Annotated in this window: 105 protein-coding genes and 1 tRNA gene (2 of these 106 cut by a window edge); 48 read left to right on the forward strand and 58 right to left on the reverse strand. The window is 67.4% G+C overall.

The window, feature by feature from the left end; translation table 11 throughout:
• From pbN1_RS16505 to pbN1_RS16520, 4 genes are all read right to left on the reverse strand, one after another.
• Positions 1-441, reverse strand: the start of a protein-coding gene (locus pbN1_RS16505; protein ID WP_169201950.1) for a ferredoxin reductase family protein. It extends 879 nt beyond the left edge of the window; 441 of the gene's 1,320 nt are visible here — the first part of the coding sequence; it begins with the start codon at positions 439-441; its stop codon lies off the left edge, out of view.
• Positions 442-509: 68 nt separating this feature from the next.
• A complete protein-coding gene (locus pbN1_RS16510) occupies positions 510-980 on the reverse strand; it encodes a PepSY domain-containing protein (RefSeq protein ID WP_169201949.1) in 471 nt (156 codons plus the stop codon).
• A 123-nt stretch (positions 981-1,103) separates the two neighbouring features.
• The gene (locus pbN1_RS16515; RefSeq protein WP_169201948.1) at positions 1,104-1,598 is read right to left on the reverse strand and encodes a diheme cytochrome c; all 495 of its coding nucleotides are present in this window, start codon (positions 1,596-1,598) and stop codon (positions 1,104-1,106) included.
• 53 nt (positions 1,599-1,651) lie between these two features.
• On the reverse strand, positions 1,652-2,068 hold the full coding sequence (locus pbN1_RS16520) for a DUF1924 domain-containing protein (protein WP_169201947.1): 417 nt from the start codon (positions 2,066-2,068) through the stop codon (positions 1,652-1,654).
• A 197-nt stretch (positions 2,069-2,265) separates the two neighbouring features.
• Here pbN1_RS16520 and pbN1_RS20835 point away from each other — a divergent pair, with 197 nt between their 5' ends.
• From pbN1_RS20835 to pbN1_RS16540, 4 genes are read left to right on the forward strand one after another with little or no spacing between them, the layout of a single operon-like run.
• Positions 2,266-2,601 (forward strand): PepSY domain-containing protein, encoded by a 336-nt coding sequence (locus tag pbN1_RS20835; RefSeq protein WP_244856988.1) that lies wholly within the window; start codon positions 2,266-2,268, stop codon positions 2,599-2,601.
• Entirely contained in the window at positions 2,601-3,263 is a 663-nt protein-coding gene (locus tag pbN1_RS16530) for a response regulator transcription factor (RefSeq protein WP_169201946.1), read from the forward strand. The genes pbN1_RS20835 and pbN1_RS16530 overlap by 1 nt, the downstream gene beginning before the upstream one ends.
• A 2-nt stretch (positions 3,264-3,265) precedes the next feature.
• Positions 3,266-4,630 carry a sensor histidine kinase gene (locus pbN1_RS16535; protein WP_169201992.1) on the forward strand — a complete coding sequence of 455 codons (1,365 nt, stop codon included), beginning with the start codon at positions 3,266-3,268 and terminating at the stop codon, positions 4,628-4,630.
• Positions 4,631-4,683: 53 nt separating this feature from the next.
• Positions 4,684-5,616: a YcjF family protein gene (locus pbN1_RS16540; protein ID WP_169201945.1), complete on the forward strand. Its 933-nt coding sequence runs from the start codon at positions 4,684-4,686 to the stop codon at positions 5,614-5,616.
• Positions 5,617-5,661: 45 nt separating this feature from the next.
• Here pbN1_RS16540 and pssA read toward each other — a convergent pair whose 3' ends face one another.
• The 5 genes from pssA to pbN1_RS16565 all read right to left on the reverse strand — a co-directional run bounded on the left by pssA (position 5,662) and on the right by pbN1_RS16565 (position 10,717).
• Positions 5,662-6,435 (reverse strand): CDP-diacylglycerol--serine O-phosphatidyltransferase, encoded by a 774-nt coding sequence (gene pssA / locus pbN1_RS16545; protein WP_169201944.1) that lies wholly within the window; start codon positions 6,433-6,435, stop codon positions 5,662-5,664.
• Positions 6,436-6,518: 83 nt separating this feature from the next.
• Entirely contained in the window at positions 6,519-7,166 is a 648-nt protein-coding gene (locus pbN1_RS16550) for a phosphatidylserine decarboxylase (RefSeq protein WP_169201943.1), read from the reverse strand.
• 69 nt (positions 7,167-7,235) lie between these two features.
• Entirely contained in the window at positions 7,236-8,252 is a 1,017-nt protein-coding gene (gene ilvC / locus pbN1_RS16555; RefSeq protein ID WP_169201942.1) for a ketol-acid reductoisomerase, read from the reverse strand.
• A 115-nt stretch (positions 8,253-8,367) separates the two neighbouring features.
• Complete coding sequence (ilvN, locus tag pbN1_RS16560) at positions 8,368-8,859, reverse strand: acetolactate synthase small subunit (protein ID WP_053419588.1); 492 nt, start codon at positions 8,857-8,859, stop codon at positions 8,368-8,370.
• A 148-nt stretch (positions 8,860-9,007) separates the two neighbouring features.
• Positions 9,008-10,717 (reverse strand): acetolactate synthase 3 catalytic subunit, encoded by a 1,710-nt coding sequence (locus pbN1_RS16565; RefSeq protein WP_169201991.1) that lies wholly within the window; start codon positions 10,715-10,717, stop codon positions 9,008-9,010.
• Positions 10,718-10,838: 121 nt separating this feature from the next.
• Here pbN1_RS16565 and pbN1_RS16570 point away from each other — a divergent pair, with 121 nt between their 5' ends.
• From pbN1_RS16570 to pepN, 5 genes are all read left to right on the forward strand, one after another.
• A complete protein-coding gene (locus pbN1_RS16570; RefSeq protein WP_169201990.1) occupies positions 10,839-11,402 on the forward strand; it encodes an RNA polymerase sigma factor in 564 nt (187 codons plus the stop codon).
• Positions 11,399-11,773, forward strand: coding sequence for a DUF3619 family protein (locus pbN1_RS16575; RefSeq protein ID WP_169201941.1), 375 nt, complete (start codon positions 11,399-11,401; stop codon positions 11,771-11,773). Before pbN1_RS16570 ends, pbN1_RS16575 begins: the two co-directional genes overlap by 4 nt.
• Positions 11,746-12,198 (forward strand): DUF3106 domain-containing protein, encoded by a 453-nt coding sequence (locus tag pbN1_RS16580; RefSeq protein ID WP_169201940.1) that lies wholly within the window; start codon positions 11,746-11,748, stop codon positions 12,196-12,198. Before pbN1_RS16575 ends, pbN1_RS16580 begins: the two co-directional genes overlap by 28 nt.
• A 25-nt stretch (positions 12,199-12,223) precedes the next feature.
• A complete protein-coding gene (locus pbN1_RS16585) occupies positions 12,224-12,670 on the forward strand; it encodes an RDD family protein (protein ID WP_169201939.1) in 447 nt (148 codons plus the stop codon).
• Between the two features lie 202 nt (positions 12,671-12,872).
• Complete coding sequence (pepN, locus tag pbN1_RS16590) at positions 12,873-15,575, forward strand: aminopeptidase N (protein WP_169201938.1); 2,703 nt, start codon at positions 12,873-12,875, stop codon at positions 15,573-15,575.
• Between the two features lie 123 nt (positions 15,576-15,698).
• Here the strand turns inward: pepN and pbN1_RS16595 are convergent, their stop codons facing one another.
• From pbN1_RS16595 to pbN1_RS16640, 10 genes are all read right to left on the reverse strand, one after another.
• On the reverse strand, positions 15,699-16,145 hold the full coding sequence (locus pbN1_RS16595) for a CBS domain-containing protein (protein WP_169201937.1): 447 nt from the start codon (positions 16,143-16,145) through the stop codon (positions 15,699-15,701).
• A gap of 138 nt (positions 16,146-16,283) precedes the next feature.
• Positions 16,284-17,114: a pantoate--beta-alanine ligase gene (panC, locus tag pbN1_RS16600; RefSeq protein ID WP_169201936.1), complete on the reverse strand. Its 831-nt coding sequence runs from the start codon at positions 17,112-17,114 to the stop codon at positions 16,284-16,286.
• 33 nt (positions 17,115-17,147) lie between these two features.
• The gene (gene panB / locus pbN1_RS16605; protein ID WP_169201935.1) at positions 17,148-17,963 is read right to left on the reverse strand and encodes a 3-methyl-2-oxobutanoate hydroxymethyltransferase; all 816 of its coding nucleotides are present in this window, start codon (positions 17,961-17,963) and stop codon (positions 17,148-17,150) included.
• A gap of 86 nt (positions 17,964-18,049) precedes the next feature.
• Positions 18,050-18,691, reverse strand: coding sequence for a deoxynucleoside kinase (locus pbN1_RS16610; RefSeq protein WP_169201934.1), 642 nt, complete (start codon positions 18,689-18,691; stop codon positions 18,050-18,052).
• 15 nt (positions 18,692-18,706) lie between these two features.
• Positions 18,707-19,069 carry a DMT family protein gene (locus pbN1_RS16615; RefSeq protein WP_169201933.1) on the reverse strand — a complete coding sequence of 121 codons (363 nt, stop codon included), beginning with the start codon at positions 19,067-19,069 and terminating at the stop codon, positions 18,707-18,709.
• 8 nt (positions 19,070-19,077) lie between these two features.
• Entirely contained in the window at positions 19,078-19,626 is a 549-nt protein-coding gene (gene folK, locus pbN1_RS16620) for a 2-amino-4-hydroxy-6-hydroxymethyldihydropteridine diphosphokinase (RefSeq protein ID WP_169201932.1), read from the reverse strand.
• Positions 19,623-20,981: a polynucleotide adenylyltransferase PcnB gene (gene pcnB, locus pbN1_RS16625; protein ID WP_169201931.1), complete on the reverse strand. Its 1,359-nt coding sequence runs from the start codon at positions 20,979-20,981 to the stop codon at positions 19,623-19,625. Before pcnB ends, folK begins: the two co-directional genes overlap by 4 nt.
• Before the next feature lie 76 nt (positions 20,982-21,057).
• Entirely contained in the window at positions 21,058-21,720 is a 663-nt protein-coding gene (locus pbN1_RS16630) for a histidinol-phosphatase (protein ID WP_169201930.1), read from the reverse strand.
• 89 nt (positions 21,721-21,809) lie between these two features.
• A complete protein-coding gene (gene hda / locus pbN1_RS16635) occupies positions 21,810-22,481 on the reverse strand; it encodes a DnaA regulatory inactivator Hda (RefSeq protein ID WP_169201929.1) in 672 nt (223 codons plus the stop codon).
• Positions 22,478-23,575, reverse strand: a complete 1,098-nt coding sequence (locus pbN1_RS16640) for an AI-2E family transporter (protein WP_169201928.1) — start codon at positions 23,573-23,575, stop codon at positions 22,478-22,480. The genes hda and pbN1_RS16640 overlap by 4 nt, the downstream gene beginning before the upstream one ends.
• 153 nt (positions 23,576-23,728) lie before the next feature.
• Between pbN1_RS16640 and purM the strand changes: the two genes are divergently transcribed.
• The 4 genes from purM to pbN1_RS16660 are packed head-to-tail and all read left to right on the forward strand — an operon-like array spanning position 23,729 to position 30,367.
• Positions 23,729-24,775, forward strand: coding sequence for a phosphoribosylformylglycinamidine cyclo-ligase (purM, locus tag pbN1_RS16645; RefSeq protein WP_169201927.1), 1,047 nt, complete (start codon positions 23,729-23,731; stop codon positions 24,773-24,775).
• A gap of 11 nt (positions 24,776-24,786) precedes the next feature.
• Positions 24,787-25,947: an efflux RND transporter periplasmic adaptor subunit gene (locus tag pbN1_RS16650; RefSeq protein ID WP_169201926.1), complete on the forward strand. Its 1,161-nt coding sequence runs from the start codon at positions 24,787-24,789 to the stop codon at positions 25,945-25,947.
• A gap of 13 nt (positions 25,948-25,960) precedes the next feature.
• Positions 25,961-29,035 (forward strand): efflux RND transporter permease subunit, encoded by a 3,075-nt coding sequence (locus pbN1_RS16655; protein ID WP_169201925.1) that lies wholly within the window; start codon positions 25,961-25,963, stop codon positions 29,033-29,035.
• On the forward strand, positions 29,036-30,367 hold the full coding sequence (locus pbN1_RS16660; protein ID WP_169201924.1) for a hypothetical protein: 1,332 nt from the start codon (positions 29,036-29,038) through the stop codon (positions 30,365-30,367).
• On the opposite strand, the gene miaA is transcribed toward pbN1_RS16660, so the two are convergent.
• Positions 30,347-31,309, reverse strand: coding sequence for a tRNA (adenosine(37)-N6)-dimethylallyltransferase MiaA (gene miaA, locus pbN1_RS16665; protein WP_169201923.1), 963 nt, complete (start codon positions 31,307-31,309; stop codon positions 30,347-30,349). The two genes, pbN1_RS16660 and miaA, sit on opposite strands and share 21 nt — an antisense overlap.
• A gap of 261 nt (positions 31,310-31,570) precedes the next feature.
• On the opposite strand from miaA, the gene pbN1_RS16670 reads away from it, so the two are divergent.
• From pbN1_RS16670 to pbN1_RS16685, 4 genes are all read left to right on the forward strand, one after another.
• Positions 31,571-32,437, forward strand: a complete 867-nt coding sequence (locus pbN1_RS16670; RefSeq protein ID WP_169202817.1) for a DNA ligase — start codon at positions 31,571-31,573, stop codon at positions 32,435-32,437.
• 248 nt (positions 32,438-32,685) lie between these two features.
• Positions 32,686-33,540, forward strand: a complete 855-nt coding sequence (locus pbN1_RS16675; protein WP_244856989.1) for a MipA/OmpV family protein — start codon at positions 32,686-32,688, stop codon at positions 33,538-33,540.
• Positions 33,533-34,363: a lysophospholipid acyltransferase family protein gene (locus pbN1_RS16680; protein ID WP_169202815.1), complete on the forward strand. Its 831-nt coding sequence runs from the start codon at positions 33,533-33,535 to the stop codon at positions 34,361-34,363. Before pbN1_RS16675 ends, pbN1_RS16680 begins: the two co-directional genes overlap by 8 nt.
• Positions 34,281-35,144: a glycosyltransferase family 2 protein gene (locus pbN1_RS16685; RefSeq protein WP_210147547.1), complete on the forward strand. Its 864-nt coding sequence runs from the start codon at positions 34,281-34,283 to the stop codon at positions 35,142-35,144. Before pbN1_RS16680 ends, pbN1_RS16685 begins: the two co-directional genes overlap by 83 nt.
• On the opposite strand, the gene fabG is transcribed toward pbN1_RS16685, so the two are convergent.
• From fabG to pbN1_RS16760, 15 genes are all read right to left on the reverse strand, one after another.
• Positions 35,141-35,860: a 3-oxoacyl-ACP reductase FabG gene (fabG, locus tag pbN1_RS16690; RefSeq protein WP_169202814.1), complete on the reverse strand. Its 720-nt coding sequence runs from the start codon at positions 35,858-35,860 to the stop codon at positions 35,141-35,143. The genes pbN1_RS16685 and fabG overlap by 4 nt on opposite strands.
• Positions 35,857-36,336 (reverse strand): hotdog family protein, encoded by a 480-nt coding sequence (locus tag pbN1_RS16695; protein WP_169202813.1) that lies wholly within the window; start codon positions 36,334-36,336, stop codon positions 35,857-35,859. Before pbN1_RS16695 ends, fabG begins: the two co-directional genes overlap by 4 nt.
• Entirely contained in the window at positions 36,333-37,142 is an 810-nt protein-coding gene (locus tag pbN1_RS16700; RefSeq protein ID WP_169202812.1) for a beta-ketoacyl synthase chain length factor, read from the reverse strand. Before pbN1_RS16700 ends, pbN1_RS16695 begins: the two co-directional genes overlap by 4 nt.
• Positions 37,139-38,326, reverse strand: coding sequence for a beta-ketoacyl-[acyl-carrier-protein] synthase family protein (locus tag pbN1_RS16705; protein WP_169202811.1), 1,188 nt, complete (start codon positions 38,324-38,326; stop codon positions 37,139-37,141). Before pbN1_RS16705 ends, pbN1_RS16700 begins: the two co-directional genes overlap by 4 nt.
• Positions 38,327-38,398: 72 nt before the next feature.
• Positions 38,399-39,130, reverse strand: a complete 732-nt coding sequence (locus pbN1_RS16710; protein WP_210147548.1) for a class I SAM-dependent methyltransferase — start codon at positions 39,128-39,130, stop codon at positions 38,399-38,401.
• Positions 39,127-39,927: a polysaccharide deacetylase family protein gene (locus pbN1_RS16715; protein WP_169202809.1), complete on the reverse strand. Its 801-nt coding sequence runs from the start codon at positions 39,925-39,927 to the stop codon at positions 39,127-39,129. The genes pbN1_RS16710 and pbN1_RS16715 overlap by 4 nt, the downstream gene beginning before the upstream one ends.
• Positions 39,927-42,284 carry an MMPL family transporter gene (locus pbN1_RS16720; RefSeq protein ID WP_169202808.1) on the reverse strand — a complete coding sequence of 786 codons (2,358 nt, stop codon included), beginning with the start codon at positions 42,282-42,284 and terminating at the stop codon, positions 39,927-39,929. Before pbN1_RS16720 ends, pbN1_RS16715 begins: the two co-directional genes overlap by 1 nt.
• The gene (locus pbN1_RS16725) at positions 42,281-42,868 is read right to left on the reverse strand and encodes a LolA family protein (RefSeq protein ID WP_169202807.1); all 588 of its coding nucleotides are present in this window, start codon (positions 42,866-42,868) and stop codon (positions 42,281-42,283) included. The genes pbN1_RS16720 and pbN1_RS16725 overlap by 4 nt, the downstream gene beginning before the upstream one ends.
• 16 nt (positions 42,869-42,884) lie before the next feature.
• The gene (locus pbN1_RS16730) at positions 42,885-43,868 is read right to left on the reverse strand and encodes a lysophospholipid acyltransferase family protein (protein ID WP_244856990.1); all 984 of its coding nucleotides are present in this window, start codon (positions 43,866-43,868) and stop codon (positions 42,885-42,887) included.
• Positions 43,865-44,167, reverse strand: coding sequence for a 3-hydroxyacyl-ACP dehydratase FabZ family protein (locus pbN1_RS16735; RefSeq protein ID WP_169202806.1), 303 nt, complete (start codon positions 44,165-44,167; stop codon positions 43,865-43,867). Before pbN1_RS16735 ends, pbN1_RS16730 begins: the two co-directional genes overlap by 4 nt.
• Positions 44,164-45,510, reverse strand: coding sequence for an AMP-binding protein (locus pbN1_RS16740; protein ID WP_169202805.1), 1,347 nt, complete (start codon positions 45,508-45,510; stop codon positions 44,164-44,166). The genes pbN1_RS16735 and pbN1_RS16740 overlap by 4 nt, the downstream gene beginning before the upstream one ends.
• Complete coding sequence (locus pbN1_RS16745) at positions 45,507-46,199, reverse strand: COG4648 family protein (protein ID WP_169202804.1); 693 nt, start codon at positions 46,197-46,199, stop codon at positions 45,507-45,509. Before pbN1_RS16745 ends, pbN1_RS16740 begins: the two co-directional genes overlap by 4 nt.
• A complete protein-coding gene (locus tag pbN1_RS16750) occupies positions 46,196-46,492 on the reverse strand; it encodes a phosphopantetheine-binding protein (RefSeq protein WP_169202803.1) in 297 nt (98 codons plus the stop codon). Before pbN1_RS16750 ends, pbN1_RS16745 begins: the two co-directional genes overlap by 4 nt.
• 94 nt (positions 46,493-46,586) lie before the next feature.
• Positions 46,587-47,447 carry an HDOD domain-containing protein gene (locus pbN1_RS16755; RefSeq protein ID WP_169202802.1) on the reverse strand — a complete coding sequence of 287 codons (861 nt, stop codon included), beginning with the start codon at positions 47,445-47,447 and terminating at the stop codon, positions 46,587-46,589.
• 118 nt (positions 47,448-47,565) lie between these two features.
• Entirely contained in the window at positions 47,566-48,843 is a 1,278-nt protein-coding gene (locus tag pbN1_RS16760) for an HD-GYP domain-containing protein (protein WP_169202801.1), read from the reverse strand.
• A 319-nt stretch (positions 48,844-49,162) separates the two neighbouring features.
• On the opposite strand from pbN1_RS16760, the gene ppa reads away from it, so the two are divergent.
• The gene (gene ppa, locus pbN1_RS16765; RefSeq protein WP_169117744.1) at positions 49,163-49,690 is read left to right on the forward strand and encodes an inorganic diphosphatase; all 528 of its coding nucleotides are present in this window, start codon (positions 49,163-49,165) and stop codon (positions 49,688-49,690) included.
• Positions 49,691-49,742: 52 nt separating this feature from the next.
• Here the strand turns inward: ppa and pbN1_RS16770 are convergent, their stop codons facing one another.
• Both pbN1_RS16770 and chrA read right to left on the reverse strand, forming a co-directional pair.
• A complete protein-coding gene (locus tag pbN1_RS16770) occupies positions 49,743-50,888 on the reverse strand; it encodes a GNAT family N-acetyltransferase (RefSeq protein WP_169202800.1) in 1,146 nt (381 codons plus the stop codon).
• 282 nt (positions 50,889-51,170) lie between these two features.
• Entirely contained in the window at positions 51,171-52,391 is a 1,221-nt protein-coding gene (gene chrA / locus pbN1_RS16775; RefSeq protein WP_169202799.1) for a chromate efflux transporter, read from the reverse strand.
• A 131-nt stretch (positions 52,392-52,522) separates the two neighbouring features.
• Here chrA and pbN1_RS16780 point away from each other — a divergent pair, with 131 nt between their 5' ends.
• Positions 52,523-54,139, forward strand: a complete 1,617-nt coding sequence (locus pbN1_RS16780; RefSeq protein ID WP_169202798.1) for an NAD+ synthase — start codon at positions 52,523-52,525, stop codon at positions 54,137-54,139.
• Between the two features lie 54 nt (positions 54,140-54,193).
• Positions 54,194-54,532, forward strand: coding sequence for a P-II family nitrogen regulator (locus pbN1_RS16785; protein WP_169117741.1), 339 nt, complete (start codon positions 54,194-54,196; stop codon positions 54,530-54,532).
• 28 nt (positions 54,533-54,560) lie between these two features.
• Here the strand turns inward: pbN1_RS16785 and pbN1_RS20840 are convergent, their stop codons facing one another.
• Together pbN1_RS20840 and trxB are read right to left on the reverse strand one after the other, a co-directional pair.
• On the reverse strand, positions 54,561-55,655 hold the full coding sequence (locus pbN1_RS20840; RefSeq protein ID WP_169202797.1) for a Smr/MutS family protein: 1,095 nt from the start codon (positions 55,653-55,655) through the stop codon (positions 54,561-54,563).
• Between the two features lie 8 nt (positions 55,656-55,663).
• Positions 55,664-56,617, reverse strand: coding sequence for a thioredoxin-disulfide reductase (trxB, locus tag pbN1_RS16795; RefSeq protein ID WP_169202796.1), 954 nt, complete (start codon positions 56,615-56,617; stop codon positions 55,664-55,666).
• 250 nt (positions 56,618-56,867) lie between these two features.
• On the opposite strand from trxB, the gene pbN1_RS16800 reads away from it, so the two are divergent.
• The 4 genes from pbN1_RS16800 to pbN1_RS16815 all read left to right on the forward strand — a co-directional run bounded on the left by pbN1_RS16800 (position 56,868) and on the right by pbN1_RS16815 (position 61,941).
• The gene (locus tag pbN1_RS16800) at positions 56,868-57,539 is read left to right on the forward strand and encodes a Crp/Fnr family transcriptional regulator (protein WP_169202795.1); all 672 of its coding nucleotides are present in this window, start codon (positions 56,868-56,870) and stop codon (positions 57,537-57,539) included.
• Positions 57,540-57,640: 101 nt separating this feature from the next.
• Positions 57,641-59,944 (forward strand): DNA translocase FtsK, encoded by a 2,304-nt coding sequence (locus pbN1_RS16805; RefSeq protein WP_169202794.1) that lies wholly within the window; start codon positions 57,641-57,643, stop codon positions 59,942-59,944.
• Between the two features lie 29 nt (positions 59,945-59,973).
• Positions 59,974-60,588, forward strand: a complete 615-nt coding sequence (gene lolA / locus pbN1_RS16810) for an outer membrane lipoprotein periplasmic chaperone LolA (RefSeq protein ID WP_169202793.1) — start codon at positions 59,974-59,976, stop codon at positions 60,586-60,588.
• Positions 60,589-60,600: 12 nt separating this feature from the next.
• The gene (locus pbN1_RS16815; RefSeq protein WP_169202792.1) at positions 60,601-61,941 is read left to right on the forward strand and encodes a replication-associated recombination protein A; all 1,341 of its coding nucleotides are present in this window, start codon (positions 60,601-60,603) and stop codon (positions 61,939-61,941) included.
• 16 nt (positions 61,942-61,957) lie between these two features.
• On the opposite strand, the gene pbN1_RS16820 is transcribed toward pbN1_RS16815, so the two are convergent.
• Positions 61,958-62,221: a hypothetical protein gene (locus tag pbN1_RS16820; protein WP_169202820.1), complete on the reverse strand. Its 264-nt coding sequence runs from the start codon at positions 62,219-62,221 to the stop codon at positions 61,958-61,960.
• A gap of 262 nt (positions 62,222-62,483) precedes the next feature.
• Here pbN1_RS16820 and serS point away from each other — a divergent pair, with 262 nt between their 5' ends.
• Complete coding sequence (gene serS / locus pbN1_RS16825) at positions 62,484-63,767, forward strand: serine--tRNA ligase (RefSeq protein WP_169202791.1); 1,284 nt, start codon at positions 62,484-62,486, stop codon at positions 63,765-63,767.
• 85 nt (positions 63,768-63,852) lie between these two features.
• On the opposite strand, the gene mltF is transcribed toward serS, so the two are convergent.
• Positions 63,853-65,283 (reverse strand): membrane-bound lytic murein transglycosylase MltF, encoded by a 1,431-nt coding sequence (gene mltF / locus pbN1_RS16830; RefSeq protein WP_169202819.1) that lies wholly within the window; start codon positions 65,281-65,283, stop codon positions 63,853-63,855.
• 171 nt (positions 65,284-65,454) lie between these two features.
• On the opposite strand from mltF, the gene pbN1_RS16835 reads away from it, so the two are divergent.
• The 3 genes from pbN1_RS16835 to pbN1_RS16845 all read left to right on the forward strand — a co-directional run bounded on the left by pbN1_RS16835 (position 65,455) and on the right by pbN1_RS16845 (position 66,516).
• A tRNA-Ser gene (locus pbN1_RS16835) sits at positions 65,455-65,544 on the forward strand.
• Between the two features lie 404 nt (positions 65,545-65,948).
• A complete protein-coding gene (locus pbN1_RS16840) occupies positions 65,949-66,179 on the forward strand; it encodes an AbrB/MazE/SpoVT family DNA-binding domain-containing protein (RefSeq protein ID WP_169202790.1) in 231 nt (76 codons plus the stop codon).
• On the forward strand, positions 66,169-66,516 hold the full coding sequence (locus pbN1_RS16845; protein ID WP_169202789.1) for a type II toxin-antitoxin system PemK/MazF family toxin: 348 nt from the start codon (positions 66,169-66,171) through the stop codon (positions 66,514-66,516). The genes pbN1_RS16840 and pbN1_RS16845 overlap by 11 nt, the downstream gene beginning before the upstream one ends.
• A gap of 92 nt (positions 66,517-66,608) precedes the next feature.
• Here pbN1_RS16845 and pbN1_RS16850 read toward each other — a convergent pair whose 3' ends face one another.
• Positions 66,609-67,154, reverse strand: coding sequence for a glycosyltransferase family 9 protein (locus tag pbN1_RS16850; RefSeq protein WP_169202788.1), 546 nt, complete (start codon positions 67,152-67,154; stop codon positions 66,609-66,611).
• Between the two features lie 451 nt (positions 67,155-67,605).
• On the opposite strand from pbN1_RS16850, the gene egtD reads away from it, so the two are divergent.
• From egtD to treS, 4 genes are all read left to right on the forward strand, one after another.
• The gene (egtD, locus tag pbN1_RS16855; RefSeq protein ID WP_169202787.1) at positions 67,606-68,613 is read left to right on the forward strand and encodes an L-histidine N(alpha)-methyltransferase; all 1,008 of its coding nucleotides are present in this window, start codon (positions 67,606-67,608) and stop codon (positions 68,611-68,613) included.
• A gap of 215 nt (positions 68,614-68,828) precedes the next feature.
• Positions 68,829-70,739 carry a 1,4-alpha-glucan branching protein GlgB gene (gene glgB, locus pbN1_RS16860; RefSeq protein WP_169202786.1) on the forward strand — a complete coding sequence of 637 codons (1,911 nt, stop codon included), beginning with the start codon at positions 68,829-68,831 and terminating at the stop codon, positions 70,737-70,739.
• The gene (locus pbN1_RS16865; protein ID WP_169202785.1) at positions 70,720-72,762 is read left to right on the forward strand and encodes an alpha-1,4-glucan--maltose-1-phosphate maltosyltransferase; all 2,043 of its coding nucleotides are present in this window, start codon (positions 70,720-70,722) and stop codon (positions 72,760-72,762) included. Before glgB ends, pbN1_RS16865 begins: the two co-directional genes overlap by 20 nt.
• 12 nt (positions 72,763-72,774) lie before the next feature.
• A complete protein-coding gene (treS, locus tag pbN1_RS16870) occupies positions 72,775-76,116 on the forward strand; it encodes a maltose alpha-D-glucosyltransferase (RefSeq protein ID WP_210147550.1) in 3,342 nt (1,113 codons plus the stop codon).
• Positions 76,117-76,155: 39 nt separating this feature from the next.
• On the opposite strand, the gene pbN1_RS16875 is transcribed toward treS, so the two are convergent.
• A complete protein-coding gene (locus tag pbN1_RS16875) occupies positions 76,156-76,710 on the reverse strand; it encodes an acyloxyacyl hydrolase (protein WP_169202784.1) in 555 nt (184 codons plus the stop codon).
• A 504-nt stretch (positions 76,711-77,214) separates the two neighbouring features.
• On the opposite strand from pbN1_RS16875, the gene pbN1_RS16880 reads away from it, so the two are divergent.
• Positions 77,215-77,760 (forward strand): hypothetical protein, encoded by a 546-nt coding sequence (locus pbN1_RS16880; protein WP_244856992.1) that lies wholly within the window; start codon positions 77,215-77,217, stop codon positions 77,758-77,760.
• Positions 77,761-77,773: 13 nt separating this feature from the next.
• Here the strand turns inward: pbN1_RS16880 and pbN1_RS16885 are convergent, their stop codons facing one another.
• The gene (locus tag pbN1_RS16885; RefSeq protein ID WP_169204317.1) at positions 77,774-78,991 is read right to left on the reverse strand and encodes an IS256 family transposase; all 1,218 of its coding nucleotides are present in this window, start codon (positions 78,989-78,991) and stop codon (positions 77,774-77,776) included.
• A 64-nt stretch (positions 78,992-79,055) separates the two neighbouring features.
• Here pbN1_RS16885 and pbN1_RS16890 point away from each other — a divergent pair, with 64 nt between their 5' ends.
• From pbN1_RS16890 to pbN1_RS16900, 3 genes are all read left to right on the forward strand, one after another.
• Positions 79,056-79,766: a hypothetical protein gene (locus pbN1_RS16890; protein WP_244856993.1), complete on the forward strand. Its 711-nt coding sequence runs from the start codon at positions 79,056-79,058 to the stop codon at positions 79,764-79,766.
• A gap of 71 nt (positions 79,767-79,837) precedes the next feature.
• Positions 79,838-80,584 carry a ferritin-like domain-containing protein gene (locus pbN1_RS16895; protein ID WP_169203651.1) on the forward strand — a complete coding sequence of 249 codons (747 nt, stop codon included), beginning with the start codon at positions 79,838-79,840 and terminating at the stop codon, positions 80,582-80,584.
• Between the two features lie 162 nt (positions 80,585-80,746).
• Positions 80,747-81,091 carry a four-helix bundle copper-binding protein gene (locus tag pbN1_RS16900; protein WP_169203650.1) on the forward strand — a complete coding sequence of 115 codons (345 nt, stop codon included), beginning with the start codon at positions 80,747-80,749 and terminating at the stop codon, positions 81,089-81,091.
• A 100-nt stretch (positions 81,092-81,191) separates the two neighbouring features.
• Here pbN1_RS16900 and pbN1_RS16905 read toward each other — a convergent pair whose 3' ends face one another.
• The 4 genes from pbN1_RS16905 to pbN1_RS16920 are packed head-to-tail and all read right to left on the reverse strand — an operon-like array spanning position 81,192 to position 85,466.
• Positions 81,192-81,998 carry an N-formylglutamate amidohydrolase gene (locus pbN1_RS16905; RefSeq protein WP_169203649.1) on the reverse strand — a complete coding sequence of 269 codons (807 nt, stop codon included), beginning with the start codon at positions 81,996-81,998 and terminating at the stop codon, positions 81,192-81,194.
• Positions 81,959-83,266: a carboxylate-amine ligase gene (locus pbN1_RS16910; protein ID WP_169203648.1), complete on the reverse strand. Its 1,308-nt coding sequence runs from the start codon at positions 83,264-83,266 to the stop codon at positions 81,959-81,961. Before pbN1_RS16910 ends, pbN1_RS16905 begins: the two co-directional genes overlap by 40 nt.
• Positions 83,263-84,732 carry a RimK family protein gene (locus pbN1_RS16915; protein WP_169203647.1) on the reverse strand — a complete coding sequence of 490 codons (1,470 nt, stop codon included), beginning with the start codon at positions 84,730-84,732 and terminating at the stop codon, positions 83,263-83,265. The genes pbN1_RS16910 and pbN1_RS16915 overlap by 4 nt, the downstream gene beginning before the upstream one ends.
• Entirely contained in the window at positions 84,729-85,466 is a 738-nt protein-coding gene (locus pbN1_RS16920; protein ID WP_169203646.1) for a cysteine peptidase family C39 domain-containing protein, read from the reverse strand. The genes pbN1_RS16915 and pbN1_RS16920 overlap by 4 nt, the downstream gene beginning before the upstream one ends.
• Positions 85,467-85,625: 159 nt before the next feature.
• On the opposite strand from pbN1_RS16920, the gene pbN1_RS16925 reads away from it, so the two are divergent.
• A complete protein-coding gene (locus pbN1_RS16925; protein WP_169203645.1) occupies positions 85,626-86,051 on the forward strand; it encodes a CBS domain-containing protein in 426 nt (141 codons plus the stop codon).
• 101 nt (positions 86,052-86,152) lie between these two features.
• Here the strand turns inward: pbN1_RS16925 and pbN1_RS16930 are convergent, their stop codons facing one another.
• Positions 86,153-86,311, reverse strand: a complete 159-nt coding sequence (locus pbN1_RS16930; protein WP_169203644.1) for a DUF3309 family protein — start codon at positions 86,309-86,311, stop codon at positions 86,153-86,155.
• 256 nt (positions 86,312-86,567) lie between these two features.
• Here pbN1_RS16930 and pbN1_RS16935 point away from each other — a divergent pair, with 256 nt between their 5' ends.
• The 4 genes from pbN1_RS16935 (at position 86,568) to pbN1_RS16950 (ending at position 89,115) form a co-directional block, all read left to right on the forward strand.
• Positions 86,568-86,729, forward strand: coding sequence for a DUF1328 domain-containing protein (locus tag pbN1_RS16935; RefSeq protein ID WP_169117712.1), 162 nt, complete (start codon positions 86,568-86,570; stop codon positions 86,727-86,729).
• Between the two features lie 80 nt (positions 86,730-86,809).
• Complete coding sequence (locus tag pbN1_RS16940) at positions 86,810-87,190, forward strand: BON domain-containing protein (protein WP_169203643.1); 381 nt, start codon at positions 86,810-86,812, stop codon at positions 87,188-87,190.
• 190 nt (positions 87,191-87,380) lie between these two features.
• The gene (locus pbN1_RS16945) at positions 87,381-87,686 is read left to right on the forward strand and encodes a BON domain-containing protein (RefSeq protein ID WP_244856995.1); all 306 of its coding nucleotides are present in this window, start codon (positions 87,381-87,383) and stop codon (positions 87,684-87,686) included.
• Positions 87,658-89,115 (forward strand): phospholipase D-like domain-containing protein, encoded by a 1,458-nt coding sequence (locus pbN1_RS16950; protein ID WP_169203641.1) that lies wholly within the window; start codon positions 87,658-87,660, stop codon positions 89,113-89,115. Before pbN1_RS16945 ends, pbN1_RS16950 begins: the two co-directional genes overlap by 29 nt.
• A 58-nt stretch (positions 89,116-89,173) precedes the next feature.
• Here the strand turns inward: pbN1_RS16950 and pbN1_RS16955 are convergent, their stop codons facing one another.
• Complete coding sequence (locus pbN1_RS16955; RefSeq protein WP_169203640.1) at positions 89,174-90,355, reverse strand: AI-2E family transporter; 1,182 nt, start codon at positions 90,353-90,355, stop codon at positions 89,174-89,176.
• A 12-nt stretch (positions 90,356-90,367) separates the two neighbouring features.
• A complete protein-coding gene (locus pbN1_RS16960) occupies positions 90,368-90,886 on the reverse strand; it encodes a hypothetical protein (protein WP_169203639.1) in 519 nt (172 codons plus the stop codon).
• A 269-nt stretch (positions 90,887-91,155) separates the two neighbouring features.
• Here pbN1_RS16960 and pbN1_RS16965 point away from each other — a divergent pair, with 269 nt between their 5' ends.
• Positions 91,156-91,329, forward strand: coding sequence for a DUF1328 domain-containing protein (locus tag pbN1_RS16965; protein ID WP_169117706.1), 174 nt, complete (start codon positions 91,156-91,158; stop codon positions 91,327-91,329).
• Between the two features lie 592 nt (positions 91,330-91,921).
• Positions 91,922-92,206 (forward strand): hypothetical protein, encoded by a 285-nt coding sequence (locus pbN1_RS16970; RefSeq protein ID WP_169203638.1) that lies wholly within the window; start codon positions 91,922-91,924, stop codon positions 92,204-92,206.
• A 72-nt stretch (positions 92,207-92,278) separates the two neighbouring features.
• On the opposite strand, the gene pbN1_RS16975 is transcribed toward pbN1_RS16970, so the two are convergent.
• From pbN1_RS16975 to pbN1_RS17005, 7 genes are all read right to left on the reverse strand, one after another.
• The gene (locus pbN1_RS16975) at positions 92,279-93,076 is read right to left on the reverse strand and encodes a hypothetical protein (RefSeq protein WP_169203637.1); all 798 of its coding nucleotides are present in this window, start codon (positions 93,074-93,076) and stop codon (positions 92,279-92,281) included.
• A 314-nt stretch (positions 93,077-93,390) separates the two neighbouring features.
• Complete coding sequence (locus pbN1_RS16980; RefSeq protein WP_169203636.1) at positions 93,391-93,792, reverse strand: ChaB family protein; 402 nt, start codon at positions 93,790-93,792, stop codon at positions 93,391-93,393.
• 52 nt (positions 93,793-93,844) lie between these two features.
• Positions 93,845-94,660 (reverse strand): endonuclease/exonuclease/phosphatase family protein, encoded by an 816-nt coding sequence (locus pbN1_RS16985; protein WP_169203635.1) that lies wholly within the window; start codon positions 94,658-94,660, stop codon positions 93,845-93,847.
• Positions 94,632-96,851, reverse strand: coding sequence for a VTT domain-containing protein (locus pbN1_RS16990; RefSeq protein WP_244857270.1), 2,220 nt, complete (start codon positions 96,849-96,851; stop codon positions 94,632-94,634). Before pbN1_RS16990 ends, pbN1_RS16985 begins: the two co-directional genes overlap by 29 nt.
• 20 nt (positions 96,852-96,871) lie before the next feature.
• The gene (locus pbN1_RS16995; protein ID WP_169203633.1) at positions 96,872-97,447 is read right to left on the reverse strand and encodes a ferritin-like domain-containing protein; all 576 of its coding nucleotides are present in this window, start codon (positions 97,445-97,447) and stop codon (positions 96,872-96,874) included.
• 518 nt (positions 97,448-97,965) lie between these two features.
• Complete coding sequence (locus tag pbN1_RS17000; RefSeq protein WP_169203632.1) at positions 97,966-98,541, reverse strand: hypothetical protein; 576 nt, start codon at positions 98,539-98,541, stop codon at positions 97,966-97,968.
• A 14-nt stretch (positions 98,542-98,555) separates the two neighbouring features.
• Positions 98,556-99,989, reverse strand: coding sequence for an RNA polymerase factor sigma-54 (locus pbN1_RS17005; protein WP_244856996.1), 1,434 nt, complete (start codon positions 99,987-99,989; stop codon positions 98,556-98,558).
• 428 nt (positions 99,990-100,417) lie between these two features.
• Here pbN1_RS17005 and pbN1_RS17010 point away from each other — a divergent pair, with 428 nt between their 5' ends.
• The 5 genes from pbN1_RS17010 to pbN1_RS17030 form a co-directional block, all read left to right on the forward strand.
• The gene (locus pbN1_RS17010; RefSeq protein ID WP_169203630.1) at positions 100,418-101,116 is read left to right on the forward strand and encodes a DUF4142 domain-containing protein; all 699 of its coding nucleotides are present in this window, start codon (positions 100,418-100,420) and stop codon (positions 101,114-101,116) included.
• 69 nt (positions 101,117-101,185) lie between these two features.
• Positions 101,186-103,435 (forward strand): glycogen debranching protein GlgX, encoded by a 2,250-nt coding sequence (gene glgX / locus pbN1_RS17015; RefSeq protein WP_169203629.1) that lies wholly within the window; start codon positions 101,186-101,188, stop codon positions 103,433-103,435.
• Positions 103,436-103,577: 142 nt separating this feature from the next.
• The gene (locus pbN1_RS17020) at positions 103,578-104,792 is read left to right on the forward strand and encodes a glucose-1-phosphate adenylyltransferase (protein WP_169203628.1); all 1,215 of its coding nucleotides are present in this window, start codon (positions 103,578-103,580) and stop codon (positions 104,790-104,792) included.
• Positions 104,789-106,759 (forward strand): malto-oligosyltrehalose trehalohydrolase, encoded by a 1,971-nt coding sequence (treZ, locus tag pbN1_RS17025; protein ID WP_210147552.1) that lies wholly within the window; start codon positions 104,789-104,791, stop codon positions 106,757-106,759. The genes pbN1_RS17020 and treZ overlap by 4 nt, the downstream gene beginning before the upstream one ends.
• Before the next feature lie 57 nt (positions 106,760-106,816).
• Positions 106,817-111,791: the 5' portion of a malto-oligosyltrehalose synthase gene (locus pbN1_RS17030; protein WP_169203906.1), read on the forward strand. Its footprint extends 374 nt past the window's final position; the window shows 4,975 of its 5,349 coding nt (coding positions 1-4,975); it begins with the start codon at positions 106,817-106,819; its stop codon lies beyond the right edge, outside the window.

The raw sequence follows: 111,791 nt of genomic DNA on the forward strand, positions 1-111,791 counted from the left end.
CCACAGTGTCAGCACGAGCATCGCGATCAGCGCGTAGATCGCCCATTCGCCGAGGTCCTCGGCGACGTCGCGCATGACTTCGAGAAAGCCGCCTTCGTGTTCTTTCGGCAGCCGGCCTGCGCGGCCGACAAAGGACTTGATGACGTCGTCGGACATCTCGACGAGCCAGTGCAGCGCGGCGAAGCCGATCGCGAGGATGCCGGCCCACTTGTGTACGCGGTAGATCCGGTCCATGCCGCCCAGCGGCCGCTCGAGCCACGCCGGCCGCGTCGCCAGCACGATCGCCAGCGACATCAGCGAGAACGCCCACAGCCCGGTGAGGTACAGCGCCTCCTGCCGCACCGCCCAGGGCAGGGACGCGCCCTCAGCGGGGTTTGATGACAAAGTGATGGCCCAGGCGAAGGTCACGAGCGCGAGGAAGCTGGCGAGTAGGGTCTTCATGGTCGTGTCCGTGTGACGGGGGTCGGAAAATGGCCCGGCAGCGGCATTGGCCAAGCCGGGCCGTTCGCTCACACACCCAGGCCGCGGCGGGTCAGCCGGGTGCCGGGGTCGAGCTCGGAGTTCCGTTCGGCGCCACGCTCCGCCCCGCGGCTGTCGTCGCCACGGATGCCGCGCTCGATGTCGCGATCGGAGTCGCTCGTCGGGCGGGCCCCGGAGTCGTCGCCACGGCGCCCGTCGCGCCCCTTGCGATCGGTGCGGACGAGGTCGCCGTTCGTCGGATCGACGACGAGCTTGACCTTGCGTCCGTCGCGGTCGATGGCCTTGACTTCATATGCGTTGTCCTCGCGTTCGATCTCGCTGATGTCGCGGTAACCGGCGGCGACGATCTTGTCGTGGATCTGCGGAATCGACAGCCAATTGCCCCGTTCGGCGGCGCTGTCGGTCGCGACATTCTGGGCGAACACCGGGGCGACCGTGAGGCCCGTGGCGAGCAGGCCGGCGCTGATGGCGATGGCGGTGACGAGGTGTGAAGTGCGCATGATTCGATCTCCTTGTGTCTCTTGGTTGCCGGTCGGGTTGTGACCGTGAAACCATTGTGCGAGGGCGGTGCTGAACGAAGCCTGAAGCGCGTGTTCATGCTGCGTTCAGCGTCCTGGCATTGGTCAGTCGTCCTCGAAATAACCGTCGTTGGCGTCCACGTGGCATGCCGGACAGTTGGCCTTCGAGCCGACGTCCTTGTGCTGCCACTCGCTGCGGGACACCTCGTCATGCTCGCGGACCCATTTCGGCAGTTCGGTGATGCGCTGCGGAGAAGCCCCGGCCGGCACGCCTTTCATCAGCTTGCGGCCGTGGCGGCGCCCACCGGCGTCGGCGGCGTTGTCGACGAGATAGCGCGTGACATGAGCGGCGGTCTGGGGGTCGAGGCTGGCGTTGTCGCCGAAATGATCTTCGAGCTCGACCATCATGCGTCGCCAGGAGGCGGCCGGCAGCATCGCCGGCGGAAACGCCATGTGACAGCTGCCGCATTCGTCGATAGTGAGCTTGTCGGTGACGGGCGGGAAATAATCGTCGCCGCCGGCGCGGGCCTTGCTCAGCACCGCGGCGGTCAGGCCGATGACGAGCAGGCCGGCGACGACCGAACGTGCGGGTATGTTCATGCGATTCTCCTTTCTGTGGAGGCAAAACGGTTCGGAAGGGCACGCAAGGACGATCACTGGTTCGTCATGTAGGCGAGCCAGTCCCCCTTTTCGAGCGGGGTGCATTCGCGGCCCAGCACTTCGTCGCAATTGCGTTTGAACCACTTTTCGACTTTCGCGGCGTCCTTGTAGCGCGCCGGCGAAACCGACAGTGCCATCGGCTCGATCGGCTTGCGCGTGCGGGTGTGGCCGGCGCTGCGCGCGTCGTTTCCGTGGCAGGACGTGCAGGCCGGGGTGTCGGCCTTGCCCGTGTTGTGTTGCGTGCGGTGCAGGGTTTCGCCGCGGGCGGCCGAAAAACCGGAGAAACCCGGATCGGCGGCCTTTGCCGCCGCGGCATAGCGATCGACCAGGGTTTCCCGCGGGCCGCCGATTGCGGTCGACGCCAAGCCGAAGGCGCAAAGGAAACCGATTGCATAGCGTGTGGGGGTCATGTTTTCATCCTTGTCGTGGCGGCACTGCGGTTCCGGGCGGGACGGCTGCTAACGGCCATTGCGAACCGTGACTGCAGTGTGGAGGGGCGTACCTGAACCGGAGCTGAAGCGGCCGTTCACGTTGCGTTCATGGCGAGGCTGCTAAAAACGGGGCTGCCGGAACACTCGCAGCAGATCGCCACAACCGGGAGTCACTCGTGCGCTTCGTTTCCCTCATTGCCGTCATCGTGTCGTCCGTCGTTGCCTTGGTACCGTCTGTCGTTCTCGCCGGTGACGAGCACGACCACGATCGTGCCCGCCGCGCCGTCGAGCGGGGCGAGGTGATGCCGTTGCAACGGATACTCGACAACGTCGAGCGCGATCACCCGGGGCAGGTCATCGAAGTCGAGCTCGAGCAGGAAGACGGTCGCTGGATATACGAAATCAAGGTGCTGAAGGCGGGCGGCGCGCTCGTCAAACTGGAGATCGACGCGCACGACGGGGTCGTCCTGCGTGATCGCGAACGTGCACCGGGAGCAGGAGGGAGGCGCTGATGCATATCCTGGTCGTCGAAGACGAACCGACGCTCGCCGCGCAGCTCGTCGAAGCGCTCGCCGCTGCCGGCTATGCGGTCGACCATGCCGACAACGGGCGGGACGCGCACTTCATCGGCGGCGTCGAACCGCTCGACGCAGTGGTACTCGATCTTGGCCTGCCGCTGATGGACGGGATCACGGTGCTGAAGAAATGGCGCGCCGCAGGACGCACGATGCCGGTGCTGATCCTCACCGCACGCGACAACTGGCATGAAAAAGTCGCCGGGATCGATGCCGGGGCCGATGATTACCTCACCAAGCCGTTCCACATGGAAGAGCTTCTCGCGCGCCTGCGGGCGCTGATCCGACGCGCCGGCGGCCACGCCAGCGCCGAGCTCGCGTGCGGTCCGGTATTGCTCGACACGCGCGCCGGGCGCGTCAGTGTGAATGGCGACGCGGTGAACCTGACCAGCCACGAGCTGCGCGTGCTGGACTACCTGATGCACCACCAGGGTGAGATCGTGTCGCGCAGCGATCTCACCGAGCACATCTACGCCCAGGATTTCGATCGCGATTCGAATACCATCGAAGTCTTCATCGGCCGTCTGCGCAAGAAGCTTCCCCCCGGGATGATCGAAACAGTCAGGGGCCTCGGCTACCGCATGGTTTGTCCCGCGTGAACATGTTCGGCGCACCGCCCGGTTCGCTGCGCGTGCGGCTGCTCGCCGGCAGCCTGGTGTGGATTCTCGGGACGCTGACGCTGACCGGGTTCGTTCTCGCCGATCTTTTCCGGCGCCATGCCGCGGAGCGGTTCGAAGCCGAACTGCGCATCCATCTCGACCAGCTCACCGCGAATCTCGATTTCGCCATCGACGGCACCCCGCGATTGCGCGCCGAACTGAGCGACCCGCGGCTGCAGAAGCCGTATTCCGGACTCTACTGGCAGATCGACCGCGCTGCGAACGCAGGGCAGCCCGCGGTGCTGCGTTCGCGTTCCCTGTGGGACACGACGCTGCGCGTGCCGGCCGACAGCCCGGCCGACGGCGAACTCCACGTCCACCGCATCGCCGGACCGGACCGCGCGCAGGTGGTGATGATGGAGCGCGTAGTCCGGCCGGCCGCTTTTCCCGACGAGTCGCTGCGCCTGATCGTCGCCGCGGACGAGCGCGGCATGACGGACCCGGTACGCGAGTTCGTCGGCCTGCTTGCGATCGCGCTCGGCGTGCTGGCGGCCGGTCTCGTCGCTGCGGTGGTGCTCCAGGTATCGGTTGGACTCGCGCCGCTGCGCCGGCTGCGCAGTGCGCTCACCGAAGTGCGCGACGGCCGCACGCGGCGCCTGAACGGCGCCTATCCGAACGAAGTGCAGCCGCTCGTCGACGAACTCAACGCAGTGCTGCAGCACGACGCCGAAGTGGTTAGCCGCGCGCGTACCCAGGCGGGCAACCTCGCCCACGCCGTCAAGACGCCGCTGGCGGTGCTCGGCAACGCTGCGGCGCGCGAGGACGGCCCGCTCGCACGTCTCGTCGCCGAGCAGGTCGCGGCCGCCCAGCGTCAGGTCGACTACCATCTGGCGCGGGCGCGCGCCGCCGCCGCGGTGCAAGTGCCCGGGATGCGCACCGCGATCCTGCCGCTGGTCGAATCGCTGGTGCGGGTGATGAAGCGCCTGCATGCGGAACGCGACCTCGAGATTGCGATCGAAGCCTGCGCTGGCGAACCCGCTTTTCGCGGCGAAGAGCAGGATTTCCAGGAAATGCTCGGAAACCTCGTCGACAACGCCTGCAAATGGGCGCGCCGCCGCGTCGAGGTGCGCGTGGCGGTCGAGCGCAGCCAGCTCGTGATCGTCGTCGAGGATGACGGCCCCGGGCTCGCGGCGCCGGAACGCGAAGCCGTATTCGGTCGCGGCGTGCGCGCCGACGAACGCACGCCCGGCTCGGGGCTCGGGTTGGCGATCGTGCGTGATCTCGCGCATCTCTACGGCGGCGACGTGCGGCTAGACGCCGCCTTGGCCGGCGGCCTGCGCGTTGTGCTCACTCTGCCGGCGGCGTAAGTTTCGCGCGATGCCCGGCCCTCGAATTTTCCAAAGTACCGTGAGAGATATCGATGAATCCAGAACAAACCCGCTCCCTGATCACCATCTGCCTGATGGCGGCGTTCGCCGACGGGCACCAGGATCCGCGCGAGCGCGAGCACGTGCGCCGCGTCGCCGAGTCGCTGTCGGCGCAAGCCGGCATCGACTTCATGCCGCTGTATCAGGACGTGCTGCTCAAGCGCATCAGCCTCGAGCAGGCGGTCGAAGCGCTCGGCAGTCCGGAACTGCGCCAGCTCGCGTTCGAGATGGCGGTCGGCGTGTGTGATGCGGACGGCGTGCATGATGCCGGCGAGACGGCTTTTCTCGACCGGCTGAATGGCGTACTGGGACTCGGGCGGGCCGAGTCGGCGGCGATCGTGCGCGACGCCGACGCGCTTGCCGAAGCGCCGGTCGACAAGCCGATCCCGGAAATACCCGCCGCCGCCGGACCCGACCAGGCCGAACTCGACAAGATGATCCTCAACGCCGCGATCCTGAACGGCGCGCTGGAACTGCTGCCCGAGTCGCTGGCGTCGATGGCGATCATCCCGCTGCAGACGCGGCTCGTGTATCGCGTCGGCAAGGCGCACGGCTTCGAACTGGACCGGCGGCACATCGCCGATTTCCTTGCGACCGTCGGAGTCGGCCTGACGTCGCAATACGTCGAGCAGTTCGGCCGCAAGCTCGTCGGCGGACTGCTCGGCAAGATGCTCGGCCGCGCGGGCCGGACGATCGGCAGCGAGGCGACGGGCTCGGCGTTCTCGTTCGCGACGACCTATGCGCTCGGGCATGTCGCGAAGCGCTATTACGCGGACGGCCGCAAGCTCGACGCGGCGGCGCTGAAGACGAGTTTCGCGCAACTGGCGGACAGCGCGCGCGGCCTGCAGGACCGTTACGCGCCGGAAATCGTCCAGCGTGCCCGCACGCTCGACCTGAAGCGCCTGACGGCGGAACTGCGCGCCTGACGGAGCGGCATCCGCCGGCGAATCGTCAGGGGTGGTGCGGCCGGGTCAGGGCGGCGGTTCGTCGTCTCGCGGTCCGACGGCCGCCTCTTGCGTGCGCCGTCGCTGCATGAAGCGCCAAATGTAGACCACGTAGCCGGAGACGGCATAGCCGAGGAAAAGCGCGAACAGTACGCCGGGCGGGTAACTCGACACCAGTGCGAAGGCCAGCACCAGCGCGATGACGACGATGAACGGCACGCTCTTGCGCAGGTTGATGCTCTTGCCGCTCCAGAACAGCACGTTGCTGACCATCGACAGGCCGCTGAAGATCGTCAGCGCCGCGGCGAACCAGCGCACGTCTTCGCCCGTCAGGCCGTTGTCGATGACCACCCACACCAGCCCCGCGATCAACGCCGCGGCGGCAGGGCTGGGCAGCCCCTGGAAGTAGCGCTTGTCGATGACGTCGATGTTGGTGTTGAAGCGGGCCAGTCGCAGCGCCGCGCCGGCACAGTAGATGAACGCCGCGATCCAGCCGAGCTTCCCCATGTCCTTGAGCGCCCACTCGTACATCACCAGCGCCGGGGCCGCGCCGAACGAAACCATGTCGGAAAGCGAATCGTATTCGGCGCCGAATTCGCTTTGCGTGTGGGTCAGGCGCGCGACTCGGCCGTCGAGGCCGTCGAGGACCATCGCGACGAAGATCGCCACCGCCGCATGTTCGAAACGCAGGTTCATCGCCTGGACGATCGCGTAGAAACCCGCGAACAGCGCCGCGGTGGTGAAGAGGTTCGGCAGGATGTAGATGCCGCGCCGGCGTTTCTCGGGGGAGATCATGGGCATGAAGAGGCGTGTTCCGCTATGGGCCGGGATGCCGAATGCCGATTCTAGCGCAGCGCCGGGGTGTCATGGCATGCCCTGCGCAATCAGGGCAACTCGGCCAGGATCGTGCTCGATGCCGAGACCTTGTCGCCGATCGTCACCCGTGCGCGGCTGCCCGGGGGCAGGTAGACATCGACGCGCGAGCCGAAACGGATGAAGCCGTAGCGCTGTCCACGGGCGAGCGACGCTCCCGCTTCGACGTAGCACAGAATGCGCCGTGCGATCAGGCCGGCGACCTGCACGCAGGTGACGTCGTGCCCGTCCGTGGTGCGCAGGTGCAGCGCATTGCGTTCGTTCTCCACCGAGGCCTTGTCGAGGGCGGCATTGACGAAACGGCCGGCGTTGTACCAGCGCGCGACAACCTCGCCGTCGACGGGGCTGCGATTCGAGTGAACGTTGAACACGTTCATGAACACGCTGATCTTGAGGCTGTCCCGGTCGAGATACGGATCGCGTACCGGCTCGATCGCGACGATGCGGCCGTCGGCAGGCGACAGCACGTCCTTCGCGCCCTGCGGGATCGGCCGCGGCGGATCGCGGAAGAACTGCACGACGAAGATGAACAGCAGCCAGAACGGCAGCGCCCAGCCGAAGCCCGCCGCGCCGTTGATGACCAGCGCGACTGCCAGCGCGATCGCGATGAAAGGCCAGCCTTCGCGGGCGAGGAGCGGATGGGGATAATTATTGGACATGATGTACTCGAGATAAAAAAAGGCCGGGTTCCGGCAAGACGCGGAACCCGGCCTGTGGTTCGAGACAGGTCAGTTTTTCGACTGATCGACGAGCTTGTTCTTCTTGATCCACGGCATCATGTCGCGCAGCTGGCCGCCGACCTGCTCGATCGGATGCGCTGCGTTCAGGCGGCGGCGCGCCGTCATCGACGGGTAGTTCGTGCGGCCTTCCTGGATGAACATCTTCGCGTACTCGCCGGTCTGGATGCGCTTCAGGGCGGCACGCATCGCGGCGCGCGACTGCTCGTTGATGACTTCCGGGCCGGTCACGTACTCGCCGTACTCGGCGTTGTTCGAGATCGAGTAGTTCATGTTGGCGATGCCGCCTTCGTACATCAGGTCGACGATCAGCTTGAGTTCATGCAGGCACTCGAAGTAGGCCATCTCCGGCGCGTAGCCGGCTTCGGTCAGCGTCTCGAAGCCCATCTTCACGAGCTCGACGGCGCCGCCGCACAGCACGGCCTGCTCGCCGAACAGGTCGGTTTCGGTTTCTTCGCGGAAGTTCGTCTCGATGACGCCGCCCTTCGTGCCGCCGTTGGCCGCGGCGTACGACAGCGCGATGTCCTTGGCCTTGCCGGAGCGGTCCTGATGCACCGCGATCAGCGACGGCACGCCGCCGCCCTTGAGGTATTCCGAACGCACGGTGTGGCCGGGGCCCTTCGGCGCAACCATGATTACGTCGAGGTCCTCGCGCGGCACGACCTGGTTGTAATGCACGTTGAAACCGTGCGCGAACGCGAGCGTCGCGCCCTGCTTGATGTTCGGCTCAACGTCGTTGTAATACACCGCGGGGATGTTTTCGTCGGGCAGCAGGATCATGACGATGTCGGCATCGCTGACCGCTTCGGCGACTTCCTTGACGTCGAGGCCGGCCGCTTCGGCCTTCTTCCACGAGGCGCCGCTCTTGCGCAGGCCGACGGTGACCTTGCAGCCGGAATCCTTCAGGTTCTGCGCGTGGGCGTGGCCCTGCGAGCCGTAGCCGACGATGGTGATCTGCTTGCCCTTGATCAGGGAGAGGTCGGCGTCCTTGTCGTAATAGACTTTCATGTTGTTCCTTTCAGCTTTCGATGGGGGGTGGCTTCCGGCGCCCGCCATGATAGCGGCGCTCGCACCGGTCGCAAATGGTTAGTTCGGCGGGTGATTTTGGCAGATGAGTTCGGCGTCAGACTTTCAGAATGCGGTCGCCGCGGCCGATGCCGCATACGCCGGAGCGGACGATTTCAAGGATCAGCGCCGGATCGATGGCATCGATGAAGGCATCAAGCTTCGACTGGCTGCCGGTAAGCTCGATCACGTAAGAGGTGTCCGTCACGTCGATGACGCGGGCACGAAAGATGTCCGCCATGCGCTTCATCTCGTCGCGGTCCTTGCCGGTTGCGCGGACTTTCGTGATCATCAGCTCGCGCTCGATATGCGCCGATTCGGAAATGTCGACGACCTTGATGACTTCGACCAGCTTGTTGAGCTGCTTGGTGATCTGCTCGATGATATCGTCGGACCCGGAGGTGACGATGGTCATGCGTGACATCGAAGCGTCCTCGGTCGGCGCCACGGTCAGGGATTCGATGTTGTAGCCGCGCGCCGAGAACAGCCCCGAGACACGCGACAGCGCGCCGGATTCGTTCTCGATCAGCAGGGAGATGACGTGTCTCATGATGTTCTCTTTCGAGGTCTACGATTGAACCGTGCTCCCGCGGATACGGACTGCCGGAGGCCGGCATCCGCGGCGACGGGGGCCGGTAAGCGCCCCGCCGCACGGCGCGCCGGCGGTGTGTCGGCGCGCCCCGCGAAACGAACGGTGATTACAGGTCTTCGGCGGACAGGATCATCTCGGTGAGGCCCTTGCCGCCCTGGACCATGGGGTAAACGTTTTCGGTCTGGTCGATCTGGAAGTCGAGGAACACCAGATCGTTCTTGCGGCCGAAAGCTTCGCGCAGCGCGCCTTCAACATCGGCCGGCTTTTCGATCTTGAAGCCGACGTGACCATAGGATTCGGCGAGCTTCGCAAAATCGGGTAGCGAATCCATGTAGGACTCGGAGTAGCGCTCGCCGTGGAAGAGCTGCTGCCACTGGCGCACCATGCCGAGATACCGGTTGTTGAGGTTCACGATCTTGATCGGCAGACGGAACTGCTTGCACGTCGACAGCTCCTGGATATTCATCTGGATCGAGGCTTCGCCGGTGACGCATGCGACCGGCGAGCCGGGGTGCGCCAGCTGCGCCCCCATCGCGTAGGGCAGGCCGACGCCCATCGTGCCGAGGCCGCCGGAGTTGAGCCAGCGGCGCGGCTTGTCGAAGCGGTAGTACTGCGAGGCCCACATCTGATGCTGGCCGACGTCGGACGTGACGAAGGCGTCGCCGCCGGTCACTTCCCACAGCTTCTGGATCACGAACTGCGGTTTGATGATCTCGTCCGAGTTCTTGAACTTCATGCAGTCGCGGCGACGCCATTCGTCGACCTGCTTCCACCAGGTGCCGACGGTCTCGGCATCCGGGCGGGCGGACGAGGCTTCGATCTGCCGGATCATCTCTTCGAGCACTTCCTTGACGTCGCCGACGATCGGGACATCGACGCGGACGCGCTTCGAGATCGACGACGGGTCGATGTCGACGTGGATGATCTTGCGCGGCTCCTCGGCGAAATTGGCCGGATCGCCGATCACGCGGTCGTCGAAGCGCGCGCCGATGGCCAGCAGCACGTCGCTGTAATGCATCGCCATGTTGGCTTCGTAGGTGCCGTGCATGCCGGGCATGCCGAGGTACTGGCGGTCGCTCGCCGGATATCCGCCGAGGCCCATCAGCGTGTTCGTGATCGGGAACCCGAGCAGGCGCGTGAGTTTCGTGAGCTGTTCGGCCGCATCCGAGAGCACGACGCCGCCACCGGTGTAGATCATCGGGCGCTTGGCTTCGAGAAGCAGCTGCACGGCTTTGCGGATCTGCCCCTGGTGGCCCTTGACCACCGGGTTGTACGAACGCATCGAGACCTCTTTCGGGTACTCGAATTCGCACTTGTGCATCGAGACATCCTTCGGGATGTCGACCAGCACCGGCCCCGGGCGGCCGGTCTTCGCCAGGTAGAACGCCTTCTTGATCGTCGTCGCGATATCGCGGACATCCTTGACGAGGAAGTTGTGCTTGACGCACGGACGCGTGATGCCGACGGTGTCGACTTCCTGGAATGCGTCCTGGCCGATGGCCGCGGTCGGAACCTGGCCGCTGATGATCACCATCGGGATCGAATCGCAGTAGGCGGTGGCGATGCCGGTGATCGCGTTGGTGGCGCCGGGGCCGGAAGTCACGAGCGCGACGCCGACGGTCTCGGTGCTGCGTGCAAAGCCGTCGGCCGCGTGGACTGCGGCCTGTTCGTGGCGCACCAGTACGTGGCGTACCTTGTCCTGGTTGAAGAGTGCGTCGTAGATGAAGAGGACGGCGCCGCCAGGGTAGCCGAACACGTATTCGACCTTTTCTTCCTGAAGACACCTGATTACAATTTCCGCACCAGTCAGCACCATTACAAACTCGCTCATTGTTACGTTCTAAACGGCGAACGTTACCGGTCACTCGACATTTGGTCAAGGCTGCCGCGGCATTGCAGCAAAGCACTGAACAGTCGGGCTTCTGAAGGATTCACAGCTGGCTTCCCGGGTAGAACTCTCGACCTTCCTCGAAGGCGTCGAAAAGCGTGCCTTCAAGCAGGCCGTATACGCACTGAGGACCGACGAGGCGGCGCTGGATGCGGTGCAGGACGCGATGCTCAAGCTCTCGGTCAGCTACGCCGACCGTCCGCCCGCCGAACTCCCGCCGCTGTTCCAGCGCATCTTGCAGAACGTGATCTACGACGCGCTGCGGCGGCAAAAGGTGCGCAACGCGTGGACCACGCTGCTGTCGTCGTTCACGTCGGGCGGCGACGACGACAGCGATCCCCTCGATACGCTGACAGCCGACTCCGATGCCGCCCACGCCAGCACGCCGCACGCGCAGTTCGAACGCGCGAGGACGATGGCGGCGATCGAGCGGGAAATCGCCCGCCTGCCCAATCGTCAACGCGAAGCCTTCCTGCTGCGTTACTGGGAGGAAATGGATATTTCCGAAACCGCGGCTGCGATGGGGTGTTCGGAGGGGAGCGTGAAGACCCACTGTTCGCGCGCCACGCAGACCCTGGCCGCAGCCCTCAAGGCAAAGGGGATCGTGTTATGAACGAACAGGAGTTCGGGCACAAGCTCGCCGTTCATCTTTCGGCCGCAACTCGCGAAATCGACGGCGAGCTCGCGGACCGCCTGCGCAGTGCACGCGAAGAGGCGCTTCGTGCGAGTTCCCGTGCCGGAAGGCCGGGACGGTTTTTCGGCGGGAAGCCTCGTTTTCGCCTGATGCTTCCCGCCGTACTCAGGCCCGCCGTACTGGTGTTTGCGGTCCTTGCGACAGTGCTTGCCGGCGATTATTGGGTGACCTGGTCGCGCGTCAATTCGCTCCAGGAAGTGGACACGGCGCTGTTGATCGACGACCTGCCGATCGACGCTTATCTCGATGCGGATTTCAAGGCATGGCTGCAGCAAGACTCGCAATCCTGATCGCAACGCTGGTTTTTGCCGGCGCTGCAGGAGCGGTCACGCCGATCGGAGCGCCGGGATGGCGCGATTTGAACGCCGAACAGAGGGAAATCCTCGCGCCGCTCGCCGACGACTGGAACGGCATGAGCGAGCCCCACCGGCAGAAATGGATCGGCATCGCCAACGGCTATGGCCGGCTCACGCGCGAGGAGCAGGAGCGCATCCGCGCCCGCATGAAAGCGTGGGCCGATCTCCAGCCCGAGCAGCGCGAACGCGCGCGCGACCAGTACCGGACTTTGCGCAACATTCCTCCCGACAAGCGGGAGTCACTGCCCGAGCTGTGGCAGCGCTACCGCAGCATCCCGCCGGAGGAACGCCAGCCGCAGCACGACAAGCGCGATCGCCGCTCCGAGCCGCGCTCGCCGTTGCGCCCGGACGACAAATGAAACTCTCGCCGAACTGGATCTTCGATTGAACAAGCCTTTGCCGCAGCGCCCCCGCGTCGAACTGGCAGGCCTGCGTCGCCGCCTCGCCAGCATGTTGTACGAATCGCTGCTCCTGCTCGGCGTGCTCGGGCTGACGTTCATGGTTCCCTATCTTGTGCTCGGCGTCGTCCTGAACGTCGCTCCCGCGGGATGGGTCGCGTGGCTGCATGTGTACCTGGTGCTGGGAGCGTACTTCGTCTGGTACTGGCGGCGCCGCGGCCAGACGCTGGCGATGCAGACCTGGCGCCTGCAGCTCGTGAGGGCGACGGACGGACGTGCGCCGTCGGTCGCGACCGCCTGGCTGCGCTACACGCTCGCCTGGCCTTCCGTGCTGTGCTTCGGCGTGGGGCTGGCGTGGGCGCTCGTCGACCGCGACCGCCAGTTCCTGCATGACCGGCTGGCGGGAACGCGCATCGTGTTCCGGCCAGCCTGACCCGCGCCGCGTCAAACTTGCGCGGCTGGTGCTGCTTCCCCGGCGGCAGCGGAGCAGCCCCTGCCGCCTTGGCACGAACCGCCGACGATCTTCCCCGATCCGTGTGCCGTGTGCGGCCTTCCGCGCGCCGCATTCGTCCCGTCGCCAATCCTGCGTATACTTTGAATTTGCCTGAATGGATCCGGCTCGACCGGAGACGACAATGAAAACGGAAAACGCCCCCAGCATTCTTCGATCCGGCTATGTGCCCCTCGCGTGGCGGATCGACCACCTCGATCTTCACTTCAACCTCGATCCTGTGGCGACGATCGTCAAAAGCCGTCTGCGCTGCGTGCGCAACGCGCTCGCGCCCGCGGCTCCGCTGCGGCTCTTCGGTGAAGACATCGAGCTGCTCGACCTGACGGTCAACGGAGCGCAGCCGGCGCCCGGCGCAATGACGCAGACCGCTGACGGAATCGAGATCGCGCTGGCGGGAGAAAGTGCGGAAATCGAAATCGTCACCCGCGTCAACCCGTCGGCGAACACCACGCTTTCGGGCCTCTACCTGTCTCGCGGCGGCTTCTTCACACAATGCGAAGCGGAAGGCTTTCGCCGGATAAGCTTCTTTCCCGACCGGCCCGACGCGATGGCGCGTTTCACCGTCACGCTGGAGGCGGACGCGGCGACGTGCCCGGTATTGTTGTCGAACGGCAACCTGATCGAGCAGGGACCACTCGACGGCGGCCGCCACTACGCCAGGTGGGAGGACCCGTTTCCGAAGCCGTCATATCTCTTCGCGCTTGTCGCGGCGAACCTGGTGTCGATCGAACGGCGGGTGAACACCGCCTCCGGGCGCGAGGTGCTGCTGCAGGTGTGGGTCGAAGACGGCAATCTCGACCGCAGCGCGCACGCGATGGATTCGCTGATCCATTCGATGCGCTGGGACGAGGAGACTTTCGGCCTCGAACTCGATCTCGACCGCTTCATGATTGTCGCCGTGAGCGACTTCAACATGGGCGCGATGGAGAACAAGGGCCTCAACATCTTCAACTCGAAATACGTGCTGGCGAAACCCGACACGGCCACCGACGTCGATTACGAGAACATCGAAAGCGTCGTCGCGCACGAGTACTTCCACAACTGGACCGGCAACCGTGTGACCTGCCGCGACTGGTTCCAGCTCACGCTGAAAGAAGGGCTGACGGTATTCCGCGACCAGCAGTTCTCCGCCGACATGCTCGGACGGATGGCCGAGGCGGGGGGCGAGGCCGCTGCGGCGTCGGCCCGGGCGGTGAAGCGGATCGACGACGTGCGCGTGCTGCGCACCGCGCAGTTCGCCGAGGATGCGGGGCCGATGGCGCATCCGATCCGCCCGGACAGCTACCAGGAAATCAACAACTTCTACACCGCGACGGTGTACGAGAAGGGCGCCGAAGTCATCCGCATGCTGCATACCTTGCTGGGTGCGGAAGGGTTCCGCAACGGCATGGACCTGTACTTCAGCTACCACGACGGCCAGGCGGTGACCTGCGACGATTTCGTCGACTGCATGGCCGAAGCGAACGGCCGCGACCTCGACCAGTTCATGCGCTGGTATGGCCAGGCCGGCACGCCGCGGGTAACGGCGCAAGGGCGCTACGACGCCGAAAGCCGCAGCTACACGCTGACGCTGACGCAGCACACCCCGCCGACGCCGGACCAGCCCGACAAGCTGCCGCTCGTGATTCCGGTCGCGGTAGGTCTGATCGGCCCGGACGGCGCCGACCTGCCGCTGCGGCTGCAGACCGACAACCACGGCGCGACGACGAAATTGATCGAGCTGACCGAAGCGGAGCAGAGCTTCCAGTTCACGGACCTCGACTTCGAGCCCGTGCCTTCGCTGCTGCGCGGTTTTTCCGCCCCGGTGATCCTCGATCTGGACGAGGACGACGCACGTCTCGCGTTCCGCATGGCCCACGATTCCGATGCGTTCAACCGCTGGGACGCGGCGCAGCGCTATGCGGAGCGGGTCGTCCTTGCGCTCGCTGCCGACGCCGCCGCAGCCCGTCCGCTGGCGGTGCCGGCCGCTTTCGTCCGCGCCTTCCGCGCTCTGCTGACGAACGACGCGCTCGACCCCGCCTTCAGGGCGCAGGCTGCTGCGTTACCTGCCGAAGCCTATCTGCTCGAACGGATGGCGGTGGCCGACCCGGCGCCGCTGCGCGCGGCGCTGATGGCGCTGATGCGCGAGCTGGGCGGAGTGTTCGCCGAGGAGTGGCTGACGCTTTACCGCAAGCATGAAGTGACCGGGCCGTACCGCTATCACCCGGCCGATGCGGGACGACGCGCGCTGCGCAACCTCGCGTTGAAGTATCTGGCCGCCGCCGGGGTCGGCGAGGGTCTCGAGCGGGCACACGCGCAGTTCGAGCGCTTCGACAACATGACGGAAGGCTTCGGCGCGCTCGCCGCGCTGGTCCACAGCGCAAATCCGGCGCGCGAGGCCGCGCTCGACGCATTTCACCGCCGCTACCGCGACGACGCGCTCGTGCTCGACAAGTGGTTCGCGCTGCAGGCCGGCGCGTGGCGCTGGGATGCCGAGACCGCGTCGGTGCTCGAACGGGTGCGCAGGCTGATGGACGATCCGGGCTTCAGTATCGAGAATCCGAACAAGGTCTATGCGCTGCTGGGAAGTTTTTTCCGCGCCAATCCGGCAGAGTTCCATGCGCCGGACGGCGACGGATACGTGTTCTGGGCCGACCAGGTGCTTGCGCTCGACCAGCGCAACCCCCAGGTCGCGTCGCGCGTCGCGCGGGCGCTCGAGAGCTGGCGCCGCTTTACCCCGGAAATCCGGGATCGCGTCGGCGTGCAGCTCGAGCGCGTGCGCAGCGTCACCGGACTGTCACCCGACGTCGCGGAGATCATCGACAAGGCGCTGCAGGACGGTCGCTAGGGAAGCTGGTGCAGCCCGCCGGAATCGGAAGATGAGGCGGGCAGGGCCGGCCGCAGCGTGCTCCGCGGCCCGTGGGCCCGTGCGGCCGATCGCCGATCCTGCAGGCTGCGTCGTCGCTGCCGCTCAGTTCGTGATGTCGCCGGCGATGTAGCTCGACAGGTGGCTGATCGTCTCTTCCTGCTGGACGATGATCGATTTGACGACGTCGCCGATCGTCACGATGCCGACGATCTTGCCGCGCTCGACAACCGGGAGGTGGCGAAAGCGGTTCTCGGTCATGATGTTCATGACCTCATCGACCGTGTGCGACGGCGTGATCGTGCAGACGTTCGGCGTCATCAGCTCGCCGACCGTCGCCTCTTTCGAACTGAGGCCTTTCAGCACGAGTTTCCGCGCATAGTCGCGTTCGGTGAATATCCCCGTGAGGTGATCGTTTTCCGTCACCAGCACGGCGCCGATGTCGTGCTTGGCCATGACTGCCAGCGCATCGAACACGCTGACGTCCGGTGACACTGCATGAGCGCCCGCGCCTTTTGTTTCCAGAATCTGCCGCACTGTCGTGGTGGTCATTGCTGCTTCCCTCCTCTTGTCGTTGACTGCCGTGCCGGCCGGCACCGACGCGAACACGTCGTCATAGCTTGAATCGACTTTGGCGCGGACGCAAGCGCGACCTGCGCGGGCAAGCGGGCCGGCGGCGCCCGATGCCGTTCAGAGTTCGAGATTGTCGATCAGCCGCGTGTGGCCGAGCTTCGCTGCGGCGAGCACGACCAGCGGATCGTCGGCGTGGCACGGAGGCTGCAGGTCCATGCGACGGCGCACGGCGATGTAGTCGGGGCGCCAGCCATACGCGGCGAGCCCGGCCACCGCCTCGGTTTCGAGCTTCAGGAAATCGCGATCGCCGCCCCGCACCGCATCGCGGATGCGGGCGAGCTCGCGGTATAGCCGCGGCGCCTCGGCGCGCTCTTCGGCGGACAGGTAGCCGTTGCGCGACGACAGCGCAAGCCCGTCGGTCGCGCGGATCGTCTCGCCCGGCACGACCTCGACCGCGACGGCCAGTTCGCGCACCATGTTCGTCAGCACCATCAGCTGCTGGTAGTCCTTCTTGCCGAACAGCGCGACGTCCGGGCGCACGATGTTGAGGAGCTTCAGCACGACCGTCGCGACGCCGCGGAAGTGGCCGGGACGGAACTCGCCTTCGAGGATGGTGACGTGCGCCGGCGCCGGGGCGACGTGGTATTGCTGCGGTTGCGGGTACATCTCGCCTTCATCCGGCGCAAACACGTGGGCGACGCCCGCCGCCTCGAGCCTTTCGCAGTCGTCCTTGAACGTCCGCGGATAGCGGTCGAAGTCGTCACGCGGGCCGAACTGCAGGCGGTTGACGAAAATGCTCGCGACAATCGAATCGGCATGGCCTGCGGCCTGCCGCACCAGCGCGATGTGCCCGTCGTGCAGGTTGCCCATCGTGGGCACGAGTGCGACTTTGCCGGCGGCAGCGGCGCGCGCGGCGTGCAGGCTCTGGATGGTGGTGTGGATCTGCATGGCAGCGGGTCTCGGAAGCTTGAAGGGCGCGGCTCAATAACAGTGTTCGGGGGCGGGGAAACTGCCGTCCTTGACGGCCTGGACGTAGCTCGCGACGGCCTCCTCGATGCTAGCCTTGCCGCTCATGAAATTCCTGACGAAGCGCGCTTTCTTGCCTGGATAGACGCCGATCATGTCGTGCAGCACGAGCACCTGGCCGTCGCAGTCCGGGCCCGCGCCGATGCCGATCGTCGCCATCGAGGCGAGGCTCGCGGTGACCTCCCCGGCGAGCGCGGCGGGGACCATTTCCATGACCATCAGCGCGGCGCCGGCCTGTTCCAGCGCCAGCGCATCGGCCTTCAGCTGCGCCGCTGCGGCCTCGCTGCGGCCCTGCACGCGGTAGCCTCCCAGCTGGTGCACGGACTGCGGCGTGAGGCCGATGTGGGCACATACCGGCACGCCGCGTTCGACGAGGAAACGGACGGTTTCGGCCATGAAGGCGCCACCTTCGAGCTTGACCATCTGCGCGCCGGCGGCGAGCAGGCGGGCGGCGTTGCGCATCGCCTGCGACGGGCTCTCGTGATACGAACCGAACGGCATGTCGGTGACGATGAACGGGCGGGTGGCGCCGCGCACGACACATTCGGTGTGGTAGATCATGTGCTCCAGCGTCACGGGCAGCGTGGACTTCTGTCCCTGCACGACGTTGCCGAGCGAGTCACCGACGAGGACAATGTCGACACCGGCGCGCTCGAGCAGCGACGCGAAGCTCGCGTCATAGCAGGTGAGCATGCTGATCTTGCGCCCTTCGGCGCGCATCTTGCCAATTTCGAACAGGGTGACGGGTTTGTCGTCCTGGAGGTAGCTCATGGGGGACTCCTGAGGAGAGCCGGAGTTTTCCGTAAAATGTCGCGCCGCACAAGTGGGTCTGCGAAAAGTTGCCGGCGGGGAAGCGGTCAGCCGGCGTAGCCGAAGAACTCGCGATAGCCGCGCATGTTGCGCAGGTGGTCGAGCAGGAGCTCGAAGTCATCGTCCTGCTCGACCGGGTTGAGGATCTCGGCGTCGACGACGAACAGCGGCGCGGTGTCGTAATCGTAGAAGAACCGCGCGTAGCGCGCGGCGACCTGCTCCAGGTAACGCTCGGTGATGCGGCGTTCGCTCTCCACGCCTCGTCGCCGGATACGCTCGATCAGCGTCTCGGGTTTCGCCTGCAGATAGATCACGAGGTCGGGGTGCCGCACCGCGACCGGCTGCATGCTGTCGAAGATCCGGCGGTAGAGCGCCAGTTCGTCGTCGGCGAGGTTGAGCGCCGCGAACAGCGGATCCTTGTCGAGAACGAAGTCCGACACGACGCGCGGGGGCGCTTCGGTGCGCTCGGCCAGCGCGGCGAGCTGATCGACGCGCTGGAACAGGAACGACAGCTGGGTCGGCAGTGCCCAGCGTTGCGGGTCCTGATAGAAACGCCCGAGAAACGCGTTCTGCTCCGGCTGCTCGAACACCGTCTCGGCATCGAGCCGCTCCGCGAGCCGGCGCGCGAGCGAGGTTTTGCCGGCGCCGATCGGCCCTTCGATCACGATGTAGCGCGCCTTGTCGAGCATGTGCCGGACCCGTCTCTAGTTGCGAAAAATGAAATATACCGCACCAAGCATACACAACGCGGCCCAAAGGTAGTCAAGCTTCATCGGCTGCTTCATGTACAGCACGACGAACGGTATGAACACCAGCAGCGTGATGACTTCCTGCAGGATCTTGAGCTGTGCGAGGCTGAACTGCGTCGCGCCGATGCGGTTCGCCGGCACCTGCAGCAGGTATTCGAACAGCGCGATGCCCCAGCTCGCGATCGCCGCAACGAACCAGGCTTTCGACTGCATGTTCCTGAGATGTCCGTACCACGCGAAGGTCATGAACACGTTCGACGCGGCGAGGAGCAGCGTGGCCTGAAGCCATACCGGGATCGTCTGGAGCCAGGCAGGCATCGGAGGCGTCAGTCCGGCAGTCTTTCAATTGCCTGGTCGCATACTCCCGGCAGGAGATCGGCGACGCACCCGCGGCCGGGGATCGTCGCCGCCGGGGCGATTTCCGCGAGGGGGACGAGCACGAAGGCGCGCAGGTGCATGCGCGGATGCGGGATTTCGAGTCCGGGTTCATCGACGGTGTCGCCGCCGTAGAGCAGCAGGTCGAGGTCCAGCGTTCGTGGCGCCTGAGGATAGGCCCGGGTGCGGCCGAGGCGGGCCTCGATGTCGAACAAGGCATCGAGCAGTGTCCGCGCGGGCAATGTCGTGTCGATCGCGGCGACCGCGTTGAAGAAGTCGGGCTGCCCGCTGACGCCTACCGGGGCGGTGCGGTATAGGGCCGAGCGGGCGACAACGCGCGTGTCGGGCAAGCTGTCGAGAGCCTCGAATGCAGTCCGGAGCGTCGCGACCGGCTGGCCGAGGTTCGCGCCCAGCGCGACGAAGGTGCGCACCGGAGGGTGCTTGGATGTGCGCACCGGAGCGTGCGTGGCGGGGGTCCGGCCCGGGCCGGATCGTTTCATGACGCGTCGATGGTGGCGGTGTCGGTCTCGGCCGGCTTGCGCCGGCGCCGACGCCGCTTGCGCTCGGGCGCTTCGCCGCGGCCGGCTGCCTCGGCGAGCAGGGCTTCGCGTGCGTCGTGGCCGGCATGCGCGAACTGGTCCCACCACTCGGGGAGCGCCAGGTCGATTTCGCCCGACTGCGCGCGCAAGCGCAGGAAGTCCCATGCGGCCCGGTAACGCGGCTGTTCGATAAGGCGGTAGGGCGTCTTGCCGCTGCACTTGTCGAAGCGGGGTTGCAGCGCCCAGATTTCCTTGATGTCACCAACGATGCGCCGTGTGATCGCGAGCTTGCCGGCCTGCGCCTCGAGCACGTCGTCCATCGCCGCGAACAGCGCGGGCTGGGTGTGCTCGCCGCTGCGCTTGCGCGTTTCCCACGCGGCAAGCACTTCGTGCCACAACAGCGTCGCGAACAGGAAGCCCGGCGATACCGATTTGTCCTGGCGCACGCGCTCGTCGGTATTCTCGAGGGCCAGCCTGACGAAGCGTTCGCCCATCGGCTGTTCGAGGATTACGTCGAGCAGTGGCAGCAGGCCGTGGTGCAGGCCTTCCTCGCGCAGCTGTTCCAGGCATTTCAGCGCGTACCCGGAGAACAGCAGCTTCAGCATCTCGTCGAAGAGCCGCGCGGCCGGGACGTTTTCGAGCAGCGAGGCCATCTCGCGGATCGGGTGGCGCGCGGCAGGGTCGAGCGTCAGGCCGAGCTTGGCGCCGAGTCGCACGCCGCGCAGCATCCGCACCGGGTCTTCGCGGTAGCGCGCGCGCGGATCGCCGATGATGCGCAGCGTCTTCTGCTTCAGGTCGGCGACGCCGTGGTGATAATCGACGATCTGCTCGGTCGTCGGATCGTAGTACAACGCATTAACGGTAAAGTCGCGCCGTGTCGCGTCCTCGGCCTGCGAGCCGAAAACGTTGTCGCGCAGCACCCGGCCGTGTTCGTCGGTTTCAGTGCTCTCGGCCGCCTGGCTCGCGCGAAACGTCGACACTTCGATCGTCTCCGGACCGCTCATGACATGCACGATCTTGAAGCGGCGGCCGATGATGCGCGAGCGGCGGAACAGCGCGCGGACTTCCTCGGGCGTCGCGCTCGTCGCGACGTCGTAGTCTTTCGGCGGGTGGCCGACAAGGAGATCGCGCACTGCGCCGCCGACGACGAATGCCTTGTGGCCGTGTTCCTGCAGCACCGTGCAGACCTTGCGCGCGACCGGCGAGATCTGCTCGCGGCGAACGCCATGCTGAGCGACGGGAATCAGCGCGGGTTCGGTATTCACGGGTGGCAGCGCGGCGCGCTGGAATACTTTGCGCAGCAGCTTGCGGATCATTGGAAAGAGGGCGGAGCGGTCAACATAAGCGTGCAATCATAACCGATGCAGGGGCTTGCAGGGCGCTGCTGCCGCCTTACCGCAGCGAGATGACCGGCCAGCCATGGGCGAGCGCGTGCGCGCGCAGCGTGTCATCGGGGTCGACAGCGACCGGATCGGTGACGCGCGCCATCAGCGGCAGGTCGTTGTGCGAGTCGCTGTAGAACCACGAGCGCGAGAAGCTGCCGTGATACAGGCCGATCGACTCGAGCCAGCTGTCGACACGTTTGATCTTGCCCGCCTTGAACGCCGGAGTTCCACGCGGTTTGCCGGTGAACGCACCGTGTTCCTGCGCCGGAATCGTCGCGATGAGATGGGCGATGCCGAATTCGCGCACGATCGGGCCGGTGACGAAGCTGTTCGTCGCAGTGACGACTGCGACCAGCGCGCCGTGGTCGAGCTGTTCGCGCACGAGCCGGCGGGCCTTGTCGGTGATCATCGGTGCGACGGCCGTCGCCATGAATTCGCGGTGCCACGCGTCGAGCTGCGCGCGCGGATGGCGCGCGAGCGGGGCGAGCTGGAAGTCGAGGAACTCGAAGATATCGAGCGTGCCGGCCTTGTATTGCTCGTAGAAGCCGATGTTCTTCGCTTCCTGCACTTCGCGGTCGAGCACGCCCTTGGCGATGAGAAACTGCGCCCACGCGAAGTCGGAGTCGCCATCGAGCAGCGTGTTGTCGAGGTCGAATAGTACGAGGTCCAAGCTGGTTTCCTTGAATGGGAATGGGGTCCGGATCGGTCGGGGGGCAGCAGGCGTGCCCGGCACGACGCGAGGATGTGGGCTACCCGGGCTCATATGTCGAGACCGGCCTGGATCATCTCGCGCAGCAGCGGCAGGGTGACCGCGCGCTTGCGTTCGAGCGACGCGGTGTCGAGCGCATCGAGCACCGCGAGCAGGCTCGGCAGGTCGCGGCGGCCGTGGCGCAGCAGGAAATCGGTCACTTCGTCGGCGAGCGGCAGGCCGCGCCGCTCGGCGAGCGTGCGCAGGATGGCGGCGCGCGCTTCATCGTCGAGCGGGCGGACTTCATAGACCAGGCACTGGCCGACGCGGGTACGCAGATCCTCGCGCACCGCGAGCTGCAGCGGGGCGGTCGCGCCGGCCAGGAGCAGCGTCTGGCCGTTGCCGCGCGCGCGGTTGAACGCGTTGAACAGCGCGACCTGCGCGGCTGCGTCGAGTGCGTGAACATCGTCGACGGCGAGCAGCGCGTCGCCGGTCTGCGGCAATTCGTCCCCCGCTTCGGCGGCCGGGACGTAGAGGGCCGGGCGGCCTGCGGCGCGCGCGCCGGCGACCGCCGCACGCAACAGATGGCTGCGCCCGCTGCCCGCGGGGCCCCAAAGATACAGATGGGCGGCGTGCGCTCCGATTGCGTCGAGCGCGGCCACCAGTTCGTCGTTGCTGCCGACGACAAAGTTGTCGAGCGTCGGCGGCGTATCGGGGCGGATGTCGAGCACGAGCTGCTTCACTTGCCGGTCTCCTCGATGCGCGATTCGTTGTCGCCCCGGTAGAGGCGGCTCGCGACCCATGCGGCACGCAGTTCGCGCAAGCCGACGAGGATCGCCGCGCTTGCCGGCAGCGCGACGAGCACGCCGACGAAGCCGAACAGCTGGCCGAACGCCATCAGCGCGAAGATCACTGCAACCGGATGCAGACCGATGCGCTCGCCGACGAGGTAGGGCGTCAGCACGAAGCTCTCGATCGCCTGCCCGAGGCCGTACACGATCGCGACGCCGATCAGCGGCGACCAGCCGTCGGCCTGCAGCAGTGCGGTGAGGACCGCGAGGATCAGGCCGCCGCCGAAGCCGATGTAGGGGATGAACACCAGCAGGCCGGTGATGACGCCCACCGGCAACGCGAACTTCAGTCCGGCGAGCCACAGGCCGACGCTGTAGAACACCGCGAGCAGCAGCATCACGGAGAGCTGGCCGCGCAGGAACTGCGACAGCACCGAATCGATGTCGTTGAAGATGCGCAACGTGCGCGGCAGCATCGGGCGCGGAATGATCTTCTGCACGTTCGCGACCAGCTGCGGCCAGTCCTGCAGCAGGTAGAACATCACCACCGGGATCAGCAGCACGAGCGCCGCGAGGCCGACCAGCGCGCTGCCGCCCTCGCGCAGGTGGCCGAGGATGACCGGCACCAGGTCCTGTGCGGTGCTCCAGTTCTCGGTGATCCAGGTGCGCACGAACGCCGCATCGAGCTGCACGTCGATGCCGAAGCGCTCCATCAGTTGCGGTGCGACGCGGGAATTGAGCAGCTCGATCAGGTCCGGCAGGCGGCCCACAAGCGCGATCCCCTCGCGATAGATCATCGGCGCGAGGATCAGCAGTAGCAGCAGCAACATCGCGGCCAGGCCGAGGATCACCAGCAGCACCGCGAGCGGCCGCGGAATGCGGCGCCGGGCCATCCAGTTCACCGGCGGGTCGCAAATGTACGCGAACACCGCCGCGATCACGAACGGTGCGAGGATCGGCCCCAGCGCGTAGAGCAGCGCGACGAGCGCAAGCGCAACGCCGGCCCACACGGCGGATTGCAGACGGTCGGCGCGGGATTGGGTCATTTCGAGTAAAATCGCGAGCTTGGCGCGGGTGCCCGGCAAGTGCCGGAGTGACCCGCGAAACCCGTAAATGTAGCCACTTGGCGTTGCGGCCTCAAGTTTCCCGCTCGCCGGGTCCGGCCGAACCCCCGCATTCCGCACGCTAGAGGAACCCACTTGAGCTCCCCGAAACCTTCGCTTTCCTACCGCGACGCTGGCGTCGATATCGATGCCGGCGATGCGCTCGTCGACCGCATCAAGCCGCTCGCGAAACGCACCATGCGCCCCGAAGTGCTCGGTGGCATCGGCGGCTTCGGCGCGCTGTTCGAGTTGTCGAAAAAGTACCGCGAGCCGGTGCTGGTGTCGGGCACCGACGGTGTCGGCACGAAGCTGAAGCTCGCGTTCCAGCTGAACAAGCACGACACCGTCGGCCAGGACCTGGTCGCAATGAGCGTCAACGACATCCTAGTGCAGGGCGCCGAGCCACTGTTCTTCCTCGACTACTTCGCCTGCGGCAAGCTTGATGTCGACACCGCGGCAGCGGTCGTCGGCGGCATCGCGCGCGGCTGCGAGCTGTCCGGCTGCGCGCTGATCGGCGGCGAGACCGCCGAGATGCCCGGCATGTACCCGGACGGCGAATACGATCTGGCCGGCTTCGCGGTCGGCGCGGTCGAGAAGTCCGAAATCATCGACGGCTCGAAGATCGTCCCTGGCGACGTCGTCCTCGGCCTCGCGTCGAGCGGCGCGCATTCGAACGGCTATTCGCTGATCCGCAAGATCCTCGATCTGGCAAAGCCGGACCTCGACGCCGACTTCCACGGCCGTCCGCTGCGCGACGTGATCCTCGAACCGACGCGCCTGTACGTGAAGCCGATGCTCGGCCTGATGCAGGCGATCCCCGGCGTCGTCAAGGGCATGGCGCACATCACCGGCGGCGGCCTGCTCGAGAACGTGCCGCGCATCCTCGGCCCCGACCTGGCCGCGCGCCTCGAGGCGTCGTCGTGGACGCTGCCGCCGCTGTTCCAGTGGCTCCGTGACGCCGGCAACGTCGACGCGCAGGAAATGTATCGCGTCTTCAACTGCGGCGTCGGCATGGTCGTCATCGTGTCGGCCGCGCAGGCCGACGCGGCAGTGCAGAACCTCGAGGCCGCGGGCGAGACCGTCTATCGGCTCGGCCGGATCGAGTCGCGGGCCGAAGGCGCGGCGCAGACGACGGTCGGCTGAGGCCGGCCGCAATGCCCGCCCCTCGCCGCCTGATCGTCGTCCTCAGCCTCGTCGGCCTCGCCGCGCTTGCGGGCTACGCGTATTATGCGAACCGCACGCCGGCGACGCCGCAACCGGCGGGCACGGCGCCCGCGGCACAACGGGGCAATGGCGGCGCAGCCGGTGCTGCGGCGAAGGCGGACCCGGTCGGCGTCGAGACCGTCACGGTAACGTCCGAGACCGTCGCCGACGACGTCACCGCAGTCGGCACGTTGCGCTCGAATGAATCGGTCGTGCTGCGGCCCGAAATCGCCGGACGCATCGCCGCGATCCGGTTCCGCGAAGGCGGGCCGGTACGGCGCGGCGAAGTGCTGATCGAACTCGACGCGGCGGTGCAGCAGGCCGAAGTGCAGCAGGCGAAGGCGAACCTCGCGCTCGCCGAGGCGAATTACGGCCGCACCGACGATCTCTTCAAGCGCAAGTTCCTCAGCCACAGCGCCCGCGACGAAGCGGCTTCGCAACTCGAAGTCGCGCGCGCGAACATGGCGCTCGCCGAAGCGCACCTCGACCGCACGCGCCTGCGTGCGCCGTTCGCCGGCGTCGTCGGGATTCGCAACGTCAGTGTCGGCGACTACGTCAAGGAAGGCGACGACCTGGTCAATCTCGAGGATATCGCGACGCTGAAAGTCGATTTCCGCCTGCCGGAAAACTATCTCGCGCGCGTGCGCCCCGGGCAGACGCTCGAAATCACATCCGACGCGATTCCCGGTCAGCGCTTCGAGGCGCGGGTCGCCGCGATCGACCCGCTCGTCGACGAACAGGGACGCTCGGTCGTGATGCGCGCGACGCTTCCCAACGAAGGCCTGCGGCTGCGCCCGGGGATGTTCGCGCGCGTGCGGCTGATCCTGCAGCAGCGCGCCGACGTCGCGATCCTCCCCGAGGAGGCACTGGTGTCGGCGCCCGGGAACGTGCAGTTCGTCTATCGCGTCGTCGACGGCAAGGCGCAGCGCGTCGAGGTGTCGACCGGGGTGCGGCGCGGCACCCGCGTCGAAGTCGTGCGCGGCCTGCAGGCCGGCGATGTCGTTGTGACGGCGGGCCAGCTCAAGCTGCGCGACGGGGCGCCGGTGCGCGTCGTGCGCGCGGACGGGACTGGCGAGGCGCCCTCGGCAGGCGCCGCCGGCGGAGCCGGTTGACCGGAGACACGCGATGATCCTGTCCGAGATCTGCATCAAGCGCCCGGTGTTCGCGACGGTGCTGTCGCTGCTGGTGCTGCTGATCGGGCTGATGTCGTATTCGCGTCTGACGGTGCGCGAATACCCGAACATCGACGAGCCGGTCGTGACCGTGGACACGACCTACACCGGCGCGAGCGCCGAGATTGTCGAATCGCAGGTCACGAAGCCGCTCGAGGATTCGCTCGCAGGCATCGAAGGCGTCGACGTGATCCAGTCGATCAGCCGCCAGGAGCGCAGCCAGATCACGATCCGCTTTCGCATCGAGCGCGACGCCGACAGCGCCGCGGCCGACGTGCGCGACCGCGTGTCGCGCCAGCGCCGCCGCCTGCCGGACGACATCGACGAGCCGGTGATCTCGAAAGTTGAAGCCGACGCGAGCCCGATCATCTGGATCGCCTTCTCGTCGGATCGCCACTCGTCGCTCGAACTGAGCGACATCGCCAGCCGCATCGTCAAGCCGCGGCTGCAGACCCTGTCGGGCGCCGCCGACGCGCGCGTGTTCGGCGAGCGCCGCTATTCGATGCGCATCTGGCTTGATCGCGACCGGCTCGCGGCATTCAACCTCACGCCACAGGACGTCGAGGACGCGATCCGGCGCCAGAACGTCGAGCTGCCGGCCGGGCGCATCGAAAGCCGCGAGCGCGAATTCGCCGTCGTCGCGCAGACCGATCTCGACGAGCCGCAGGAGTTCGAGGCGGTCGTCGTGCGTGAACCCGGGACGGCCGACGGGCGCCCGGTGCGCATCCGCGACGTCGGCCGCGTCGAGGTCGCCGCGCAGAACGAGCGCACGCTGGTGCGTTTCATGGGCAAGCCGGCGGTGTCGCTCGGCCTGATCAAACAGTCGGTCGCGAACCCGCTCGACCTCAAGCGCGGCCTCGTCGAGATGATGCCGGTGCTCGAGGCGGAGCTGCCCGAAGGCATGACGATGAGCATCGCGAACGACACGACGGTGTTCATCGACCGCTCGATCGCGTCGGTGTTCACCACGATCTGGGAGGCGGTCGTCCTCGTCGCCGTGATCTGCTTCTTCTTTCTGCGCAACTGGCGCGCGATGCTGGTGCCGCTGGTGACGATCCCGGTGTCGCTCGTCGGCGCGTTCACGCTGATGTTCGCGTTCGGCTTCTCGATCAACACGCTGACGCTGCTCGCGCTGGTGCTCGCGATCGGCCTCGTCGTCGATGACGCGATCGTCGTGCTCGAGAACATCTACCGGCATATCGAGGAGGGCATGGAGCCCGTCCAGGCGGCATTCCGCGGCGCGCGCGAGATCGGCTTCGCCGTCGTCGCGATGACGATCACGCTCGCCGCGGTGTATGCGCCGGTCGCGTTCATGACCGGGCGCACCGGCAAGCTCTTCACCGAGTTCGCGTTGACGCTCGCCGGCGCGGTGATCGTGTCGGGCTTCGTCGCGCTGACCCTGTCGCCGATGATGTGCTCGAAGCTGCTGCGCCACGAGCAGCGGCACGGCCGCTTCTACAACGCGATCGAGCGGTTCCTCGGCTGGCTGACCAACGGCTACCGCCGCGCGCTGACCACCGCGCTGCAACTGCGCTGGGTCGTGGTGCTCGCGTTTGTCGTCGTCGCCGGCTCGTCGCTGGTACTGCTCAAGACGCTGAAGACGGAACTCGCACCGGTCGAGGACCGCGGCCGCGTCGTCGGCATCTTTTCCGGGCCGGAAGGCGCGACGATCGACTTCATGGGACGCTACATGTCGCAGGTCGAGGCGATCTTCGCCCAGACGCCGGAAGTCAATCGCTACCTCGTGATCTCGGGTAGCCCGACGGTGTCCCAGGGGATCTCGTTCGCCGGTTTCACGGACTGGGCCGAGCGCGAGCGCAGCGCCGCCGAGATCGCCGGCGAGCTGCGGCCGAAGCTCTCGGCGGTGCCGGGGCTGCTCGCGTTCCCGGTGCTGCCGGCGGCGTTCGGCCAGAGTTCGCGCTCGCGTCCGGTCAGCTTCGTCATCACGACGTCGGAGTCGTACGACGAACTCGCGCGCCACACCGAGCGGATGCTCGACGAGCTGCGCGCCCATCCGGGCTTCGTGTCGCCGGACACCGACCTGAAGCTGACGAAGCCGGAACTTGCGGTCGACGTCGACCGCGACCGCGCCGCCGACCTCGGCATTCCCGTCGACGTGATCGGCCGCACGCTCGAGACGATGCTCGGCGGGCGGCAGGTCACGCGCTACAAGAAGGACGCGGAACAGTACGACGTGATCGTGCAGGTCGAGGCGGCAAGCCGCACCATTGCCCGCGACATCCGCGAGATCTACGTGCGCGGCAAAAGCGGCGAGATGGTACCGCTCGCGAACCTCGTGCAGGTGCGCGAGACGGTCAGCCCGCGCGAGCTCAACCACTTCGGCCAGCGGCGTTCGGTGACCATTTCGGCGAACCTCGCGCCGGATTTTGCGCTCGGCGAGGCGCTGGCATTTCTCGAACAGACGGCCGCGCGCGTGCTGCCGGCCGGCTACGCGATCGACTACGACGGCCAGTCGCGCGAGTTCAAGACCAGCTCGGCGAGCCTCGCGCTGACCTTCGTGCTTGCGCTGGCGTTCATCTACCTCGTGCTGGCGGCCCAGTTCGAGAGCTTCCGCGACCCGTTCATCATCATGCTGACGGTGCCGCTGTCGATGACCGGCGCGCTCGCGGCGCTGTATTTCACCGGCGGCACGCTGAACGTCTATAGCCAGATTGGCCTCGTCACGCTGGTCGGCCTGATCACCAAGCACGGCATCCTGATCGTCGAGTTCGCGAACCAGCTGCGCGACGGTGGGGCTGCGCTGCGCGACGCGGTCATCGACGCGTCGGTGCTGCGGCTGCGCCCGATCCTGATGACGACCGGGGCGATGGTGCTCGGCTCGATCCCGCTCGCGCTCGCGACCGGCGCCGGCGCCGAGAGCCGCCAGCAGATCGGCTGGGTCATTGTCGGCGGCTTGCTGCTGGGCACGGTGTTCACGCTGTTCGTCGTGCCGACCGTCTATACGCTCCTCGCGCGCCGCGAGCGTACCCGCATCGAGGCCGAACAGCCGGTCGCGGCGACGGAATAAGTGCCGCATTCGCAGCCGCAGCAAATCCTTTCGCGGCCGCGTTCGGCCCTCGCCGCGTGGCTGATGATGGCGCTGGTGCTGCTGTCGCTCGCGTACGGTGCGCGCACCGGCCTTCCGGCCTGGCCCGCCGGCCTCGCCGCATGGGGTGCGGGAATCGCGCTGTGGCCGCGCCTCGACCACAAACAGCACCGCTTCGCGATCATCCTTTCCGGGCTCGGCGCCGTCGCCCTCGCGGTTGCGCTGTGGCGCGGCCATAGCCCTTCGTGGAGCGGCCTGCTGACGAAGAATACGCCGCTGCTCGGTATGCTCGCCGCGGTGAGCTTCCTGCAGCTCGTCGGTATGGGGCGCGACGATGACCGGCCCCTTCCGCGCGGGCGACGCGCGTTGTGGCAGACGATGGCCGGCGTGCATGTTTTCGGCGCCGTCATCAACATGTCGGTGATTTTCATCGTCGCCGAGCGACTCGCGCAGTCCGGGCGGCTGTCCCTGCGGCAGGCCGCCGCGATCACGCGCGCGTTCATGCTCGCGGCGCTGTGGTCGCCGTTCTTCGGCGCCATGGCGGTCGCGCTGACGTATGCGCCGCACGCGCGCCTCGCCGACGTCGCGCTCGCCGGCGCTCCACTGGCTGCGGTGCTGGTGTGGGTCGCCGGACGGACGCTGCCGCCGGCGGCAGCGGGCGAGGATCCCGACTTCGTTGGCTTTCCGATGCGCCCGTCGGCGCTGTGGCTGCCGCTCGCGCTGACGGTCGTCGTCAGCGCCGCTCATTTCCTGCTGCCCGCGTGGTCGTCGCTCGCGATCATCAGCGGCGCGGCGCTGGCGATCAGCGTGGCCGCGGTGTTCGTCCGCAGCGGGCCGGGTGAGGGCGTCGAGCGCATCATCGATCACGCCCACCGCCGCCTGCCGGCGATGTCCGGCGAGCTGATGCTGTTCCTCGCCGCGGGCGTGTTGGCGACCGGCCTGCAGGCGCTGATGCAGGCCGATTCCGGTTGGCTGCCGTTCGAGCATTTCGGCCCGCTGCAGGCGGCGGTCGTGCTCGGACTGATGATCGCGCTGTCGGCGATCGGCGTGCACGCGGTGGTGACGATCGTCATCGCGTCGGCGTGGCTCGCGCCGCTCGCGCCCGACCCGCTGCTGCTCGCGCTGATGTTCCTGATGAGCTGGGGCATCGGTCTCGCGCTCAATCCGATGGCCGGCGTGCATCTGTCGCTGCAAGGGCGTTTCGCGCTGCCGGCGCTCGGGCTCGCGCGCGCGAACCTGCGTTACTGCGTCGCGGCGTACGCGCTTGCGGTCGTGTGGCTGTTCGGCGTCGCGCTAGTGCGCGGCGTGCTGTGAGGGTGCGAGCAGGCGCGCGGCGGCTGCGCCGACAGCATCGGTGAGGTCCGTGCGCAGGCAGTCGATCTCGACGAGCTCGGGCCAGCTGTCGCGGAACTGCCGTTGCCACGTGAGCTGGCGCTTGGCGAGCTGGCGCGTCGCGGCGATGCCCTTGAAGCGCATCGTGGCGTAATCGTCGCGGCCGTCGAGATATTCCCACACCTGCCGGTAGCCGACGCAGCGCATCGATGGCAGCGCCGCGTCGAGCACATAGCGCGCGCGCAACGCGCGCACCTCGTCGATGAGGCCGGCCGCGAGCATCTGGTCGAAGCGCTGCTCGATGCGCGCATGCAGCACCGCACGATCCGATGGCGCGAGCGCGATCGGCAGAATGCGGAACGGCAACGCCGCGGCCTCGCGCCGGGCGTAGCTCTCGGCAAGCGGCCGTCCGGTCAAGCGCACGATCTCGAGCGCGCGCTGGATGCGCTGCGCGTCGGCGGGGTCGAGCCGCGCGGCGGCGTCCGGATCGAGTTGCGCGAGTTGCGCATGCAGTGCCGGCCAGCCGAGGCGCGCGGCGGCGGCGTCGATGTCGGCGCGCAGGTCCGCGTCGGCGGCGGGCAGGTCCGACAGCCCGTCGCGCAGCGCCTTGAAGTACAGCATCGTGCCGCCGGCGAGCAGCGCGATGCGGCCGCGCGCGTGGATCTCGCCGATCAGCCGCAGCGCGTCGCGACGAAAGTGCGCTGCCGAGTAGCTTTCTGCGGGCGACACGATGTCGATCAGGTGGTGCGGGCAGGCGGCGCGTTCCGCTGCGGTCGGCTTCGCGGTGCCGATGTCCATGTCGCGATAGACGAGGGCCGAATCGACGCTGACGATCTCGATCGGCAGCACGCGCGCCAGTGCCAGCGCGGCGGCGGTCTTGCCGCTGGCGGTGGGGCCGAGCAGGAGGAGGGCGGAGGGCTGCATCGGGGCTGGGCGGTGGTGGGGAGCGGTGACGGAGAATCCGGGGAAGGAATTGTAACGGTGAAGCGCGGTCGGCGTCCCGCGCGCGCCGCGGCGCCACCGAAGGCCGCGCGAAGGGGCGAGATTGACGCAAAGCGTTGGGCGCCGATCGCCGTGCTGGCGCGCGCGAAAGACCGTAAAATGCCAAAGGCATGACAACCCGGAGGCTTGTGCCCGATGACCCCGTTCTCGCTGTCGATTTCCCGTTTTCGTCGGATCGGCCGAATGTGCCGCGCAAGCAGCTTCCGGTCGCAGGCCCTTGCCACGCTTTTTTCCGCCCTGCTGCTCGCGTCGCCGCTGCCAGCGGCCGCCGATACGGCAAGCGGGCCTGCCGCGACGCTCGCGATGGTGTATCGCGACGACGTCGATCCGACAGCGTACTGGGTCAGCGAAAAACTCGACGGCGTGAGGGCGCTGTGGGACGGGCGGGTGCTGCGCTTTCGCAGCGGGCAGCCGATCGCGGCTCCGCAATGGTTCCTCGACGGCTTGCCGCGCGCGGCGCTCGACGGCGAGTTGTGGATCGGCCGGCGCAGCTTCGAGCAGCTGTCGGGCATCGTGCGCAAGCAGCAACCGGTCGACGACGAATGGCGGCAGGTGCGCTACATGGTGTTCGAGATGCCGGAAGCCCCCGGCAGCTTCACCGAGCGCATCACCAGGATCAGGGTGGCCACGGCGGGCGGGCCGCCGTGGCTGGATGCGGTCGAGCAGTTCCGCGTCGCCGACGCCGCAGCGCTGCGGCGTCGCTTCGAGCGTGTCGTCGCTGCCGGGGGAGAAGGCCTGATGCTGCATCGCGCCGATGCGGGGTGGGTTGCCGGACGCAGCGACGTGCTGCTGAAGCTGACGCCCTGGCTGGACGCCGAAGCGCGCGTGGTGGCGCATCGGCCCGGCAAGGGCCGGCTCCAGGGCATGCTCGGGGCGCTTGAAGTCGAAACGCCCGACGGACGCCGCTTTCGCATCGGCAGCGGATTTTCCGACGCGCAACGGCGCACCCCGCCGGCGATCGGCACGACCGTGACCTACCGTTACCGCGAGCTCACCGCGAAAGGCCTGCCGCGCTTCCCCCGTTACCTGCGGGTGCGCGAACTGCCGTGATTTGCCGGGGCGCAATCAAGTGGACAGATTGCCAGCCGCGCCGGACACGAGCCCATCAGGCCCGGATCGGGAGGAGACAGCCAGCGCTGCGGGCAGCCGGTATAATTCCGCGCGATCAGCGAAATGAAGGCTCATCCGGGAGGCATGATGGCAGGTGTGGAGTTCGGCCGGGTTCCGGCCCGGTCGATCACGGCGGCAAGTTGCCCGGACTCGAGAGCATATGTTCTGGCTGCGGCGGGATGACCGGCGTGCGCCGAAGCCGCCTGCCGCTGCGGGCGCGCGCAGTCGTCATGGCCGGCATGTTCGTGCCGGCCGCGGCGTGCATCGCTGCAGACGATGAAAAGCCGCTGTGGGAACTCGGCGCGGGAGTCGGCGTGCTGCAGTTTCCGGCGTATCGCGGTTCGGACGAGAACCGGGTGTTCGTGCTTCCCGTGCCGTATGTGATCTACCGCGGCGAATTCCTGAAAGCGGACCGTCGCGGCCTGCGCGGCACGTTCTTCGACACCGAGCGGGTCGAGCTCAGTCTGAGCCTCGCCGCGTCGCCCCCGGCCAGCAGCGAGGACGTGGACGTTCGCGCCGGCATGGAGGATCTCGAGCCGACGGTCGAGATCGGTCCCTCGCTCGACGTGCGATTGTGGCAGAGCGCCGACGAGCGCCGGAAGCTGCGCGTACGGTTGCCGCTGCGCGTCGGGCTGACGGTCGAAAGCCATCCCGAGTCGACCGGCTGGCAGTTCACGCCGCAGCTCAACCTCGACTGGCGCGACCCTGCCGGGATGGACGGCTGGACGCTCGGGCTCGTCGCCGGCCCGGTGTTCGGCGACCGCCGCCAGCACCGTTATTTCTATGGCGTCGATGTGCGCGACGCGACCGTCACCCGGCAGGTATACGACGCGCAAGGCGGCTATGCCGGTACGCAGTTCCTCGCGGCGCTGTCGAAGCGGTTTCCGGGCGGGTGGGTCGGCGCTTTCGTCCGCTACGACACGCTGGCCGGCGCGGTATTCCTCGACAGCCCGCTCGTGACGAGCCGCAATTACTTCGCCGCGGGCTTCGCCGTGACGTGGCTGATCGACGAATCCTCGCAGCGGGTGCCGGCCGATGAGTGAGCGCGCAATCCAGCGCAGCTGGCTGCGCGTCGTGCACGAAACCGTGCTGCTGCACCTGGGCCTTTTCTATCTCGGGACGGTGTGCCTGCTGTGGACGCCGTTCGCGATGGCGCTGCAACCGCTGCTGCCGGCGGTCCTCGGGCGGCGGCTCGGGCGGCGCGTGATCAGCTGGAACTTCCACGGCTATCTGCGCTTCCTGACCTTGATCGGCGCGTGCCGCTTCGACCTGCGCGAACTCGATGCGCTGCGCGGGCAGGGCCCGCTGATCCTCGCGCCGAACCACCCGTGCCTGCTCGACGCCGTGATGGTGATCTCGCGCCTGCCCGACGTGGCGTGCATCATGAAGGCCGGGCTGATGGACAACGTTTTCCTCGGCGCTGGCGCACGGCTCGCCCGTTACATCCGCAACGATTCACCGCTGCGCATGGTCATGCGTGCGACCGAAGACTTGGCCGCCGGAAGTCACCTGCTGGTCTTTCCGGAAGGGACGCGCACGACTAGACTGCCTATGAACCCGTTGATGAGCAGTGTCGGGCTGATCGCACGCCGCGCGAAAGTGCCGGTGCAGACGATCTTCATCGAAACCGCGTCGCCGTACCTGTGCAAGGGCTGGCCGCTGTTCCGCCGGCCGGAAATGCCGGTCACCTATCGCGTGCGGCTCGGCAAGCGCTTCGAGCCGGCACGCAATGTGCAGGAATTCATGCGGGAACTCGAACACTATTTTGCGGCGGAACTCCAGCATGCAACGCTTCCCGACCTTCCGGCATCCGCAACGTCGCCCCGACGGCACGACGACGCCGCAACAGGCGCCGAGCGCGGCTGAATCCGCCTCGACCCACCTGTTGCTGATCCCGAGCTACAACCCGGGAAGCAAGGTCTTCGACACCGTGCGCGCGGCGCGCCGGGAATGGCTGCCGGTGTGGGTCGTCGTCGACGGCAGCACCGACGGTACGACGCAGGCTCTGCAGGCGATGGCGGACGACGACCCGGGGCTGCGGGTCATCGTGCTGCCGAAAAACCTCGGCAAGGGCGCTGCGGTGCTCCACGGCATCGAACTCGCCGCGCACGAAGGCTTCACGCACGTGCTGACGATGGATTCGGACGGCCAGCACCCGGCCGAGCTGATCCCGAGCTTCATGGCGGCGTCGCAGGCGCGGCCGGAGGCGATGATCCTCGGCATGCCGGTGTTCGACGCCAGCGCTCCGGCGCTACGCGTGCGCGGCCGACGGGTGTCGAACTGGTGGGCGAACCTCGAAACGCTGTGGACGGGGATCGGCGATTCGCTGTTCGGCTTCCGCGTCTATCCGATCGCGCCGCTCGCGCGCGTGATGCGCGGGCAGCGCTGGATGCGGCGTTTCGATTTCGACCCGGAGGCGGTCGTGCGCATGAGCTGGGCCGGCGTGCCGCCGGTGAACCTGCAGGCACCGGTGCGATACTTCACGCCCGACGAGGGCGGCGTATCGCATTTCAACTACCTGCGCGACAACCTGCTGCTGACGTGGATGCACACGCGGCTGTTCTTCGGCTTCCTGCTGCGCCTGCCGTTGCTCGCGGCGCGGCGCTACGCTTCCGGCCGCGGCAAGCGGGCCGGCCGTCAGACTTAGATCATCCCGCCGTTGATCGAAATCACCTGGCCGCTGATGTACGCGGCCTGCTCGGACGCGAGAAAGCCGATCAGGTCGGCGACTTCCGCCGGGCGGCCGGCGCGCTTCATCGGCACCAGCCGGGCGATCGCGGCGGCGTCGAACGTGCCTTCGCTCATCAGTGTGTCGATGATTCCCGGCGCGACGACATTGACGGTAATGCCGCGGCTCGCGAGTTCCTGCGATAGCGAGCGGCTCGCCGAATGCAGCGCCCCTTTTGCCGCGGCGTAGTTCGTCTGGCCGCGGTTGCCGGTGATCGCCGCGACCGACGAGATCGTGATGATGCGCCCCCAGCGGGTGCGCATCATCGGCATCGTCAACGGCTGCGTGACATTGAAGAACCCGTTCAGCGACACGTCGATGACGCGCTGCCACTGTTCCGCTCGCATGCCCGGGAACACCGCGTCGTCGTGGATGCCGGCATTGTTCACGAGGATCTGGATCGGCGCTTCGGCGAGCAACGCCTCGAGCGCGGCCGATGTCGCGGCGGCATCGGTGACATCGAACCCGACCGGCGTCGCGCTACCGCCGCCCGCGAGGATGTCGTCGACGAGCGCATGCGCCTGGTCGAGGTTGCGGTGGGCATGGACGAAGACGTGGCAGCCGTCGGCTGCGAGGCGGCGGCAGATCGCGGCGCCGATGCCGCCGCTGCCGCCGGTGACCAGTGCGCGTTTCAAGCGGGGCTCCGGGAAAGGCCGGCGCCGGGCGCGCCCGCATCGAGAATCACCGCGGCGCGCCCGGAAACGAGCGTCGTGCCTGCGGCGCAGACGGTGAACCTGTACAAGACCTGGCTGTCGTTGCCGGTCAGCCGTTCGGCGCGGACGTCGAGTTCGCCGGCAATGCCGTCGAGGTGGGCCACAGTGATGTCGACGCTGCGCACGCTGGCGAGGTAACCGGCGCGCGGCACCTCGCCGGCGGGCGCGAGCAGCGCGCCGTGGACCGCCATCGCCTGCGCCGCATATTCGATCGCGGCGGTCGCCGGCAGGCCCGACAATTCGCGCAGCGGGTTCGCCGGATCGCGATGGCTCGTCGCGCGGCAGCGGATCGATTCGCTGTCCCACGCGTCGACCGCGTCGAGCAGGCACATCGTGCCGTGATGCGGAATGCGGGCCGCGATCGCGGCGCGGTCCAGCGTCGTCGGCTGCGGGATCATGCGGTGAAGTCCACCGCGACGCGCGCGTGGTCGAGATAGTCGAGCACGATCCACCCCGATTCGCCGCGCGCGATCGCGGCGAGCAGCGGCAGGCTGCGGGCGGCGGGAATCGCGCGACGCAGCGCGTCGAGGGCCGGATCGGCGAGGGTGTCGGCCGCTGCAGTCGTCAGCCCCGCACGCACGCGGCCAAAGTTGGTTGCGCCCGGTTCCGGCGTCAGCAGCAGCGCCGTGCCGAACGCATCGGGCACCGGGCGCGCCGCGCGCAGCGGTTCCGGGTAGTCGGCATCGTAGGCGATCAGCAGGCTCGGCACGCGCTCGACGCTGACCTGCACCAGCGCTTCGAGCAGCCCCGCGGCGAAGCTGCCGTCGAACGCGCACAGCACCGCTGCGGGGGCCGTCGCGCCGGTCGCGATGCCCCAGTAGCCGGCGGCGGCGTTATGCACCGAGTTGTGGAAACGGGTCGGCGAGACCTGGCGATCGTCGGACGCGAGCGCTTCGCAGATCAGATGACAGTTGTGGCCGTCGCCGCCGGACGAAGTGAACACCGTCGCCAGGCTCGATGCGTCGGCTCCGGCCGCGGCGACGGCTTCGAGGCCGACGGTCAGCGCGAGCTTGACGACGCGCACCGAACGGCGGCGCTCGGCCGCGGGCAGCTGTTGCGGTGCACTGAGCACGGTGTTTGCCGGCACCCACGGCGCCTCGCCGGCGAGGATCGTGGCGCCGCCGGGCCAGTCGCGCAGGCCAGGGCCGAGCAGGCCGATGCCGCTGATCCACGCGCTGGGCAGGGAACGGGCCGGGCCGGTCATCGCGCGCGGCCGAGCACGAGGCTGCAGTTCGTGCCGCCGAACCCGAACGAGTTGCTGAGCACGCATCGGACGGGTGCCGGGCGGCTGGCGAGGAGGTAATTCATGTCCGGCTCCGGATCGCGCGTGTTGGGGCTGCCGGGGAGGAAGCCGTCACGCAGCGCCAGCGCGGCGATCACCGCCTCGACGCCGCCGGCCGCGCCGAGCGTGTGGCCGGTTGCGCCTTTCGTCGAGCTGCACGGCGTCGATGCGCCGAACAGCGCGCGCACGGCCTTGCTCTCCGCGCTGTCGTTGCTCGGCGTCGCGGTGCCGTGCAGGTTGATGTAGTCGATGTCGCCCGGCTCCAGCCCGGCGCAGGTGAGAGCTGCTGCCATGGCACGCCGCGCGCCGAGGCCTTCGGGGTGCGGCGAGGACATGTGATAGGCGTCGCTCGATTCGCCGACGCCGAGGAGCAGGATCGCATCGTCGGCAAGTGGCCCGCTGACGCGTTCGAGCAGCGCGAACGCAGCCGCTTCGCCGATCGAGATGCCGTCGCGCTCCAGGTCGAACGGCCGGCAGGCCTGCCTGGAGGTGAGTTCCAGCGAAGCGAAGCCGTACAGCGTCGTGAGGCACAGCGAATCGACGCCGCCGACGATCGCCGCGTCGATCAGGCCAGCCTCGATCATGCGGCGCGCCGACGCGAACACTTTTGCGCTCGACGAACAGGCCGACGACACGACGTTCGCCGGCCCGGCGAGCCCGAATGCGGCCTGCACGAACGCGGCGACCGAAAACGGGTTGTGCGAGCCGGCATAGTTGAAATCGGCCGGCAGCGCGCCGGTGAGCGGATCGCGGCGCTGGTAGGCGAGCTCGGTTTCGAGAATCCCGGCAGTGCTGGTGCCGAGAAACACGCCGATGCGGTCGGCGCCGTGGCGCGCCATCGCGCCACGCACCGCGTCGGCGAACCCGTCCTGTTCGAAGCCGATCTGCGCGAGGCGATTGTTGCGGCAGTCGAAACTGCGCAGGTGCGACGGCAGCGCCTCGTCGTCCGCTCCGGCAACTTCGCCGATCCAGGTCTCGAGCGCAACGCCGTCGAGGTCGCAGGGTTTCAGGCCCGAACGGCCCGCGGCGAGCGCATCGCGCATCGGCCCGATTCCTCTGCCGAGGCAGGAGGTGGCGGTGTAGCGGGAGATCAGCAGCGGGTTCACGGCGGCTCGGGCGTCGGGCAAAGGCGCTAGTTTAGCAAATCGCGGCAATGCCCCTGAAGCGCAGCGACCGCTTCAAAGCGGCAGCTGCGCGACGAGCATCACGTTCGCGAACGATCTGCCGGTGCCCATCGGCTCGCCGTGCACCGAGAAGCCGAGCCCTTCGAGGAGCGCGATCCAGCTTCGCGATGATCGGCAGTACAGCCGCGGCAGGCGGTGCCCGCGGGCGAACGCGACGGCGAGGTCGACCGCTGTCGACACGCGGTGCGGCAGGCCGGCGTCCGTGTTGCCGACACGTGCGAAAAGGCGCCCGCCGGCAGGCAGCGCGTCGCGGACCTTGCGCAGCAGGCTTTCCTGGGCGGCGAAGTCGAGGTAGTGCAGCACGTCGAGAATCGTGACGACGTCGACCGGGCCGAAGTCCGCTGTCTCGAGTGTCGCGATGTCGCCTTGGCGAATCTCGACGATTGCCGCATCCCCGGCGAGCGCGCGGCGCGCACGCGCCACCTCGCGCGGATTGCGGTCGACGCCGCGCAGCCCCAGCAGCTTCGGCGGCGCCGGCCACTCCCGCGCCCACCGGCCGCACTCGTAGAGGTGCCGCGCGGCGAGCAGCCACGACGCCAGAAGCCCCTGGCCGCAACCCAGATCGACGACACGGGCTGCGGCGGGGAACATGCCGCGCTGCAGCAGCAGGCGGAACAGCGGGTCCGCTCCGAGCTTGCCGCGCGCGAAGTGGTACGCGAACGGGCCTGCCGGGCGGTACGTGGCGCTCGCCGCATCGAGTAGTGCGCGGAGCACGGTGTCGCTCACCGGATCGCCGCCCGCAAAGTGACCGGCTGCAGTCCGGCGGCCTCGCATGCGGTGAGAATGCGCGGCATCACGTCGAGGATCACCGGCGTGCCGTGCCGGCTGCGCGCGGCGTTGCCGTCGTGCAGCAGCAGGATGTCGCCGCCCGCGAGCCCGCCGAGCAGCCGGTCGCCGACGTTGCCCGCGTCGCCATTACGGGTGTCGTAGGCGCGGCGCGTCCATGCCGCGAGCTGCAGGCCGAGGCGGGCCAGCACCGGTTCGAGGAACGGATTGCGCAGCCCGGCCGGCGCGCGGAAGAAGCGTGGGACGTCGCCGCAGCAGGCGGCGATCGTCTGCTGCGCGGTCCCAATCTCGCGCTCGAACCAGCGCGGCCCGTGCAGCGAGAAGCTCTTCAGGTGCTGTGCGCTGTGGTTTTCGAGCGCGTGGCCGCGGGCGATGATCTCGCGCGCGAGCGCCGGATGTCGTTCGACGCGCCGGCCGATGACGAAGAAGCTCGCGCGTGCGCCGTGGCGGTCGAGCAGGTCGAGCACGCGTGGCGTCACGTGCGGATCCGGACCATCATCGATCGTCAGTGCGACTTCGCCGCGCGCGGCGGCTGCCGGGGGCAGGCGTGTCCAGTTGGGGCCCAGCAGACGGCAGCGCGGCAGCAGGCCGGCAGCGGTCAGCAGCGCGTGGTTTGCCGCGAGCGCGCCGGCCGCCCACGGCCAGGCGTCCGGCTGCAGCAGCAGGCCGCCGGCGGCCGTGCCGTGCAGCGCGACGGACAGTCCGATCAGCGGGGTCGGGCGGTAGCGGCGGGGCATCACGGGCGCGACAGGACTGCCGCAAACAGCAGCGCGAGGATCGCGCCGGGGCCGACGGTGCCGCCGATCGCCTGCAGTACCGGCACCGACGAGAACGCCAGCACGCCGAAACCGGCGACAGTGGTCAGGTTCGCGAACAGCATCGACGCGAGCGTGCGCGGCGCAGGCCCTCCGGCGCCTTCGCTACCGTCGAAGAAGAGCGCGTAGTTCGAGCCGACCGCGACGATCAGGAGCAGTCCGACCAGATGCAGGATCGTCAGCGTGACGCCGACCAGCACGAGGCCGGCGACGACGACCAGCACCGCTGCGACGAGCGGCGCGAGCACGCGCAGCACGCGCGCGGCCGAGCGCAGCACGAGCCCGAGCAGCGCGGCGATCGCCGCGACGCCGGCGAGCGCGAGGAGCAGCGCTTCGTTGAGGTAACCGGAATAGAGGCGGTCCGATTCGCCTTTCAGATCGATGAACAGGGGGCGCGCGGCGGCGGTCTCTTCGAGCGCGGCGCGCACCCGCTCCGGGTCGATCGCGTGCGCAAAGGGGCCGTCGGTCGGGGCGCGCAACGGCAGCAGCGCGATCCAGTGGTCCCGCTGCGGGATCAGCAGCGAATCGAGGGCGAGGGCGAAGCTCGTGCCGTCGAGATCGGCGCGCGTCAGCGGCGCCCGTTCGCGTGCGGCGGCGACGTCGGCGACGAACGGCCCGAGGCGCCCGGCCGGCAGCGGCAGGCCGGTCGTCGCCAGCTCGAGCCGGCGGCCCAGTTCGGCGGGTTCGGGGAGGCTCGCGCGGCGGGCGAGCTGCGTCGCCTGGGACGGAAGATAAAGTGCAGGACTCTCGAACCCGCCGATCGCTCCTTCGTTCGCGAGTTGCTGGAGGCGTGCGCCGACTGCCTCGGCGGCCTGCAGCGCGCTTTCGGCGTCGCGACCGCTGACGACGACGAGATGGCGCACGTCCGGGGCGCCCAGATCGCTGCGCAGTGCGAGGTCGAGGGCCTGGTCTGCGGCCGGGACCGGGCTCAGGGCGGCGAGCTCGCGGTTCCACACCCGGTCGCGGTTGACGTGGATCACCGCTGCGGCGGCCAGCGCCAGCGCGACGATCCCCCAGCGCAGGTGGCGCGCGTTCATCAGCAGGTGCTGCAACTGCACCCCCAGCGGGCCGACGTCGCGGATCGCGAAGCCCGAGGGCAGCAAATGCGGCAGCACGAAGCGCGTCGTCGCGACGGCCGCGACGAGGCCGGCGACCGAATACAGGCCGAGCTGCGCGAGCCCCGGGAAGCCGGAGAACAGCAGCGTCGCGAAGCCGCAGATCGACGTCAGCACGCCGAGCTGGATCGTCGGCCAGAACGCGGCGATGCCGGGGCCGCGCTCCGCTTCGTTGCGCTCGCCTGCCGGCGTGGACTGGACGAAAAGATAGATCGCGTAGTCGACCGCTTCGCCGATCAGCGTCGTGCCGAAGCCGAGCGTGATGCCGTGGATGACGCCGAAACCGAGGCTCACCGCGACGACTCCGGCGAGCGCTCCGCAGACGACCGGCAGCAGCCCGAGCAGCAGCGCGGTCGCGGAACGGTAGATGAACAGCAGCAGTGTGACGATCAGCGTGATCGACACCAGCGTGAGCCGCAGCACTTCGTCCTGGATCGTCGCGCGCGAGGCGACGGCGAAGACGCCCGGGCCAGAAAGCAGCAGCCGCGCGTCGCCGGCGTGCTGCGTCTGCGCAGCGGTCGCAAACGCTTCGCGCACTTTCGCGATCGCTTCCTGCTGCCGGTCGAGATCGGAACCGGCGGCGCACGTCTGCGCGAGCAGCAGCGCACGCCGCCCGTCGCGCGACGCCCAGGTGCCGTCTGCCAGCGCCGGCCGGGCGTCGCCGTCGAGACGTTCGAGGAGTTGCATCATCTCGCCAGTCGGATCGCGCGGCAGCAGCGACTTCGTCAGCATGCCGAGCGGCGAGGCGAGCAGGTCGACCGACTCGCCGATTGCGGCGTGCAGGCCATCGACGCTGAAGCGCTGCGGCGTGACGGCGGGACTGAGCAGGTAGCGGCTGTCGAACAGCAGCGCCTGGTCGCGTTCGCGGTGTACCGCTTCGCCGTTGGCGACGACGCCGAACGCCGCGTCGGCACGCAGCAGCCGGGCGAGTTCGCGCGACAGCGCCGAACGCGTCGCCGCGTCGCCGCCTTCGATGCCGATCAGCAGCAGGCGCGACACCATGCCGTCGCGCAGCTGATCGACGAGGACCTGCTGCTCGGCGGTCGGGCTGCCCGGCAGGAAGGCCGACAGATCGCTCGTGAAGCGCGTCTGGCTGACGACCGCGACGGATACGCCGACGAACGCGAGCCACGCCAGCAGCGCCGGCAGGAGGCGTCGGGTCATCGCGCGGCGCGCTCCGCGACGATCTCCATCACCGAGCGGTCGCCGTCAGCCTGCAGGATCTCGATACCGCGCAGCTGCGCATGGCTGCCGTTGATCGTGATGCGCAGCACGACCTCAGCCATTTTCGGCTCGCGCGGCAGCAGCGTCAGCGTCCAGTCCTGCGATGTGCCGGCGAGGCTCGGCGCGTAGGTTTGCTCGAGCGCGCTGCGGTCACCCGCGAGCGTCGCGCGGATGCTGTCGATGAAAGCGGCGATCTCGCGGTAATCGGACAGCTGCACGATGTGGCGGCGCTCGCCGCGCACCACCGTCAGGGTGTTGCCTTCGAGCACCAGCGATTCGGCGCGCGGCTCGAGGGTGATCTTTTCCAGCCGGTCCGGGGCGCGAAAGCGCAGCTCGCCGGAGGATTCGACCGGGGCGTCGAGGATCGCGAGGTACTTGCGTTCGACGAAGCTCGCCCGTCCAGAGCGCTGCTTGCCGAGCGCGTGCATCAGCTGTTCGATCGTCCACGCCTCGGCGGCGGCGAGCGGCGCCGTGATCGCGAGCGCGACAGCACACAGCAGCGGGATCAGTCCGGCTCGTCGCACCAGCGGCTCCCGGACCTCAGTCGGCGTCCCGGCCGCGCGCCGGTTGCCAGAAATCGAAGAAGTTGAACCAGTTGAACGGCGCTAGCCGCGCGTAATGTTCGAGCCGCGCGGCGTAGCGGACAATCGCGTCCCGCTGCGCCGCGCCGCGGGTTTCGCGCGTGACGGCGGTGAAATCGGCGAGCGGTTCGAAGTGGATGTCGTAGCGGTTGCCGCCGCGGTAGAGGCCGACCATCAGGATCACCGGACGTTTCAGCATTGCCGCGATGCGCCACGGGCCGGCCGGGAAGCTCGCTGGCTCGCCGAGAAAATCGACGCGTTCGGCCGCGTCCGGACCCACGCTGCGGTCGGCGAGCATGCCGACGAGCGTGCCGTCGTCGAGGCGTTCGCGCACCTGCAGCATCGAATCGAGACGGCCGAGCGGGATGATGTCCTGCTGCGCCGCCGGATTGATCGCGGCCAGCGTGCGGTTGATCTTCTGCGCGTTGTCTTCGTACATCACCATCGCGACCCTGATCCCCGGCTGCTGGCGCCCGACCGCGCGGATCACCTCGAAGCTTCCCATGTGGGCGCCGATCAGGAACACGCCGTCGCCGCCGGCGACGATGTCGCGGATAAGTTCGACGCCATGCACGCGGATGTCGAACAGGTCGAAGCGTTCGTTGAGGAGATAGATGCGGTCGTGAATCGTCGCGGCGAAGCTGAGGAAATGCCGGAACAATTCGGCCGGCCGCGGCGCGCGTTCGAGCACGCGCGCCAGGTACGCCCGCGACGCACGCCGGGCGGCGGGGGCGAACAGCAGGAAATAGCCGGCAATGAACCACAGCACGAGCCGTCCGGCGCGACGCCCGAGGCGCAGCGAAATCCATGTCATCAGCCGCAACGCCGCGTGGTTGCTGCGCTCGGGGCGGCGCGCCCAGGCGGTGTCGGCGGCGGGCGATCCAGGGTCCGGCGGACCCTCCAGGTCGCCGGGGTGCGCGGCTGCGGTTCGGGGACGAGTCACGGCGCCGCCACCCTCAAGGTGCCGGACGCGACGGTCGCCTCGCCGGCGAGGATCTCGAAGTGCCACGCGCCGCCGGGCTGGCGCACATGGCGGATCAGCAGCGCTGTGCCGGGGCGGACCGGCTGCAGGAACTTTGCCGCGGCGATCTCGCACGGCGGCACCGGCCGGCCCAGTGCGGCGCCGAGCGCGCCGGTCGCCCAGCCGAGCAGCACGACGCCGGGCAGGATCGGCTGGCCGGGGAAGTGTCCGGCGAACGCCGGATGGTCCGGCGCGACGACGATCGCGGTTTCGAACTTCATGCCGGGTCGCTGCGCAGCCGGCGGCACAGCTCGTCGAGCGCGGCACGTGGCAGCTTGCCGGTCGCATTGCGCGGGAGCCGGTCGGCAAACAGCAGCGGGCGCGGCAGGAACAGCGGGTCGATGCGCTCGCGCAATGCGTGCAGCAGCGCGGCACGGTCGAGGCCCGGCGCGACGACGACTGCCGCGAGGCGGGTCGCGCCGTCGATCTGCTCGTCGTCCGGCATCACGAAGCTGCCGTCGAGCACGCCGGGAATCGCGTTCAGCTGGTGGTTCAGGTAGCTCAACGAGCTGCGTTTGCCGGCAATGTTGACGAGGTCCGCCGAACGCCCGTGCAGCAGGAAGCGGTCGCCGGCGGTCGGCTCGATGAGGTCACCGAGCGCGGTGCGCTGCTCGACGTGTCCGCCGTACGCCCACGTCTGGCCGTCCTCGATGCTCAGGCGAACGTCGCGAAAAAGCTGCCATTCCGCTGTCAGCGCGGTGCGCCGCGTCGCAGTCTGGCCGGTTTCGGTGCAGCCGTAGATTTCCAACAGCGGGCCGCGCAGCCGCGCTTCGGTTTCGGCGGCGAGCTTGCCCGACAGCGGCGCGGTCGCCGAGACGACGAGATCGGTGGCCGGCAGCGGCACTCCGGCGGCGAGCAGCGTGCGCAGGTGAAACGGCGTCGAGACGAGCACACGCGGGCGTGGCACGGCGTCGAGCGCGGCGGCGATATCGGCCGGGTAGAACGGACGTCCCGCCCAGAATGCGCCGCCGCCCTGCAGCGCGAGCAGCACCGTCGACTCGAAGCCGTACATGTGCTGCGGCGGCACCGTGCCGACGATTGCATGCGGCGCGGCGGGCGACAGTCCGAGGCGCTCCGCTTCGGCCGCCGCGTTGCGCACCAGGGCGCCCCAGCTCTTGCGGTGCGGCACCGGGGTGCCGGTCGAGCCGGAGGTGAACACGCAGGCGACGAGCTGGTCGGCGGCCACGGCGGGAATCGGGCCGGCATGGTCCGCGCCGGCGAGTTCGGGGTAATGGAACTGCGGCAGGTCGATGTCGCACGCACCGTCGGCGAGGCAGAACGCATCGGGCGCGAAGGCCGCGAGCTGGCGTACCGTCTCCGGCGTGTGCGTCGACGGCAGCAGGCTGACCTTGCCGGCGAGCAGGCTGGCCGCGAGTCCCACCGTGAAGCGGTAGCGGTCGGTGCAGATGTTGAGCACGTGCCCGCCCGCCGGCAGCAGCGCGGCGAGCCGGTGCACGTCACCGAGAAAGCGCGCGACGCTGAGGCGTTCGCCGTCGCGCCACGCAAGGTCGGCGCCGAGGCACGCGTGGCCCAGCAGCGGCAGGGGCGGCGCAACGCCGCTCATCGGGGGCCCGGGCGCGCCGGCGGTTTTCCGCGCGACACCGCGAGCGCCGGGCTTGCCGGCGGTTGCCAGTAAGCGCGCACCGCGTCGAGGATGCCGCTGCGGTCTTCGGGCGGCAGGACCCGCAGGCGCACCGCGTATTCGACGGCGAACATCAGCGCGACGAGCGGAAAGGTCAGCAGGTTCGCGAAAGCGGACCACAGGTCGAGCGATCCGAACGCAAACAGCACCACCGACGTCGTCGTCATCAGGCCGAAGAACAGCGTCCAGGCGATCGTCACGCGGCGCGTGTAGCGGGCGAGCGCGGGACCGGGTGCGCCGTGGATGAGCGCCGCGACGCGGGTGCACATCGGCTCGCGCCCGCCGACCAGGGTGCGGCCGAACGCGAGGCCGAGCAGGCCGTTGGTGCCGACGTGCTGGATGAAATACATCCAGCCGACGTTGCGCGCGAGCGTCGGCCACCGCAGCGCGAGCCCGAGCGCCGCGCAGGCCAGCAGCGCGAGCAGCGCAGTACGCCACGTCGAGTGCCAGGCGAACGTCGCGGCGACGAAAGCGAACGGCGCGATGCCGAGCAGCGCGCCCCACGACGAGGCCTCGACCAGCGCGGTGGTGTAATGTGCCGCCACCGCCCAGGCGACGACGACGCAGACCAGTGCGACGCGATGCGTGCCGCGCTCGAAGTCGAGCTTCATTGCGTGCGGTGGCTGGCGATGTATCCGGTCAGGCTGCGCAGCGAACGGAAGATCTTGACGTTGTCGTCGTCATCGGCGCGCAGCTGGAAGCCGTAGCGTTTCGACACCACGAGCGCCACTTCGAGGATGTCGATCGAATCGAGCCCGAGGCCTTCGCCGAACAGGGAGTCGTCGGGAGGGATCGATGCCGGCGCCTGCTCCAGGTTGAGCGCTTCGACGATGATCCCGGCGACCTCGAGCCGGAGCGCGTCGAGGTTGTCCGGAGCGGGCGAGGCAGGAGCGATTTCTTTCATGAGTGGCGCGATGATTGGGTGGGCGATCGGGAAAGCAAACCGCGGGATTCTATCGAAAACTGCCGCTCGCCGCTCGCCGCTCGCCGCTCGCCGCTCAGCCGCACACGGCGTTGAGGATGTGCTGGCGCTGCGCCCGGGCGGTATCGAGCAGCTCCGCCAGTTTGATTTTCTCGATGCCCGAAGTCGAGGTGTCGAGCAAGGCCGGCCGGCGGCGGATGCCCAGCAGCGTGTCGAACGGGTTCGGTGTCTCGGCGGCCAGCGATGCGATGAACAGGACGTCGGCCAGGTCGGCCGGTGGCCATGAACCGCCGTAGGGGTCTTCGTAGGGGAAAGCGTCGAGGATCGCGTCGGGCAGTTCGAAGGCCTCCAGCACCGCACGACCGACCGGCTCGTTCCACGTCGCAGCGAACTCCGCGAAGCGGTCGATGCCGCTCTCGAGCGCCGGATAATCCGCAGCGCGGGCGACGAGGAAGAACTGGCCGATGTCGGTCATCATGCCGCTGAACATCGCCGTATCGGGATTGACCACCTTCAGGTGCCGTGCGATCGCGTAGGCCCACGCTGCGACGTCGAGCGAATGCATCCACAGCCCGGAAGCGATCAGGCGAAGGTTGCGCGAGCGGTGGTCCTGCACGAGTTGTTCTGCAGCGACGGCGAAAGCGAGGCAGCGCAGCGCGGAGAGGCCGATGCGCCCGACCGCCTCGGAGACATTCGTTGTCTGCTTGCCGTAAGGGTTGAGTGCGACGGCGTTGGCCATCCGCACCGCCTTCGCGCTCAGCACCGGTTCCGCCTTGACCACGGTCGTGATCTCGTCGAGCGTCGATTCGGGGTTGTCGGCGAGCCGCTTGATGCGCAGCGAGGCGTCGAGCGAGGTCGGAAAGCTGATACCGCCCTCTTCGAATTCCCCTTCGATCTGTTTGCGAAACGCCTGCATCTGAGCTTCAAATTCGTCCATGTCGATTCCTGCTGGAAGCTTGCGCGAAGAGTTTAGCGCGCCCGGGACAGGCCCGGTAAGTGTGATCAATAAGCGTGGCACGGCCGGCGCGGAGCGGGCGCGGCGGCATTCCGGGCGATCAGGCGGACGCGGCGGCAACTTCCGCCGGCGGAGCGTCGTCCAGCGCCTCGATCAGCGGCGCCAGCAGCGCGAGGTTCGCGCCGTCCGCGTGTGCCTCGGCCCGCAAATAGAGATTGCGTGCGAGGCTGCGCATCCGCCAGTCGATTTCCCGGGCGACCTGGCCACTTTCCGCGACCAGCTGCTGGTCGAGTTCTTCGCCGAGCAAGGCGGTTTCGGCCGCGCCGGTGGCGCGCAGCGATTTTTCGAGATTGTGCAGATGCTGTAGGGCCATTGCGACGATCTGGCGCGCGAAAGGGGCGTCGAGGGACGCGTGCAGGTCTTCCGCGTGGGCGATCGCGCCGTCGAGCCGGGCATGGGTCGCGTGAGTGTCGGGCCAACCTTGGCAGTCGTCCTCGCCGAAGCTGTCACCGTCCTTGCGCAGCGCCTGGGTGACGGCGGCGACGGCATCGCGGTCGAACTCTTCCGGCACGAGGCGTAGCGCGAGCGCAGCGCGCAACGGTGCGCCGGGGTGGCCACCGGAGAGGATCGCGCCGGCCGTTTCGGCGACTGCGAGCCAGTTGCCGAGGCGGTGAAGCTTGCTGCGCTCGAGCTGGTTCGGATAGCCGCTGCCGTCGAGTCGTTCGTGGTGGTGAGCGACGCACAGCCCGATCGCTGCCGGGAGCGTGGTCAGCTCCTGGATCAGCAACTGCCCGATGCGAGGGTGGCTCGCGACGTGCTTCCACTCGTGGGGCCGCAATTGGTGGCTCCCGCTCAGGTAGTCGGGATGGATGTACATCTCGCCGAGGTCATGCAGCAACGCGGCCGTCAGCAGCGTCTGCGCATCGTGCTCGCTGGCGTTGAGCCGAGTCGCGATGCAGGCGCACACCAGTATCGTCGCGAGGGCGTGCCTGAAGCTGCGGCTGCCGCTGGCGTGGGCGGTCGTCAGCAGCAGGCGCAGCGGTTGCGGCAGCGGTATCGTCCTGAGTCCGTTCAGAAGCGCCAGCGCGTTGCGACTGGCGAGGCGTGCGAACAGCGGATTCTCCTCGGCCTGCGCGCGACAGGCTTCGACGACATTGGAGAAGGCGACCGCTCCTTCGACGGCAAGCGTCGCTTCGAGCGGCTTGGCCAGCTTGCGGCGCAGCAGCTTTTCCTGCAGGTCGGCCGACACCGCCTTGCCCTTGGCCCACAGCTTGATCCCACGCTCGTCGAAAATGTCCTCGGCGGCCTCGACGGAATGGGTTTGGGCGAGTTGGACGATATTGTGCAGGCAGTGCTGATTGACCGAGTTGAATAGCATAGTGTGCCGCTGAGAATTCGTCCTGGATCATGGCTGTGGCACCCGCCGTGCGCTGCGCGCTGTTCATCGGTCCTGAATGCCGGTTGCAAGGGTGCCAAAAGTGCCAGCCGGGCGTGATGCTATCATTTCACGGCAGCCTCGGCCGTGTTGTTCGTCACATGACAATGTCGCGGCAGACGCCGGTCCGGCCCGGTTCGAACACCGCGCGCCGAGGGTCGGTCGCGAAACCGGGAGCGCGGTCCGGCGGGCATTGCGATCAGCGACGGGCGACGCGTTTCCACTTATAATCCGCGCCACATTTTCCATGGGAGAGGGAATTATGGGTTTCGACCTCGTGAAGGCCGGCAAGGACGTGCCGAACGACATCAACGTCATCATCGAGATTTCGGCGCAGGGCGAGCCGATCAAGTTCGAAGTGGATAAGGACAGCGGCGCGGTGTTCGTCGATCGCTTCATGGGCACGTCGATGCGCTACCCGATCAACTACGGCTACGTGCCGCATACCGTCGCGGGCGACGGCGATCCGGTCGATGTGCTGGTGGTGACCCCGTTCCCCCTGATGCCGGGCGTGGTGATCCGCTGCCGTCCGGTCGGCGTGCTGAAGATGGAAGACGAGTCCGGCCAGGACGCGAAAGTCGTCGCAGTGCCGGTGTCGAAGCTCACGCCGCTGTACGACAAGGTCCAGACCACTGACGACCTGCCCGAGCTGCTGATGAAGCAGACGGTGCATTTCTTCGAGCATTACAAGGATCTCGAGCCGGGCAAGTGGGTCAAGGTGCTCGGCTGGGGCACCGTGGAAGACGCGAAGCAGGAAATCCTCGACGGCCTGAAGAACGCCGCGAAATAAGTAAACTGCAAGCAGTCTTGTCCGAAAACGGCCCGCCGAGCGCGGGCCGTTTTCATTCCGGCGCTGTCCCTTGCAGCGCGCGAAACGGCGAGCGTTCGGTGAGTTCGTCGAGGTAGAAGTCGATGCCCGCCGTTTCCTGCGCGAGAAAACGGTCCACCGCGTCGCGCCAGCGCGGTTCGCGAATCCAGTGAGCGGAGCGCGTGACGACCGGCTGCAACCCGCGCGCGAGCTTGTGCTCGCCCTGTGCGCCGCCCTCGAAGCGGCTCAGGCGATGGTCGATGCAGTAGTCGATCGCCCGGTAATAGCACAGCTCGAAATGCAGGAACGGCAGATGTTCGGTCGCGCCCCAGTAGCGGCCGTAGAGCGCCTCGTCGTCGCACAGGAAGAAGGCGCTCGCCACCGGTTGGCCCTGGCGTTCGGCGAGCAGCAGGCGCACGCTGCGCGGCGCTTGCGACGCCAGCTGCGCGAAGAACCGCGCGCCGAGATAGGGCGTCGAGCGGTGCAGCGCGTAGGTCGCGGCGTAACAGCGATGGAAGAAAGCCCAGTCGGCGGCATTGGCCGTCGTGCCGTCGAGCCAGCGGAACGTCAGCGCATGGGCGGCCGCGTGGCGCCTGTCCTGGCGGATTTTCTTGCGCTTTTCGTGGTTCAGGCTGCCGAGGAAACCGTCGAAATCCCGGTAACCCGCATTGAACCAGTGGAACTGCACGCCCTGGCGGATCAGCAGGCCGGCTTCCCGCATCCATCCGGCCTCGGTTTCGGTGGGGAAAAGCACGTGCAGCGACGACAGGCTGCTTTCCTCGGCCAACGCCAGCGTTGCCTGCAGCAGCGCTTTCCGGCTCGCCGTGTCGCGGCCGAGCAGGCGCATCCCGGGCACCGGCGTGAACGGCACTGCCGCGAGCCACTTGGGATAGTAGGCGAGGCCGTGGCGCGCATACGCCTCGGCCCACGCCCAGTCGAAGACGTATTCGCCGTACGAGTGGTGCTTCTCGTACAACGGCATCGCCGCGACCAGCTGCGGCCCTTCCCACAGCGTTGCATGGCGCGGTAGCCAGCCGGTGGCCGCCCCGACGCAGCCGGTCGCCTCGAGCGCGGCGAGGAAGGCGTGCGACACGCAGGCCTGTCCGTCGGTGAGCGCATCCCAGGCGGCGGCATCAATGCCACTCACATCATCGAAGCGGCGAAAGCGGTATGTCGGCACGTTGGCAGCTCGGTGGTGGTCGAAGCGATCGGTGGGACCGCGGCCAGCGCGATTCGTTTGTCGCGCGCCGGCTGCGTCCGCGCAGCTGCCCGATTATTGCGCAACCTCGTATTTTCCTTGCGGGCAGGGGACTTGGAACGCTTGCTCACGGCTTATCCACAGCTTTCCCCACGCGCCCTGTGGGTGAAAAACAGTCGATCGAGCGGGGCGCGAGCGGCTTTCGCCGTCTCCGTGCCCGGAGAATCGCGAACCCGACCGCGGAGGCCGGCGGTGGCAAGCCGCTCAGGTCGCGACGCTCATCAGCCATGCCGCGATGCCGCTGCCGACGACGACGAGCCACGGCGGGAGCTTCCAGAACACCAGCGCGACGAAGGCGGCGACGGCGAGCCCGAAGTCTCGCGGCTGGTGGATCGCGCTCGTCCACACCGGCTGGTACAAGGCGGCCAGCAGCAGGCCGACGACCGCTGCGTTGACTCCGGCCAGCGCGGAGCGTGCTCGGGCACTGCGGCGTAGTTGCTCCCAGAACGGCAGGGCGCCGACCACGAGCAGGAACGAGGGGGCGAAAATCGCGCCCAGGCAGATCGCAGCCCCGGTCCAGCCCCCGGGCGCATCGTTCATCGCTGCGCCGAGGAACGCTGCGAAAGTGAACAGTGGTCCCGGCACCGCCTGCGCCGCGCCGTAACCGGCGAGGAAGGTTTCGTGGTCGACCCATCCGCTCGGCACCACCTCGGCCTGCAGCAACGGCAGGACGACATGGCCGCCGCCGAACACCAGCGCTCCGGCGCGGTAGAAGGCGTCGATCATCGCGACAGCCGGGTTCGCCACGAACTGCGCGAGGAGTGGCAGGCCTATCAGCAGCGCAAGGAAGGCGCACAGGCAGCCGATGGCGGTACGGCGGGCGACGAGGATGGGCAGCGGATCGTGGGCAACGGTCGGTTCCGCTCGGAACAGGACCATTCCGGCGATCGCCGCCGCGCCGATTACGCCGACCTGCGTCCAGGCCGTCGAGTCGGCGAGGACGACGCACGCCGCGATCGCCATGAGCGTGACGCGCAGCGTGTCGGTGCAGAGGTTGCGCGCCATTCCCCACACCGCTTGCGCCACGACCGCGACCGCGACGACTTTCAGGCCGTGCAACGCCTCGGGCGCGAGGACGCCGCCGTGACGCGACACCCCTTGCGCGAACAGGATCAGCGCGATCGCCGACGGCAGCGTGAAGCCTGCCCACGCAGCGAACAGCCCCGCGTAGCCCGCGCGAGCCAGGCCCAGTGCCATGCCGACCTGGCTGCTCGCGGGCCCCGGCAAGAACTGGCACAGCGCCACGAGGTCCGCGTAGTTGCGTTCGCCGAGCCAGCGTCGGCGCGTGACGAATTCGTCGCGAAAATAACCCAGGTGGGCGATGGGGCCGCCAAAAGAGGTCAGGCCGAGGCGCAGGAAAACGAGAAAGACGGCCCACGGTCCTTGCTCGTCGGCCTGCCTGGCGACGGTGTCCGGAATGGCCATGCGGTTCGCTTGTCGGTGGCAATATTGGCCGGCCATGATAGTCCAAACGCGGCACCGGAATGCCGCCTCGGCACATGCCCGCAGGGCTCGCGGCTCCGCCGACTGCGGGCTGAAACGGTATAGTTGCGCCTATGGACAAAACGCTCGCTATCGCTGTCGCCCAGCTGAATTTCACCGTCGGCGACCTCACGGCCAACGCCGACCGGATCATCCACGCCCTCGACCAGGCCCGCGCGGCCGGCGCCGACCTGTTGCTGACGCCGGAACTGGCGCTATCCGGTTATCCGCCCGAAGACCTGCTGCTGCGCCCGGATTTCTACCGCGCGTGCAGCCGGGAAGTGGCCCGTATCGCTCTACACACCCGCGGCATCACGCTGGTGCTCGGGCATCCGGAAGAGCGGCGCGACTGGCGCTACAACGCCGCGTCGGTGATCCGCGACGGCGAAGTCGTCGCGACCTATCACAAGCATCTGCTGCCGAACTACGAAGTGTTCGACGAGGAGCGCTACTTCGACCGCGGCCTCGACGCGTGCGTGTTCGAATTGAACGGCGTGAAGCTCGGCGTCAATATCTGCGCTGATCTGTGGGAATCGGGCCCGGCCGAACTGGTGCGCGCCGAAGGGGCCGAACTGCTGCTCGGCCTGAACGCGTCGCCGTACCACATGAACAAGCTGCAGCGCCGCTACGAAGTGCTGCGCGGGCGCGTCGCCGACACCGGCCTGCCGGTGGTCTATTGCAACATGGTCGGCGGCCAGGACGAGCTGGTGTTCGACGGCGCATCGTTCGCGCTCGATGCGGACGGCAAGGTCGTCTACCAGGCGGCTTCGTTCGAGGAGCGGCTCGACGTGCTGCATTTTCGCGGCGGATGCTGGGAAGCGGGCGAAATCGTCCCGGCGCGGCCGGTCGAGGAGGAAGTCTATGAGGCGCTCAAGACCGGCGTGCGCGACTACCTCGGCAAGAACGGTTTTCCGGGCGCGATCATCGGCTTGTCCGGCGGCATCGACTCGGCGCTGACGCTGTGCGTCGCCGTCGACGCGCTGGGGGCGGAGCGGGTGCGTGCCGTGATGATGCCTTCGCCCTATACGGCGCAGATGAGCCTCGACGATTCGCGTGCACTGGTCGCGAACCTCGGCGTGCGCTACGACGAGATTCCGATCGAGCCGGCGATGAACACTTTCGCCGCCCTGCTCGCCGACCAGTTCAGGGGGCTGCCGGCGGACACCACCGAGGAAAACCTGCAGAGCCGCATCCGCGGCATGATCCTGATGGCGCTGTCGAACAAGACCGGCGCGATCGTGCTGACGACCGGCAACAAGAGCGAGATGGCGACCGGCTACGCGACGCTGTACGGTGACATGGCCGGCGGCTTCGCGGTGCTGAAGGATCTCTACAAGACCTTCGTGTTCCGCCTGTCGCGCTGGCGTAATACGGTCAGCCCGGTGATGCCGGAAAACATCATCACCCGCCCGCCGTCGGCCGAGCTGAAACCGGACCAGACCGACCAGGATTCGCTGCCACCGTACGACGTGCTCGACGCGATCATCGAGGCCTACATGGAGCGTGACGAATCGCCGCGCGAGATCATCGCGCGCGGCTTCCCCGAAGCCGACGTGCGGCGCACCGTCGCAATGCTCAAGCGCAACGAATACAAGCGCCGCCAGTCGCCGGTCGGCATCCGGGTGACGAAGCGCGGTTTCGGCAGGGACTGGCGTTATCCGATAACATCGCGCTATCAGGATGAATACTGACCGCGCAGGATCGATCCGAATCGGCGAGTCCGCAAGCCCATCGAGGAGAATTACATGAAGAAAATCGAAGCCGTCATCAAGCCGTTCAAGCTCGACGAGGTCCGTGAAGCGCTGTCCGAAGTCGGCATCGCCGGTCTGACCGTGTCGGAGGTCAAGGGCTTCGGCCGCCAGAAAGGCCACACCGAACTGTATCGCGGCGCCGAGTACGTCGTTGATTTCCTGCCGAAGATCAAGGTCGAGATCGTCATCGGCGACGACCTCGTCGATCAGGCGGTCGAAGCGATCATCAAGGCGGCGCGCACCGGCAAGATCGGCGACGGCAAGATCTTCGTCACGGCCGTCGAGCAGGTCGTGCGCATCCGCACCGGCGAAACGGACGAAGCCGCAATCTGATTGCCCCCGGCCGGATTGCCGGCCGCGTTCACTCCTTCGGCGGATTGCCGGCTCGCAGCAGCACCAGCAGCGCCCCGGAGCCGCCTTCATTCGGACCGGCCTGGCAGAACGCAAGAATTTCCTCGCGTTGCGCGAGCCAGCCGCGCGAGAGGTGCTTGAGGATCGACAGTTTGCCCGGCGATCCCAGCCCCTTGCCGTGAATCACCCGCACGCAGCGGCGCCCCTGCTGCAGGCTCGCCGCGAGAAAGCGTGCCAGCGCTTCGCGGGCGTCGTCCCGGTTGTAGCCGTGCAGGTCCACTTCTCCCTGCAGCACCCAGCGCCCGCGGCGCAAGTCCATGAGCACGCGGCGTGGCAGGCCGGGGCGCAGGAATACCGCCTCGTCCCCCATTTCCAGCCGGTCCTCGAGGCTCATCGGCGCTTCGAGCGATTCGCGCAACGCAGCCTGCTCGTCTTCGCTGTGCTTCAGCGGCTCCGGGCGGGGCGGCGGAGGCTGCAGTTCGACCCGGTCGCGCGATTCGATCTGCCGGGCTCCGCGCACCGCATGACGGAAAAGCTCCGCCGGATCGAGCGCGTCGGGATCGGGCGGCAGCAGCAGTGAGGCCGGATCGGCCTCGATGCGATGCCGATCCTCGTCGTGCGCGTGCAGCGGGTACGGGGACGGACGGGCGCGACCGAGCTCCGCGTGCCCGGGGTCGCGAAGCGGCGTGACGTCGCCGACCGCCGAGCGAAAGAGGGCGGCATCCTCGAGTGCATCGGTGGGCAAGCGCGCGGCGGGAGAGGGCGTGTCGGACTCGGCGGGTTGCGGACGCGGCACCGGCGGCGGCTTCGGCGTCTCGATTTCCGCTCGCCCGCCCCCTTTGGTAAGCGGGGCGACATTGCGCACGGCGTCGCGGAACAGCGCCGGATCGTCATCGGGAGAAGCGCCCGGGTGGATCGCGGTGGCAGTCGCGTCGCGGGTGTCTTTTGCTGCAGCCGAGGGCGGCAACTCCGGTTTCGCAGGTTTTTGGTTGCTCGCGGCCGGCTTCAGCTTGCCGCGCAATGCGGCAAGTTCTTCGAAGGTATGCGATGGTCGCCCGGTCCGGCTCCCCGGTTTCGGTGCAGCAGGGGGAAGCCGTCGGGTCATCACCGTGCTCAGCCGGCGAGCGTGTCCAAGTAGCGCTCCGCGTCGAGCGCGGCCATGCAGCCGGTGCCCGCGGACGTCACCGCCTGGCGGTAGATGTGATCCTGCACGTCGCCCGCGGCGAACACGCCCGGCACGCTAGTCGCCGTGGCGTCGCCTTCGCGGCCGCCCTTGGTGACGATGTAGCCGTTTTCCATCGTCAACTGGCCTTCGAAGATATCGGTGTTCGGCTTGTGGCCGATCGCGATGAACACGCCCTGCAGCGCGACGTCGCGAGTCGCGCCGGTATTCGCATCCCTGACCCGCATGCCGGTCACGCCGGTGTTGTCGCCCAGGACTTCGTCGAGCGTCGAGTTGAGCGCGAGTTCGATTTTTCCGGCGGCGACTTTCTCCATCATCTTGTCGATGAGGATCTTCTCGGCGCGGAACTTCTCGCGGCGATGCACGACCGTGACCTTCTTCGCGATGTTGGCGAGGTACAGCGCTTCTTCGACTGCCGTGTTGCCGCCGCCGATTACTGCCACGTCCTGGTTCTTGTAGAAAAAGCCGTCGCAGGTCGCGCACGCGGAGACGCCGCGGCCGGAGAATTTCTCTTCCGACGGGATGCCGAGATATTTCGCCGTCGCGCCGGTCGAGATGATCAGCGCGTCACAAGTGTAGTCCCCGGCGTCGCCGACAAGCCGGAACGGTTTCTCGCCAAGCTTCACGGTGTGGATGTGGTCGAAGATCATCTCGGTGTTGAAGCGTTCGGCGTGCTTCTGGAAGCGGGCCATGAGGTCCGGGCCCATCACGCCCTCGGCGTCCGCGGGCCAGTTGTCGACGTCGGTCGTGGTCATCAGCTGACCGCCCTGCGCCAGGCCCGTGATCAGGACCGGATTGAGGTTGGCGCGAGCGGCGTACACTGCGGCCGTGTAACCGGCCGGGCCGGAACCGAGGATGAGCAGGCGGGCGTGCTTGGTTGTCATAGCGTGATCTTCTTTCTGGTTGGCGACAGCGGGATTATAGCCGAGCGGTTTGTCGCGCCGATTCAATGATGTTCATAGCGCGGGACGATCGCGAAAGCGTGCTTTGCCAGTGCGGGTGCATCGTCGAATCCGCGCGAGGCCGCGCTTCGGCCGGGAAGGTCAATGGCGGATTCCGGTATAATTGGTGATATTGTGCGTCGCCAGTTTTTCCGTTTTCTGATACGCCGTTCGAGCACATTCCGGAGTCGCCATGACCCAGTCCACCGCGGTTTCCACCACCGCCCTGAAGACCTTCCCGCTGTTTCAAGGTTTGTCCGACGATACCCTGGCCATGGTTTCCCGCTCCGCGATGATGCGCCGGATCCCGCGCGGGCAGAGCGTGGTGCATGCGGGCGAGCGCAGCGATTTTGTCTACCTGGTCCTGACGGGGAGCCTCAAGGTCGTCGTCAGCGACGAGGACGGCCGCGAGGTGATCCTGACGATTCTGGGGCAGGGCGAACTGTTCGGCGAGATGGGCATGTTCGGCGAGCAGCCGCGCTCGGCGACCGTCGTCGCGGTGATGCCTTCCGACCTCGTGATGATCGCAAAAAACGATTTTCGCACGATCATGCAGGGCAACTTCGAAGTGGCCTGGCGCATCATGGCCAACCTCGCCGATCGCCTGCGCAATGCCGATCGCAAGATCGAGAGCCTTGCGCTGATGGACGTCTACGGCCGCGTCGCGCGCCTGCTGCTTGAAATGTCCGAGGAAGTGAACGGGGATGCGGTGGTGGTGCGCAAGATCACGAAGCAGGACATCGCGAAAATGATCGGTGCGTCGCGCGAGATGGTCAGCAGGGTGATGAAGGACCTCGCGGCGCAGGGGCTTATCGAGGAAACCGGCGCCGGCATCGTGCTGCGCGACCGCCTGCAGAGCCTTTGATCGCGCCCGTCTGTTTCCCTTCGCAACAGCGGCCACGGCCGTCTTGACGGATCGCATATAATTTCGCACCGTCGTTTTCCCCCGGCCTCAAGTTTCTCCTCATGTCGTCCCGCCTGTCCTCACGCTCCCAGCCTTTGCCGGAAAAGATCTCGCTGCTGCTGCAGGAAGCCCGCTGGCTGATTCTCGGCGTGATGTCGCTGTACGTTGGCCTGGTGCTGCTCGGTTACAGCAAGGCCGATCCGGGCTGGTCGCACGCTGCCGAAGTGTCGCGCATTGCCAATCCCGGCGGCCGGTTCGGCGCATGGCTCGCGGATCTGCTGTACTACCTGTTCGGCCTGTCCGCGTGGTGGTGGGTGGTTTTTCTCGGCTACGGGCTGGTGTGGGGCTTTCGCCGGCTGAGGCATGACCTGCGGCTCGACAGGCGGTCGTTCTTCATCGTTCTGGTGGGTTTCTTCGTCGTGCTGGTCGCCAGCAGCGCGCTCGAATCGCTGCGCTTCCACTCGCACGGCGCGAGCATTCCCCTGGCTCCCGGCGGCCTCGTCGGCATGGAGCTGGGCGCCGCGGTGCAGCGTTATCTTGGCTTTACGGGCGGCACCCTGCTGTTGTTGGCGCTGTTCGCATCCGGGTTGAGTCTTTTCTCGGGCATCTCGTGGCTGTCGCTCGTCGAGCGGATCGGCACTTCGCTCGAGCGTGCCTGCAGCACGCTGCGGCAGGCATGGCGTCGCCGAACCGAACGCAAGGCGGCGCAACCGGTCGCGCAGAAGGGCGGCGCGCTCGTCGAGCCGAAGCGGCGCAAAGCCGAAGCCGCGCCGCCCCAGTCCGTACGCATCGAGCCTGTGCGGATCGAGCCTGCGATGGTCGACACGCCGAAGCCGGAGCGCATCGAGAAGGGCCGGCAGCAGCCGCTCTTCGTCGATCTGCCGGCGGGATCGACGCCGCCGCTCGCGCTGCTGGATCGACCGTCTGCCGACCTCGATCCGCCGTCGGCCGAATTGCTGGAGTCGACATCGCGGTTGATCGAAACGAAGCTCGCCGAGTTCGGCGTCGAGGTGAAGGTGCTGGCGGCCTATCCCGGGCCGGTCGTGACGCGCTACGAAATCGAGCCGGCGACCGGCGTCAAGGGCAGCCAGGTGGTGAATCTCGCGAAAGACCTTTCGCGTGCGCTGTCGCTGGTGTCGATCCGCGTCGTCGAGACGGTGCCCGGCAAGTCGTGCATGGCGCTGGAGCTGCCGAACCCGAAACGACAGATGGTGCGTCTGTCCGAGATCCTCGGCTCGAAGGCGTATCAGGACATGCATTCATCGCTGACGGTCGCGCTCGGCAAGGACATCGGCGGGCAGCCGGTGGTTGCCGATCTGGCGAAGATGCCGCACCTGCTCGTCGCCGGCACGACCGGTTCGGGAAAGTCGGTAGGCATCAACGCGATGATCCTGTCGCTGCTGTACAAGGCCGAGCCCGAGAAGGTGCGGCTGATCATGGTCGATCCGAAGATGCTGGAATTGTCGATCTACGAGGGCATCCCGCACCTGCTGGCGCCGGTCGTCACCGACATGAAGCACGCGGCGAACGCCCTGAACTGGTGCGTCGTCGAGATGGACAAGCGCTACAAGCTGATGGCGGCGGTCGGCGTGCGCAACCTCGCCGGCTTCAACAAGGCGGTCACCCAGGCGGCGGAAACGGACAAGCCGATGACCAACCCGTTCGCGATCAACCCCGACAACCCCGAGCCGCTCGAAACGCTGCCGCACATCGTCGTCGTCGTCGACGAACTCGCCGACATGATGATGGTCGTCGGCAAGAAGGTCGAGGAGCTGATCGCGCGGCTCGCGCAGAAGGCGCGTGCGGCGGGAATCCACCTGATCCTCGCGACGCAGCGCCCGTCGGTCGATGTCATCACCGGCCTGATCAAGGCCAACGTGCCGACGCGCATCGCGTTCCAGGTGTCGAGCAAGATCGACTCGCGCACGATCCTCGACCAGATGGGCGCCGAAGCCTTGCTCGGCATGGGCGACATGCTTTATCTGGCGCCCGGCACCGGCCTGCCGGTGCGGGTGCACGGCGCGTTCGTCGCCGACGACGAGGTGCACAAGGTCGTCGACCATCTCAAGCGCAGCGGGCCGCCGGATTATGTCGAAGGGATCCTGTCGGCCGCCGATGAGGAGACTGACGGGGCGCTCGGCGGCGCAGACAGCGGCGACGGCGAGGCCGATCCGCTCTATGACCAGGCCGTCGAGATCGTCGTCAAGACGCGGCGGCCGTCGATTTCGCTCGTGCAGCGTCATCTGCGCATCGGCTACAACCGCGCCGCGCGGCTGATCGAACAGATGGAACGTGCCGGTCTGGTATCGGCGATGGGTAGCAACGGCAACCGCGAAGTGATCGCGCCCGTGAAGGAGACCGAGTGAGTCATTTGGACATGCGTCCGGCAGCGTTTATGGCGCGCGTACTACTGTGCGCGACAGTCGCCTGGGCGTCGGGGGTGGCGGCAGCGGCGAACGGCGTGGTGCAGTTGCGCGAGTTCGTCGACACCGCGCGCAGTGCGCAGGGCGAATTCGAACAGACGGTGTCGTCCGCTTCGGGACGCAGGGCGCAGCAGGCGAGTGGCAGCTTCGTGTTCCTGCGCCCCGGCAAGTTCCGCTGGAGCTACGACAAGCCGTATCCGCAGCTGCTCGTCAGCGACGGCGAGAAACTGTGGTCGTGGGACCGGGATCTCAACCAGGTCACCGTGAAGCGCCTCGGCGACGCGCTGGGGAGCACGCCGGCCGCGATCCTCGCCGGCAGCGGCACGCTGGACCGCGATTTCAATCTCGCCGAAGCGGGCTCGGGCGAAGGGCTCGAGTGGGTGCTGGCCACGCCGAAGCACGCGGAAAGCAGTTTCCAGTCGATCCGCATGGGCCTCGCGGGGGGGCTGTTGAAGCGCATGGAATTGCAGGACAACTTCGGTCAGACGACGATGATCGTGTTTACGTCGCTGGTGCCGAACGCGCATCCCGACCCGGCGCTGTTCCATTTCGTCCCGCCCGCGGGCGCCGACGTCATCGGCGACTGACGCGCGACGCGGATGGCGGACCTTTTCGACGACGTCGAGCCGCCGCGCGTACCGCTCGCCGAGCGGATGCGCCCGACGACGCTCGACGAGGTCGCCGGCCAGCGCCATCTGCTCGGTCCCGGCAAGCCGCTGCGGCTCGCCTTCGCATCCGGCAAGCTGCATTCGATGATCCTGTGGGGGCCTCCGGGGGTCGGCAAGACGACGCTCGCGCGCCTGATGGCGCGGGTTTTCGACGCGGAATTCATCGCGCTGTCGGCCGTGTTCTCCGGTGTCAAGGACATTCGCGAGGCCGTCGCGCACGCGCAGGCCGAGAAGGCGCGCGGACGCCAGACGATCCTGTTCGTCGATGAGGTACATCGCTTCAACAAGGCGCAGCAGGACGCGTTTCTGCCTTACGTCGAGCAGGGTGTCGTGACGCTGATCGGTGCGACGACCGAGAATCCGTCGTTCGAAGTCAATTCGGCGCTGCTGTCGCGGGCGGCGGTCTACGTGCTCGAACCGCTCGACGACGAAGCGCTGGGGGAACTGTTCGAACGCGCCCGCCTGCTGGCGTGTCCGCAGCTGGAATTTGCGGCGGCCGCGCGCGAGCGCATGATCGGCTTTGCCGACGGCGACGCGCGGCGCTTGATGAACCTCATCGAGCAGGTCCAGGTTGCCGCGGAAACCGAGGGCGTGGTCACGGTGACGCCCGAGTTTGTCGACGAGGCGCTATCGACTCGCCTGCGACGTTTCGACAAGGGGGGCGAAGCGTTCTACGACCAGATGTCGGCGCTGCACAAATCGGTGCGGGGTTCGAATCCCGATGCGGCCCTTTACTGGCTGTGCCGGATGCTGGACGGCGGGGCGGACGCACTCTATCTCGGACGGCGCCTGATCCGCATGGCGACCGAGGACATCGGGCTCGCCGATCCGCGGGCGCTCGAAATCGCGTTGAACGCCTGCGCGACATACGAACGGCTCGGTTCTCCCGAAGGAGAACTGGCGCTCGCCGAAGCGACGATCTTCCTTGCCTGCGCGGCGAAATCCAACGCGGTCTACAAAGCCTATAATGCGGCGCGCAAACACGTCGCCCAGGACGTGTCGCGTCCGGTACCGCTGCATCTGCGCAACGCTCCGACCCGCTTGATGAAGGAACTGGGCTATGGCAAGGCCTATCGCTATGCGCATGACGAACCCGAAGCGTACGCCGCAGGCGAGAGCTACCTGCCGGACGGCATGGATGCGCCGGGATGGTATCGCCCGACGCAATACGGACTCGAAGCGCGGATCGCGGCAAAGCTCGAGCATCTGCGCGAACTCGACGACTTGGCGGCTACGCGCGTCCCGAAGGACGCGGGGAAAGACGAGAGGTGAGGCAGGGCGACAGCTTTCAGTGCGGGAGGGGGTGGTCGGCCATGAAGCGGGCGCACACGCTCTTGGCCCGCTCGGCCCTTTCGAGGTCCCCACGTTCGGTGGCTCGCTCGATAAGGTCTTGCATGTAGGTCGTCAACATCAGCACCCCTTCCGGCGTTTGCACCATGCCGCATACAACCTGCGCCGCGGCTCCGTCGGGAATGCCCACATGTTCTGCAACGAGTGCAACTTCGTCATCGGTCAAATCGCAATAATCAAGGCAGTCTCTAATGGACAACATCGGCATCTCCTCTAGTGTTGCTGACACCGTCTTCCGCGGTGTTGGCTTACTAAGCTTAAGATACGCGGCGCCGAATGCAAGAAAAGTTTGTCCATTGCGGTGAATATAAACGATTGATTTCATTAATGGATTTGTGCATCGCCGCAAACTTTTCGCGAGGCTGGCGAAAGGCAGCGAATAGAGCGGCTTGGTGCCGGAAGATATCCTGCCTTGTCAGAAAAACCCGCGTTCCCATTGAATCCACACGAATTCCGGAATTGTCATGCTTGATATCCAACTTTTACGCACCCAGATCGACGTCGTCGCGGCAGCGCTTGCAACGCGGGGGGCGAATTTCGACGCCGCGGCGTTCCAGTCCATGGAGAGCGAGCGCAAGACCCTGCAGACGCGCACCCAGGACCTGCAGGCGCGCCGCAACAGCCTGTCGAAGCAGATCGGCATCCTGAAGGGCAGGGGAGAGGACGCTTCGGCAGTGATGGCCGAAGTGGGCGGCATCGGCGACGAGCTGAAGGCCAACGAACAGGCGCTGGGGACGCTCCTCGAGCGGATCAATGCATTCATCGCCGGGCTGCCGAACCTCCCGCACGACAGCGTGCCGCCGGGCCGTGACGAGTCGGCAAACATCGAGGTCGCCCGCTGGGGCACGCCGCGGGAATTCGGCTTCGCGGTCAGCGATCACGTCGACCTCGGGAGCGGCCTCGGAGGGCTCGATTTCGAAACCGCGGTGAAGATTGCCGGTTCGCGTTTCGCACTGATGCGCGGTGGTCTGGCGCGCCTGCATCGCGCGCTCGCCCAGTTCATGCTCGACGTGCATACCCGCGAACATGGCTACACCGAGGTCCACGTTCCCTATCTCGTCAATCCCGACAGCATGTTCGGCACCGGTCAGTTGCCCAAGTTCGAGGCCGACCTGTTTTCCGTCACCAAGGACGACGGGCGCTTCTACCTGATTCCGACAGCGGAAGTACCGATCACCAACATCGTGCGCAACGAACTGCTCGCGCACGATGTGCTGCCGCTGAAGTTCGTTGGCCACACGCCGTGCTTCCGCTCCGAAGCCGGCAGCTACGGTCGCGACACGCGCGGCATGATCCGCCAGCACCAGTTCGACAAGGTGGAACTGGTGCGGATCGAACATCCGGACGCGTCATGGGCGGCGCTCGAGGAACTCACTGGCCATGCCGAGGCGATCCTGCGCAAGCTTGATCTGCCGTATCGCAAAGTCGTGCTGTGCACCGGCGACATGGGATTTTCCGCCGCCAAGACCTACGATCTCGAAGTGTGGCTGCCGGCGCAGAAAACCTACCGCGAGATTTCCTCGTGTTCGTGCACCGGGGCGTTTCAGGCGCGCCGCATGCAGGCCCGATTCCGCAACGCGCAGGGCAAGAACGAACTGGTGCACACCCTGAACGGTTCGGGTCTGGCAGTCGGCAGGACGCTGGTCGCCGTGCTCGAGAACTACCAGCAGGCCGACGGTTCGGTCGTCGTGCCGAAAGCGCTGGTGCCGTGGATGGGCGGGATCGAGGTGCTCGAACCCCGCGGCTGAAGCCGCTCAAGAAAACGCCGGGCCGCCCCAAGTTTTCTTGTCCCCCTTGGGGGGCGGAAACGGCAAAGCCGTTTCCTGGAGGTGCTCAGTCGCCGGCACGGCCGAGCTTCAGGCCGGGTGGTTGGAGCGGCGGGGTGTAGGGCGGTTCGAGGCGCGCGAGAATGCCGTGGAAGTTGCGGATGTTCTCCGTCATGATCACCGCCTCGCCGCCGCGTGCCGGGCCGGATTTGAGCCGCGCCGCGTATTCGGGCCGCGACAGCAGCGGAAGGACGGCTTTCATGTCCCACCACGTCGTGTCGTGCCGGCCCATGCCGCGGGCGATCGCCCGCGCGCCGTTCATGTGGCCCATGCCGAGGTTGTACGCCGCCACCGCGATCCATGAGCGGTCGGGCTCGGCAATCCCGCCGGGCAACTGGTCCCTGAGCATCGAAAAATAGCGCGCCCCGCCGAGAATGCTCTCGCGCGCATCGAGGCGGTCGCCGACGCCGAGCCGGTCTGCGGTCTCGGAAGTCAGCATCATCATTCCCCGCACGCCGGTTCGCGACGTCGCGAGCGGGTCCCACCGCGATTCTTGGTACGCGAGCGCGGCGAGAAAGCGCCAGTCGACGCCGGTGCGTGCCTGCGCGTCATGAAAATGCTGGCGATAGGCGGGCAGGCGTGTGCGCATGTGGCCCAGAAAAACCGCCACGTCCTGGTCATCGAGGCGGCGGATGTGGCCGAAGTAGCGATCGGCGATCCGCGCGAGCAGGGCGCTTTCCCGTGCGCCGGCGAGAAAGGCGTCGACCTCGGCGGCCAGACTCCCGGCATCGATCGGCAGCGCCCAGGCGATCTCGGACCGAGCCGGCAGGTTGTATGCGATCACGAATATTGGGTTGGTTTGCGCGGCCAGCGCGAAATGGACGCGGTCGGTGGCGATGAGGTCCAGTTTGCCCTGCCCCAGCTGTTCGAGCAGCGCCTGATCGCCGAGCCGGGCCGGAAAGTGCAGGTTGAGGCCGGGAACGCGCTTGCGGATTCGATCGAGTGCTTCGACGGGCGCGGAACCCCGCCGCATGCTGATCGTTCGCCCGGCGAGATCGTCCTCCCCGTCGATCTCCCTGTCGTCCGAACGCCCGACCAACACATAGTCCACCTCGCGCAACGGAGCCGACCACCGCAACGGAAAGCGTTCGTTGCGGGTGATTCCGGCCGCGGCGAGATGCACCTCGCCGTTGAGGACCGCGTCGAGCGCCCGCGGCGCATCGGGATACACGACGAAACGCACCGGCACGCCGAGGCGTTGCCCCAGTTTCTGCAGCAGGTCGTGCTCGAACCCCGACGTCTCGCCCTGCGCCTCCTGACGGTAGGAAATCGCATCCAGCCGAGTCGCGACGCGCAATTCGCCGGCCATCCGATAGTCCCCGACCCGTCGCGGGGCGGCGTCCGGCGTGCATCCCGACAGCCCAAACAGCGCAATGAAGAACAGTAAGACAGGCAAGAAGGCACTCCCCGGCGGCGACCCCGGATTTTGCGCGAGCATGTGCCCGGGGGCAAATGACACCCAGGGCAGCAATCTTCGGCAGCGGCGCCATGGTGCCTGTCCGCTTTCAGTGAATGGCCTTGAAATGCCCCTCGGCATGCGAAGTTATTTCTTGTTTGATATTGATTGTGTACGTATAATGCGCCCTCCCGCGAGACGATCGCGGGACGCGGAGAGGTGGCAGAGTGGTCGAATGTACCTGACTCGAAATCAGGCGTAGGTGCGAGCCTACCGTGGGTTCGAATCCCACCCTCTCCGCCATATTATGAAATAAGCCCCTGATTTTAGGGGCTTATTTCATTTCAGCGGTTCTGTGTCACCGTCCGTGTGACCCGGCGGCGCAAGTTACCAAGTCATTTTTCCGGCCATGCGCCACGTCCTGAAGGCGCTGCCGGGCAGCGTCGGTCTGCCCGGTCAGTGTAGTCACTGAACGCAAAATTGCGCTCATTGAATTTGATCGGAGTGCCAGCAATGACGGCTGTTATCAATGCAGGCAGAGAATCGCTCCGCTCATCGTGCGCGGCGAGGGGTATTCCATACTTAGTCAAGCCGAACAGGGGGTTAACTCCACTCTTGTATAACGACTGACGTATGAAAGTCATCTTGATGCACAACCATGCACGACGTAAAGTAAGGACGCAATGTCATCCTTACCGGAGAGCGAAATGCTTGCTGTTGCCAAGATCACTGCCAAGGGTCAGACCACCATCCCCCAGGACGTGCGCGCCGCGCTGCATGTGAAGCCGGGCGACTTGATCGCCTGGGACGTCGGCGCTGACGGAACGGCGACGGTGCGCCGAGTGCAGCCGCTGGATGTCGAATACCTACGCGCCGTCGAGGGCACGCTGTCCGAATGGGCTGGCGAGGCCGACGAGGAAGCCTACCGTGAGCTTTGAACGCTTTGCTGTCGTGCGCGTGCCCTTTCCGTTCACCGACCGCAACGCCACCAAGAATCGCCCCGCGCTGGTGCTCTCGAACGCGGCGGCTTTCAACACGCCCGCGGGCCATTCGGTCATGGCCATGATCACGTCCGAGGCAAACGCCCCCTGGCCGCTTGATTGCAGGATCGCCGACCTGGCTGCAGCGGGCCTGCCGGCGCCCTCCAAGGTGCGATTCAAGTTGTTTACGCTCGACCATCGTCTGGTCAGAGGTCAGATCGGAAAGCTGTCGCCAAGCGACAGCGAAGTCGTTCGCGCCGGGCTGACCGCGCTGCTCGACGAGGCGCAGCCTTGAAATGGTCAAATTCAAACTGAAGCTGGGCGGGTGAAGTCATGACCACGTTCATCAAGAGCCCTGACGTATGCGGCTTCAGGATGCTTGCGGATTTACGAATCGCGGCTTAGGGAGGGGGCACGGCTTTCGCACCGTAATGTCATGCCTTGATTCCTGGCGTCGCCACTGCCAGGAGCGCCGAAACCGGCGTTGAACCGCGTGCCGAACTCCGCGACGAGCGGATTCGTGATCGTACCGTCGCCATGCATCTGGATCGCCAGATCGGCTCGCCGCGCTCGCATCGTGGCAAGGAAATCGGGCAGCGCGGCGGAATCGGCGGGCTGTTCCGGGAGGCCCGGAAAGCCGGGAAAGGCGACGAAAACGTCGAGATAGCGAGGGTGGCGGGCGGCAAACGCCGCGGCCCACGGCAGGCCGACGAGCGTGATGCGGGCGTGCGGGCAGGCTGCACGCAACGCGCGCAGCGCGGGTACGGCACACAGCATGTCGCCCAGTTGCAGCGCGCGGAACACGACGATCGTCCGCGGCTGCAGAACTTCCAGCAAGGGACGCTGCATTCGGATTTCCTGCGGAAGGATGGGCTCGCGCTGCTGCAATCGGGATGCCGGACTGAACTGGCCGGAGGCTGCCGGGGCCGGCACGCGTGATCCGGGCGGGCCGAGCAGGGGGGTCGGGCGCTTCTTACAAGACCGTGTAGTTGTTGCACCCGGTATCGAAGGACCATCGTGCCCTGCGAATGACGCTCGGGCCTTCCGCTTGCTTCGGCCAGCGCATGGGGGACGCCCGGCCCGGGCAGGGGGTAGCGCTTCATCGCACCCCGTCATGCGGAGGGATCGAGATGAATATGGATACAAAGACCAAACGCAAATTGATCGCTGCCGGACATCAACGATCCGGCCTACCGGCCTGACATGGACAAGTCCGCGGGCGAGCGCGAGCGGGACCGCAGGTAGCGCCCGGCTTGGGCGATACGGCAGGTTGGCTTGGGCGCTTGTCCTACTACACTGGAAAAGTCGGGCCATGGTTTTGCCATGCGCCCGAGGCGGCTGGCCCCCTCCGCGGCCGGTGCCGGACGATTGCAGGGGGACGCCGATGCAGATGAGTGACCCGGGCAAAGGCCCGTCGTGGAAAGCACCGACGACAGATGGGGCGCGGGATCGTCCGCTGGACGGCGCCGAGGACGACGATTTCCGCAGTGCGCTGCTTGCCGGACTGGCGGCGACGCCGAAGCGGGTGTCGTGCAAGTTTTTTTATGACGCCGAAGGCTCGGCGCTGTTCGACCGCATCTGCACGCTGCCGGAGTATTACCCGACACGCGTCGAGCTCGATCTTCTCGAGCGCCACGCCGGCGAACTGGCCATGCTCATCGGCCCGGACGTCGAACTCGTCGAGTTCGGCGCCGGTTCGGGCCGCAAGGTGCGGCGGCTGCTCGATGCGCTGCGCCGGCCGCGTGCCTACGTTCCGGTCGACATCTCGGGCGAACATCTGCACCAGGCCGCGAGCCGGCTCAGGGCGGATTACCCGCGGCTGGGGATCCGGCCGGTCGTCGCCGACTACACGCGTGCGTTCGATCTTCCGCCAAGCGTGTCCGGGGCGCAGCGTCGTGTCGGTTTTTTCCCCGGCTCGACGATCGGCAATTTCGCGCCGGAAGAAGCGGCCGGATTCCTCGGCATGGCCGCTGCGTTGCTGGACGGCGGCGGCCTGCTGATCGGCGTCGACCTGATCAAGGATCCGGCGCTTCTGCATGCCGCCTACAACGACTCGCAGGGCGTCACTGCCGCGTTCAACAAGAATCTGCTGGCGCGGGCGAACCGCGAACTCGGCGCAGACTTCGCCGACGACGGTTTCGCCCATTACGCGTTCTACCAGCCGCTCGCGCGGCGCGTCGAAATGCATCTGGTCAGTCTCGTGGCGCAGCGTGTGCGGGTCGCCGGACGGGAATTCCGTTTCGCCACCGGCGAGACGCTGCACACCGAGAATTCCTACAAGTACACGGTCGAGGAATTCCGCTCGCTCGCCGCACAGGCGGGGTTCGTGCCGCGCAAATATTGGACCGACGCGGCGCGCCTGTTCAGCCTGCACTGGCTCGAAGTCGCCTGACCGCCCCGCGGCGCAAGGCACGGCGCTTGCGGACGACGACAGAGCCGCGACGGCAGCGCCGCAGCTTTGCCGGGCCGGTGTCCCGTCCTTAGCGCTTTCAGGAGGCAGCCATGTTGTCATCGACCGTAGATCGCGTCCCGGCCCACACCGCAGCCCACATCAACCAGTGGATCCGGGAGCACACCCGCGAGAACGTCGAGCGGGCGGGGGACTAGATGGACGCTACGACGACGCACAGCCGCCTCTCCGAACACGACATCTACCTGTTCCGGGAAGGCTCGCACGGCCGCCTCTACGACAAGCTCGGCTGCCAGCTTGAGGACGCCGGCGCGCACTTCGCCGTGTGGGCGCCGAACGCGCGTGCGGTAGCGGTGATCGGCAGCTTCAATGCGTGGTGCGACGATGCCGCAGTGCTGCGCCCGCGCGACGACGGCTCGGGCATCTGGGAAGGTTTCGTCGCCGGCGTTGCGGCGGGCGACGTCTACAAGTACCGCGTCGCGGGCCATGACGGGCGCGTTGCCGAGAAGGCCGATCCGTTCGCGCTGTATGCGGAGGTGCCACCGGCGACCGGTTCGCGCGCGTGGCGCAGCGCTCACCGCTGGGGCGACGATGCGTGGATGACGAGCCGCGCGCGCGCCAATGCGCTCGATGCGCCGTTCAGCATCTACGAACTGCACCTCGGCTCGTGGCGTCGCGCGCAGGACGGTGCGCTGCCGGGCTACCGCGAGATCGCGCCGCAGCTCGCCGCGTACGTCGTCGAGTGCGGCTTCACGCATGTCGAACTGATGCCGCTCGCGGAGCATCCGTTCTACGGCTCGTGGGGCTACCAGACGACCGGTTACTTCGCCGCGACGGCGCGCTACGGCACGCCCGACGAGCTGATGTTCCTGATCGACACGCTGCACCAGGCGGGCGTCGGCGTGATCCTCGACTGGGTGCCGTCGCATTTTCCGAGCGATGTGCACGGCCTGGCCGAGTTCGACGGCACCTATCTGTACGAACATGCGGACCCGCGCCAGGGGTTCCACCCGGAATGGCATTCATGCATCTTCAATTACGGGCGCCACGAGGTGTGCGCGTTCCTGCTATCCTCCGCGCTGTTCTGGCTCGACCGCTTCCATATCGACGGGCTGCGCGTCGATGCGGTCGCATCGATGCTGTATCTCGACTACGGTCGCCAGCACGGCGAGTGGGTGCCGAACCGCTACGGCGGCCGGGAGAACCTCGACGCGGTGGCGTTCCTGCGGCGCCTCAACGAGGCGGTGTATCGCGACCACCCGGGCGTGCAGACGATCGCCGAAGAGTCGACGGCGTGGCTGATGGTGTCGCGCCCGCTGTATGTCGGGGGCCTGGGCTTCGGCATGAAATGGAACATGGGCTGGATGCACGACTCGCTCGACTACTTCCGCCATGACCCGCTGTTCCGCAAGTTCCACCATGGCCGGATCACGTTCTCGATCTGGTACGCGTTCCACGAGAACTTCGTGCTGCCGCTGTCGCATGACGAAGTCGTCTACGGCAAGGGTTCGCTGATCGGCAAGATGCCCGGCGACAGCTGGCAGCAGTTCGCCGGGCTGCGCGCGCTGTTCGGCTACATGTGGGCGCATCCGGGCAAGAAGCTGCTGTTCATGGGCGGCGAGTTCGGCCAGCGGCGCGAATGGACGCACGAGGGCGAACTCGAATGGTGGGTGCTCGACCGGCCGGAACACGGCGGGCTGCGGCACTGGGTCGGCGACCTGAACCGGCTGTATCGCGAGCGCGCCGCGCTGCACGAGCTCGATTTCGACGAAGCCGGTTTCCAGTGGATCGACAGCGACGACAGCGAAAACAGCGTGCTGTCGTTCCTGCGCAAGTCGCGCGACGGCGCCACTGTCCTCGTCGTATGCAATTTCACGCCGGTGACGCGGCCGAACTACACGCTCGGCGTGCCGCGCGCCGGGTTCTGGCGCGAGGCGCTCAACAGCGACGCGACGCTGTACGGCGGCAGCGGGGCGGGCAACCTGGGCGGCGTCGAAACCGTGCCGGTGCCCGCGCACGGCCATTTCCAGTCGCTGACGCTGACGTTGCCGCCGCTGGCGGTGCTGTTCCTGATCCCGGAGGCAGGCGATGCGCGCCCGGACAGCTGACATCGTCGAGGATGTGCGCCGTGTGCCCGACGAAGGGCGGGTTCGCGCGGTCATCGAATCGGTCACGCCGCAGATCGACGGCGGCCGCTTCGCCGTCAAGCGCGTCGTCGGCGACGAGTTCGACGTCGAGGCCGACTGCTTCGCCGACGGTCACGACGCGGTGCTCGCGATGCTGTGCTGGCGGCGCGACCAGGACGAGCAGTGGCACGCCGTGCCGATGGCGGCGATCGGCAACGAGCGCTGGCGCGGCCGCATCAGGCTCGGCGAGATCGGACGCTGCTGGTACACGGTGACGGCGTGGGTCGATGCGTTCGAGTCGTGGCGGCGGGATCTGGCGCGGCGTGTCGAGCCCGACGACATCCGCATGGCGGGCCTGATCGGCGCCGACCTGATCGAGGAAACCGCCGAACGCGCAACGATCGGCGATGACCGCGAGCGGCTCGCGGCGTGGGCGCGACGGCTGCGCGACGCGAGCCAGGCCGCAGGCGCGGATCCGCAGGTGCTCAAGGCGCTGGGTCTCGATGCGCGGCTCGGCGAGATCGCGGCGCGCCATCCGGATCGCCGTTTCGCCGCCGTCCACCCGATGCTGCCGCTCGACATCGACCATCCGCTGGCGCGCTTCGGCGCGTGGTATGAGCTTTTTCCGCGTTCGACCGCGCCAGCTGCCGGCGCGCACGGAACGCTGCGCAACTGCGCCGACCGTCTCGCCGACATCGCCGCGATGGGCTTCGATGTGCTGTACCTGCCGCCGATCCATCCGGTCGGCCGGGAGCGGCGCAAGGGACCGAACAACGCGCTCGTCGCCGCGCCGGACGACGTCGGCAGCCCGTGGGCGATCGGCGCCGCGGAAGGCGGGCACCTTGCGGTGCACCCGCTGCTCGGCACCGTCGAGGACCTGCGCTACCTGATTGCGCGGGCGCGCGAACACGGCGTCGAGCTCGCGCTCGACATCGCGCTGCAGTGCGCGCCGGACCATCCCTGGATCGCCGAACATCCCGAGTGGTTTCGCCGCCGGCCCGACGGAAGCGTGCAGTACGCCGAGAACCCGCCGAAGAAATACCAGGACATCTACCCGTTCGACTTCGAGACCGGCGACTGGCAGGCGATGTGGGCCGCGCTCGCCGGCATCTTCCGCCACTGGATCGCCGAAGGGGTGCGGATATTCCGCGTCGACAACCCGCACACCAAGGCCTTTCCGTTCTGGGAATGGGCGATCGCGAGCATCCGCCATGATCACCCGGACGTGATCTTCCTCGCCGAAGCCTTCACCCGGCCGCGCGTCATGCACCGGCTCGCGAAGCTCGGCTTCACGCAGTCGTACACATACTTTACGTGGCGCAACACGCGCGCCGAGCTCACCGAGTATTTCAACGAGCTCGCGCACGGCCCCGGCGCCGATTACTTCCGCCCGAACGTCTGGCCCAATACGCCCGACATCCTGCCCGAATATCTGCAGCTGGGCGGCCGGCCGGCTTTCGTCGTGCGCCTCGTGCTCGCGGCGACGCTGGCGGCGTCCTACGGCATCTACGGTCCGGCGTTCGAGCTGATGGAGCATGTGCCGCGCGAGCCGGGCAGCGAGGAATACCTGAACTCCGAGAAATACCAGCTGCGCGAATGGGATCTCGACCGGCCCGACAGCCTCGCCGCGCTGATCGGGCGCGTCAACCGTGTCCGCCGCGACAACCCGGCGCTGCATGAGAATACGTCGCTGCGCTTCCTGGCCATCGACAACGACCAGCTGATCGCGTACTCCAAGACGGCGGAGGCGGGCGACAACATCATCGTCGTCGTCGCGAATCTCGATCCGCACAACGTGCATTCGGGCTGGCTCGAGCTCGACCTCGACGCGTTCGGCATCGCGCCCGGGACGAGCTTCCAGATGCACGACCTGCTGTCCGGCGCGCGCTATCTGTGGAGCAGCGCACGCAACTTCGTGCGCCTCGACCCGCAGCGCGTTCCGGCGCACCTCTTCGTGCTGCGTCGCCGCGTGCGCAGCGAACGCGATTTCGACTACTTCCTGTAAGGGCTGTCGACGATGGATCTGTTGCCCGCAATGGCCGCGCCGGACAAGGAAACCGACGACGGGCTCTGGTACAAGGACGCGGTGGTGTACGAGCTGCACGTCAAGGCGTTCTTCGACGCCAACGACGACGGCGTCGGCGACTTCAACGGCCTGACGCGCAAGCTCGACTACATCCGTGACCTCGGCGTCAACACGATCTGGCTGCTGCCGTTCTACCCGTCGCCGCTGAAGGACGACGGCTACGACGTCGCCGACTACCACGGCGTGCTGCCGGCATATGGCACGCGCGCGGATTTCCGGCACTTCGTCCGCGAGGCGCACCGGCGCGGCCTGCGCGTCATTACCGAACTCATCGTCAACCACACCTCGGACCAGCACGCGTGGTTCCAGGCCGCGCGGCGCGCGCCGGCGGGGTCGTCGAAGCGCAACTACTACGTGTGGAGCGGCGATCCGACGCGCTATGCCGGCACGCGCATCATCTTCACCGACACCGAGACGTCGAACTGGGCGTGGGACCCGGTCGCGAAGTCGTACTACTGGCACCGCTTCTTCAGCCACCAGCCGGATCTGAACTTCGAGAACCCGAACGTGCTCAAGGCGGTGCTGCGCACGATGCGCTTCTGGCTCGACATGGGCGTCGACGGCTTCCGCCTCGACGCGATTCCGTACCTGCGCGAGCGCGAAGGCACGAACAACGAGAACCTGCCCGAGACGCACGACGTGATCCGCGAGATCCGCAAATGCATCGACGCGCACTACCGCGGCCGCGTGCTGCTCGCCGAAGCGAACCAGTGGCCCGAAGATGTGCGCGAGTATTTCGGCGACGGCGACGAATGCCACATGGCTTACCACTTCCCGCTGATGCCGCGGCTTTTCATGGCGGTTGCGCAGGAAGACCGCTTCCCGGTCGTCGACATCATGCGGCAGACGCCCGACATCCCGGAGAACTGCCAGTGGGCGATCTTCCTGAGGAACCACGACGAGCTGACGCTCGAGATGGTCACCGACCGCGAGCGCGACTACATGTGGCAATTCTTCGCCAACGACCCGCGCATGCGCATCAACGTCGGCATCCGCCGGCGGCTGGCACCCTTGCTCGAGAACAGCCGCGACCGCATCGAGCTGATGAGCTTTCTGCTGCTGACGATGCCCGGCTCGCCGATCATCTATTACGGCGACGAGCTCGGCATGGGCGACAACGTCTTCCTCGGCGACCGCGACGGGGTGCGTACGCCGATGCAATGGACGCCGGACCGCAACGCCGGCTTCTCGCGCGCCGACCCGCAGCAGCTCTACCTGCCGCCGATCATGGACCCGATCTACGGCTTCCAGGCGATCAACGTCGAAGCGCAGGCGCGCAACCCGCATTCGCTGCTGAACTTCACGCGGCGGCTGATCGCGATGCGCAACGGTTCGCGCGCGTTCGGCCGCGGCACGCTGCGATTCCTCGAGCCGGGCAACCGCAAGGTGCTCGCTTACCTGCGCGAATATCGCGACCAGAGCGTGCTGTGCGTCGCGAACCTCGCGCGCACGCCGCAGGCGGTCGAACTCGACCTCGCGCGCTTCGAGGGCCGCGTGCCGGTCGAGATCGTCGGGCGCGTGCCGTTCCCACCCGTCGGCAAGTTGCCGTATCTGCTGACGCTCGCGGGTCACGGCTTTTTCGCCTTCGAGCTGTCGGCCGATGCGCCGCCGCCGAACTGGCACGAGGAGCGACTGCCGCAGACCGAGCTGCCGATGCTCGTGCTCACCGAAGGCTGGCGCACGTTCTTCCGCGGCCACCAGGGCGGCAGCGCGGTGCGCCGCGCGATCGCCACCCGCAGCCGCGACCAGCTGCAGAACGAAGTGCTGCTGCCGTACCTGCAGGCGCGACGGTGGTTCGCAGCGAAAGGCGAGACGGTGACGCGCATCGAAGTCGTCGAGGAGCAGGAATGGGCTGCCGGCGGCGGCAACTGGCTGCTCGCGCTGCTCGAAGTCAGCCTGGCGGGCGGATCGTCACACCTGTATTTCCTGCCGCTCGGCATCGCGTGGGAGACGGCCGGTGACAACCCGGTCGATCGTTTCGGCGCGGTGGCGCTCGCCCGTGTCCGCGAGAAGGCGCGCATCGGCATCCTCTACGACGCGTTCATCGATCCCGTGTATTGCCGCGCGCTCGGCCAGAGCATGGGCGGTGGTGGGCCGCAGCCGCTCGGCCGCGGCAGCCTGCGCTTCACCGCGAGCGAACACTATGCGCGGCTCGCCGAGGCGCTCGACGACGAAGTGCGCCAGCCGCTGCAGGAGCAGACCAACACCGGTGTGTTCTTCGGCTCGCGGCTCTACCTGAAGGGTTACCGGCGCCTGCAGTTCGGCACCAACCCGGAAATCGAAGTCGGCTATTTCCTCGGCAGCGCAGCGGGATTTTCACGCGTCGCCGCGGTCGCCGGTTCGGTCGAATACATCGCGCCCGACGGCCGGGGCGCGGCGCTGGCGATGCTGCAGGAATTCGTCGACAATCAGGGCAACGCGTGGGATTACACGCTGAATCATTTGGACCGGCTCTTTTCTCCCGATACCTGGCCCGCAGCGGCGGCCGACGCAGCCGAGGCCGAGGGAAGGGACCGGGTCTACCTGCTGCTCGCGCAGACGCTTGGGCGGCGCATCGGCGAGATGCATGCGGCGTTCGCGCACGGCACTGATCCGGCATTCGCCCCGGAGCCGCTCGGCGACGTTGAAGTCGAAGCCTGGCGTGCCCAGGTGATCGGCGATGTCGAGCGCACCCTGAGCCTTCTCGAAGCGGCGTTGCCGCGTCTGGACGAGCGCGCCCGCGACGAGGCAAGGCAGGTGCTGGCGGCGCACCACCCGCTGGTCGCACGCCTCGCCGGGCTTGACCTGGCTTCAGCTGGCCTGGTCAAAACCCGGCTGCACGGCGACCTGCATCTGGGGCAGGTGCTGATTGCGCAGAACGATTTCGTCATTGTCGATTTCGAAGGCGAACCAGCCCGGCCGATCGACGAGCGGCGACGCAGGCATTCGCCGCTGCGGGACATCGCCGGCATGCTGCGTTCGTTCGACTACGCGGTGCGCACGGTCGGATACCACCATCTCCAGGCGCGCCCCGAGCACGCCGACGCACTGGCGCGCGCGCTGTCCGAATGGAAGGAGGGAGTGGTCCGGAGCTTCATGCAGGCGTACCACGACGCCGTTGCACCGCTGCCTTCCGTTCCGCCGGACGCGGCCGTCGCCGCGGATTTCCTGACGCTGTTCGTCATCGAGAAGCTGCTCTACGAACTGCGCTACGAACTGGACAATCGCCCGGAATGGGTCCGTGTTCCGCTCGCGGCGCTCGCGGAAATCGCGGCGTCGCTGCAGGGAAGCTGACCCTGCTGCACAGGGAACGATTCCTCGCCGGCGCGACCGCTAGAAGCGGTGGCTGACCGTGAGCTGGAACACCTCGATGCCGTGATTCGGTTGCTTCAGCCCGGCATTCGAATAATGGCTCAGCCGCACGCCGACTGACGTCTCGCCTTTGCCCCCGGCCCTGCCTCCCCAGGCGACGCCGACGCCGATCAGTTCGCCGAACTGGAAGTGGGTGGACAGGTTCCTGCGTCCAAGTTTTTCCTCCGAGAAGAGGTTCAGACCGAGGCCCGCCTCGAGATACGGGTACACGCCGGTACGGATCGGAGAGATGCGGAACGTCGCGAAAGCGCCTGCCTGGGCCGCTTTGTCCGAATGGCTGCGGAGGAGGTTCAACTGGAGTTCCGGGTGACTGGCAATGCGCCAGTTCTTCCATTCGGCGCGATACCAGACTGGCAGCAGCCACTGAACTCCGACGCTATCGACCGAGTCGTAGCTTCCGGCCTGCAACGCGACGCCCTGAGCGGCGGGGCACGCGGTCGCCGCAGTGAACAACGCCAGCGCGAACGACATGCTGCCGGCCAGTCCGGGCGGTCGCCAGCGGCGCGTGAAGCGCAAGGATCTGCCTCGTGTTGCCGGATGACTGCGCGCCGCCATTGCCCGCAACCGGAAATCTGCCGGGGTGACGCGTTGCACGGCGCCGGGGAGTAGGAGTGGGAGTGGGAGTGGCGAAATCGTCTGCACGATGACTCTCCTGTCCGTTGTTGTTGTTTGTTTCGCGCCACACGGCGACGGCAATGATTCACCTTAGCAACCTCGCTGCCTGCGTGCCGAGAGAGTTGTTTCACTTGTCGACGCTGGCCCGCTGAGCGGAAGCGACGCATATTTCTTACTCGCACTTGTAATTTCTACAGCCGGCGTAGAGAAAATTCCCACGACATCGCAGCGGCGACGGCGCGCGGAAGAGATGGACGTGGTCTTTATTCCCACGTCGACAGGGCGCGAAGCTGGCAAGGTCCTGCCGATACCGTAGGCACGGGATTTGCCAGAACTTTCCGCGATAAGGCACGAGCCTGTCCGGGCCCGAGCCCTCTGAAGTCTTATCGTCCGGAGGAAATTGCCGTGGATCTGCTCGGAAATAAAGGGGTGCCGATCGACAAGCAGTCTTTGACGTGGAAGGACATGGCGGGAAAGCCGATCAGCAAGCTCGACGATGAGGCTTTCACGCGCGTACGCATCCTCCTGATGAATGCGCTCGAGCTCGACGCGCTGCGGCTGTCCCACATGGGGATGCGGATGAACAGCGAACTGCGACAGTCGCTTGCCCGGATTCGCCGCATCGAGCAACACCAGGCAACGGCAGTGAACTGGTTGTTGTCGGCCGACCATTCGCCGCTGGAGACGACGATCGCGTACGAACAGGTCGCCGTCGAAGTGACCGCCGCGGTCGCCCAGCGCGAACTGGACGCGTATCTCGCCCAGGTCTACCGCTTCGGGCTGCTCGAGGATTTCGACCATCTTTACCGCTACTCGGCGCTGCTCGACCGGCTCGAAGGCAAGGATTCGAACAACATCCTGCAGGGGCACACCGACATCGCCCCGGGCCGTCCGACCGTCGACGGCCAGTCAAGTCCAAAATCTGCTGTAAATTCTCTTCAGCCCGGATGATGACGAATGGTTTTTATCCGGCGAGAGCAACAACGTTGTTGCTCTCGCCGGCGGCGGCGCGGGCGGCGACCCACTCCGCGAATTCATCCATATCCAGATATCGTCTTTCCTGCCAGACCTCGTTCTGCTCGGCCAACAGGGCGCCGATCAGGCGCAGGGCGGATTCGTCGTTGGGGAAGATGCGGATCACCCGCTCGCGACGGCGAATCTCTTCGTTGAGCCGCTCCTGCATGTTGGTCGTGCGCAGCCGCCGCCGGTATTTCTCTGGCAGCGCCATGACCGCCATTGCGTCGGCGAAACCTTCCTCGATGCACGCCACGGCCTTTGCCGCCGTTTTCTCGAAGCGCTCGACGAATTCGGCGAGCCGGCGCTTGGCCTCGGCCATGTCCGCCGCCTGGAAGACGAGTTTGGCTGCCGCCGCCACGTCGGCCCGGATCTTGGCGCTGCAGCTCCCCAGAATGTTGCGCATCAGATGCACCTGGCAGCGCTGCCAGGTCACCCCCTGAAAATGCTTTGCGACCGCCTGCGTCAGCCCGCCGTGGCTGTCGGAAACGACGAACATGACGCCTTTCAACCCCCGGCCTTTGAGCCAGCGGAACGTCTCATCCCAAGTGGCGAAACTCTCCGTGTCGCCGATCTTCACGCCGAGAATTTCGCGGTAGCCGTCACTCCTGATGCCCGACACGACCAGTGCGGCGCGCGATACGACGCGGTCGCCTTCCCTGCTCTTGATGAACAGCGCATCGACCAGAACAAACGGGTAATCGCCTTCGAGCCGTCGCTCGTTGAAGGCACCGACACGTCCGTCCAGTCCGGCGCAGAGCGCGCTGACCGTCGATTTGGAAAAGCTCGTGCCGCACAGCTCCTCGGTGATCGCCGATACTTTCCGCGTCGAGACGCCTTGCACGACCATCTCCATCAGCGCCAGTACAAACGCCTGCTCGCTCCTCTGGTAACGCTTGAAGATCTCTGTCGAGAAGCTGCCATCCCGCGTCTGCGGCACCAGCAGCGTCACCGGCCCCACCCGTGTGTAGAGCGTGCGTGCTCGCGTGCCGTTGCGGTAGCCGGCGCGCTCTTCCGTGCGTTCGTGCCGCTCCGCTCCCAACGCTTCTGTCACTTGCGCCTCCAGTATCTGGTTCAGAACCGCTTCTACCAGTTTCGCCAGCCCGTCCTGACCGCTCAACAGCCCTGGCAACAAATCACGCCCTACGCTAACATCATATCCAGCCATCGCTTCGCCTGCCTTTCTTCGGTTGATCAACGCTTCGACAACGTCATCGTACCGAACTGAAGCGGTGGCTACCTGCCACTCGATTTACAGCAGTTTACGGACTCAATCCGACGGCCATCGCGCGTCGGTCGATGACCTGCGGCTGCCGCACGGCCGGGATGCCACGCTCCTGACGAAGCTGCATGCGACGCTGATCACTGCGGCCGAATACCAGACGCACGACTACTACATGACGATCGGCCCGATGTTCGCCGACCCGGTCGCGCGGCAGCTGTACGCGGAGATCGCGTCGATCGAGGAGCAGCACGTGACGCAGTACGGCTCGCTGCTGGACCCGCGGCAAAGCTTCCTGGAGCTGTGGCTGCTCCACGAGGCGACCGAGGTCTACGGCTACTACAGCTGCGCCCAGTCGGAGAGCAACCCGCGCATCCGCGAGATGTGGGAGCGTTTCTGCGACTACGAACTGGGCCACTTGCATCACGTGTGCGGCCTGTTCAGGCAATACGAGAAGCGCGATCCGGCCGAAGTGCTGGCGCGGACGCTGCCGGCGCCGCTCGAGTTCAAGAGCCAGCGCGACTTCGTCCGCGACGTGCTCGCGGTGGAAGTCGACCTGCGCGCGAACGGCGTGGATTTCGTCAAGCTCGCCCGCGAGAGCCCCATATCCCGCGAATACCGCCGCAGGATCAACGCCGACGGGTCGCCCTCGACGCGGGTTGCGACGGCTTATCACTGGACGTCGGGCACCGAACTCAACCGGTCGCTGAACACAGCATGAACTCGACACGCAACATCCGCCCGCTGCTCAGGTGGTTATTCGATGAACATGAGTGTGTGGAAGGAAGGATCATGGATGACGTCACCGAGCCCGGATTCAATCGCACCGGTGCGCAGTCCTCGCCGCTGTCGGTCCATAGCATGCAGTTGTATGCAGACGAACGGCTGCCGGAAGAGGTGAGCGCCCCCGGCGAGATGCCCGACGGCAGGGAGATCGCCGCCGTGCGTTGCGACTACGCGGTCGAGGCCGAACGCATCGGCTCGGTGCCGATGCCCGGCGTGCTGACCAGCGCCTTCACCGCGGTGGTGTCGAAGCTCGGGGCGAGGAAGCCCGAAGTGCTGGTCGACAAGCTCGGCGAGCGGCTCGCCTTCGAGCGCATTGGGGTGCGCCTCTACCAGGCACTGATCGACAAGGCGTCGGCGCTTGCGACGCAGCAGCGGATGCCGTTCTCGGTCGACGAGCTGCAGCGCATCCGCGATGACGAACTGGCGCACATGCACGTGCTGGCCTCGGCGCTCGATTCGCTCGGCGCCGACTCGAGCGCACAGACGCCCGCCGCGGCTGTTTCGGCGCTCGCGATCAGCGGCCTGATGCAGGTCCTCACCGACCCGCGCACGACGCTCGTCCATTGCCTCGAAGCGATGTTGATCGCCGAGCTCGCCGACGACGCGAGCTGGGACCTGCTGATCAGCCTGACGGCGGAAGCCGACCAAGACCAATTCTTGCCGCAGTTCCACAGCGCGCGCGACAGCGAAAAGGCGCACGTGCGCCAGATCCGCGGCTGGCTGCAGGCGGTCGTGCTCGGGGAAGCGCGCTGACCACACGATGAATCGCAGGCTGCGGGCCGCGACGTGGCGCGATTCGCACGCGGAGACTTGCAATGAGCGACCAGACGATCGTTGAGCAGATTCCAGCACAGCACCAGGACACGCAGCCGTTACCGGCGCCAGTGCCGCACCCTTGCCAGAGGAGGTTTTCCCATGTCTCAACAAACCACGCTATCGCCTGAAATGCTGGCCTGCATCGAACTGTGCCGGCGCTGCCAGATGGTCTGCCTCGGCATGGCGACCGGGCACTGTCTCGAAAAAGGCGGCCGCCATGTCGAGCCGGAACACCTGCGCACCATGATCGTCTGCGCGGAGATCTGCCAGGCGGCCGCGAACGTGATGACGACCAACTCGACGCTGCACCGCCAGGTGTGCGCAGTCTGTGCCGACATCTGCGACGCGTGCATCAGCAGCTGTCGCGATCTCGACGAGATGGAGGAATGCATCTTCGCCTGCGAGCGGTGCAAGAACAGTTGCGAAGCAATGACTTCCGTATGAGCCGGTGTGCCGGCGGCAAGCAGCGTCTCCCCGGTGCGGCGCGGCGGCCGTTCGTGCCGGCGCGCCACGAACGCCACATCGTGTCGACGGCGCCGCGACGTCATGTACCGACGGCCGGCTGACGACCTTCCTCCTCCCGGCCCAGCGCTTCGACCAGCGAGGCGACAATCGCCCCCCGCAGCGCGCGCCACTCGGCGCGCCCGGGCGCGACATGGCGCTGATTGACTTCGAGCTCGATGCCGACGTAGTCGCCCGCGGCATGGCGGCGCCGCAGCCACGCACAGAACCCGTCCGATTTTCCGGTGTAGGGGTAGTTGCGCCGCACTTTCAGGTGCGGCGCGCGCGCCTGAAGCGCCGCGATCCAGCGCGCGCCCAGTGCCACTTCGCCCGGACGGCCTGGATCGTAGAGGATGCCGACGTCGGCGTTGCGCACGATGCCGTCGAGCACGGGCGTGAAGCTGTGGCTCGAAACATGGACGACATGCTGTCCGCGGCCGATCGCGCCGGCGACGAGCTCTTCGACCCGGCGCCGGTACGGCAGGTAGTGGCGGGCGCGGATGCCCGCGCGGAGGTCGGGCGGCGAGGCGGGGATCCATTCGGAGTGGAGCTTCGGATGGCCCGGGCTGCGGTTCAGGTCGACGAGCAGGCGCGTGGTCGTCGCCGCGATGAGCGGCGCAGCCAGCGTCCGCGCCAACTGGCGGGCGACGGCGAGGGCGCCCGGATCGTAGCCGCGGTGGCTGTCGAGCGCGTCCTGTGCTGCCGCGAACAGCTCGCGGTAACGCGGCGGCACACGGTTGCCGCCGTGCTCGCAGGAAACGACGAGGGCGACTGCGCCGTCGCCTCCCGTCGCATCCGGTGCCGCGGACGCTACTCCGTCCCCTGGAACTGGCGGTTGTCGCGCAGGCATTCGCACAGCTCCCGATAGACGTCGCGCATCTGCAGCCGGCCGGCGTCCTCGCCGAGCGAGGCGACGATGCGGCGCGCGAGCGGGCCGCGCTCGAGGATCAACTGCAGCGGGGCGTGCCAGCGCGGCGCGAGCCGGTCCTCGGCGACCAGCAGGTCGATGAGGCGCGCCCACAGTTCGTCCGCGCGGCACGGGCCGCAGTCGAGACCGAGTTGCGCGAGATAGCCCGCGTCGTCGATCTGCGTTTGCTCGGCGTCGCGGAGGCACGCGCGAAACGTCGCGACCAGCGCCGCGGTGCGGATCGCGGTGTCGGCGGCGGGGGCGGCGCGGTAAGAATCATAGAGGCGCCGCACCAGCGCCGCGGTCACGGCGGCGATCGCGAGGTCCGCGTGCGGGCATTCCTGCACGTCGAGGACGCGGATCTCGATCGCGTTGCGCTCGAAGCGCGGGATTGCCGCGCGCACGTTCAGCCATTCGTGCTGCAGCACGCCGCCATCGCCGTATTCGGCCGCTTCGCGGTACATCGGCGCGAGGATCTGCGCCCGGTATTCGGCCTGCGATGCGCTCGGACGCGGAATGCACTCGCCGATCGACGACGGCAGCTGGCGCTGGTGGTCGCGATACACCTCGAGGCGGTAATCCATGAAACCGGTCAGGCGCCCGTCGGCGATCGGCGAACTTGCCGCGAGTGCCGGCAGGATCGGCAGCACCAGGCGGATGGCGGCGTGCAGGCGCGCAAACTGTTCGTCGTCGCCGAACGGCAGGTTCAGGTGCACGCTCTGCAGGTTTCCCCAGCCGTGGCGGCGGCAGTCGAAAATGCGGTCGTAGGTGCTGTAGATCGCGCAGTTTTCGTGTGTCCACAGCCGCGTTTCAGTGTGCGGGTCCATCCACGGATGCATGCCGCCGGGCAAGAGCTGCGCGCCGTGCCGCTCGAGCAGCGCGTTGATCGCGGTGATCTCGGCATGGAAAGCCGCGGGCAGCGCGTCGAGCGTCGCGGCCGGGAAGCGATTCTTGATTTCCAGCACATGCAGCGCGAGCTCGTTCGACCACCCCATCTCGCCCCGCTCGACGTCGGCAGCAGGATGTCCGGCACCGAGACACAGCAATTCGTCCGCGATCGGGCGCACGTCGAGCCCGTCGCGGTCGACGATCATGTATTCGATCTCGACGCCGTAGCCGCCGAATGCGTCCAGCACCGGAGCGTGACTCGCACAGCTCTCGGCGGCACCGTGCGGAGTCGTGCGGGGGTGGGTCGGGTGTTCCGGACTCATGTCGGATTTCCTCCACTGCGGTCCTGTTCCAGGCGGCGCAGGAATACGCCCATCACCTCGCGATAGAGCGCGTCCTTCAGTACCCCGTCCTCGTTGCCGGCGTCGACGTTCGGGTTGTCGTTGATCTCGATGATGCAGCAGCGATTGCCGCTTTGCTTGATGTCGACGCCGTAGAAGCCGTTGCCGATCAGGTTCGCTGCCTGCAGCGCGATGGTCACGACGTCCTCCGGCGCCTCGCCGATCGCGAGCGCTTCGGTCGGGCCTTCGTTGCGGCCGGTTTCGCCGTGATGGTCGATGATCTGCCAGTGGCCATGTGCCATGTAATATTTACAGACGAAGATCACCCTGCCGTCGAGGATGCCGACGCGCCAGTCGAATTCGGTCGGCAGCCACTCCTGCGCGACGATCAGGTCCGACATCTCGAGCAGTTCGGCGACCTTCGCGCGCAGCTCCCTTTCATCGCTGACCTTGTCGACGCCGACCGAGAATGAACTGTCCGGCTGCTTGAGCACGCACGGCAGCGCGAGCAACGGCACGATCTGGTCGATATTGTCGCGGTGGATCAGCAGCGTGCGCGGCGCCGGCAGGTTGTGGTGGGCGAGCAGCTCTGCCAGGTACACCTTGTTGTTGCACTTGAGGATCGAGTCCGGGTCGTCGATGACGATCAGTCCTTCGGCTTTCGCGCGCCGTGCGAATCGGTATGTGTGGTGGTGGACGAAAGTCGTGTCGCGGATGAACAGCGCGTCGAACTCCGGCAAGCGGCCGAAATCGCCCGGCAGGATGAACTCGGGCTGCATCCCCAGCGCGGTGGCGGCCGCGGCAAACTTGCGCAGCGCTGGAGGGTTGGACGGCTGGTGGGCTTCTTCCGGATTGTGCAGGATCGCGATGCGAAAGCACCGCGCGGCGCTTTGCCGGCTAGTGCTGCGCCGGGCGAAATGCCGCGCCGCGGCGTCGAACGCGAACTGTCGATGCTCCGGGGGGATGTCGTTGATGCCGATGAGGTTGATGGAGCGCGTCTGCCAGTGACCCTTGACGTGCTCGAAGCGGGCTCGCAGCAGCGGTACCTGCAGCAGCTTGAAGAGCTGCCCGGCGAGCACGTTGTAGCGCTGCGCGACATTCAGCCCGAAATACACGCTCAGCTCGAACTGCGTCGACTTCAGCGGCGCGAGCGTCTGGTCGACGAGCTGCGCGAGTTCGCTCGTCAGCACCTGCACGAGGTTCTGCGACTGCAGGTCCTCGATCGTGCCGGCGGGCGGCCACGGCCGGTGCCCGCGCGCCTCGGCGAGCAGCGAAACGTAGTAGCCGAGCTTCTGGTATTGGAACGACTGGCACAGGTTGAACACGCGCGCCGAGCGGTCTTCGCCGTACGCCGGGTCGGTCAGGTAGCTGCGGGCGGGAACGACCGGCGGGCCGCTCTCGCCCAGCGGCCAGTCGTCGGGGTCTTCGACGACAATCAGCGAATTCACGGCAGCTCCGGGTCGCCAGGCTTGGGCTTGCGCGGCGAGATCACCAGCAGGTTCGCGTCGTGGGTGACGATGCCGAGGAGTATTGACGCGATGACGCGGTCCATCCGGATCCAGTATTCGCGCATGCCGCCGTATGGGTGGGGGCCGTACGGGTCGGCCACGAGCAGGCGGCGCGCCGGCCGGTCGTAGCCTGCGATGATGACGAAATGCCCGGACGGCGTGCCGCGCACGTCGTCGGGGATGTCATTGGGGCCGAATTCCCGCGCCGTGCGGTACAGGAACGTCGAGCTGAGCCCGGTGATGATCGGATGGCGGCGGCGCAGCAGCCCGCGCAGCATCGGCGGCGACAGGTCGGTGAACCGCAACCGGCCGCCGAGCCGCAGGAAATCGAGGTAACCCTCGGTCGCGTGCAGCAGGCGCGGGTTGTCTTTGACTTCGCGCTGCGCCTGCAGCCGCTCGGCGATGTCCTCCTTGTTGCGGAACCACGTTGGGTCGAACACCGTGAGGTTGTACGTGTAGATCGTCGCTTCGAAGCCGTTCGCGAGCGCGTCGCAGGCGAGGAACACCGCGAAAGTGCCGCCATGGATCAGCGCGCGCGTGCGCCTGATGACCGCATCGAGCGAGATGTCCTCGCCCCAGTACCGATACACCGCGTGCAGGCAGGTCGGCCCGCACGTGGTCTCGGTCGGCTGGGGCAGGAGGTCGACGTTCAGTCGCAGCGAAGCCGGCAGCACGGACTGCGATCCTCCAGGTGTCAATAACTCGATTGCGGGCAAACGCCGTGCCTGCTCGCACCACCCGCCCGATCTGCAGTGTAGTTTCCGGGCACCGCGTTTGCACGAAGCTTGGGACGCAGGCGGTGCCTGCTTCTTTCCTGATTGAGGAGGTGCATCATGCAAGTAAGCGAGGCAATGACGATGGACGTGCGAATGCTCGATCCCGAGCAGAGCATCGAGGACGCAGCACGCATGATGGCGGAATGGAACGTGGGAGCGCTGCCGGTCAACGACGGCGAAAAGCTCATCGGTATGGTGACCGACCGCGACATCACGATCCGCGCGGTGGCGGCCGGGAAGAATCCCGACACCCGTGTCCGCGATGTCATGACCAAGGAAGTCAAATACTGCTTCGAGGACGAGGATCTCGCCCACGTCGCCCGCAACATGGGTGACGAGCAGATCCATCGGCTGGTCGTGCTCGATCGCAACAAGCGGCTGGTGGGGATCGTCGCGCTTGCCGACATCGCGAACACCGAAGGCGCGCAGCCGGCCGGCGAAGCGGTGTGCGGCATTTCGGAACCCACCGGCTCGACTCACTGATGGGCTCCCTGCGGCGGCCACAGGCACGATGAAAATCGTGACGCGACACGAAACCGGATCCTCTGCAGGGTCCGGTTTTCGTTGGTGCGCCTGAAGCGGCCCTATAGCGCGCCGAGCAGTACCAGCACCAAAAGCACGATCAGGACGAGTCCCAGCAGTCCGCTCGGACGGTAGCCCCAGGCACTGCTGTAGGGCCAAGTAGGGAGCGCGCCGATCAGCAGCAGCACCAGCAGGATGATGAGTATCGTCGATAAGGCCATGATCGTCGTCCTTTGAAGGCAGGCGGCCCACGCCGCGGTACTCCGGACAGGCAGCTTCCGTGCCCGGAGCGCCGCAATCGGTGCTGCAACGTCCAGCCAGGGGGGGCTGCGCATGTAAGGGTTACAACGCCGGGGGCGATCATGCACTTCTCCCGGATGTCATTGCCGCCGTGGCGCCGCGGCGTGCCGGGCATGCGGTTTGCCCCACCCCTGGCGTCAGCGGGAAATTCCCCCTGCCTGTGAATGGAGGTGTCCCATGTTGTATTACGCAGCGATATTCCTCGTGATCGCGATCGTCGCCGCCCTGTTCGGGTTTGGCGGAATCGCGAGCGGTGCGGTCGGCATCGCCAAGATCCTTTTCTACATCTTCCTTGTGATCGCGGTGATCTCCCTGATCCTCGGGATCTTGCAGAAATAGAACGTCGCGCCTCTGTGCTCACCGCGGCGGCGCTGCGGCGTTGGGTGCGCAGAGCGCGGATAGCGAAAGGAGGTCTGCCCATGAAGCGTCGATTCTCGATTCTCGTTGCCTGCGTGGGCCTTGCGGCTCTCGCCGGGTGCAACGACCGTCCGGCCGAGCCGGGCACGGCGACCGGGGCTGCGACCGGCACGAGCGCGGACACCATGGAGAAACTGGAGACGAATGCCAACCGTGCCGGCCAGGCAGTCGACGACGCCGTCCTCACGACGAAGGTAAAAACGGCGCTGCTGGCCGAGGAGGGCCTGGACGCCGGCGCGATCAGTGTCAGCTCGGAAAAAGGCGTCGTGACGTTGCGCGGCAACATTCCGGCTAACCAGATTACGCGCGCCGATGCCGTTGCCCGCAAGGTCGAAGGCGTACAGGAAGTGATCAATGCGCTGGCGGCGCCGCCGTCGTCCTGATCCCGCTATCGGCTCCTGTCCTGCGCAAGCACAAAAGGATAGCGGCCGGCACCAGTTGCCCTTGCCGAACCTGTCGGCGAGGCAAACGCGGCGCTGCCCGGCGCCGGGTAAGCGTGAAGGCGTCGCCCTCCAGGCGATGCCGGTGATTTCCCACCACGGAGGACCATGGAAAATGACAAGCAGAAGAACAATGCTGACCGCCGCCCTCGCGGCGCTTGCCCTGCCCGTCGTCAGCGCGTGCACGCCGACCCGCTCGCGCGAGTCGGTCGGTGAATACATCGACGACGCGACGATCACGACGCGCGTGAAAGCCGCGCTGGTCGACGACCCGCAGGTCAAGGCGCGCGAGGTGAACGTCGAGACCTCCCGGGGCGTCGTGCAGCTGAGCGGCTTCGTCGCGAAGTCGGGCGACGCGGAGCGCGCCGTCGAGATCGCGCGCAAAATCCCCGGCGTCAAGTCCGTCAAGAATGACATCAGGATCAAACCGGCGTACTGACGGCTACTTCGGAAACGCTTCCTTCGACCGCGAGTGCGACGGGTTTCGGGGCAGCGGGTGGGGCACGCTGCTCGGTCCGTTCGTGCTCGCGGCCTGCGTCACGGGCCCGGCAGTCGATACGGCGGCCCTCCCGGTGCGCGCTCCGCCGGCCTCCGTCGAAGTTCGCGTCGAGCACGCGGACGGCGCGCTGCGCACGCATCCCTCGCCGAAGGTCGCGCACCAGCTCGAAGCCGACGGCGTCGGCAAGGAACTGCTCGTCCATCATCTTGCCCACGTCGAGGACGCGCTCACGGCGCCGCTGGTCCTCGGCAACGACGCGCACCTGCTCGTCGACGGCCCGGCGACGTATCGGGCGATGTTCGGGGCGATCGAAAAAGCGCGGCGCCACGTCCATCTCGAAACCTACATCCTCGAGTCGGGGGAACAGGGCGACCGCCTTGCCCGTCTGCTCGCGACGAAGCGGCGGCAGGGCGTCGAGGTTCGCGTCCTGTATGACAGTGTCGGCTCGCTCGACACGCCTCCCCGGTATTTCGAAGGCCTCGCCGCGGCGGGCGTCGCCGTGTGCGAATTCAATCCGGTCAATCCGCTCAAGCTCGAAGGCGATCCGCGGCTGCGCCTCAACAACCGGGACCATCGCAAGATGCTGGTCATCGATGGGCGAATCGCCTTTACCGGCGGCATCAACATCAGCGGCGTGTATCGCGCGGGTTCGTTCGACAGCAAGCGCGTGCCAACCCCGGACGAGGGATGGCGCGACACGCACGTGATGGTGCGGGGACCGGTCGTGACGCAGTTCGAAGATCTGTTCGACGACGCATGGCGCGAGCAGCGCTGCCCGTCTCCGGTCGTGCGGCAGGCGACCCGTGCCGACCGTGCCGGCGGCATGGCGATGCGCCTGGTTGCCGCCGATCCGGTGTCGGAACGCAGCGAACTGTACGTCGCGCTGATGTCCGCGCTCGAACATGCGCGCAAGCGGGCGTGGCTCACCTACGGATATTTCGTGCCGGATGAACGCACCGTGCAGTCGCTGCGCGACGCGGCGCAGCGGGGTGTCGACGTGCGGCTCGTGCTGCCCGGTTTCAGCGATTTCTGGGCGCCGTTCCATGCAGGTCGTTCGCATTACCAGGACTTGCTGAGCGCGGGGGTACGCATCTTCGAACGGCGCGACGCGCTGCTCCATGCGAAGACCGCAGTCATCGACGGGGTGTGGTCGAGCGTCGGCTCGACGAACCTCGATTGGCGCAGCTTCGTGCATAACTTCGAAGCCGACGTGCTGGTGCTCGACGGCGTGTTCGCAGAAGAAATGGAAGAACTCTTCGGCCTCGACCAATCGGCTTCCCACGAAGTGACGCTCGACCAGTGGAAGCATCGCGGCCTGCGCGCCCGCCTGCTCGAATGGCTCGCGCGACGCTGGGAGTATCTCCTCTAACCAGCCTCCTGTAGCCGGGCGCGGACGAAATCTCGCAAAGTGCAGTCGGCAAAAACGGTCAGCCCCGGGGAGGGCCCGTTGCAGGCGGCGGCAGCGGGGAGGGCGGCGGTGCCTCCGTCCCCGCGGACGATTCCAGATCCTCCTCGACGTACAGCATGCGCACCAGCACCAGCGCGATCGCCGTCAGCGGCGTCGCGAACACGACCCCCAGCGCACCGAGCAACGCGCCGAGGAGCACCTGGGCGCTGATCGTCAGCGCGGGCGGCAAGTGCACGCTGTACTGGTCGATCAGCGGCGTGACGACATAGTTTTCGGCCATCTGCACGGCGAGGTAGAGCAGCAGCACGTAGAACGCGTCGGCGGGGCCGGTCGCGATCGCGACGAGCAGCGCGGGCAGCGCCGCAAGGATCGGGCCGATGTACGGGACGAAATCGAGCACGAAGGCGATCAGCCCGAGCGCGAGCGCGAGCTGGATATCGAGCAGCCACAGCCCGACGGTGACGCTCAGGCCGACGACTGCCATGCGGGCGAACGTGCCGATCAGCCACCAGCGCATCGTCATCGTCACTGTGTCGAGCACTTCGCGGGCGCGCGACCGGGCGTGGGCGGGGACCAGCAGCAGCAGTCCGTGGCGATACACTGCGGGTGCCGCGGCGCCGTAGAGGCCGATGAACACCGCGATCAGCAATCCCGCGATTGCACCGATCGTCATCGAGAATGCACCGCCGAGGCGCGTCAGCCAGGTGCCGTCCTCGGGGAGCATCGCGCTGAGGTTGCGCTCGGAGAAGAGGATGCGCCCCCACTCGTAACCGTAGACGCCGTTCAGCATCTTCTCCCACGCCAGATGCAGGCTGGGTCCGAGCTGCTCGAGCTGGCTCGCCATTTCGTTGCCCAGGAGAGCTCCCCCGACGATCAGCAGCGCAGCGAGCGTCGCCAGCACGACGCCGAATGACACTCTCCGGGACAGGCCGGTCAGGGCGCTCACGCCGTCGCCGAGCCCGCGCAGGAACACCCCGATCAGGATGCCGGCAAACACCAGCAGCAGCACGTCGGCAATGGTCCACACCAGCAGGCCGAAGACGACGATCAGCAGAACCATCGAGACGATGACGATCGAGCGGTCGGCGCGACGCGCGTCAGCGTCGCGCGTGGGTCGCGGCGGCGTCGGCAGGGCGGCTTCGGTCGGCCGGGCGGCAGCGCGGGCGAGGCGGCGGGCTGGCGGGGTGCGCCCGTGTTTCAAGCGGAGGCCTCCTCAGGCCCGGATCTTCGCTGCAAGTCTCCAGTCGATCCCCGGCGGCCCCACCCCGTGCGGCACCGAAAGAGGGGCCAGCGCGGTGGCAAGCGCGGTGTCGGGGGCGATCAGCGTCTGCTCGCCGGGCGCGCCGGAACCTTCATCCCCCATGCCGACGACCCTGGCCTTGAATTCGCGTCTGCTGTCGGCGGGGCGGACGGTGAGCGTGTGCCGGTCGCTGTCAGTATTTCCGACAAACATGTCGGCGCTGATGATGAGTCCCGCCACCAGCCCGTCCGGCGGTTTGGGCGATGCCGCGCCGTTGCGTGGATCGGCCGGCACAGACAACTCGCCCGGCGCCGCACGAGCGCCCTCGCCGGGAATCTTCCCCGTGCGCTTCAGTTTCGCTGCACCCCCCCACACCTCCTGCGACCACTGCGCCGATGGCGAAGGTGTTGTCCGATGAACCGTTCCGCCCGCGAGTGCCACGCCGATGACCAGACTCGCGCCGGCAAATGTCGTGATGATTTCCCCTAGCATGACGTCGTCTCCGCTAGAACTCGTCGTGCCAGTTGGAATGCAAGCTTCATGCCTATCTGCGCCGCGCTTTCAACGGGGTACGGCACTTGCTGCCCGTCGCGCTACCAGACGGGACGCAAGCTGTGTCGTCGTTGCCCGCGAAAGGCGGAAAACTTTCCGTTGGTGGGTAATTTCTCCCGGTTTCCCCGGTCGAAAAAACGAGTGCAGTGTCGCGAATGCAGTGCCGCGCTTCCAGGATCGCTCCCGATCCGCCACAAGGAGTAAACAAAATGATCAAGTGGGCGATCATCTTCTTCGTCATCTCCGTCATCGCCGGCCTGCTCGGCTTCACGGGCATCGCGGCAGGGGCCGCCGGCATCGCGAGAGTGCTGTTCTACATTGCGCTGGCGATCTTCCTCATCGTGCTGGTGTTCGGCGTGCTGCTCGGCGTCCTCGTGTTCTGAACGCGGCGCGGCGCCGGCCGTCGACTTCTGCATTGCGCCGGGCCACGCGGCGATCGATGTTGTCGAGAACGCTCGCGACGCATGCAACAGGGCTGGGGCGAGAAAAGACGTGAAGCGTGCGGATAGTTACCTGCCGGTCCCGTCATCGCTGTACCGTAGGGAAATGATTGTAATTCCCTCCCTTGCACAAGGCGTGTTCCTGCTGGTGGCACCGGGGAACCGGAGCCTGCGGGAGACGCCGGACCAGTTTCGAAAATATGTCGCCGACACGCCAAAAAGTTGCGAAATCACGTGGAAATACTGGTTTTCATGTCTTGTGACAAAAAATTGATAACGGTACTCTGGCCCAAGTTGGGTCTTCGGTCTGGAGTAGATGAGAGAAACTGGCTCGAATCCTGCTGGAGCTGAGTATGAGCTGGCGCTACCGAGCCGGCTGCACAATGAATCAGCGCGTTTGCTGTGGGTGCGCCGAGGGGCGCCAGTTCACCGGTCGCCATGTCGACGCAGTTCGTCGTGCATGTAAACGCCGAGGACCGTTATGCATTGTTCAATTTATTGCCTGATCTCCAGCCTTGAAGAATTGCAGCCCACGATGGCGAGGATGACGGACGCCGGTGTACCGAGCGAAGTCGTGACGATGGTTTTTCACTCGGGCGGCTACTGGCTGTCGCGCAAGGCCGACGACACGCTCGAGCTGGGGCCGTCCGTGTGGGAGGCACCGTTCGTTTCGATGGCGTTGTGGTGGGAACTCGCGACCTTGGGTCTGACCGGAAGCGGGGCGGAAACGTCTCCCCGTCGAAACCGGAACTCCAGCCCCGCGGTGGTCGTTCCGCTGACGGTGTTCGAAGAGCGGCGGCTAAGGAAGCGCGGGAATTAACCCGCGCTGCCCGTTTTTAACACCCCATGGCGACGCTCCCGCCACTTCCATGAGCGCCACCGCCGCGGCCGATCAAGCGGCCTTGTGCGAACGTGAACCACGCTCGGAGCGTGTTGCCTGCTCGCCGCGGGACATTTCAGCGCGGGCTTCCTCGCCTGCTTCACGCGTCTCTTCCGCCAGTTCCTCACCCTGGCGCTGCGCCGTTTCGGCTTGGCGGCCGGTGAGTTCGCGGCTGCGTTCGAAACCTTCGCGCATCGTCGCGCGGAACTGTTCACCGCCTTCGCGCAAGGTTTCGCGCGTCGACTCGCTCAACGAATCCGTCGCCATCGCGATCTCGTCGGCCTGCTGGCGTACCAGTTCCTTGAGATCGTCGAGGCTTTCGGTCGCCTGATGCTGCAACTCCTGCAGGCCGGTCTGCCAGGCCTCGGTCAGGTCCATCGTCTGCTGCTCCCACAGCTGACCGAGATGGCGCTGAATCTCTCCCGCCGTGCGGTTCGCGTGGCGATTCGATTGCAGCAGCGTGTCGGTCGCGGTCGAAAACAGGCGCTTCGCCCGATCGTCGGCCAGCTCGAAGAAATGCGAATAGTCGGGAAAACCCATCGCCGACAAGGCGCGGGCCTGGGCGCGCATGAAGATACGCGCGCTCGCCGCCTCCATGTCGTACAACTGGCCGAACCCGCGCAGCGTCGTCGCCGTCATGTCCACCGGTTCCCGCCCGCGACCGCCGGGGCTTTCCTGCTGTCCTCGCCGGCGAGAGGATCCTGTACTCATCTCTTCGTTCCTCTGCTGACGTACGTCTTCATTCTGCCGACCTGTGTCTTCAGCCGTTTGCTGACGAGGGTCTTCACTCGTTTGCCGTTGCTGGGCCATTTGAATACTCCTGCACAGTAAAACGTGTTGAAAGATGCGAAATGGCCGTGGTCCGGCCATTTGGCTGCTGGTTAACCCTCGCTTCCGAAGGTTGCTGTTGCATAGCAACATCGAGGCCCGTTTTGGGTAGTAGCGGGAAATATGGCTCGAACCGGCGCGGCGCCCGGGATCGGCGGCGATGACGGAAGGGCGCGCGCGGGCCTGGCGTGCGAGCTTTCGTGAAAAAGATACAGCCCGCGGAAAATCCTACTCACGCAGCAGGGGCGCGCACGAACCTCCGCGCGCCGTGCGCGCCGGCGATGGCAGGCCGCCGCTCAGTCCTGCCTGGAAGCGATCGCGCGCGCCAGCTCTTCCTTGGTCATGCGCGAGCGTCCGCGGATGTCGAGCGCTCGGGCGCGCTCGTAGAGTTCCTGGCGCGTATGACCGAGGACGTCTACGCCGCCGAAAGTCTCGCGCCTGGCGCGCTTGCCGCCCCGCCGGTCGGCGACGCTGCGGCGGGCTTGCGGATCGGACGGGCCGGGTTCGGCCTTGGCCTCCCAGTGATCGCCGACTTTTTCGAAGCTGTGCTTGAGCGCCGCGATCGCCGTACGGCCCGCGCGCTCGCCCGGACCGTATTCTTCCTCCGCGCGCTTGAGTGTCTTCGCGTAGGTGCGCTGCGCTTTCGGCGGCGAACGCTTCAGCGTGCCGGGTAGTTCCACTTTTCGATTCCTGGGCATGTCGGATTCCTCATGACGGTCCGGGCGGCCTGTACGGTTTCGCGTTCAAGTTTCATGCCGGGATCGCGTTCACAGCATCGCGTATCCGGACGTGCGGGATCACGGGACGCCTGCCGGTCGCGATGATCGCCTTCACGGGAAGGTGGTCGGAGGCCTTGCGCGAGGTGGGCGACCGGTGCGTCTCGAACGCCAGCAGGTTGTGACGCGGCCGCACCCACACGCGATCCAGCGCGAACATCGGCAGCCATACCGGAAACGAGCGCTCCGCCGGCGCGTGACCGAGAATGCCGTGCAGCCAGCGCAACGGACGGCCGAGCGGCAGCCATTCGTTGATGTCGCCGAGAACGATGACGACCTGGTCCATCGGCAGGTGGTGCAGCAACTGCAGCATCTTCTGCACCTGGAAACGGCGTTCCGCGGGCCGCAGGCCGAGATGCGTGACGATGACGCGCACGACCTCGCCCTCGACGTCGAGGTCGACTTCGAGCGCGCCGCGCGGCTCGCGCCGGTTGAAGCTCAGATCGTGCTGGCGCACCCCGAGCACCGGCCGGCGCGTCAGCAGCGCGTTGCCGAATTCGCCTTCGTGCCGCACGATCGTGTGGCCGGGGATCGCGGTCATCGACGCGGCGTGCGCGAGAAAGTCGAGCTGCATCGAATCGTGGCGGCGGTCGGGCTGGCTATCGACTTCCTGCAGGCCGATGGTGTCGCAGTTCAGCTCCGCGATGACGCGCGCGACGCGCGAGGCGTCCTCGCGGCGGTCGGTGCCGATGCAGCGATGGATGTTGTACGTCGAGATCCTCAGGCAGTCGCTGCCGAGGGCCTCGTTGAGGTTGCGCCAGCTAGCGAGCCCGGTTGCCTGTGTCGCCATGCGGGACGGCCTCCCTGTGCTGGCTCACCAGCCAGCGGCGGACCGCCAGCGTCAGCAGGCTGACGCCGACGACGGCAGCGGCGAGCACGGTGTAGTTGATCTGCGCCGGATCGTGCAGCGCGGCTTCGAGCTGGTCGCCGAAGATCGTCGTCGCCAGCGTGCCGGGCAGCATGCCGAGCAGCGTGCCGAGCATGAAGTGCCACAGGCGGATGCCAATCGCCGCGGCCACCAGGCCTTCGACCGCGAAAGGCGCCAGCGGCACGAGCCGCAGCGCGGTCACCGCCAGCAGGCTGCGGCGGCGCAGCGTGCTGGTGACGCGCCGCAGCGGGCGGCCGGCGAAGCTGTGCACGGTGTGCCGGGGCAGGTACAGGCCGGCGACGTAGGTCAGCAGCGCCGCCAGCAGGATACCCGACAGGGCGTAGGCGAAGCCGAGGAAAGGGCCGAACGCGACCACCGCCGCAAGCGTGATCAGCGGTCGCGGAAACATCACAAGGCATGCCGGCGTGTAGGCGGCCAGGATCACCAGCGGCGCCCACGGGCGGCCGGCGAATTCCTCCGCCCAGGCCGTCACGCGCGAGGCGTCGAGCCACGCGGCCAGAGGGGTGTAGCGCCACATCGCGGTAAGCGCGCCGACCACCGCGAAGAACAGCCCGACTTTCAGCGCAACGCGCTTGACGAGCTTGCGCCGGTCGCGCGGCGTGACCTCTTCCTCGACCACGACTTCCGGGCTGAACTCCTCGATCAGGCGGTCGAGCGAAACCGGCGCCGCCGGATCGCCCACGCTCGCCAGTTCGATGACGGTCTCGGGCCACTCCGGCAAGCGGTCGATCGGCTTGAGCGTGCGGGGGCGGCCGGCGAGGGCGTCGATCGCGCCGCGCAGGGTTCCCTGCCGGCGGAACGCGTCCTCGACCTGCTGCGGCGCGACATCGAGGTGTTCGGCGAGCAGCTCGTTGCGAAACGCGTGGATCGTCGCGGCCACCTGCGGGTCGCCGCGCGCTTCGAGCGCCGCGTCGCATTCGGTATCCATGCCCATCGAGCGGTTGCACAGGTTGGCCGAACCGATGCGCAGGATTTCGTCGTCGACGATCATCAGCTTCGAATGAAGGTCGATGCAGATGTTTTCGTCGAGGCCGTCGATGTGAGGGAAGAGGATATGGAACCGGCCGTAGTGGTCGGCGGCGCGCAGGCGCCCGATGAGGCGCGTGCGCAACACGTGCATCGTGTGTTCCTCGAGCCAGCCGTGGCTGAACAGGCGCACCACGACGACGATCTCGGGCCCGTCCGGCTCGGCCAGCCGCGCGGCGAGCGCCTCGCCGATGCGGTACGCGGTGAAGTACTGGTTCTCGATGTAGATCAGCCCGCGGGCAGCGGCGATCATGTCGAGGTATAGCGCCTCGACTTCGTGAATGTCTGCCTGCAGCGCCGTTTCGGGCAAGGTGCGGGCGAGCGCGACATCGATGTCGGTGAAATCGATGTCCAGCGACGCCGGCCAGCGTGACGGCGCTGGCGCCGGCGGCGGCAGGGCGTGGCCGGTCGCGCCCATCCAGCGCGCCCGTGCGATCCCGGCAAGCGCGAGCGCCGCTTGGCCATCCACCGCCATCATCAGGTCGTGGAACGGCGGGTAGCGTGCCTCGCCGCATACGCGGTGTGGTTCGTCGGGGCTGTGGGCGGGGGTGTCCCAGCGTCGTTCGGTCAGGTCGAAGCCGCCGATGAAAGCCAGTGCGTCGTCGATGACGACGATCTTCTGGTGGTGCGAACCGCTGACCGGATGCGTGTTGTCGTAGGCCAGATGCACGCGCCGGTGCGCGCGCCAGCCGAAGCCGTAGGTCGGCGGCAGCTCGCGGTCGACGCCGAACACCAGCGGGTAATCCCAGTCGAGGATGTGCACGTGCAGGTCGCGCCGGCGCCGCGTGAGCCAGTTCAGGAAGTCGCCGAGGCGGGTCGGGGGGCCGGCGCGGCTCTCGGCGTCGAAGCGAAGGCAGGTGTTGCTGTTGAAGTCCCACGCCAGGATCAGGATCGAGCGCGTCGCGCGCTCGGCGGCGGTGACGAAGGCCTTGAAATACGCCTCGCCATCGACGAGCAGCCCGACGTGGGCCGCCCGCGCGACGGTGAAGCAATTGACGCCGGGCCGGAACAGGCTCTCCCCGGGGTCCCGGTGTTTCCGGCTTTCGCTCAACGCCGGCGCGTCCACCGGTTGCAAGGCGTCCTCCGTCAGGCCGGGCGCCGGCCGATCTGCTCGATCAGCGACTGCATGTCGTCGGCGTGTTCCTCCTCGACGGCGAGGACGTCCTCGAACAGGCGCCGCGTCGTCGAGTCGGTCGTCCCGATGTACTGCACCGCTTCACGATAGCTGTCGATCGCGATCCGCTCGGCAACGAGGTCTTCCTTGATCATGTCGATCAACGACGCGCCTTCGATGTATTCGGCGTGGCTGCGCGCAGTCAGCGTGTCGGGCGAAAAGTCCGGCTCCCCGCCGAGCTGGGTGATGCGCTCGGCGAAGCGATCGGCATGCTCTTCTTCCTCGTGCGCGTGCTCGAGGAACTCTTCCGCGATGCTGGCCGAGGTCAGGCCTTTCGCCGTGTAGTAATGACGTTTGTAACGCAGCGTGCACACAATCTCGGTGGCGAGCGCTTCGTTGAGCAGCCGCAGGATCGTGCCCCGGTCGCCGGTGTAGTTTTCGGTCAACGCGCCTTCCTCGATGTGCCGCCGCGCGCGTTCGCGCAGGGTTTTCACGTCGGACAGCATGGCCGTGGCGGGGGAGGTCTGCGGGTCGGGCTGGCTGGGCATGTAGGGCTCCTGTCGAGTGTGAGAGTGAAGCAGACGCAGCGAGGGCACCCGGCAGCGAGCACGACGCCCGGCTTCCAGCGAGTCCGGCTTCGATCGGCGTCCCGGGGGAAGGACGGCGATCGCGTGGCGTCGCTGGACGGACCTCGCCAGGCTCGTCGTCTTCGTTCCGGGGCCCTCGCGACGATCCATGCGAACAGCGTGCCCGGGCGCGGGCGCAGCGCGACCAGCGCCCGCATTGCGGGTTGCGTGGCGATCGGCAGGCGGTAGCCGTGCGAGAACGGCAGCGGCACGCTCGGGATTTCCATGACGCACTCGTCCGCCGTCGCGGCCCGGCTCGGCAGCACGAGCGAATGGCGGTATTGCGGCCGAGCCTGCAGCCAGCGCCGTTTTTCCTGCAGATAGCGGCGGATGCCGCCGCTTTGCGAGGCATAGAACATCGTCACGTCGCAGACGTGCATCGGAGGTGCTCCCGGCTCAGCGGGCCGGTGTGGCGAAATCGAAATCGCCGCCGATGTCGCTCATGTTCCGGTGGCCGGCCCCGGCTGCGTCGCGCGGTACAGGATTTCGACCGGGCGGCGCGGATCGTAGTCCTGCCAGTCGCCCTCGGCCCACGTCCCGCTCGCGCGTTCGATCTGCCGCGCGCCGCAGTCGGTGAGGACCGACACCGCGACGGCCTCGCTGCCGGGGCGGTCGACGCGCACGCACAGCGCGGGTCCGGCCGGCGGCTCGGCCGGGTGCTCGACGCTGGCCTGTTCGGGATGCGCCGAGTGGGTGCGGCCCAGTGCACCCGCCAGCGAACCCACGTAGGCCCCGACGCCGGCACCCGCGAGCGCGCCGATCGGTCCGCCGACACTGCCGATGGCCAGTCCCGCCGCGCCGCCGATCAGCGCTGCAGTGGCTGCGCCCTTGCCGGCTTCGCTCGCGCCCTCGTCGCTGGCGGAATCGCCGCCGAAGCGCAGCAGGCCGTGCTGGCCCGGCGGATTCAGGTAGTACGACGAGTACTCGTCGGCGGCGAAGTCCCGCGCGGCGATTGCCGCGCGGGCCTGTTCGAGCTGTTCGGCCTGGGAAAAGTGGCCAACGATGATCGACGACATCGACGTTCTCCGTTTCAGGCATTGCCAACGACGCCGACCGGCATCACCGGCCGATGCGCCACGCGCCGCAACTCGACGCTCGGAACCCGCATCAGCGTGCGGTACTTGGTGACCGTGCGCCGCGCGAGCCGCAACCCCTGATCGGCCAAAAGCCGCGCGAGCTGGGCGTCCGACAGCGGGTGCAGCGGGTCTTCGGCCGTGATCAGCTCCTTGAGCAGCGCGCGGATCGCCATCGCCGAGCACGTGCCGCCGTCGTCCGTGGCGAGCTGGCGCGAGAAGAAATACTTGAACTCGAACAGGCCGCGCGGCGTCGCCATGTACTTGCCGTTGGTCACGCGGCACACCGTCGATTCGTGCAGCTTCAGCTCGCTCGCGATGTCCTTCAGGGCGAGCGGCTTCATCGCGACTTCGCCGTAGCTGAAGAACACGCGCTGGTGCGCGACGATCGCGTTCGCCACGCGCTGGATCGTGCTGAAACGCTGCTCGACGTTGCGCAACAGCCAGCGCGCCTCCTGCAGCAGGCGGTGGAACGACGCGTCGCCTGCGCTGCGTCCGGCGGCAATCTCGGCATATGCGCGGTTCAGGCGCACGTTCGGCTGCACCGCCGGGTTGAGCGTCGCGACCCAGCGGCCGCGGACCTGCCTGACGATGATGTCGGGCACGACGTAGCGGGTGTTGTCGGGTGCGAACGTGCGCCCCGGGCGCGGGTCGAGCGTGCGGATCAGCGCGCGCGCCGTATGCAGCGCAGTTTCGTTGCAGCCGAGGATCTGCTGCAGGCGGGGAAATTCGCGGTGTGCGAGCAGATCGAGGTGGTCGGTGACGATCGCCAGTGCGATGTCGCGCCCCACGGTCTCCGGGTCGAGCGCCTGTAGTTGCAGCAACAGGCACTCCTGCAGCGATCGCGCGCCGATGCCGGGCGGGTCCAGCTGCTGCACGAGTCGCAACGCGGCGCCGAGTTCGCGCACATCGACGTGTTCCTCGGGGAGGATCATCTCGGCAAGCTCTTCGAGCGGCGTCTCCAGGTAGCCGGCGTCGGTCAGTTCGTCGACGATCATGTGCGCCAGAGTGCGCTCGCGCTCGCTCATCGGCGACAGCAGCAATTGGGTGCGCAGGTTCTCGCGCAGGCTCACCGGTGCTTCGGTCCATTCGGTCCAGTCGTTTTCGTCTCCGTGAGACTGCGTCTGGCGCCGTTCGTCATAAGCCGGCGCGGGGAGGGGTATCTCTTCCGGTTCCCGCGTCGCTCCGTCGCCCTCGACCGGCGACGAGGGCGTGGCTTCGCGTGATTCCACCGGCATTGCCGGAGCTTCGTTTTCGTCCTCGAGGAAGGGGTTCGTCGAAACGGCCTGCTCGACCTCCTGGGCAAATTCCAGTGACGAGAGCTGAAGAAGACGAAGCGCCTGCTGGATCTGGGGCGTTATCGCCAGATGCTGGCGTAAACGAAGTTCCATTCCGAGATTCATGGCATCTCCTGTTGGCTGGGAAAATTGCGCCTTTTCCACCGGGCGCCCGCCGTTCCGCCGCAAAAGTCGTGCCAATCAATCGAGGCTTGCCGAGCCGTGGCCTGGGGACTCCTGCCAGCCCTTCCCGTGCACTTCAGCAAGCACGTTTTACATCTCGGGAGTAAGAATTGCCCCGGCAGGGCCGGCCCCGCGAACCTGTCCGCGGGGCCGGCCCTGCGCGGCTGCAAGACCCCGACGCGCAACGCGAAAACCCCAAATGGGCGATGCCTTCTGCACTTCCCGAACAGCGGGCACGCGAAATGCATCATTGCCCATTGTTCGGCCAAGCGTGGACCGCCCGTGCATGAGCGTTCACGGCCCCACGACCAGGCACGGAGGCCGCAACGGCCCGATCCGGAATAACGACAGGAGGTCCCATGGAAAAAAGTCGCATTCAAGCCCGAGCGAAGATCCTTGCGCTCGCCGCCGGCCTGGGGATGGGGGCGGCGGCGTGCGACCGGGCGGACGAAGTTCCGCCGCCGAATCCGACCGACACCCGGAACGTTCCGGAGCCCGTGAACCCCGCGACCGTGCCGAGCCCGCCGCCGACCATGACTCCCCCGGCGGACGGGGTAGCCGGCAGCGCGGCAGGAACCGGGACGGCGCCTGGCGAGCCCACCGCCGGACCGATCGCCGGGGTCGACCGTTCGTTCATTTCCGAAGCCATGTCGCGCGGACTCGCCGAAATCGAGGCCAGCGGGCTGGCGGCGACGAAAGGGGCCGATCCGAAGGTGAAGTCCTTCGCCGAGAAGCTGCAGAAAGACCATATGGATGCCAACGAGAAGCTCAAGAGCCTCGCCACGAGCAAGGGCATGACGGTGAGCACGACGATCGATCCCGCGGTTCAGGGCAAGCTGGACGAGCTCGAGAAGCTGTCGGGCGCGGAGCTCGACCGCGCGTACCTGGAAAACTTCGGCGCCAGCGCGCACCGGGAGACGATCACGCTGTTCGAGCGCCAGGCGCGGGACGGGCAGGATCCGGACCTGAAGGCGTTCGCCGAACAGACGCTGGGCGTGCTGCGCAGCCACCTCGAACTGGCGCAGCAGCTGCAGCCGGCCGGCACGGCGGCGCAATGAGAACGGTGAGCGCGTCCCTGTCAGCGCTCGTCCCGCAGGGGCGATGAGCGGCACGCGGGGGGTGGCGCGATGATGGGCGGGCTGATGCACGGCTTCCTCGCCTCGATGAAGGAGGGGCTGTCGTACCCGCTCGGTGCGACCTGGGATGGCGAAGGCGTCAATTTCGCGTTGTTTTCCGCGCATGCCACGCGCGTCGAGCTGTGCCTGTTCGACGACAGCGGACGCATCGAGGTCACGCGCGTCGATCTGCCGGAGTTCACCGACGAGATCTGGCACGGCTACCTGCCCGGCGCCGGGCCGGGCCTCGTCTACGGCTACCGCGTGCACGGGCCGTACGTGCCCGAGCAGGGACACCGCTTCAACCCGCACAAGCTGCTGCTCGACCCGTACGCGCGGGAAGTCGTCGGCAGGCTCAGGTGGGGGTCGGCGCTGTTCTCGTACGAGCTGCGCGGCAAGAAACCGGGCCACGGCTTCGACAAGCGCGACAGCGCTCCCTTCATGCTCAAGGCGCGCGTCGTGGCACCCGCCCCGCAACTGCCGCTGCCGGACCGCCCGCGCGTGCCGTGGGAGCGCACCGTCTTCTACGAAGCGCACGTGCGCGGCCTGACGCGGCTGCATCCGGCGGTGCTAGCGCGCCTGCGCGGCAGCTTCGCGGGGCTCGGTTCGACGGTGATCATCGAGCACCTGAAGTCGCTCGGTGTGACCTCGATCGAGCTGCTGCCGGTCCACCTCTTCGTCGACGACACGCATCTCGCCGAAAAGGGGCTGCGCAACTACTGGGGCTACAACTCGCTCGGCTTCTTCACGCCCGATCCGCGCTATCTCGCCGGGCGCGCCATCGCCGAGTTCCGCGACATGGTCGCGCGCCTGCACGACGCCGACCTCGAGGTGATTCTCGACGTCGTCTACAATCACACTGCCGAAGGCAACGAGCTGGGCCCGAGCTTCTCGTTCAAGGGTCTCGACAACGCGTCGTACTACCGCCTGAACCCGGACGAGCCGTGCTACTACATCAACGACACGGGCACCGGCAACACGCTGAACCTGAGCCATCCGCGCGTGCTGCAGATGGTGCTCGACAGCCTGCGCTACTGGGTGCTGCAGATGGGCGTCGACGGGTTTCGCTTCGACCTGGCGACGATCCTCGGCCGCGAGACGCACGGCTTCGATCCCGGCAGCGGCTTCTTCGACGCCTGCCGCCAGGACCCGGTGCTGAACCGCGTCAAGCTGATCGCCGAACCGTGGGACTGCGGCCCCGGCGGTTACCAGGTCGGCGCCTTTCCGCCGGGCTGGGGCGAGTGGAACGACAGCTTCCGCGATGCCGTGCGCTCGTTCTGGAAAGGCGACGAGGGGCGCGCGCCGGAGCTGGCGACGCGGCTGGCGGCTTCGGCGGACCGCTTCAACCGCCGCGGCCGGCGGCCGTGGGCGAGCATCAACTTCATCACCGCGCACGACGGCTTCACGCTGCACGACCTGGTTTCCTACAACGACAAGCACAACGAGGCCAACGGCGAGGACAACAACGACGGCCACGACGACAACCGTTCGTGGAACTGCGGCGCCGAAGGGCCGACCGACGACCCGGACATCATCGCGCTGCGCGAGCGGCAAAAGCGCAACTTCCTCGCCACGCTGCTGTTCGCGCACGGCACGCCGATGCTGCTCGCCGGCGACGAGTTCGGCCGCACCCAGCGCGGCAACAACAACGCGTACTGCCAGGACAACGAGCTCGGCTGGGTGAACTGGGCGGACATCGACGCCAGCGGCGAGCGCCTGCTCGCGTTCGCGCGCCACCTGCTGGTGCTGCGCGACGCCCTGCCGGTGCTGCGCCCCGGGCGTTTCTCGACCGGCGAGATGCATCCCGTCCATGAGGTGCGCGACGTCGCGTGGCTGAACCCGGCCGGCACCGAACTGGAAGAGAAGGAGTGGTCCGATCCGCAGATGCGCTGCTTCGGCATGCTCGCCGACGGCCGCGCGCAGCACACCGTGGTGCCACACCCGGGCAGCGACGTCATCGTGCTGCTGGTCGTCAACGCCGGACACGAGGCGGTCGAATGGACGCTGCCGCACGTGCCGGGCGCCGGGCACTGGACACGCCTCGTCAACACCGGATCACCGGATGACACGGCGTTTCCCGCGTTCGTTGCCGGCCACCGTGACACGATCGGCGCCCGCTCACTGCTGCTGTTCGCGGCCGCGGCGGACAAGCCCTCGGCGATGTTCATCGACGGGCTGCTCGTCGGCCTGACGGCACGCGACGCGAGGTCTCGTCTGCACATTGACGGCACAGAGGTGGATGGTCATGGGCAAGCGGACTGAGGTGCTGCAGGCGGGCTGTCTGCGCCGCATTCCGCACGAAGGGGGCGGCTTCCCGCACCATCTGGCCGGACGGCGCGGCTGCTCCCCAACTTTGGTGTCCGCGGCTCCCGGGCCGCGGGACGTGCTTGCGTGGAGGTGAATCATGATTGCCGGCAAATCAGTGCTTGCGTTCGTTATGGCGGGTGGTGAGGGTAGCCGCCTGCACCCGCTGACGGCGGAGCGGTCGAAACCGTCGGTGCCTTTCAACGGACGCCACCGCATCGTCGATTTTGTGCTGTCGAACCTCGTCAACTCCGAGATCTATTCGATCTACCTGCTGGTGCAGTACAAGTCGCAATCGCTGATCGAACACATCCGGCGCTCGTGGGTCATGAGTCCGCTGATTCCGCACCACTATGTCACGGTCGTGCCGCCGCAGATGCAGCACGGGCCGGAGTGGTTCCAGGGGACCGCGGACTCGGTGTACCAGAACCTGCACCTCATCGACCTGGTGAAGCCGGAACTCGTCGTGGTGTTCGGTGCGGACCATGTATACCGCATGGATCTGCGCCAGATGATCGAATTCCACATCGCGACGCAGGCCGACGCGACGGTCGCGGCGCTCCCCGTGCCGCTCGAATACACGAGTTCGTTCGGCATCATCCGCACCGACAGCGCGGGGCGCATCCGCGATTTCCGCGAGAAGCCGGAATCGGCCGAGCCGATGCCCGGGCGGCCGGGCCACGCGCTGGCGTCGATGGGCAACTACGTGTTTTCCGCCGATCTCCTCGTCGACGCGCTGATGCGCGCGCATTCGCGCGGCGGCCACGATTTCGGCAAGAACCTGCTGCCGGCGATGGCCGAGCGCAACCGCGTGATGGCGTACGACTTCACGACGAACCGCATGCGCGGCATCCGCGACTACGAGGAGCCGGCGTACTGGCGCGACGTCGGCACGATCGATGCGTATTACGAGGCCAACTTCGACACCCTCGGCGAATTTCCGAAATTCTGCATGTCGAATCCGTACTGGCCGATCTACGCGAACCCCGACCAGACCGAGGCCGCCCAGGTCCATGACGGCCACATCGGTGGCGCGTCGCTCGGTGCCGGCGTCGTGATCCGCCGCGCGGTCATCGAGCGTTCGCTGCTGCGCCGCGAAGTCGTCGTCGAGGAGGGGGCGCAGATCGCCGACTCGATCATCATGGACCGCTCGGTCATCGGTCCGGGAGCGCGGATCCGCCGCGCGATCATCGACCAGCACAACTTCGTTCCCTCGGGAATGAAGATCGGTTACGACCTGGAGGCCGACCGCCAGCGTTTCCACATCAGCGAATCCGGCGTCGTCGTCGTCGGCAAGGGACAGCTCAAGCCATGAACATGCATTACCGCGATGCCGGGGTCCCGGGTCGGGAATCGCCGGAACTGGAATACGGCGGCACCCGCCCGGGCGGGCCGTCGCACCATGGACCGTCGCACCATGGGCCGTCGCACCACATGCACCGCATGCCGTTCGGGCCGGACCGCATCGACGAGCACGACGAGAGCGCCGGCTACCGCTTCCGCCTGTGGGCGCCGACGACCAAGCACGTCGAGCTGTGCCTCGTCACGCCGTCGGGAGCGAAACATTACGTTCCGTGCGCCAAGTCCGAAGGCTGGCACAGCTGCCGGGTGGGGGAGGCGCGGGCGGGCGATCTCTACATGTTCCGGCTCGACGGCCAGCTCGAAGTGCCGGACCCGGCGTCGCGCTTCAACCCGCAGGACGTCCACGGCCCGAGCCTGCTCGTCGACCCGCGGCAGTTCAGGTGGGAGGACGGCGCCTGGCACGGGCGGGCGTGGCACGAGGCGGTGATCTACGAACTGCACGTCGGCACCTTCACGCCCGAAGGGCGCTACGACGCCGCCGAGCGCAAGCTCCCGGAACTCGTGCGGCTCGGCGTCACCGCGATCGAGCTGATGCCGCTCGCGGATTTCCCCGGCAGCCGTGGCTGGGGCTACGACGGCGTGCTGCCGTTCGCGCCCGACGCGGCGTATGGCAGCCCCGACGAGCTGAAGCATTTCGTGCAGACGGCGCACGGCCTCGGCCTGATGGTGCTGCTCGACGTCGTCTATAACCATTTCGGCCCGGACGGCAATTATCTGCAGGTCTATACGCCGCAGTTCTTCACGACGGAACATGCCACGCCGTGGGGCGGCGCGATCGCGTTCGACGGCGTCGCGAGCGCGACGGTGCGCGAATTCTTCATCCACAACGCGCTGTACTGGCTCGAGGAGTATCGCTTCGACGGCCTGCGGCTCGACGCGGTGCACAGCATCTTCGACGCGTCGCCCAGACACATCCTCGAGGAGCTGTCGATGTGGGTGCGTTCGCGCGCGGCCCGTCGCCAGCTCCACCTGGTCCTCGAACATGTCGACAACGAGGCGTCGCGGCTCGGCGCGCCGCAGTCGACAGGCACCTACGATGCGCAGTGGAATGACGACTTCCACCACGCCGCCCACGTGCTGCTGACCGGCGAGCGCGACGGCTATTACGCCGACTACGCGGACCGGCCGGTGCGCCACCTCGTGCGCTGCCTCGCCGAAGGCTTCGCCTACCAGGGCGAATTGTCGCCGTTCCACGACAGGCCCCGCGGCGAGCCCAGCGCCACGCTGCCGCCGACCGCGTTCGTCAATTTCCTGCAGAACCACGACCAGGTCGGCAACCGCGCGTTCGGCGAGCGGCTGGTGACGCTGGCGCCGCCCGACAGGCTGCGCGCGGTCGTCGCGCTGCAGTTGCTCGCCCCCTCGCCACCGCTGATGTTCATGGGCGAGGAGGCCGGGGCGACGACGCCTTTCCTGTACTTCTGCGACTACCAGGGTGAGCTGGCGACCGCGGTGCGGGAGGGCCGCAAGCGCGAGTTCGCGGGTTTCGAGCATTTTTCCGCGGTCGGCGAGGGCGGGCACGGGCACGGGCACGAAATCCCCGATCCGTGCGCCGAGGCGACGTTCCTCGCGAGCAAGCTCGACTGGACCGCGCGCGAAAGCGAAGCGGGGCAGCGATGGCTAAGCTTTTATCGGGAGTTCCTCGGATTGCGCCACGAGTTTGTCGTACCGCGCGTGCCGCAGATCGTCGCCGGAGCGTGCACGGCGACGATGCACGGCGACGAGGCGTTCGAAATCCGCTGGCCGTGCGCCGACGGCGGCGCGCTCGTGTTGCGCGCCAATCTCGCCAACGCGGCGGCGACGTTCGATCGCCTCGAAGTCGCCCCGTTCGCGTCGCTCGGGCCGGACGCGGACGAACCGCAGCAGCTCGCGCCGTGCTCGGTGCGGGCGTATGTCGTGCCGCCGGGCCGCGTGGGCACGTAGCTGGAAAGAGGCGCAGGAAGCAAGGCGCAGGAACCGGGCTGCAACAAGGGGGGGAAGATGGACGGCGAGACGGCGAGCGAGAGGGTGATCCACGCGGACTCGGGCAGGGGGCACGACGTCGGCGGCGAGGCGCGCCCAGGACTCGACGCGCTGTGCCTGGATCTGGGCGTCGCGCTCGAGTATGAGGACGCCTGGGGCCAGCGCACGGTCGTGCCCGAGGCGAAGAAGCGCGACATCGTCGCCGCGCTCGGCTATCCGGTCGCCGACCAGGCCGAGGCGGCGGCCTGTCTCGCGGACCTGCGCGCCGCTGCGCGCCGGCGCATCCTGCCGCCGTTGTTGGTCGTGCAGGGCGGCACCCCGCCGCTGCGGCTGACGGCGAACCTGCCGGCGGAGTTCGTCGGCCGTACGCTGCCGTGGCGCATCGTGCTCGAGGACGGCGGCGAGCGTTCCGGCGTCGTCGTGCCGCACCCCGTCCCGGCCGACCTCACGCTGCCCGACTCCGCCTCGCCCGGAACTCCCGTCCCGGACGCTGAGGGGAGTGGCGATGACAGCCGCCGCCCGACGCTGCTGGAGCTCCCCATCGACGTGCCGCCGGGGCACCACCGGCTGCTGCTCTTCGAGCCCGCGCAGCCACCGCGCGAACTGGCCAGCGCGGCGCTCGCGGTCTGCCCCGCGACCTGTTTCCAGCTGCCGCGCCCGGCGCCGCAATGCGTCGGCGACCGGCTGTGGGGGCCGGCCGTGCAGGTGTACGCGCTGCGCTCGTCGCGCAACTGGGGGATCGGCGATTTCGGCGACCTGCTGCGCCTCGTCGACCTCGCCGCCGACGCCGGCGCGCACGTCGTCGGAGTCAATCCGCTGCACGCGCTGTTCCCGCACGATCCGGCACGCGCCAGCCCGTACAGCCCGTCGAGCCGCGAATGGCTCAACGTGCTGTACATCGAGATCGAGACGACGCGCGACTACGGCGAATGCGCCGCCGCGCGCCAGCACGTCGAGGAGCCCGCGTTCCGGCAGCGGCTCGAAGCGCTGCGCGCAACCGAATTCGTCGACTACGGCGGCGTCGCCGCGGCGAAGTTCGAAGTGCTCGAGATGCTGTACCGCCACTTCCGCAGCGTGCATCTCGAACGCAACACGCAGCGCGCCGGGCTGTTCCGCGACTTCCAGCGCGAGGGCGGGCGCAGCCTGCGCGCGCACGCACTGTTCGATGCGCTGCAGGAACGGTTCTTCCGCCTCGACCGCGCGGTCTGGGGCTGGACGGTGTGGCCCGAGGCGTACCGCGACATCGACGGTCCGGCGGTCGAAGCGTTCGCCCTCGCCAACGAGGAGCGCGTCGAGTTCTTCGAGTACCTGCAATGGCAGGCCGAAGCGCAGCTGCGCCGCGTCGCCGCGCGGGCGCAGGCGCGCGGCATGGCGATCGGCCTGTACCGCGACCTCGCGGTGGGCGTGAACGAAGGCGGCTCGGAGACCTGGGCGCGGCCGAAGCTGCACGCGCTCGGCATCCACGCCGGCGCGCCGCCCGACGAGCTCAACCCGGCAGGGCAGGACTGGGGTTTTCCTCCGGTCATCCCGCAGCGCCTCGCGGCCGAGTGCTTCGAACCTTTCCTCGCGGTGCTGCGCGCGAACATGCGCCACGCGGGCGCGCTGCGCATCGATCACGTGATGAGCCTGATGCGCCTGTTCTGGCTGCCGACCGACCGGCCGCGCCGCGTCGGCGCCTACGTCGCGTACCCGATGGACGAGCTGCTCGGGCTGCTGTGCCTCGAGAGCCGCCGCCACCGCTGCGTCGTCATCGGCGAGGACCTCGGCATCGTGCCGCAGGGAGTCCGCGACGCGATGGCGCGCTACGCGATCCTCTCGTACCGCCCGCTGTATTTCGAGCAGGACTGGGGCGCCGGCGGTTTCAGGGCACCGCGGGACTGGCCGGCGCAGGCGGTGGCGTCGGTATCGACGCACGACCTGCCGACGCTGTGCAGCTACTGGAGCGGCTTCGACCTGCAGCTGCGCGACAGGCTTGGCATGTACCGCGAGCCGGGGATGCACGCTCGCCAGCTCGAACGCCGCGAGGCCGATCGCCGCGCGCTGCTCGCCGCGCTGGCCGCCGAAGAAGGATGCGGGGAGGGGGTCGGCGAGGGGGCCGGCACCGATCCGGCGCGCGTCGCGGACGACGATCCGCGCCTCGCGGTCGCGGTGCATCGCTTCATCGCCCGCACGCCGGCGGCAATTGCGGTCGTGCAGTTCGAGGACGTCCTCGGGCAACTCGAAGGCGTCAACCTGCCGGGGACGAGCGAGTCCGAATACCCGAACTGGCGCCGCAAGCTCGGCGCCGAACTCGCCGACATCGAGGTCGACCCGCGGTGGCGCGCGGTCAGCGCCGCGGTGGATGCGGAACGGCCGTGCCCGCTGCGCGAGCTGAGCGGCGGCCCGGCCGATTTCCACCCGGAGACTGCGGCAATCCCGCGCGCGACGTACCGGCTGCAGTTCCACGCCGACTTCGGCTTCGCCGCGGCCGAAGCGGTGCTGCCCTATCTCGCCGAGCTCGGCATCAGCCACGTCTATGCGGCGCCGTTCCTGAAGGCGCGCCCCGGCAGCCGGCATGGCTACGACATCGTCGACCACCAGGCGGTGAACCCCGAGATCGGCAGCGAGGCGGACTTCGACCGTTACTGCGCGCGGCTGGCCGAGCTCGGGCTCGGGCAGGTCCTTGACGTCGTGCCCAACCACGTCGGCGTGCTCGGCGCCGACAACGAGTGGTGGCTGGACGTGCTCGAGAACGGCGAGGCGTCCGAATACGCGGAATACTTCGACATCGACTGGCAGCCGCCTTTCCCGGAGCTGCGCGGCAAAGTGCTGCTGCCGGTGCTCGGCGACCAGTACGGGCTGGTGCTCGAAGCCGGCGAGCTGCGGCTGGGCTTCTGCGCCGAGCGCGGCGAATTCAGCGTGCATTACTTCGAGCATCGCTTCCCGGTCGATCCGTGCGACTACCCGTCGATCCTCACCCCGGCCGCCTCGACGCGCGGCGCGCAGAGCGTCGCCGCCGCCGAGCAGGTCGAACTCGAGACGCTGCTCGCGGCGCTGCGCCACCTGCCGCCGCGCGACGTCGCCGACCCGGCGCTGCAGACCGAGCGCCGCCACAACAAGAACCTCTTCAAGCAGCACCTCGCGGCGCTCCACGAGCGGCTCCCGGCGGTGCGGGCGCGCATCGAGGAACAGCTTGCAGCGTTCAACGGGCGCGTCGGCGAACCGGCGAGTTTTGACGCGCTCGACGCGCTGCTCGCGCGCCAGGCGTACCGGCTCGCGTCGTGGCGCGTCGCTGCCGACGACATCAACTACCGCCGCTTCTTCGACATCAACGACCTCGCGGCGCTGCGCATGGAAGTGGAAAGCGTGTTCGAGGCGACGCACGCGCAGATCTTCCGCTGGCTCGCGGAAGGGCGCGTGGCGGGCCTGCGCATCGACCATCCGGACGGGCTCGCGGAGCCGGTCGCGTATTTCGAACGCCTGCAGGCCCGCCACGCGGCGATCTGCCGCGAGCTCGCGCTCGCCCGCGGTACGCCGCCCGCCGGGCCGGAACCGGCGCTGTATCTCGTCGTCGAGAAGATCCTCGCCGAGTTCGAGCCGCTGCCGGCCGAGTGGCCGGTGCACGGCGACACCGGCTACCGCTTCGCGAACCTGTGCAACGGACTGTTCGTCGATTCGGCGCAGGAGTCGCGCTTTTCGCGGATCTACCGCGCCTTCACCGGCGAAGCGCGCAATTTCAGCGAAGTGCTGCACGAAGCGAAGCTGCTGATCATGATGCATTCGCTGCCGGGCGAAGTCAGCGGGCTGGCCGGGCTGCTCCACGACATCGCCCAGCACGACCGGCGCACGCGCGATTTCACGCGCAGTCGGCTGCGCGGCGCGCTGAAGGAGATCGTCGCCGGCTTCCCGGTCTATCGCACCTACATCGGGCCGCGCGGGGTTTCCGACACCGACCGCCGCTACATCGAGCGCGCTGTCGCGAGTGCTGCCGCGCGCACCCGCGCGGGCGATGCGACGGTGCTGCGCTTCGTGCGCGACGTGCTGGTCTCGGCGCCGACCGAAACCGCGGCCGAACTGCGCCCGCTCAAGCTGCGCTTTGTGCGGCGCTTCCAGCAGTTCACCGCGCCGGTGATGGCCAAGTCGATGGAAGACACCGCGTTCTACCGCTACAACCGGCTGGTGTCGCTGAACGACGTCGGCGGCGATCCGCACACGTTCGGCATCGCGGTGCAGGATTTCCACGCCGCGAACGAGCGCGTCGCGGCGAGCCACCCGTTCGGCCTGCTCGGCAGTTCGACCCACGACAGCAAGCGCTCGGAGGACGTGCGCGCGCGCATCGACGTGCTGTCCGAAATGCCGGGCGCGTGGCGGCTCGCGCTGCGACGTTGGCGCAAGCTCAACGAGCGCCACAAGCGCCGGGTCAATGACGCGCTTGCGCCGTCGTGCAACGACGAATACCTGCTGTACCAGACGCTGCTCGGCGTGTGGCCGGCGACACCGCCCGACGGTCGCGGTCTGGCCGAGCTCGCGCGCCGTGTCGACGCCTACATGCTGAAGGCCGTGCGCGAGGCGAAACGGCACACCAGCTGGATGAACCCCGAGCCCGGCTACGAGGCGGCGCTTTCCGGCTTCGTGCGGCGCCTCTTTGCCGGCGGGCTCGACAATCCGTTCGTCGCCGACTTCCTGCCGTTCCACGCGCGGGTGTCATGCTTCGGCTGCTACAACAGCCTCGCGATGGCGCTGCTCAAGCTCACCGCCCCCGGCGTGCCGGACATCTACCAGGGTTGCGAGACGTGGAACTACCGGCTCGTGGACCCGGACAACCGCCTCCGGGTCGATTTCGCCGCCGCGCGCGAACTCCTGCACGGCCTGCAGCAGGCGTGCCCGGACGGTGCGGACGAGGCCACGCGGCGCAACGTGCTCGCCGCGATGCTCGGCGCGATGTCCGACGCTCGCGACGACGGTCGCACCAAGCTCTACGTGCTGTGGCGCGCGCTCGCGGTGCGGCGCGAGT

The sequence above is a fragment of the Aromatoleum bremense genome, assembly GCF_017894365.1.
Lineage (GTDB): Bacteria > Pseudomonadota > Gammaproteobacteria > Burkholderiales > Rhodocyclaceae > Aromatoleum > Aromatoleum bremense.

What these genes read in the sequence shown, in the direction of transcription:
- pbN1_RS16510 (WP_169201949.1), bottom strand. Translation starts at nt 980, where the DNA reads ATGCGCACTTCACACCTCGTCACCGCCATCGCCATCAGCGCCGGCCTG.
- pbN1_RS16515 (WP_169201948.1), bottom strand. Translation starts at nt 1,598, where the DNA reads ATGAACATACCCGCACGTTCGGTCGTCGCCGGCCTGCTCGTCATCGGC.
- pbN1_RS16520 (WP_169201947.1), bottom strand. Translation starts at nt 2,068, where the DNA reads ATGACCCCCACACGCTATGCAATCGGTTTCCTTTGCGCCTTCGGCTTG.
- pbN1_RS16530 (WP_169201946.1), top strand. Translation starts at nt 2,601, where the DNA reads ATGCATATCCTGGTCGTCGAAGACGAACCGACGCTCGCCGCGCAGCTC.
- pbN1_RS16535 (WP_169201992.1), top strand. Translation starts at nt 3,266, where the DNA reads ATGTTCGGCGCACCGCCCGGTTCGCTGCGCGTGCGGCTGCTCGCCGGC.
- pbN1_RS16540 (WP_169201945.1), top strand. Translation starts at nt 4,684, where the DNA reads ATGAATCCAGAACAAACCCGCTCCCTGATCACCATCTGCCTGATGGCG.
- pssA (WP_169201944.1), bottom strand. Translation starts at nt 6,435, where the DNA reads ATGCCCATGATCTCCCCCGAGAAACGCCGGCGCGGCATCTACATCCTG.
- pbN1_RS16550 (WP_169201943.1), bottom strand. Translation starts at nt 7,166, where the DNA reads ATGTCCAATAATTATCCCCATCCGCTCCTCGCCCGCGAAGGCTGGCCT.
- ilvC (WP_169201942.1), bottom strand. Translation starts at nt 8,252, where the DNA reads ATGAAAGTCTATTACGACAAGGACGCCGACCTCTCCCTGATCAAGGGC.
- ilvN (WP_053419588.1), bottom strand. Translation starts at nt 8,859, where the DNA reads ATGAGACACGTCATCTCCCTGCTGATCGAGAACGAATCCGGCGCGCTG.
- pbN1_RS16565 (WP_169201991.1), bottom strand. Translation starts at nt 10,717, where the DNA reads ATGGTGCTGACTGGTGCGGAAATTGTAATCAGGTGTCTTCAGGAAGAA.
- pbN1_RS16575 (WP_169201941.1), top strand. Translation starts at nt 11,399, where the DNA reads ATGAACGAACAGGAGTTCGGGCACAAGCTCGCCGTTCATCTTTCGGCC.
- pbN1_RS16580 (WP_169201940.1), top strand. Translation starts at nt 11,746, where the DNA reads ATGGCTGCAGCAAGACTCGCAATCCTGATCGCAACGCTGGTTTTTGCC.
- pepN (WP_169201938.1), top strand. Translation starts at nt 12,873, where the DNA reads ATGAAAACGGAAAACGCCCCCAGCATTCTTCGATCCGGCTATGTGCCC.
- pbN1_RS16595 (WP_169201937.1), bottom strand. Translation starts at nt 16,145, where the DNA reads ATGACCACCACGACAGTGCGGCAGATTCTGGAAACAAAAGGCGCGGGC.
- panC (WP_169201936.1), bottom strand. Translation starts at nt 17,114, where the DNA reads ATGCAGATCCACACCACCATCCAGAGCCTGCACGCCGCGCGCGCCGCT.
- panB (WP_169201935.1), bottom strand. Translation starts at nt 17,963, where the DNA reads ATGAGCTACCTCCAGGACGACAAACCCGTCACCCTGTTCGAAATTGGC.
- pbN1_RS16610 (WP_169201934.1), bottom strand. Translation starts at nt 18,691, where the DNA reads ATGCTCGACAAGGCGCGCTACATCGTGATCGAAGGGCCGATCGGCGCC.
- pbN1_RS16615 (WP_169201933.1), bottom strand. Translation starts at nt 19,069, where the DNA reads ATGCCTGCCTGGCTCCAGACGATCCCGGTATGGCTTCAGGCCACGCTG.
- folK (WP_169201932.1), bottom strand. Translation starts at nt 19,626, where the DNA reads ATGAAACGATCCGGCCCGGGCCGGACCCCCGCCACGCACGCTCCGGTG.
- pcnB (WP_169201931.1), bottom strand. Translation starts at nt 20,981, where the DNA reads ATGATCCGCAAGCTGCTGCGCAAAGTATTCCAGCGCGCCGCGCTGCCA.
- pbN1_RS16640 (WP_169201928.1), bottom strand. Translation starts at nt 23,575, where the DNA reads ATGACCCAATCCCGCGCCGACCGTCTGCAATCCGCCGTGTGGGCCGGC.
- pbN1_RS16650 (WP_169201926.1), top strand. Translation starts at nt 24,787, where the DNA reads ATGCCCGCCCCTCGCCGCCTGATCGTCGTCCTCAGCCTCGTCGGCCTC.
- pbN1_RS16655 (WP_169201925.1), top strand. Translation starts at nt 25,961, where the DNA reads ATGATCCTGTCCGAGATCTGCATCAAGCGCCCGGTGTTCGCGACGGTG.
- miaA (WP_169201923.1), bottom strand. Translation starts at nt 31,309, where the DNA reads ATGCAGCCCTCCGCCCTCCTCCTGCTCGGCCCCACCGCCAGCGGCAAG.
- pbN1_RS16670 (WP_169202817.1), top strand. Translation starts at nt 31,571, where the DNA reads ATGTGCCGCGCAAGCAGCTTCCGGTCGCAGGCCCTTGCCACGCTTTTT.
- pbN1_RS16680 (WP_169202815.1), top strand. Translation starts at nt 33,533, where the DNA reads ATGAGTGAGCGCGCAATCCAGCGCAGCTGGCTGCGCGTCGTGCACGAA.
- pbN1_RS16685 (WP_210147547.1), top strand. Translation starts at nt 34,281, where the DNA reads ATGCAACGCTTCCCGACCTTCCGGCATCCGCAACGTCGCCCCGACGGC.
- pbN1_RS16695 (WP_169202813.1), bottom strand. Translation starts at nt 36,336, where the DNA reads ATGATCCCGCAGCCGACGACGCTGGACCGCGCCGCGATCGCGGCCCGC.
- pbN1_RS16700 (WP_169202812.1), bottom strand. Translation starts at nt 37,142, where the DNA reads ATGACCGGCCCGGCCCGTTCCCTGCCCAGCGCGTGGATCAGCGGCATC.
- pbN1_RS16715 (WP_169202809.1), bottom strand. Translation starts at nt 39,927, where the DNA reads ATGCCCCGCCGCTACCGCCCGACCCCGCTGATCGGACTGTCCGTCGCG.
- pbN1_RS16720 (WP_169202808.1), bottom strand. Translation starts at nt 42,284, where the DNA reads ATGACCCGACGCCTCCTGCCGGCGCTGCTGGCGTGGCTCGCGTTCGTC.
- pbN1_RS16735 (WP_169202806.1), bottom strand. Translation starts at nt 44,167, where the DNA reads ATGAAGTTCGAAACCGCGATCGTCGTCGCGCCGGACCATCCGGCGTTC.
- pbN1_RS16740 (WP_169202805.1), bottom strand. Translation starts at nt 45,510, where the DNA reads ATGAGCGGCGTTGCGCCGCCCCTGCCGCTGCTGGGCCACGCGTGCCTC.
- pbN1_RS16745 (WP_169202804.1), bottom strand. Translation starts at nt 46,199, where the DNA reads ATGAAGCTCGACTTCGAGCGCGGCACGCATCGCGTCGCACTGGTCTGC.
- pbN1_RS16750 (WP_169202803.1), bottom strand. Translation starts at nt 46,492, where the DNA reads ATGAAAGAAATCGCTCCTGCCTCGCCCGCTCCGGACAACCTCGACGCG.
- pbN1_RS16755 (WP_169202802.1), bottom strand. Translation starts at nt 47,447, where the DNA reads ATGGACGAATTTGAAGCTCAGATGCAGGCGTTTCGCAAACAGATCGAA.
- pbN1_RS16760 (WP_169202801.1), bottom strand. Translation starts at nt 48,843, where the DNA reads ATGCTATTCAACTCGGTCAATCAGCACTGCCTGCACAATATCGTCCAA.
- ppa (WP_169117744.1), top strand. Translation starts at nt 49,163, where the DNA reads ATGGGTTTCGACCTCGTGAAGGCCGGCAAGGACGTGCCGAACGACATC.
- chrA (WP_169202799.1), bottom strand. Translation starts at nt 52,391, where the DNA reads ATGGCCATTCCGGACACCGTCGCCAGGCAGGCCGACGAGCAAGGACCG.
- pbN1_RS16780 (WP_169202798.1), top strand. Translation starts at nt 52,523, where the DNA reads ATGGACAAAACGCTCGCTATCGCTGTCGCCCAGCTGAATTTCACCGTC.
- pbN1_RS16785 (WP_169117741.1), top strand. Translation starts at nt 54,194, where the DNA reads ATGAAGAAAATCGAAGCCGTCATCAAGCCGTTCAAGCTCGACGAGGTC.
- pbN1_RS20840 (WP_169202797.1), bottom strand. Translation starts at nt 55,655, where the DNA reads ATGACCCGACGGCTTCCCCCTGCTGCACCGAAACCGGGGAGCCGGACC.
- trxB (WP_169202796.1), bottom strand. Translation starts at nt 56,617, where the DNA reads ATGACAACCAAGCACGCCCGCCTGCTCATCCTCGGTTCCGGCCCGGCC.
- pbN1_RS16800 (WP_169202795.1), top strand. Translation starts at nt 56,868, where the DNA reads ATGACCCAGTCCACCGCGGTTTCCACCACCGCCCTGAAGACCTTCCCG.
- pbN1_RS16805 (WP_169202794.1), top strand. Translation starts at nt 57,641, where the DNA reads ATGTCGTCCCGCCTGTCCTCACGCTCCCAGCCTTTGCCGGAAAAGATC.
- lolA (WP_169202793.1), top strand. Translation starts at nt 59,974, where the DNA reads ATGGCGCGCGTACTACTGTGCGCGACAGTCGCCTGGGCGTCGGGGGTG.
- pbN1_RS16815 (WP_169202792.1), top strand. Translation starts at nt 60,601, where the DNA reads ATGGCGGACCTTTTCGACGACGTCGAGCCGCCGCGCGTACCGCTCGCC.
- pbN1_RS16820 (WP_169202820.1), bottom strand. Translation starts at nt 62,221, where the DNA reads ATGTTGTCCATTAGAGACTGCCTTGATTATTGCGATTTGACCGATGAC.
- serS (WP_169202791.1), top strand. Translation starts at nt 62,484, where the DNA reads ATGCTTGATATCCAACTTTTACGCACCCAGATCGACGTCGTCGCGGCA.
- mltF (WP_169202819.1), bottom strand. Translation starts at nt 65,283, where the DNA reads ATGCTCGCGCAAAATCCGGGGTCGCCGCCGGGGAGTGCCTTCTTGCCT.
- pbN1_RS16840 (WP_169202790.1), top strand. Translation starts at nt 65,949, where the DNA reads ATGCTTGCTGTTGCCAAGATCACTGCCAAGGGTCAGACCACCATCCCC.
- egtD (WP_169202787.1), top strand. Translation starts at nt 67,606, where the DNA reads ATGCAGATGAGTGACCCGGGCAAAGGCCCGTCGTGGAAAGCACCGACG.
- glgB (WP_169202786.1), top strand. Translation starts at nt 68,829, where the DNA reads ATGGACGCTACGACGACGCACAGCCGCCTCTCCGAACACGACATCTAC.
- pbN1_RS16865 (WP_169202785.1), top strand. Translation starts at nt 70,720, where the DNA reads ATGCGCGCCCGGACAGCTGACATCGTCGAGGATGTGCGCCGTGTGCCC.
- treS (WP_210147550.1), top strand. Translation starts at nt 72,775, where the DNA reads ATGGATCTGTTGCCCGCAATGGCCGCGCCGGACAAGGAAACCGACGAC.
- pbN1_RS16885 (WP_169204317.1), bottom strand. Translation starts at nt 78,991, where the DNA reads ATGGCTGGATATGATGTTAGCGTAGGGCGTGATTTGTTGCCAGGGCTG.
- pbN1_RS16895 (WP_169203651.1), top strand. Translation starts at nt 79,838, where the DNA reads ATGGATGACGTCACCGAGCCCGGATTCAATCGCACCGGTGCGCAGTCC.
- pbN1_RS16900 (WP_169203650.1), top strand. Translation starts at nt 80,747, where the DNA reads ATGTCTCAACAAACCACGCTATCGCCTGAAATGCTGGCCTGCATCGAA.
- pbN1_RS16905 (WP_169203649.1), bottom strand. Translation starts at nt 81,998, where the DNA reads ATGCCTGCGCGACAACCGCCAGTTCCAGGGGACGGAGTAGCGTCCGCG.
- pbN1_RS16910 (WP_169203648.1), bottom strand. Translation starts at nt 83,266, where the DNA reads ATGAGTCCGGAACACCCGACCCACCCCCGCACGACTCCGCACGGTGCC.
- pbN1_RS16925 (WP_169203645.1), top strand. Translation starts at nt 85,626, where the DNA reads ATGCAAGTAAGCGAGGCAATGACGATGGACGTGCGAATGCTCGATCCC.
- pbN1_RS16930 (WP_169203644.1), bottom strand. Translation starts at nt 86,311, where the DNA reads ATGGCCTTATCGACGATACTCATCATCCTGCTGGTGCTGCTGCTGATC.
- pbN1_RS16935 (WP_169117712.1), top strand. Translation starts at nt 86,568, where the DNA reads ATGTTGTATTACGCAGCGATATTCCTCGTGATCGCGATCGTCGCCGCC.
- pbN1_RS16940 (WP_169203643.1), top strand. Translation starts at nt 86,810, where the DNA reads ATGAAGCGTCGATTCTCGATTCTCGTTGCCTGCGTGGGCCTTGCGGCT.
- pbN1_RS16945 (WP_244856995.1), top strand. Translation starts at nt 87,381, where the DNA reads ATGCTGACCGCCGCCCTCGCGGCGCTTGCCCTGCCCGTCGTCAGCGCG.
- pbN1_RS16950 (WP_169203641.1), top strand. Translation starts at nt 87,658, where the DNA reads ATGACATCAGGATCAAACCGGCGTACTGACGGCTACTTCGGAAACGCT.
- pbN1_RS16960 (WP_169203639.1), bottom strand. Translation starts at nt 90,886, where the DNA reads ATGCTAGGGGAAATCATCACGACATTTGCCGGCGCGAGTCTGGTCATC.
- pbN1_RS16965 (WP_169117706.1), top strand. Translation starts at nt 91,156, where the DNA reads ATGATCAAGTGGGCGATCATCTTCTTCGTCATCTCCGTCATCGCCGGC.
- pbN1_RS16970 (WP_169203638.1), top strand. Translation starts at nt 91,922, where the DNA reads ATGGCGAGGATGACGGACGCCGGTGTACCGAGCGAAGTCGTGACGATG.
- pbN1_RS16975 (WP_169203637.1), bottom strand. Translation starts at nt 93,076, where the DNA reads ATGGCCCAGCAACGGCAAACGAGTGAAGACCCTCGTCAGCAAACGGCT.
- pbN1_RS16980 (WP_169203636.1), bottom strand. Translation starts at nt 93,792, where the DNA reads ATGCCCAGGAATCGAAAAGTGGAACTACCCGGCACGCTGAAGCGTTCG.
- pbN1_RS16985 (WP_169203635.1), bottom strand. Translation starts at nt 94,660, where the DNA reads ATGGCGACACAGGCAACCGGGCTCGCTAGCTGGCGCAACCTCAACGAG.
- pbN1_RS16995 (WP_169203633.1), bottom strand. Translation starts at nt 97,447, where the DNA reads ATGCCCAGCCAGCCCGACCCGCAGACCTCCCCCGCCACGGCCATGCTG.
- pbN1_RS17000 (WP_169203632.1), bottom strand. Translation starts at nt 98,541, where the DNA reads ATGTCGTCGATCATCGTTGGCCACTTTTCCCAGGCCGAACAGCTCGAA.
- pbN1_RS17005 (WP_244856996.1), bottom strand. Translation starts at nt 99,989, where the DNA reads ATGGAACTTCGTTTACGCCAGCATCTGGCGATAACGCCCCAGATCCAG.
- pbN1_RS17010 (WP_169203630.1), top strand. Translation starts at nt 100,418, where the DNA reads ATGGAAAAAAGTCGCATTCAAGCCCGAGCGAAGATCCTTGCGCTCGCC.
- glgX (WP_169203629.1), top strand. Translation starts at nt 101,186, where the DNA reads ATGATGGGCGGGCTGATGCACGGCTTCCTCGCCTCGATGAAGGAGGGG.
- pbN1_RS17020 (WP_169203628.1), top strand. Translation starts at nt 103,578, where the DNA reads ATGATTGCCGGCAAATCAGTGCTTGCGTTCGTTATGGCGGGTGGTGAG.
- treZ (WP_210147552.1), top strand. Translation starts at nt 104,789, where the DNA reads ATGAACATGCATTACCGCGATGCCGGGGTCCCGGGTCGGGAATCGCCG.